Genomic DNA, 115,343 nt, shown 5'->3' with positions numbered 1-115,343 from the left:
GCGCATGATGGTGCGATGGACCATAAAGACTTTGTTGCGTATTCATTTAAATATAATAGTGTGATAACGCACTTTGGATTAGAAGAAGACCCACATGCGATTCGCATGTCGAATAAAGCTTTGTATATGTTGTATTTATTAGATGAAGTGCCGCTTGAAAAGGTGAGTGGGATGAAGATCAGTGTAGCGTTAGTGTCGGAAATGGAAAGTTTAGTTTTTAAAATGTATGATGAGTTTATCGGGGTTTATTTGAAATCTCGTAAGATTATTGAACAACTGAATAATATGAATTCACAATAAAAAGAGGCAAGAACAAAGTGTGACACACTTGTCCTTGCCTCTTTTAAACGGTATTTTCAATGCAGATCCTCGTCAAATTTCACCAATCCCTTCGAAATTAAAGAGCGATCTCGAAGGGATTGCTTCTAATTATTTCGGACCTAAGCGTAATGAAAACAGACTCTCCTTAGAACTTAATCTTTTCCTCTAAGAAACCTTTAACTTCACTAATTGGCATACGCACTTGTTCCATCGTGTCACGGTCACGTACTGTTACCTGGTTGTCTTCTAATGAATCGAAGTCAAATGTAATACAGAATGGTGTACCGATTTCGTCTTGGCGACGGTAACGTTTACCGATAGATTGGCTTTCATCAAAATCAATTGCAAAGTATGCGCTTAACTCTTCGTATACTTTCATCGCATCAGCTGATAATTTCTTGCTTAATGGTAAGATGGCCGCTTTGTATGGTGCTAAAGCAGGGTGGAAACGTAATACTGTACGTTTATCATCGCCTTCTAATGCTTCTTCGTCATACGCATCGCATAAGAATGCTAATGTTACACGGTCCGCGCCTAATGAAGGTTCAATAACATAAGGAACATACTTTTCACCAGTTTCCTGATCATGATATTTGAAATCATCACCAGAGGCGTTCATATGTGCATTTAAGTCGAAATCTGTACGGCTTGCAATACCCCATAGTTCACCCCAGCCAAACGGGAATTTATATTCAATGTCAGTCGTTGCATTAGAATAATGCGATAATTCATCTTCATCATGGTCGCGTAATTTCATGTTCTCAGGTTTAACACCTAAGTCTTTTAACCATTTTTCAGCAAACTCTTTCCAATATGTTTGCCATTCCATTTCTGTCCCTGGTTTACAGAAGAATTCTAATTCCATTTGTTCAAATTCACGCGTACGGAAGATGAAGTTACCTGGCGTAATTTCATTACGGAATGATTTACCTACTTGAGCGATACCAAACGGTAATTTTTTGCGCATAGAACGTTGTACATTTTTATAGTTAACGAAAATACCTTGTGCTGTTTCAGGGCGTAAGAAGATTTCATTTGTTGATGATTCTGTAACACCTTGGAATGTTTTAAACATTAAGTTGAACTGACGAATATCTGTCCAGTTTGCAGTCCCTGATTCAGGACATACGATACCTTTTTCGTCGATAAATTGTTTCATTTCTTCAAAACTCATGCCATCAGCGATAAAGTGTTCATCCCCTTGGGCATGCATATAATCTTCGATTAATTTATCCGCACGGTAACGGATTTTAGAGTCTTTGTTATCTATCATAGGGTCATTAAAGTTTGATAAATGTCCACTTGCATCCCATGTTTTAGGGTTCATTAAGATCGCTGCATCTAATCCAACGTTATAAGGTGATTGTTGCACAAATTTTTGCCACCAAGCACGTTTTACGTTGTTTTTTAATTCAACACCTAGCGGGCCGTAATCCCAAGTGTTGGCAAGGCCTCCGTAAATTTCACTACCAGGGAATACAAATCCACGGTGTTTTGCAAGGTTAACGATTGTTTCCATTTTGTTTTCTGTCATAATGATGTCCTCCATTTATTATTGAGTAAACATAAAAATTGGTATATAAAAAGCCCCAAGGCAATATTTTGCCTTGGGACGAGTATATATACCCGCGGTTCCACCCAAATTAGTGTTTACTCGCTCTAATTTATTCATTTGATAATACATTCGCCAAATAATCATTCTTGTTAAGCTTACACCATCCTTAACTCGCTTATATAAAATATAACATGGAATCTCATAAAGCTCAATTGTAAAGCGATACATTTGTAAAAATAACATGATATCGTTATAATAAAATTAATAAACTATGTCTACTAATGGGGTGATTGTCATAGAATTAAATAAACGACAAGAGAAGATTTTACAAATTGTAAAAAATAATGGCCCCATCACAGGTGAAAAAATTGCTGAGAAACTAAGCTTAACACGTGCAACGTTAAGACCTGATCTTGCAATTCTTACGATGGCAGGATATTTAGATGCGAGACCACGTGTTGGTTATTTTTATACGGGTAAATCAAGTACACAACTATTATCAGAATCAATTAAGAAATTTCGAGTAAAAGATTTTCAATCGGTCCCTATTGTAATACATGAAGATTCAAGCACTTATGAAGCAATATGTGCCATGTTTTTAGATGATGTGGGTACATTATTTGTTACAAATAAAGATAATCATCTTGTTGGTGTATGTTCAAGGAAAGATTTATTACGCGCATCTATGGGAGGACAGGAAATTCATACGACACCAATCCATGTTTACATGACCCGTGTCCCGAATGTTTCTGTATGTTATAAAGATGATTTATTATTTTATGCTGCGAAACAAATTATCGATAAACAAATTGATTCTATTCCTGTCGTTATTGAAAAGGATGGACATTACGAAGTAACAGGGCGAATCAGCAAAACAACAATAACGAGAGCATTTGTTTCTCTAATCGAAGACGAATAAGGAGCATTGATTTATGAATGAAATTAGATTAATTATCGCATCAGATTCAGTAGGAGAAACGGCTGAACTCGTTACGAAAGCATGTATCTCACAATTTAATATGTTAAATAATGTTGTTGATACGATTCGTTTACCTTATATCGAAACGGAAGAGAATATCAATGAAGTGATTAGTTTAGCATCCGAGCAAACGTCAATTGTTGTATATACACTGGTCAAACCGAAAGTGCGTGAATATATGCAGGCACAACTAACGCAACATAATATTAAAAGTGTAGATTTAATGGGTCCGTTAATGCAATTACTTGAAGCATCTTTAGAAGAAAAGCCTTTAAATGAACCGGGTATGGTACATAAATTAGATGAAGATTATTTCAAGAAGATTGAGGCAATTGAATTTGCAGTGAAATATGACGACGGCCGTGACCCACGCGGATTAACGAAAGCGGATATCGTATTAATTGGTGTATCACGAACATCTAAAACACCGTTGAGTCAATATCTTGCACATAAACGTTTCAAAGTTATGAATGTCCCGCTAGTGCCTGAAGTTGATCCACCAGATCAACTGTTTGAAATTGATCCTAAGAAATGTATCGCACTAAAAATTGATCCTGAAAAATTAAATAAAATCCGCATCGAGCGTTTAGCGCAACTTGGGTTAAAAAACGATGCAAATTATGCGAAGGATCAACGTATATTAGAAGAATTGAAATATTTTGAAGAAATCGTTGCACGCATCAATTGTGAAGTCATCGACGTATCGAATAAAGCAATTGAAGAAACAGCGAATGAAATCATTAAGTTGATTACAAAAAATTAATGTGGGTATGATGAGGTGAAAGTTTGCAAATCGATCCAAAAATTATCAATGAAATAAGAGAAAAAAACGACATATTAGATGTTGTGAGTCAATATGTTAAATTAGAGAAAAGGGGACGTAACTATATTGGTTTATGTCCCTTTCATGATGAAAAAACACCTTCGTTCTCAGTATCTGTAGATAAACAAATTTGTCATTGTTTTGGATGCAAAAAAGGTGGCAATGTGTTTCAATTTATTGAGCAAATAGAAAATGTTTCATTTATTGAAGCTGTAAAAATACTTGGTGAAAATGTAGATATAAAAATAGATACACCAGAAGATGCACCTGTTGTGGACAATGATCAAACGAAGATGATTGACATGCATAATTTATTGCAGGAATATTATCATTACGTGTTAAAAGCGATTGAGGAAGCAGAACCTGCGCTTCATTACTTACATCAACGTGGGATTACTGATGAAATGATTGCACAGGAGAAAATTGGATTCAGTCCAAATGTCAGTCATTTTGCGCTGGATTTTTTAAAGAAACGTGGTTACGATGAAGCGTTAGCGTATGAAGCGGGTTTACTGAGTCGTAATGAAGATAATTTCAGTTATTTCGACCGTTTTAGAAATCGTATCATGTTTCCGATTCACAATGCACGTGGCGATACGGTTGGATTTTCAGCAAGAAGTTATGATGGTAGTGAACCGAAGTATTTAAATAGTCCGGAAACACCAGTATTCCAAAAGCGTAATATACTATACCATCTGGATGTTGCGCGTAAGCCGATACGTGAAGCAGATGAAGTAATATTGTTAGAAGGTTTTATGGATGTATTAAAGCTTGGTGAAGTGGGTATTCATAACGCGATTGCAACGATGGGGACTGCTTTAAGTAGAGAGCATATCCTTACGCTGAAGAAACTCGCACAAAACATTACGCTAATGTATGACGGAGATCGTGCGGGGATTGAAGCCACTTTAAAAGTTGGAAAGTCATTACTAACAGAAGGATTAAACGTTTTTGTCGTGCCGATTCATAAAGGAAAAGATCCGGATGAAATGATTCGCGATATCGGTGCAACACAATTTTTAGAATATTTTCAAACAAATAAAATCAATTATTTAAGTTTTTACATGCAACATTATGTATCTGAGATTAAAAATAATGATTTAGCATATGAAAAACATTTGAATAATGTCATTCAAGATGCTAAACTTATGAATTCCGATGTTTTACAGAAAAAAGTATTGCATGAAGCAAGTGATTTGTTTAAAGTAGATTTTGACAGTCTAAAATATCAAGTACAAAAAAATCAAAAGCAGCGACCGATCAATCAAGCGAATGTAGGGATAAAACAAGAGACATTTAATAAAATTGAGACGGCTGAACGTGTTGTGCTGAAACATTTTATGACAGATAAATATTTATTTGATCAATTTCAAGCAATCATTCCTGCGAAACATTTCTCCAATGCATATCATCGTGTGATTTATGAAGCTTTAAAAGGGTATTACTTGAATGAAGAACAATTTAATCTCAGCCAGTTTATAGCGCAGATACCGCATGAAATACATGAAGTATGCATGTCTATAGATAGCTTACTTGTAAATTCTGAACCAACGACAGATGAAATAAATGATTATGTGTATGTGTTCAATGAGGAACAATACCAGCTCACGCATCTTAATCAGTTGAAACAACATTTAAAAGAAGCTATTGCTACAGGAGATATCGAACGAAGAGACAAAATTGCAAGAGAAATTATTCAGTATCAACGCTCAAAAAGGCACTAGACATTCTGGGAGGTTTAATAATGGCCACAAATAATAAAAAAGCAGCAAAATTAACAGAATTACTTACGTTAGATCAAGTGAAAGCACAGCTTATTGAAACAGGTAAAAAGAATGGTCACTTAAGTCATGAAGAAATAGCTGATAAATTACAAAATTTCGAAATGGATTCAGACCATATGGATGAATTCTTTGAAGCAATTGCTGAAAATGATATTACATTAATTAATGAAAAAGATGCAAACGATACAGATGATAAAATTAATTTAAATGACTTATCGGCGCCTCCAGGTGTAAAGATTAACGACCCAGTCCGTATGTATTTAAAAGAAATTGGACGTGTTAATTTATTAAGTGCTGAGGAAGAAATCGAACTCGCAAAACGTATTGAACAAGGGGATCAGGAAGCGAAAGCGCGACTTGCTGAGGCAAATTTACGTCTTGTTGTAAGTATTGCGAAACGTTATGTTGGCCGTGGTATGCTATTTCTTGATTTAATTCAGGAAGGTAATATGGGGCTTATTAAAGCAGTAGAGAAGTTTGACTTTACGAAAGGGTTTAAGTTTTCTACGTATGCGACATGGTGGATTAGACAAGCAATCACGCGTGCGATTGCTGACCAGGCAAGAACGATTCGTATTCCTGTGCATATGGTTGAAACAATTAATAAATTAATTCGTGTACAACGTCAATTATTACAAGATTTAGGACGTGATCCATCTCCAGAAGAGATTGGTGAGGAAATGGATTTACCACCTGAAAAAGTACGTGAAATTTTAAAAATTGCACAAGAACCTGTGTCATTAGAAACACCAATAGGTGAAGAAGATGATAGTCATTTAGGTGACTTTATCGAAGATCAGGATGCTCAAAGTCCGGCAGATCATGCGGCATATGAATTATTAAAAGAACAGCTTGAAGATGTATTAGACACTTTAACGGATAGAGAAGAGAACGTATTAAGACTCCGTTTTGGATTAGATGATGGCCGCACACGTACGCTTGAAGAAGTAGGTAAAGTCTTTGGTGTAACACGAGAGCGTATTCGTCAAATTGAAGCGAAAGCATTACGAAAATTACGTCATCCTTCAAGAAGCAAACGTTTAAAAGATTTCATGGATTAAAATATCAATTTAAATTGTGAAAAGTCTTTGACAATCACTATTTTTAATATAAAATAGATATGTATATGGTGAAATTAAAGGGAGGTAAATTGAATGAATCGTAATCCAGTAATTCCGTTTTTACTTATTATGCTTATGGGCGTAGGCTTAATCTTCTTCATGGCATCACATGGTGCTAATAAAGGAGACGAAAAAGGTGAAGGCGGAGCTAAGACTGAACAAAAGTTTGATGCTAAAACTTTTGCTAAAGATAACTGTACATCATGTCACGGTCAAAATTTAGAAGGTGCTATGGGACCTAAATTAGCTGGGAACTCTAAGCCAGCTGATGCTTTAAAGAAAACAATCCGTGAAGGTAAAGGCGCAATGCCTGCTCATGATGCTTCAAAAATCTCTGATAAAGACTTAGATACGTTAGTTAAGTATTTAAAAGATGGAGCAAAATAAATAACAATTAAAATCTTTTGCCATGTGCAAAAGATTTTTTTTTGAAAGGATAAAAGATGATACCATTAAATCAAAGATTGAAGACTGTAGCACAATATATTCAACACACAAGTTTAGCCGATATAGGCTCTGATCATGCTTATTTACCTTTATATGCACTCGAAAAAGGACTTATACAACGTGCGATTGCTGGGGAAGTAGTGAAAGGCCCATTTGACGCAGCTGTTCAAAATGTTGCAAAATACAATGCACAGCATGCGATTGACGTCAGACTTGGAAATGGGCTGGAAGTAATAGATCGTGGAGAAGTTGATGTTATTACGATTTGTGGCATGGGAGGCCCGTTAATCGCTGAAATTATTACCTCTGGAAAAGATAAACTACAAAATTATCCAAGACTGATATTGCAAAGTAATATTCATAGCGAAGCTGTTCGAAGCGCTTTAGTTACGTTAGGTTATGAAATTATTGCTGAAGAAATTCTGAAAGAAAAGAAGCACACGTATGAAATTATTGTAGCAGAAAAAGCGAATGTACCATTGCAGTATGATGATAAAGCATTAAAATTTGGTCCGTTATTAATACAAGAGAAAAATGATGTGTTTAAAGAAAAGTGGACAAGAGAATATAGACATTTATTAAACGTGCAAAATGCGATTGAACATGAAGCACAGCATGCCTCAAAATATGAACAAATCTCAAAAGAAATTACAATCTTAAAAGAGGTGTTGTATGATGAAGATTAATACGTTAATGTCTATCATTAATAATGAAATACCTATGCATACAGCGGAATCATGGGATAATGTTGGATTACTAATTGGTGATACAGAAAGAGAAGTGACGGGTATATTAACGGCGCTTGATTGTACGATGGCAGTTGTAACTGAAGCAATAGAACAAAATGTTAATACGATCATTTGCCATCATCCGCTTATCTTTAGTGGAATCAAGGCAATTCAAAATCATGGTTATGGCGAAATCATTCATGCCTTAATAAAAAATGAAATAAATTTAATTGCGCTACATACGAATCTGGATGCACATCCAAAAGGTGTGAGTGCAATGATAGCCAATCAACTTGAACTAAACAATATTGAAATATTATTGCCTGACCAAACAGAGTTGTGTAAGCTACAAATTTATGTACCGAATCATCATGCACAAGGTTTAAAAGAAAAATTAGCAGCAGCAGGTGCAGGAAAGATAGGGGATTATGACCATTGTTTCTATTCGTCAAAAGGTCATGGAGAGTTTCGTCCTCTTGAAAATGCACAACCTTTTGTAGGAAATATCAACGAAGTACATGTTGAAGAAGAATTGAAAGTTGAATGTGTGTTTGAACCTCGTTTAAAGCAACAGATAATTGAAGTTATTCATCAATATCATCCTTACGAAACACCTGCATATGAAATATTGACGTTTACTTTACCAGCGCAATATGGTACAGGAGTTAAAGCGCATCTCCCACAACCAATGATGCTTAGCGAATTGGCGCAATTAGCCAAAGCAAAGTTATCACTTGATGTTGTAAAATGGATAGGCGAAGATCAGCGTATTTCAACAGTCGGTATCATCGGAGGAGCAGGTGTCAGTTATATGAAAGACGTTCAAAATAAAGTTGATGTCTTATTAACAGGTGATATTAAATATCATGAAGCGCATGATTTAATGATGATGCAACTTCCGGCAATTGACATTACACACTATAGTGAATGTGTAATGAAAGAAGGACTTAAACGCTTACTCGATGCTTTAATAGACGTACCTGTTATCGCATCGTCAGTGAATACAAATCCATTTAATGTATATTAAAATAAAACCCGAATGAATTTTTAAAGGAAAATTCGTTCGGGTTTTTATTGTATATTATTTTTAATATTTTATGCCTTTTATGTGTAATAAAAGGATAAGGTTTAATATGCTCTGCTAAATCCTTGAACGGCAAAGAAATAAGTGTATCGCCCTAATTCAATTTCGTTAAAATGATTAGCTTTAATTGAAACAGCCATATATTTATAATCTGGACGCATCATATTTTTATAGTGACCGGGTGAAGCTTTCCATTGATTTAAAAATTTTTCAGCCATATATTTCTCAGAAACGAGTTCATAAGGGTTGCCGCGATAAAAGTTCATCGCTGTGTTTTCGCCAACTTTGTATATTGAATTAGGAATTCTTTCAAATGCGGTATTAAAACGTTCGAAATTTGGTCGTACATGAGATTTGCCATTTATATTAATGTGTCCGTATGCTGCAAGTTCGTTTGAACGTAATAATGCACCTTCATACACACGTGCGTCATATTTTAAAGGTTTAAGCCTTTTTGTTTTACGTTCTTTGTTGACGAGGTTAATCATTTCTTTGTTTAACTTTTTAATATCAATAAGTATGCCGATATTGAATTCTGTTTGCGCTTCATAGTTTAGTTTCATTGGATAAACCATCGGTCGCATACCCGATCTTCTTAGAACAACTTGATTTCTTAAACCCGGATTTAATGCATTTCGATAAGCAACAGTATCACTTGCTTTCGCAGCATTTTCAAATGATACATTAGTTCTAATAATAACACGATCAACGATGTCATTTGTCCAAAGCTTAATATTACGTTTATAAGATAAAGAAGCATCTAATGTGTCTGTATTAAATCTTCCATCTGCATATTTATAATAGCTCGTTGGTAACTTAGTTACTGTTTTGGCAAATACAACATTCTTCTGTGGCAATTCGAGATTCATCGGTGTGATAGACGTTATCGCTATAATATTAGGTGAAGACGCTAACAATAAACCGATACTTGAAACGATTAATTTTTTGACTATTCTCATTTTTATCATCCCTTTTGCATAATAATACACCCTTTTTACAATTCTATTATAAAAGGAGACATTATTAAAAGTAATGTCTCCTTTTATGCTTTTTAATTTATAGGATGAAATTTTGTGCAAAAAAATTCAAGACAAAAGCATTTCGTTTTGTCTTGAATTCAATGATTAAAGAATAGTCACAGGTGTTGCATTTTTAATTTTAGGTAATATTTTTTCAGTTGGTACTCCAGATTTTTCAGGTATTGGCTGAATGTTTAACGGGTCAAATGCTTTAATGTAATCAATGACTTCTTTAACAATTGGTGTTGGTGTTGATGCACCGGCAGTAACAGCTACAGTTGATTTCCCTTGAATCCATTCAAGCTTTAATTCGCTAATATCTGATATACGATAGGCTTCCGTATGTGCAATTTCTTTAGAAACTTGTGCTAACCGATTAGAGTTATTACTTTTTGGGTCACCTACAACAATCAATACATCAGCTTGACTAGCTTGTTCTGCGACTGCTTCTTGTCTCACCTGGGTTGCTAAACAAATTTCTTTATGCACTTCAATATGAGGATACTTTTTCTCAAGCTCATCCATTAAATGCTTAACATCCCACTGGCTCATCGTCGTTTGATTCGTAACAATTAATTTATTATCTTTTAACGCTGGATCTAAATTTTCAACGTCCTGCATATTTTCAACTAAATGGACGATATCGGGCGCAACACCAACAGCACCTTCTGGTTCGGGATGTCCTTTTTTACCGATATAAATCACATGATAGCCTTCCGCTTTTTTTGTGCGAATAAGCGCATGGGTATTTTCAACATCGGGACATGTAGCATCGATACATACTAGTCCTTTTTCCTTTGCACGGCGTTTCACTTCAGGGCTTACACCATGCGCTGTGAAGATGACAGTACCATGATCAATTTTTTCTAAAATTTCCAATCGGTTCGGACCATCTAATGTGATAATGCCATCACTTTCAAAGGCATCCGTCACATGTTTATTGTGTACTATCATGCCTAATATATATATTGGACGTGGTAATGTTTTATCTAAAGAAGCGTTGCGTGCAATGACCATTGCATCTACAACACCATAACAATAACCACGCGGTGTAATTTTTATGATTTCCATGGAACTTCCTCCTAGCTTTATACTTCATACATAGTATAACAAACTTTAATGCGTCTTAAGAATAATTTAATTTATGAATTGTTTGCTTTCTTTTTCGTAATCTTTCCTATATAATACATTAGATGAACATAAAAGGAGGATTATGATGGACAAACACCCATTTGAGTTATTTGAACTTGCACCATATTTAGTAGAAGCGGTGGAAGATTTAAATTTCAACCAGCCCACAGAAATCCAAAGAAGAGTAATTCCAAAATTAAAAAAAGAAACACACTTAATTGGACAATCACAAACAGGTACAGGAAAATCACATGCATTTTTACTACCATTAATTAATAAAATCGATGTTGACGTACAGCATCCACAAATTATTATTTTAGCACCTACACGTGAACTAGCGAAGCAATTATATGATGCTGCTGAACACTTAATTTCGGTTACTGAAGGAATTAAAGCAGGGCTTTATATTGGTGGAACAGACAAGAATAAAGATATTCAAAAATCAAAAGTTCAGCCTCAAATTGTAATAGGTACACCGAATCGTATTAAAGATTTAGCTGAAGAAAACGTATTGCATATCCATTTAGCGAGAGCTGTTGTTATTGATGAAGCGGATTTAATGATTGACTTAGGATTCTTACCTACTGTTGATAAGATTGCAGCAAACGTATCTCGTGAAGCACAAATAGCAGTTTTCTCTGCAACGATACCGAAAGCCTTACATCCGTTTTTAAACAAATATTTATCTAAACCAGAGTTCATTGAAATTGAACCTGATGCAAAGACAAATAAGAATATTACTTTTTATTTAGTACCGACAAAAAGTAATGACCGTAAAGAACAATTAACAAAGATTATGTCTACGATTAATCCGTATTTAGCGATTATTTTTGCTAATAGTCGTGAACGTGCTGACGAAGTTGCTGAATATTTACAAGATCAAGGGTTAAAAGTCGGTGTTATTCATGGTGGACTTGCACCACGTGAGCGTACGCAGCAAATGAAACGTGTTAAAAATCTGGAATTCCAGTATGTTGTAGCAAGTGATCTTGCGAGTCGCGGGATTGATATCGATGGTGTAAGTCACGTGATTAACTACGATATCCCACGTGACATTGCCTTCTTTACACATCGTGTTGGTCGTACAGGACGCGGAAACTATACAGGAGTTGCGATTACAATTTATACGCCTGATGAAGAAGATTTAATTAACCAAATTGAGAAACGTGGTTTTAGCTTTATCCATAGTGATGTGAAAAATGGTGAATTAGTTGAAATCAAGGATAGAACTCAACGCCAGTCAAGAACGAAAAAAGAAGATAATATCGAGCAAAACTTAAAACATAAACTAAAAGGCAAGAAAAAAGTAAAACCAGGCTATAAAAAGAAATTCCGTTATGAATTAGATAAGTTAAAACGTAACGAGAAGAAAGCCCATTCAAAACGTACAAATAGAGAAAATAAAAAAAGGTAGGTTACATTATGTTAATAGGTTCACACGTATCTATGAGCGGTAAGAAAATGCTATTAGCAGCTGCAGAAGAAGCGGCAAGCTATCAAGCTTCAACTTTTATGATTTATACAGGTGCACCACAAAATACGCGCCGTAAACCTATTGAAGATTTAAATATTGAAGCGGGACTTGCTTTTATGAAGGACAACAATTTGTCGAACATCGTTGTTCACGCACCTTATATTATTAATATTGCCAACACTGTCAAACCTGAAGTTTTTGAACTCGGTGTGGAGTTTCTGCAAAAAGAAATTGAACGTACAGAAGCGATTGGTGCACAAGATATCGTATTACATCCAGGTGCGCATGTCGGTGCTGGAGAAGAAGCGGGTATTCAAAAGATAATTGAAGGTTTAAATGAAGTATTAACCAATGATAATAATGTGCGTATTGCGCTTGAAACAATGACAGGAAAAGGTTCTGAGTGTGGGAAATCATTCGAAGAACTAGCTGAAATTATTTCTGGTGTTACAAACAATGAACGTTTATCTGTTTGTTTCGATACTTGTCACGTCCATGATGCAGGGTATGATATTGTTAACAACTTAGATGGTGTATTAGAAGAATTCGATAAGATAGTAGGTCTGGATCGAATTAAAGTAGTACACGTTAATGATTCTAAAAATGTATTAGGTGCACGTAAAGACCGTCATGAAAACTTTGGATTCGGTAATATCGGATTTGATGCATTATCAAAAGTTGTGTATCACGATGTGTTTAAAGCAGTACCGAAAATATTAGAAACACCATATGTTCAAGTCGGTGATGATAAGAAAAATAAAAAACCGCCTTATAAATTTGAAATTGAAATGATTAAAAATAATCAATTTGATGCTGATCTTTTAAATAAGATTATTAATCAATAAAAATTTGAAAAACAGGGATTAATCATAGATTAATGCTTGTTTTTTATCTAAAAAGGAATGAAGCGCTATGGATCCTATATTTGAAATAAGACATGTATCCCACCGTTATCCTGATAAAGTAGCCTTGACTGACATTAATATTAGTATTTATCCTGGAGACTTTTTAGCAATTGTTGGTCCAAATGGTTCAGGTAAATCTACATTGCTGAAATTAATATTAGGTATATTAAAAGTTCAAACAGGTAGTATATTAATGAACGGAAAAGATATGAAGCAATATAAGAAATTAACGGGTATCGGGTACGTTTCACAAAAAGCGAACGCGAGTAGTGGTGGGTTTCCAGCAACAGTATTTGAAGTTGTCAGGAGTGGTTTAATTCAAGTGAAGCCGATATTCAAAAAGTTTAATAAACATGATAATGAAAAAGTTGAAGCGATGTTAAACCGATTAAATATTGCCCATCTAAAGGATAAAAACATTGCGCAGTTATCAGGTGGACAACAACAGCGCGTGTTCATCGCACGTGCTCTAATTTCGAATCCATCAGTACTCGTTTTAGATGAACCGACAGTTGGTATTGATGCGAAGCATGTCGCACAATTTTATGAATTATTAACTCAGTTAAAAGCTGAAGGGATTACGATTTTACTCGTAACACATGATATTGGTGTCGTTGTAGATACTGCAACTCAAGTTGCCTGTTTGAATCAACATTTGCATTTCCATGGCACTTCACACCAATTCAAGTCATTAGATGAAGTTGAAATTTCGAAGATTTACGGACATCCTGTCCAGTTTATTGACCATAATCATAATCGCGGGTGTTGTGTATGAGTTTAATAGATGCATTATTACAGTTTGATTTTATTCGTTATTCATTTATTAGTGGGATGTTAATTGGAATACTTGCCCCATTAATAGGAACTTTTATTGTCGTACGCAGATTATCTTTAATAGCTGATGCATTAAGTCATGTCACTTTAGGTGGTATCGCATTTGGTATGTTACTGACAAAAGTACTCGCGTTTGCGATCAATCCGATATGGACGGGGATATTATTCTCAGTTGTCGGTTCTTTATTAATAGAGAAATTACGTTCACTTTATAAACATTATCAGGAATTAGCGATTCCGATTATTATGAGTTTCGGAATCGGTTTAAGTGTAATTTTTATATCGTTTGCTGATGGTTTTAATCAAGATTTATTTGGTTATTTATTTGGAAGTATCAGTGCTGTAACATTAAATGATGTATTTATCGTTTTAGCGATATTTTTATTAGTCATCATTTTTATTTTCGTATTATATAAAGAGTTATTTATATTGTCATTCGATGAAGAATATGCTGCAATTATTGGTGTTCCACGCTACGTTCATATTTTATTTATGTTAATGGTAGCATTAGTCATATCAGCTTCAATGCGTGTTGTCGGGATTCTCCTTGTGAGTAGTTTGATTACATTACCTGTTGCAAGCAGTATGCGATTTGCAAAAGGTTATAAACAATTAATGTACTGGAGTGTCATAATCGGTGAATTGTCAGTGATTATTGGTTTAATTACTGCTTTCTATTTAGACATTTCTCCGGGGGGTGTCATCGTCATGTTGCTCGTCTTAATATTATTAGGGGCACTTATGATGAGTAATATAAAAGAAAAAGGGGGAGTGACAGATGAATATTGATGAAGCGATTAAAGTATTAAAAGATAATGGACATAAATATACAGATAAACGTCGTGACATGATCAAAATGTTACATGATTCGAAAAAGTATTTAAACGCAAAACAAATGCAAGAACAATTAAATGATCAATATCCTGGTATTTCATTTGATACGATTTACCGTAATTTAAATTTATTTAACGCACTTGATATTATAGAAGTAACAGAACTGGACGGGGAAAAGAAATTTCGATTGTCATGCAGTACGCATCACCATCATCATTTTATTTGCGAAAGCTGTGGGGAAACTCGTGTCGTAGAATTTTGCCCGATTGATACATTTAAGCAGGAATTAAATGATGTAGAAATTCATAGTCATAAAATAGAACTCTATGGATTATGTGAAACATGCAAAAAGGACTGAGACAGTGTTTGTCTCAGTCCTTTTTGTGTGGGAATTGCTGTTTTACTAGTCGATCGACTTCTTCCCAGCTATACACACGTGTAACACCTTTTGGTAATACACATTGATTGTACGGTGTATCAAAAAGATAAACAGGGATTTGTAATGCCTCATGAATTTCGATTGCATTGTCTAATTTATCTTCAAAAAACGCATCGACTTTAAGTCGTTTTGCTGTTTCAATCTTATCATGTGAACCGGTTAGTTCAATTTGGTGATAAGGGACTTGATGCGTTTTAAACCACTCAATTGTTAAATCATTTAAATAGGTATGTCTCGCGCTAATAAAGATCAATTGATAATGCTTTGCCCATTGATTGAGCACATGATCTGCGCCTTGATGTACCGGTGAAAATTTGTACATATCGTGTTCATGTGTTTTAAACCATTGATAAATTTCAGCTTCGGGTATATTTAAAACATTTGATAAATCATATTCAGTTATATCTTCGTATTTAAAGTTTTTATTAAACGATTTTTGTAAATAGGGTACTAATGCTGTCGGACATGTGACGGTACCATCAATATCAATACCCATTCTAAATTTATTAGTCATTGATTGTCTGCGCATTCGCTGATTTTTCTGCTGCTTGCTTTCTGAAATATTCTTCGGCTAATTTATCAATTTCAATTTTCAATTCTTCAACCATTGTTGCTTCAGGTACTTTTCTAACTGTTTTACCTTTCATAAATAATAATCCTTCACCTCGCGCGCCAGCAATACCAATATCAGCTTCACGCGCTTCTCCCGGACCATTTACTGCGCAACCAAGTACTGCAACTTTTAATGGTGCTTTAATTGTAGAAATATACTCTTCAACTTCGTTCGCAATTGAAATGAGATCAATTTCTATACGGCCACATGTCGGACATGAAATCAACGTTGCAGCATTACTTGCTAATCCAAATGATTTTAATAGTTCACGTGCAACTTTCACTTCTTCGACAGGATCGGCTGATAAAGAAATACGTAATGTATTACCAATACCTAAACTCATAATTGCACCAAGACCTGCCGCAGATTTAACTGTTCCAGCAAATAATGTGCCACTTTCTGTAATCCCTAAATGTAATGGATAATCAAATGCTTGTGCAGCTTTTGTGTAAGCTTCAATTGCAAGTGATACATCGCTTGCTTTCATAGAGACGATGATATCATGGAAATCTAATTCCTCTAATATTTTAATATGATGTAAAGCACTCTCTACCATACCATCTGCAGTAGGGTAGCCATATTTTTTAATAATATGTTTTTCTAATGAGCCGGCATTCACACCGATACGAATTGGAATGCCTTTTGCTTTACATGCTTTAACGACTTCTTCAACTTTTTCGCGTCGTCCAATGTTACCAGGGTTGATACGAATTTTGTCTGCGCCACCTTCAATGGCAAGTAAAGCTAATTTATAATCAAAATGAATATCTACAACTAATGGAATATTAATTTGTTTTTTTATTTCTGCAATTGCAAGTGCATCTTCTTCTTTTGGACAAGCCACACGCACGATTTGACAACCTGCTTCTTCTAAACGCTTAATTTCAGCAACTGTTGCTTCAACATCATGTGTTTTTGTCGTTGTCATACTTTGTATAATTAGTTCATCACTACCGCCAATTGTTAAATCTCCAACTTTTACAGGGCGGGTATTTCTTCTATGCGTAATTTCAGGCATTGATAAAACTCCTTTAAATTTTAAATGTGATAAATATTATAACATATTTATTATATAGAAATATGGGATCAAATTGTATTGTTTTGTTTGAAGATTTCATTTTTATATTGCACTGGTAAATAGCGTATTGTGAATACGACTAATATTGTAAGCGACAACCACGACATAAGTATAGCCATTGAGCTCACATACTGTACAAACAAGCCTACAATTAAAAAAATCGAAGGTATCGTTAATAAAAAGGTAATGATTTTTAACCAATTCATAAAGCGTGATTTCTTTTTCATAACACGCGACATGATATGTGCAACACAACTCACAAGTATAATCTTAATCGTTGTTGCGACAAACTGAATACTTATTAATATGCTTATGATTAAAGATAAATAGAAGTAACTTGATGTTGTGTACGTTTTTAAAAAATTGATTAATGATACCTTATCATGAAATACTGGTAAATTTGCATAGGGTAGAAACGTTGCAGTATCAACTTGTATTCCATCTTTTTGAAATGTCATAATATGATTTTGCGGCTTTTGTTGGTGATTTGTAAATATAATCGTATACGGCGGTATCGTAATCTTTTTTTCTTCTTCAAGTAATAATTGATTATTTTGGATTGTGAAATCAGGAATTTCGTGTTGCTTCGTTTCAATGAGCTGCTTTCCAACTTGAATGGCTTGATAATATTGGATACTTGGTGATAGTGCAAATAATGTCGATATTAATAATATATGAAGAAAAATATATCTTAATTTTACAATTCGAAATAAAGGATATTGTTTAGGTGTGAAAATACGCTTTAAATGTTTAATATACAATGATGATCCTCCTTAGTGAGATATTCATTTTTATATCTTGTTTTGGCAATATTAAATTATAAATTATTTTAACAAAAAAAAGTGAAATGATATATAAGCAAAGTAGTTGTTAACGCTTTAATACTTTTGCTATGATATTGTTGTACTTAAATTTAGGAGGATGATTGATTATGGCATTTGAATTACCACAATTACCATATGCATATGATGCATTAGAACCACACATTGATAAAGAAACGATGGAAATCCATCATACGAAACACCATAACACATATGTTACAAATTTAAACGCTGCAGTTGAAGGCACTGAATTTGCTGAGCTTTCAATTGAAGATTTAATGAAAAAAATCAATGAAGTTCCTGCTGATAAGAAAACAGCTGTTGTAAATAATGGTGGCGGTCATTACAACCATTCATTATTCTGGACATTATTAGCGCCAGGAAAAGAAGCAACAGGTGAAGTTGTTGACGCAATTAATGCTAAATTCGGTTCATTAGATGCGTTTAAAGAAGAATTCGCTAAAGCTGCAACGACACGTTTCGGTTCAGGCTGGGCTTGGTTAGTTGTTAACAATGGTGAATTAGAAGTTGTTTCAACACCAAATCAGGAGAACCCTTTAATGGAAGGTAAAACACCTATCCTTGGTTTAGATGTTTGGGAACATGCTTACTACTTAAATTACCAAAACAGACGCCCTGATTACATTTCTGCTTTCTGGAACGTAGTAAACTGGGAAAAAGTTAACGAATTATATTTAGCTGCAAAATAATATAATTGATATTGTGAGGCATTTCAGAGATGAAATGTCTCTTCTTTTTTTGTTTTTTATCAAATATATAGAAAACCAACGCTAATTCATATATTATTAAAAGATAAATGATAGTGATGGGGGATAACTTTTGAAACGTGTTAAACAAGAATCAAATGAATTAAAACAAAAAAGACAAACCAATCGCAGAATTGGCGTTATTTTTATGGCGATAGTTTCATTATTAATCATTCTCGTCTTAAGACTTGGATATTTACAAATAGTCAAAGGTGAGTCCTATAAAAAGGCAGTCGATAATAATGAGAATATAGAAGTCAATGAATCGGTACCTCGTGGTAGAATATATGATCGAAATGGTAAATTATTAGTTGATAACACATCTAAAAAAGCCATCACTTATACGCGTGACCGTATGACGAGTCGGAGTGAAATGTTAGCGACTGCTAAAAAATTGCATAAATTAATGTCTATGCCTACAGATGCACTTACATTAAGAGATAAGCAAGACTACTTCATTATGACGCATAAAGATGAAGTTGATAAATTAATGAAAAAAGAGTTGCAATTATTTGAAGCGGGAGAAATTTCACAGGATAAATACAATGAAGCAGTATATGACAAACTAACTGAGAAGAAGTTAGAAGAACTTTCAAAAGATGAATTAGAAATTGCTGCAATATTCAGGGAAATGAGTAGTGGTAGCCAATTAAGTCCGCAAATTATTCGAAATAAAGATGTGTCAGAAAAAGAATATGCTCTGGTCTCTCAAAATTTAAATGATTTACCAGGTGTTAATACAACGATGGACTGGGATAGAAAATATGTGTATGGCAAGACACTCCGTACAATGTTAGGGAATGTATCTTCAAAAGAAGAAGGACTGCCAAAAGAATTAGTGGACTATTACCTTGCTAAAGGTTATTCACGTAATGATCGTGTAGGTCAAAGTTACCTTGAATTTCAATATGAAAATGTATTACGTGGTAAAAAGAAAAAAATGCGTTATTTAACAGACAAATCAGGCAAAATTATAGATTCTGAAATGATATCAGAAGGGTCTCGTGGTAACGATTTAATCTTAACAATTGATATTGACCTTCAGCAAAAAGTGGAAAAGCTTGTTGATAAACATATTCAAATATTACGTTCAATGAATGCAAGAACAATGGATAAAGTACTTGTCGTTATACAAGATCCTCATAATGGTGATATTTTGGCACTTGCCGGACGACAAATTGATAGTAACGGGAAAATTTCAGATTATCATTATGGTACATTTACGTCACAATATGCTGTAGGTTCTTCTGTAAAAGGTGCGACGTTATTAACGGGATATAGTAATAATGCAATTAAAGTCGGTGAACATATGATTGACCAGCCATTAGTATTTAAAGGCGGCGTAGAGAAAAGATCATATTTCAACGCTTCAGGCAAAGTTGATATTGATGATAAAGAAGCATTAATGCATTCTTCTAACGTTTATATGTTTAAAACGGCTTTAAAAATGGCTGGGTTAAATTACACACCGAATATGGCATTACCTGCTGATATTACTGAACCTGGACTAAAACTACGTAAAGGTTTAAACCAGTTTGGCTTAGGGGTTAAGACAGGAATTGATCTTCCGAATGAAGTAACGGGTCAAACGGGTGTTCTAAAAAATAATCCAGGTAATTTTCTGGATTTAGCTATTGGTCAATATGATACGTATACTCCACTCCAATTATCCCAATATATTTCGACTATTGCGAACAATGGTTATCGTATTCAACCACATTTAGTGAAAGAAATTCGAGCAGCATCTAAAACGGATAAAATTGGGCCTGTTAAAGAAAGTATAAAAGGGAAAGTGCTAAACCGTATCAACAATTCGCAAGATGAAATTGATGAAGTCAAAAAAGGATTTGAAATGGCATTTAATAATGTACCTGGGACAGGTTATGAAAGCTTTAAAAACACAGTTGTGAAAAGTGCTGGTAAAACGGGTACAGCTGAAGTGTTCCAAGATGGTAAGCCGAGGGTAAACTCAACATACATCGGTTATGCACCAATTGACAATCCACAATTGAGCTTTGCCATTATTTATACGAATCAACCTGTACCACCACCGTGGTTACCAGGTGGAGATCTCGGAAGAGATATCATCAATGATTATTTTAGTAGTCAAACGGGTAAAGGAAATAGTAAGACGGATTTAAAAGCAAATGAAACAAATAAAACAAAAACAACAAATGCTGACCAAGTAGAATAAAATAGATTTCTTGAGTAAAAGACGATGTTTATAGGATATCGTCTTTTTTCTTTACACAAAATTTACAATACATTCATCTTAAATTAACAATAGTACACTATAGTAAGTAGTGTAATAACTAAATACAAATTATTCGTCTATTCAATTAGGAGGACTTTTACAATGAAAAAGTGGCAATTAGTAGGTTCAACAACTGTTTTAGGTACTGCATTACTTTTAGGAGCATGTGGTGGAGCAGCTGAAAAGAAAGATGACAACGCATCATCTGAAGATAAAGGCGCTAAAACAGAAACATCTGGTAAAAAAGTTTCAGGTAAAGTAAGTGGTGATGGTTCTACAACTGTAGCTCCTATCGTTGAAAAAATTAACGAACAATTTAACACTGAAAACCCAGATGTAACAGTTGCTATTGGTACATCAGGTACAGGTGGCGGATTCGAGAAATTCATCAAAGGTGAAACTGACTTCTCTAACGCTTCTCGTGAAATTAAAGATGAAGAAAAGAAAAAATTACAAGATGCTAAAATTGATTACACTGAATTCAAAATTGCAACTGACGGTTTAACTGTTGCAGTTAATAAAGATAATGATTTCGTTGATTACTTAACATTCGAAGAGTTAGCTAAAATCTACTCTGGTAAAGCGAAAACTTGGAAAGACGTTCGTGCTGACTTCCCAGCAGATGAAATCAAAGCTTTCTCTCCTGACCAATCTCACGGTACTTATGACTTCTTTAGTGAAGCAGTTTTAGACAAAGGTGAAATTAAAGCAGAGAAAAACGCTGACACTAACGTAATCGTTAAATCTGTTGAAGATAACAAAGCAGGTATCGGTTTCTTCGGTTATAACTTCTACCAAGAAAACAAAGATAAATTAAAAGCTGTTAAGATCCAAAAAGAAGGTAAAGGTGAAGGTGTAGAAGCAACTGAAGCTACAGTTAAAGATGGTTCTTACCCATTAAGTCGTCCTTTATTCATCTATGCTAAAAATGATTCATTAAAGAAAAATGAAGCGTTCAAAGCATTCATGAAATTTACTTTAGAAAAAGCAAAAGATGCTTCTAAAGAAGCTGGTTATGTACCATTAGAAGATAAATTATACGAAGAAGACTTAAAGAAATTAGAAGAAGTTAAATAATTATTAACTTAATAATTATACTTAAATATGAAATATTTCAAAAGGGACGAAATCTTTCGTCCCTTTTAAAATGAAGGAGTCTAAACTATGGAAAATAAACTTTCTGTACAAGATTTGATTGCTCAGAACAAGAGCAAAGGATCTTCAAAAAACATCATTGAAAAAATGATTCCAACGATTTTAGCTGTTATTGCTTCAATTTCTATTTTGACTACAATTGGTATATTGATTACGTTGTTAACAGAAACTATTACATTCTTTACGCGTATTCCTATTAGTGAGTTTATTATGGAAAAAGAATGGAATGCATATGGGCAAGACCCTAAATTTGGTATTATCGCTTTAATATTAGGAACATTAAAAGTTACAATTATTGCAACGATTTTTGCTGTACCTGTTGGACTTGGTGCTGCACTATATTTAAGTGAATATGCTAGTGATAGAGCACGAAGAATTATTAAACCAATTTTAGAAATATTAGCCGGTATTCCAACAATTGTTTATGGTTTCTTTGCATTAACGTTCGTTACACCGTTATTACGTTCATTCTGGACGGATTTAGGTAGCTTCAATGCCATTAGTCCAGGCTTAGTTATCGGAATTATGATTGTACCGATGATTGCATCACTATCTGAAGATGCGATGAGTGCTGTGCCTCAAGCCATTCGTGAAGGCGCTTTAGGATTAGGTTCAACAAAGCTAGAAACTGCAATAAAAGTAGTATTTCCTGCAGCGTTGTCTGGAATATTAGCTTCAATCGTATTAGCAGTATCTCGTGCGATCGGTGAAACGATGATCGTGTCACTTGCAGCAGGTAGTTCACCTGAATTCTCACTTGACTTTACGAATTCATTACAGACAATGACTGCATTTATCGTACAAGTTGCTACAGGTGATGCAACATTTGGATCAGATATTTATTATAGTATTTATGCAGTTGGATTTACGTTATTTGTGTTCACATTAATCATGAACTTCATTTCACAATGGATTACTAGAAAATTCAGAGAGGAGTATTAAGATGGAATTAATTAATCAGGAAACGGTTAAAAAGAATCTCTCTGGCAGACTTACTAAAAATAGCATCGTTAAATTTTTATTTTTCTTATGTACAATGATCGGATTGGTTGTACTTGCAATTCTTTTATTTGATATTATTCGTAAAGGTGCAGGGTATTTAACACCACAATTCTTTACTAATTTCTCTTCTACAACACCACAAAAAGCTGGTATTAAAGGTGCCTTAATCGGTACGTTATGGTTAATGATGACGATTGCACCGATTGCAGTAACATTAGGTGTTGCAACAGCAATTTATATGGAAGAATATGCGAAGGATAATATGTTTACGCGTTTTATTAAAGTAAACATTGCGAACTTAGCTTCAGTACCTTCAGTTGTTTTCGGTTTATTAGGATTAACATTATTCGTCCGTGGGGCGGGTATTGAATCACTTTCATTAGGGAAGTCTGTATTAGCAGCGGCATTAACAATGTCACTAATGATCTTACCGGTTATTATCGTATCAAGTCAGGAAGCGATTAGAGCGGTACCTGGTGCTATTCGTGAAGCATCATTAGGATTAGGGGGAACGAAATGGCAGACCATCACTAACGTCGTATTGCCAGCATCTATTCCAGGGATTTTAACAGGTACAATTTTAGCGTTATCTCGTGCGATTGGTGAAACGGCACCATTAGTTGTAATCGGTATTCCAACGATCTTCATGAAAACACCAGATAGTATTATGGATAGATTCCAGGCACTTCCGATGCAAATTTTTACTTGGGCAAAATTGCCAAAAGCAGAGTTCCAATTTGTATCTTCTGCAGCGATTATCGTGTTATTAATCATCTTAATTGCAATGAACTCAATTGCCATTTACATTCGAAATAAATATCAGAAAAAATTCTAGTCATAATTTGAGAGGGGTCTAACAATGAATAACAAAGTTAATGTGACAGATAATGTTACAAAAAATGAAAAAGTTATCGTAACTACTGCAACAGTGAATGAGCAGGATAAAAAAGAACGCAACATCGTTACGGGTGAAACGCCAAACCCAACAAATCGTAATATCGTTTATCAAACGAAGAATTTAGATTTATGGTACGGTGATCATCATGCATTACAAAATATCAATCTTGATATATTAGAAAATGAAGTTACAGCAATTATCGGGCCATCAGGCTGTGGTAAATCAACATACATTAAAACTTTAAACCGTATGATTGAATTAGTACCAAGCGTTAGAACTTCTGGTGAAATTCTTTACCGTGGAGAAAATATCTTTGATAAGAGTTATAAAGTAGAGCATTTAAGAACGCGTGTTGGTATGGTATTCCAAAAGCCAAATCCATTCCCAAAATCAATTTATGATAACATCACATATGGTCCACGTATTCACGGTATTACAGATAAAAAAATCTTAGATGAAATCGTAGAAAAATCATTACGTGGTGCTGCAATCTGGGATGAAACAAAAGATAGACTTGATAAAAATGCTTACGGATTATCAGGTGGACAACAACAACGTATTTGTATAGCGCGTTGTTTAGCGATTGAACCAGATGTTATCTTAATGGATGAGCCAACATCTGCATTAGACCCAATCTCAACGTTAAAAGTTGAAGAATTGGTACAAGAAATTAAAGATCAATATTCAATTATTATCGTAACACATAACATGCAACAAGCTGCTCGTATTTCTGATAAAACAGCGTTCTTCTTAAATGGATATGTTAATGAATACGATACGACAGATAAAATCTTCTCTAATCCAGCAGATGAACAAACAGAAAGATATATCTCAGGAAGGTTTGGTTGATATTATGCGCGAAATATACGAAGAAAGTTTAAATCATTTAACAGTATCAGTCCAAGAGCTAGCTCAGGAAGTTTATAAAGTCATTGAACGTAGCGTGAATGTACTAAGTGATAGTGAAGTGAATCATGCACGTGAAATTATAAAGCATGATGAAGTAATTAATGAAATGGAACACAATATCAATGAGCAAATTATCTCATTGATTACAAAACAACAACCGATCGCAACTGATTTAAGATTGATTTTGTCAAGTACAAAAATTGCTTCTGAATTAGAGCGAATCGGCGACAATGCTTCTAACATTGCAAAAATTCGTAAACGTGTCCAATTCGAAGATACGTATATATTAACGCGCTTAAAAACAATGGGTAAATTAAGCATGTTAATGTTGGCAGATTTAGAAGTAGCTTATCAAAACAAAGACGTTAATTTGGTTAAAGAGATTATTGAAAGAGATCAGGATATTGATGATTTATATAAAGAAATTATCAATACGACTTACTTAATTGATAATGATCCATATATTTCAGGTCAAGCGCACTTAGCAGGGCGTTACCTTGAAAGAATTGGTGATCACATCACGAATATCGCTGAAAGCCTTTATTTCACGATTACCGGTGAAAGATTTAACCAAATCACAAATTAATACTAGATAAATCATGCGACACATGTTATTATAGAAAAGTCGTATGGATATTTAGAAACGTGAGGAGGGAACAACTATGCGCGTTAATGTTACTTTAGCTTGTACTGAATGTGGAGAAAGAAACTACATTACTAAAAAAAATAAACGTAATAACCCAGAACGTATTGAAATGTCAAAATACTGTGCAAGAGACAATAAAAAGACTTTACACAGAGAAACTAAATAATTTTTGAGCAGACATGATTTTCATGTCTGTTTTTTATTGCGTTTATTTCTCTTTTGACTATTGTATAATGTATATATGAGGTGATGTTATGACTAGCGCTGATGAAAAGAAAAAACTAAGAAATGCAATGCTAAAGAAACTAAATCATCAAGAAGATAAATATCTTAAAGAAAATAAATTAATAAAACAATTGATTGTACATCCCAAATTTGAACAGGCCCAATCTATTGGAATAACATTAAGCATGGCACATGAGCTTGATACACGGTTTGTAATTCGTTATGCACAACTTATGGGTAAAGCAGTGTACGTACCTTTCTGTGACTATAAAGAAAAGCAAATGTACTTCGTACAATATACAGACCCTAATGATATAATACAAGATTCATTTGGCATTGATATTATGGCGCATACAAAGCGTAAAGGTGCACATCCTGACTTATTAATTGTACCTGGTGTCGTCTTTAATCAAGATGGCTATCGAATTGGATACGGTGGCGGTTATTACGATAAATTTTTAAGTCAATATGCGGGCAGTACAATCAGTTTAGTATTTGAAATACAAATGGATGACGTTATTATAGAACAACACGATATCCCGGTGGAAACAATCATAACAGAAAATAGAATCATTGAAGTAGAGGCGAAGCCATGATAGTAGAAAAAAGAGTATGGAAAATTATTTATGAATATATAAAGTACACAAGTTATAATTTTTTTACAATTTCAGAATCACGCGATGATATTTGGTTATATAGTCGTGAACAGCAAACATTAAAACGCATTATTTTAAGCAAGCAAACAGCCCAATCTACATTGTTTATGGTTCAAAAAATAATGGATCATCATGATGAAATTGAAACGACTTTAGGCAATCCAATAAATCATTATGAATTGATATTAATCGGTCAGGAAGTGCAATTGAACGAAATGCCGATGAATATTAAAATAACGTCATGTACAGATGCGAAAACTTTAAGTCAAGCGTTATATACGCCATTTAAAGCCATTACAAATAAAACAAAACCACAATCTATCGCATGGTATCAAAAGAGAATTATTAATCAAAATCAAATAGATACTGCTATGATAAAATTCGCACCGATTACATATATATTGATACTACTTAATATTATGAGTTTTATTTTTATGAGTGTATGGCAAATAACGCATAAAGTTGATACGATTGTGGAAAAAGGCGGCTTAACCCATTTTAATTTCGTACACGGTGATTATTACCGGTTAATCAGCTCGATTTTTATGCATTTTGATTTTCAGCATTTACTATTTAATATGATGTCATTGTTTATATTAGGCAAGCTTGTTGAATTTTTATTCTCAAAATGGCAATACGTATTGATATATATAGGTGGCGGTATTGTAGGCAACCTCGTGTCTTTGACTTTTGATACGCAATCTATCTCAGTAGGTGCGAGTGGAGCAATTTGTGCATTGTTAGGTGCGTTATTTGCATATTTAATGTTTAGTGGCAAATTTGAAAAGAAATTTATTTTGCAAGTCATTGTTTTCAGCATCATTTATCTGGCGATGAGTGCCTTGTTTGCAAATGTTAACAACTATGCCCATTTTGGTGGTTTATTTGGTGGGTTATGTATAGCGATATTAATGTATTTATTTCAACAGAAAAATCGTTTCGCGAAATGGTTGTTATGTGCATTTATTATTTTAAATGTGCTGTTATTATTTAATATATTTTCTGAAGAAGAGCATCATATTTATAATGAATATGCATTGAAAGCGATAGAAGATGGACGTGATCAATATGCTCAGGATATATTGAATGAAACAGTTAAAAAAGGTTATGAAAATGATGAAACATATGTCTATTTAGGTTTATTAAAATCAAAAGAAGAAAGTTTATCTAATGGTATCACTTTATGGAAAAAAGGATTAAAAGCTTTTCCTAACAGTGATAAATTAAATTATCAAATGGCATTAGCGATGCGAGCATTAGATGATTACGAATCAGCTGATAAATATTTAAAAAAAGCAATAGAGCATAATAAAAAGCAGGAATATGAGACATTACAAAAAGAAATAAAAGAATTCAGGTGATGATATGCAATCATTTTATGATGTGCAACAGTTATTAAAACAATATGGAATTATTATTTACTTCAAAGATGAGCACGATACGCTCGAGATGATGAATCAAGAACTTAAATCTTTACATGAAGCACATATCATTACAAACGAACAATTTATTCAGGCACGGTTGATATTAAACCAGAGAAAGATGGGGAAATTATGATCATTTTAGCAGCAGATATTGGTGGTACTACTTGTAAATTAGGTGTCATGAATACATCACTTGAAATATTGCATAAATGGGAAATCCCAACGAAGACCGACAATAATGGGGAAAGTATTTTAAAAAATGTTTATGATTCTTTCGTCATCAATGCAAAACATAAAAATTATAATATGAATGAGGCGGTCGGTGTCGGACTTGGCGTGCCCGGTCCTGTTGATTTTGAAACTGGTGTTGTGAATGGTGCAATAAATTTGAACTGGCACGGTAAAATAAATATTAAGGCCCAATTTGAACAAATGAGTGGTTTACCGGTATATGTAGATAACGATGCGAATGTTGCAACACTAGGTGAGAAATTTAAAGGTGCAGGTCAGAATGAACGTGATGTGATATGCGTAACGCTTGGCACCGGCGTCGGTGGCGGAATCATCAGTAATAATGAATTAGTCCATGGTCATAATGGATCAGGTGGTGAACTCGGTCACTTTAAAGTTGATTTTAAAGAGCGTTTCCAATGTAACTGTGGTAAAAAAGGATGCCTGGAAACGGTAGCGAGTGCCACTGGTGTAGTAAACTTAGCTTATCATTATTACGAGGAACTCCAGTTCCAAACGTCAATTGAAGCAGCGTTAAATAATAAAAGTTTACAGGCAAAAATGGTATTCGATGCAGCAAAAGCAGGAGATGAATTTGCGACGTATGTGATTAAAAAAGTCGCACGTAATTTAGCATATGCATTAAGCGTGTTCAGTGTCGTTACGAACCCGAAATATATTATCATAGGCGGGGGCGTTTCAAAAGCCGGTGACTTTCTTATTCGACATATTGAATCGTATTATCGCGATATTACATTTACGCCAGCCGCACAAGGCACAAATATCGTTACAGCAACATTAGGAAATGATGCAGGTATTATTGGAGCTGCAGGATTAATAAAACAATATGTATTAAAGGAGCAATCATAATGGCAATAATCGATGTCGTCGTCATCCCTTTAGATGGGCAATCTATTAGTGTGAGTAAATATATAGCAGAGATACAAATCATATTAGAAGCGTTGAAACAAGAAGGAAAAATTGATTATCAATTAACGCCTATGAGTACTTTAATAGAAGGTGATCTGCATGAATGTTTAATGGCTTTAGAAGCAATTCATGAATCGCCATTTAATCAAGGTGTTGAGCGAGTATGTACGAATATTAGAATTGATGATCGACGCGATAAACAGCGTAAAATGAAAGACAAAATTGATGCGGTTAACAAACATTTAAAATAAAAAACCAGGACTTGAAGTCCTGGTTTTTTAGTGGTGTAATATCGGATATCCGTAAGTAAAGATAGTAGCAAGTGAAAAGAAACCAAATGATAACGTTGCTAATAATCCGAAGATAATTCCTAATACATTTTTAGTTTTGAATGCATTCAGTAATGCTTTGATAGAAAGGAAAAATACTGCTAACATTAATAGTGCAAAGATATTGACACCAATATGAATTTTTATACCAAAAATTTCAAATAATTCGCCTGTGTTTATAAACGGCATAACATAACCCCCATGAAATTACTTTTATTATCATTAATATTGTATAATTAATAAATAACTTTGTCGAGTATATTTTAGGAGGAAATTAATGTGGAGAAAATTAAATTACCATTAGGACAAATTCAAACGAACTGTTATATTGTCCATAACGCTGAAGAAATATTAATCTTTGATCCCGGAGATGAACCCGAAAAGATTATCAATGCCATCTTACCATTAAATAAAAAAGTTGTTGCGGTTGTATTAACACATACCCATTTTGATCATATTGGAGCTGTTGATACAATATGTGCGCATTATAACGTGCCGGTTTTTGTATCTCAAGAAGAAAGATACTGGCTGACGGATACAATTAAAAATGGTTCTGAAAAATTTAAGCAATACGGATTGGAGCCGGTAATCGCCAAAACTTCACCAAAAGTAATTAATAAAGGAATACAAACAATCAGCTCATTTACATTTGATGTACGACATACGCCTGGACATTCACCGGGTAGTTTATCATTTATATTTGATGATTTTGCAATTGTAGGTGATACACTCTTCAAAGAAAGTATTGGGCGAACAGATTTGTATGAGGGGAATACACAGCAACTGTTAAATAGTATCGATCAGCAACTCATGGTACTTGATGCACAGTTTGTCATCTGTCCAGGGCACGGTCCGAATACTACAATTCAATTTGAAAGCGATCATAATCCATTTTTAAATGGTTATTAATATGTATCAATACGATATACGATTCATATATATAATAAAAAACCTTCCATAACGGAAGGTTTTATTCGTGTCCACCAAAACTTGGTTCTAATAAGAAAGTTGAATAGTATGTAAATCCAACGAAACATACAACTAAGTACGCAGCAAAAATATACATATACATTCTTTCAGATAATTTTAAGTAACCTAATAATACAAAAAATCCAGTTTGAGCAACGAAAATGAATGACATCATTGACATACCGCCAACATAGAACATCACTGCGAAAATCGCTGTCCAGAATCCTAAAGTTTTAAAAACTTTATCCATATGGTTATTCCCCCTATATTCAAACTCTTCATATCACTTATTATTATAAAGATAAGCAATTCATAAGTAAACCTCTAATTTCGTAAAAATTATTTTGTAAATGATTGGATAGTTTCGGATGATTTTTAAGTAAAAAAATTAATTGTTACAAAAAAATAAAAAATAAAATAGATTGATTAATTTTTCCGATATAGATATTGAGGAGGGATTTATGGAGAAAATATTATACACAATATTAGATGATGCAATTGAACGTAGCGCTTCAGATATTCACTTCATGCCAGGATCAGATCTTGTGATAATTAAAATGCGTATTTATGGGGAGATGCACCCATACGATACCATTGCCGTATCACAATTTGAAAAATTACTCTCTTATTTAAAGTTTGAAACGCACTTAGATGTATCAGAAAAAAACAAAGCACAAAGTGGCATGCTCAGTTATAAAAAAAATTCAGAAATATACAACGTGAGAGCCTCAACTTTACCACAATCTGTAGGTAATGAAGCCTGTGTACTGAGAATTATTCCTGCTATGTTCAATCAGACAGCGACAGTCGAACAAAGTTTATTGCAATTAATGCATAAAGGGAGTGGATTGATATTAATCAGTGGACCAACTGGCAGTGGGAAAAGTACTTTATTGTATCAATTGCTGCAATATGCTGTGTCAAAACTTAATAAACAAATCATTGCAATTGAAGATCCGGTAGAACAACAAATTGAGGGGATCGTACAAATCAATGTAAATGAGAAAGCGAATATAACATATCAAAATTCATTAAAAGCGATATTAAGATGTGATCCAGATATCATTATGATAGGTGAAATACGCGATGCGGAAACTGCAAAAAATGTAGTAAACGCAAGTTTAAGCGGACATTTAGTGTTATCTACGATACATGCCAATACATGTCTTGGTGCATTGCACAGATTATTAGAGATGGGTGTTACACAAGTTGAATTAGAACAATGTGCGGAAATCATAATAAATCAAAGATTAGTGAATACGAAACTTGAACGTAAGCGCGTATTTGAAACATTGACCAGAAAAGATGTCAGCCATTATTTAAATCAGCAGTCATTACAATTATATGAACCGATAACTTCACAACTTAGTACATTGAAAGCAGAAGGGCTAATTACACAAATGGAGTTTGAACGCTATGCTTTGGAATAGAAATTTATTAAAAGGCTATGCAGACGATTTTTTACTTAGATTAAGTGAAATGACTGACAATGGATTTACGCAGTATGAAGCCATAAAGTTTTTATTTTCTCAATATGATGAAGTGAAGGATAAAGTTAAGACTCAAATACTACACATGTTACAAAATGGGGCATCATTATCATCTTGCTTAAAGCAATTGCAATACAGTAATCATATTGTCATGCAGATTCATTTTAGTGAATCTTTCGGTAATATAAACGAAACGTTAAGGCATTGTTATGATTACAATATTTCTCAAAAAAAATTGAGACAACAATTTATTAAAACGATTCAATATCCATGTGTACTTATTATAATATTCATCGCATTAATCATAACGGTAAATCACACTGTATTGCCTCAGTTTAAAACGATGTATAGCACGATGGGGGTTGAATTAAGTAGGGAAATTGTCATACTTACATCGATATTATACGCTCTTCCCCAACTGATTATGTATTTAATAGTAATCACCGTCTGTATTATTTTATATTATCTCTTTGTATTTAAACGTACAAACATAAAAACGCAACTATCAGTAATAAAGAAAATCCCAATTTTAAACCAGCTACATCGTCTCTATATTACTTATAGATTGAGTTCGGATTTGTCATTTTTCTTAAGTAACGGTGTCATGATGAAAAATGTCATATTGATATTAGAGGAGCAAAATGATGATTTGACGTTAAACTATATTGCTAAGTCAATCAATAAAAGTTTAATGCAAGGTGAAGCTCTGCCGGATGCGGTTGCAAAAATGAATCTATTTGAGAAGTCTATGATACATTTCATGCAGCATGGAGAAAAGAATTCAAAGCTTGATCGTGAACTTGATTATTATAGTCAATATATATTCAAAAAGTTTGAAATGAAAATATTTAAACTCATTAAAAGTATACAACCCGTAATTTTTGTCATTTTAGGTTTGCTTATTGTCGCAATGTATTTAGTCATCATATTACCCATGCTTCAAATGATGGAAGGCATAAAATAAAGGAGGACTTGGAAATGTTACAAACAATTAAAGGCAAGTTGAGTAGCTGTAAAAATGTATTTGTTGAACAATTTAAGAAAAAGGACGGATTTACTTTAATAGAAATGTTACTCGTACTTTTAGTGATTTCAGTATTAATTATTGTCATTATCCCGAACATCGCTAAACAATCAGATAATGTTCAAAATACGGGCTGTACAGCACAAGTAAAGATGGTTCAAGGACAAATAGAAGCTTATAAATTACAGCATGGTAACACACCATCAAATATTGAGGCATTAGTTCCTGAATTTTTAAAAGAAAATCAGGTGAAATGTAAAAATGGAGACCCAATTCAAATTCAAAATGGTGAAGCAGTGGCACAAAAGGCTTAACGGATTTAGTTATTTAGAATCCTTGCTCGTTCTATTTATTGTCACAATTATTATGATGATTGTTCTGGTAACACAGATGGATAACGCGAAACTAACAGATGAAGAAATCAATGATGAACTCATGTCATTATTGAATTACTATCAAACAAAATCTTATGAAACAGGTGAAGTCATCGTTGTTACGTTTCCGCCAGGGAAAGATACAGTGTATATTCGATCAGAACCACTTGGGATTAAAGCACAATATATTATGAAGAACGGCAAAATCTATGAAGGCAATGGAATGTCCAATACGGATATTATCTTTAAAAGTAACGGTGTAAAATCAGGTGGTACGATAAAATATCAATTGAATAAAACGATGTATCAAATTATTGTACAAATTCATAGAGGAAGAATGCGTATTGAGAAAGTATAAAGGCTTTGTGTTAATTGATAGTTTATTATCATTTTCAGTTGTTATGATTATCACATTAATGTTATTACCGATATATTATAAAATGAACGACACATATGAAAAGAAAAAACAGTCTTTAGAAGCATATCGGCTCGCTTATGTTGAAATCGTCATCAACGAAAGAGGGGGTTATATTGAAGGGGATAAGATCTGTTACAAAAAAGATCAAATCTACTGTATTTCAGCAAAGTAATGGGTTTACTTTAATCGAAATGATGATCAATTTATCCATATTAGTGATGATTTTATCATTATTACCTCTGATTTATATCCACCTTTTTCAATTAAGTGGGAAAAGCGTTGACCATTTCGATGTTAATCATGCGATGTTTTTAAGAGACATATATGAGGAACTGGAACATGCGGATTATATTGAAATAAAACAACAACAGTTATGGATTTACAAAGGAAAAGATGTTATTCAATATTTATATCATAACAATAGAATTGTCCGTAAATTAAATGGAACAGGATATGTTATTATGCTGGAGGGAGTCAATTATGCAACATTTAGAGAAGAAAAGAGCAGTGTCTACCTCTCCATTGAACGATACAGGAAAAGACTTGTCACGTTCAAAATTATCTGATGGTTTTGTATTTCCAACCATGCTTTTGCTACTCCTTATTACAGCAATGTTTTTAAGTTACTACAGTACGCGATTCATGTTAAAATTAAATACATTAGAAAATCTTGAAAACTATTATGTTAAAGAGATGAAAGAAGCTATTTCTAATAAGAAATAGCTTCTTCTGTTAGGGGGATGCATATGGCAGTCGTATTAATTGGTTTTATGGGTGTAGGCAAGTCGACGATCGGCCAACAACTTGCGAAGGTTTACAATAAGCCTTTTGTAGATTTGGATAGTGCAATTGTGAAACATGTAGGACTAGCGATTCCAGATATTTTTAAGCAAAAAGGAGAATCATATTTTAGGGCGATAGAGAGCGAATTGCTTGTGAAATTTATTGATCAGGATATCGTGCTGGCAACAGGTGGAGGAATTGTTGAAAACCCGAACAATTTAGGAATAATAAAAAAAAATAAATTGAATATATGGGTAGATACGAACATTAACACAGTGTATAATAGAATTGTTGGTGATTCCAATCGACCGAATGCAAATCAAAAATCTTTAGATGAAATAAAAAAATTGTACAACAACAGAATTTCACGTTATAATGAAATCGCATACATCAAGGTCGGTAATGATTCTGACGTGGATTCTTGTGTGCAAAAAATTCACAATCAAATAATTGCGGATGATGAAAATTAGAGAGAATGAACAATCATCGCCGAAGGGGCAAGCTATATAAACTCTCAGGCAAAAGGATAATTTTCGGACGTAACCCTGAAGAAATCAACAGGATAGCATAAGCTATGCTGTTTTTTAAATTTATTACTAGGAGGATAATCATGACTGAATTAAAGAAAACACCATTGTATGACAAATATATTGAAGATGGTGCAAAAGTAATTGACTTTTCTGGTTGGGCATTACCTGTTCAATTTTCAAGCATTAAAGAAGAACATATTGCGGTGCGTGAGAACGTTGGGATGTTCGACGTAAGTCACATGGGTGAAATCATTGTTGAAGGTGAGAATGCAGTTGCATATCTTCAAAATGTATTAACAAATGATATTACGAAAACGACAGATAGAAAAGCTCAATATACAATGATTTGTAACGAAAATGGTGGCGTCATAGATGATTTAGTTGCATACAAACTTGATGAAAACAAATATTTATTAGTAGTCAATGCTGGAAACACTGACATTGATTTCGAATGGTTACAACAACATGTTACTGAAGGCGTAACAGTTACTAATGTATCTAGCTCATACGGACAAATTGCTGTGCAAGGTCCAAAAGCATTAGAAATATTAAAAGATCAAGTGAAAGAAGATATTGCATCATTAAAAATGTTTGAATTCATTCAAAACGTTGAAATCTTCGGTAAAAACGTTATCTTTAGTCAATCTGGTTATACAGGTGAGCATGGTTTTGAAATTTATTGTGCAGCAGAAGATACTGTTGCGATTTGGGAAGGTTTATTATCTTTAGGTATCGTTCCTTGTGGATTAGGTGCACGTGATACGTTACGTTTAGAAGCGGCATTACCATTACACGGGCAAGACTTATCGACTGACATTACGCCTTACGAAGCGAAAATGGGCTTCAGTGTGAAATTAGATAAAGGTGAATTTATCGGACGTTCTGTGTTAGCGAAACAAAAAGAAGAAGGATTAACACGTAAATCAACTGGTTTAGAAATGTTAGAGCGTGGTATTGCACGTACAGATTACGAAGTACAAGATAAAGATGGCAACAAGATTGGTTATGTAACAAGTGGAACACAATCGCCATCTACTGGTCGTTCAATCGCATTAGCGTTAATTGATATTAAAGAAACAGAATTAGATAATGAAGTGTTTGTACAAGTGCGTAAAAAATTAGTGCCTGCGAAAGTAGTAAAAACACCATTCCATAAAAACTAAGGAGTTGTAAACATGAGTCATCGTTATATTCCATTAACTGAAACTGACAAGAAAGAAATGATGGATACGATAGGTATCCAGTCAATCGACGAATTATTCCAGGACATTCCTGAAAGTGTGCGTTTTAAAGGTGATTTAAACATTAAACAACGTAAAGCTGAAACGCCATTATTAAAGGAATTATCTGCTTTAGCGAGCAAAAATATTACAAGTGATACACATGCATCATTTTTAGGTGCTGGTGTTTATGATCACTATATTCCAACTGTTGTAGACCACGTTATTTCACGTAGTGAATTTTACACGGCATACACACCATACCAACCAGAAATTTCTCAAGGTGAATTACAAGCAATTTTTGAATTCCAGACGATGATTGCTGAATTAACTGGTATGGATTGTGCCAACTCGTCAATGTATGATGGTGGTACTTCATTTGCTGAAGCGGCTATGTTGGCTTGTGGACATACGAAAAAGAAAAAAATTATCGTTTCTAAAGCGGTAAACGATCAATCTCGTGCAGTGTTACAAACATATGCGACTGGTCAACATTTAGAAGTTGTTGAAATTGACTTGAAAGATACTGTGACTGATTTAGATGCTTTAAAAGCGGCGATTGATGAAGATACAGCATGTGTAATGGTGCAATATCCTAACTTCTTCGGAAGCATTGAAGATTTAGAAACAATTAAATCATACACTGAAGGTACAAAAGCATTATTCGTAGTATCAAGTAACCCAATGAGCTTAGCTTTACTTACACCTCCAGGTGAATTTGGTGCAGACTTAGTTGTGGGTGACGCGCAAGTATTCGGTATCCCTGCACAATTAGGTGGACCACACTGTGGATATTTTGCAGCAACAAGTAAATTAATGCGTAAAATGCCAGGTCGTTTAGTCGGTCAAACACAAGACAGTGAAGGAAATCGCGGATTCGTATTAACGTTACAAGCCCGTGAACAACATATTCGTCGTGATAAAGCGACATCAAATATCTGTTCTAACCAAGCATTAAATGCATTAGCAGCATCTGTAGCAATGAGCGCTTTAGGTAAAAACGGTGCTTATGAAATGGCAAACCAAAACTTGCAAAAAGCAAACTATATGAAAGAGAAAATGATTGCTGAAGGTTTCACTGTATTAGCAGGAACAACCTTCAATGAATTTGTCGTTAAATTTAACGCACCTATCGCTGAAATCAATGAAAAATTATTAGAAGATGGCTTTATTGGTGGATATGATTTAGGTCAAGTAGATAGCAAATTTGAAAATCATATGTTAATTGCTGTGACTGAGTTACGTACGAAAGAGGAAATTGATACATTTATAGCGAAAGTAGGTGTGTTCAATGCTTAAAGGAAGCTCTCCATTAATTTTTGAACGTTCAAAAGAAAATCGATTCAGTTATTCATTACCTGAATTAGAAGTTGAAAACAAAAAAGTTGAAGATATTTTAGATAGTAAATTTATTCGTAAAGAACGCGCGATGTTACCAGAAGTTGCAGAATTAGACTTAATGCGTCACTACACAGAATTATCGAATAAAAACCATGGTGTTGATTCTGGGTTCTATCCACTTGGTTCTTGTACGATGAAATACAATCCAAAAATCAACGAAAAAGTAGCGCGCATGGCTGGATTTGCAGCAGCGCATCCTTTACAAGATGAAAAAACAATTCAAGGTTCATTAGAAGTAATTTATGATTTACAGGAACATTTAAAAGAAATTACAGGTATGGATGAAGTAACACTTCAACCAGCAGCAGGGGCTCACGGTGAGTGGACTGCATTAATGATGATTCGTGCTTTCCACGAAGCTAATGGTGATCACAACCGTACGAAAGTTATCGTACCGGACTCAGCGCATGGTACAAACCCGGCATCTGCTACAGTTGCAGGATTTGAAACTGTCACTGTAAAATCAAATGAATTTGGTTTAGTAGATATCGAAGACTTAAAACGTGTAGTAGGACCAGATACGGCTGCTATTATGTTAACAAACCCAAATACGTTAGGTTTATTCGAAGAAGATATTTTAGAAATCCGTGAAATCGTGCATGCAGCCGGCGGTAAATTATACTATGATGGTGCGAACTTAAACGCAATCATGAGTAAAGTACGCCCAGGAGACATGGGATTTGACGCTGTACACTTAAACTTACACAAAACATTCACTGGCCCACACGGTGGTGGTGGACCAGGTTCTGGCCCAGTAGGTGTGAAAGCTGATTTAGTACCATTCTTACCTAAACCACATATCATTAAAACAGAAGATGGCTTTAAGTTTGATTATGACCGTCCACAATCAATTGGACGTGTTAAACCATTCTACGGTAACTTCGGTATTTACTTACGTGCATATACGTATATCCGTACAATGGGGCCAGACGGCTTAAAAGAAGCGTCTGAAGTGGCAGTATTAAATGCGAACTACATGATGAGAAGATTACAAGACTATTTCGTATTACCTTACGATCGTCATTGTAAACATGAATTCGTAATCAGTGGTTCTAAACAGAAGAAATTAGGGGTTAGAACGTTAGATATGGCGAAACGTCTGTTAGATTTTAACTTCCATCCACCTACAATCTACTTCCCGTTAAACGTAGAGGAATGTATGATGATTGAACCAACTGAAACTGAATCAAAAGAAACGTTAGATGCATTCTGCGATACGATGATTCAAATTGCTAAAGAAGCTGAAGAGAATCCAGATATTGTGTTAGAAGCACCTCATGATACTGTTATTGGTCGTCTAGATGAAACAATGGCAGCGCGTAAACCTGTATTAAAATACTCAGGATCAATTGAAAAATAACACTATATTTTAAAATAAATTTAAGCAGGACATCAAAAATATGTCCTGCTTATTTTTGATGGTATATAATTAAAAAACTAGAAGTATAATGATTTTTATTTATTATTCAAATCGATATATTTATTATATTAAATATAGACAACTAAAAGGCATCGGATAAATTCATCCGATGCCTTTTGGTTGTCTTCATATCTTCTTATTTTTTCGTTTTTAAATCATATGTCCAGTCTTTATAACCGTTTTTTAACATGTACATATCAGAATAACCATGTTTCTTTAACATACGTGCTGCACGATAACTTGAGATGCCATTTGCATCAACAAAATAAATCGGTTGATCTTTACGTAGTCCTAACATTCTAGAACGAAATACGGTCATTGGAATATTTCTAGCTCCGTTGATATGTCCGTAATCATAATCTGCTTTCTCACGTAAATCAATTACTTGTGCTTTTCTTAAGCCACTTTTAAAGTCATCTTGACTTAATTCTGTAACAGCTTTACGATTGATAGAGAAATTGATGAAAATATAGACAATCAAGGCAAGTAATATAATGCCTAATATAATCCAGGTTGTCATTTTAGAGTCCTCCTTTTGTAATCATAGATTTATTATAGTAATAATATGTTATGATTTCAAAGTTAATTTTATTTTATTTTGAATTTATATTAATGGAGTGTTAAATATGGATAAAGTAAATCAAGAAGAATGGTTATTTATTAATACGAAACAAAATGACCCTTATTTTAATATGGCGATGGATGAAGCATTGCTGAATTTCGTTGCTGAAGGGCAGTTACCGCCTGTTATTCGATTTTATGGCTGGAACCCAGCGACGCTTTCTATTGGTTATTTCCAAAAGCTAAAGAAAGAAATTGATATCGAAAAAGTAAAGGCAGAAGGATATGGTTTAGTTCGACGTGCAACAGGTGGTCGAGGTGTATTACATGACAAAGAATTAACATATAGTGTCATTGTACCGGAATCACATCCAGCAATGCCGCAAACAGTTACTGAAGCTTACCGTGTCATTTCGGAAGGGTTGTTAGAAGGATTTAAAGCACTTGGATTTGATGCATATTTTGCAATTCCAAAAACAGAAGAACAACGTGCGAAACTAAAAGATCCTAGAAGTTCAGTTTGTTTCGATGCACCAAGCTGGTACGAACTAGTAGTAGAAGGACGTAAAATAGCCGGAAGTGCACAAACGAGACAAAAAGGCGTTATTTTACAACACGGCTCTATTTTACAGTCGATTGATGTCGATGCGCTCTTTGATTTATTTATTTATGGTAACCCACGTTTAAAAGAAAAAATGAAACAAGCTTTTTATTCAAAAGCTGTAAGTATTCAGGATTTAACTGATAAAGAAATAACGATTGAAATGATGGAAGCAGCTTTCTACAAAGGATTTGAAAAAGGATTAAATATAAAACTTATTCCATATGAAGTGAACAAAGCTTTAATAGAAGAGACAGAAAAGTTAATTGAGAAATATAAAAGTGATGACTGGACGTATCGTAAATAACGAATTAATTGCCCCTCTGTACATGTGCTATGTGCAGAGGGGCAATAATTTATTGATTTCTATCGTGTATTAGTTTATTGCGTATTTAAAGTTTTCAATTGATCGATGGCTTGCTGCATCGACGCTTGTCCTTCTTTAACGAGCTTTTCATCTTTTTTGTCATAGCCTGACTCAATCTTTTCTATTGCATCCTGACTCATTTTATTAGCGGATTCAATTTGCTTGTGAATCGGTTCAAATGCAATAGGTGGACTAGCTTTCTTAAAATGCGCATCATACGTGTGTACAGCATCTTTAATGCGTTGTTTAACATCACTTAATTTGCTGCCGACTTCTTGATTATTAAAATCTACTAATTTATTTTCAATGTCAGCATAACTTTGAAATGCAATACCAATATCGCTCACATAACTTTTAAAGTGCTGTGTATATTCATCACTCGTAATCATTTTATCACCAGTTGTATGTTTTAGATCGCCTTCGAGGCTCGTTAAAGTATTATTTTTTGAAACATTTTTTGTTTTTTCATTATCTAATTGATTTGATAAGTTTTTTATTTCCTTTTTTAAATCACTTTTTTCTTGTGTTAATTGTTCAGTTTCTGATGGACCACATGCAGTTAATAAGATCCCAGTCGATAAAAGTAAAATTAATTTTTTCATTATAGCACGCCTCAATTCAAATATTTTCTACAACTATGGTAACATATAATTATTAGCTTAAAAATGATAAAAGAGAGAGAGTTGAATGAATTATGAAATTTGAGAAAGTGAATCAATTATTATTTGATAAAGGGTTAGATGCGATTATCATTTTATCTCCGTACAATCGACGTTATTTATCGGGATTTACTGGAACGAGTGGCGCATTGATGATTGCGAAAAATCAAAAGGTGTTATTAACCGACTTTAGATATATTGAACAGGCGACAAAACAAGCTTCTGATTTCAACATAGTGAAGCAACAACATTCGTTACTGCTTGATATGAAACAGTTACTTGAATCATCTGGTTTCAAAACAGTAGGTTTCGAAGGCGATTTAATTACATATCAGGATCATCAAGTTTTATCAAGCGAGCAGTATGAATTAGTGAACATCGCAGGTGAGATTGAACGTATTCGTATGATAAAAGAACCGCATGAATTAGAGATTATTCAGAAAGCAGCAGATATTGCTGATGCAACGTTTGATTATATTTTAGAAATAACTAAACCAGGAATGACTGAAATGCAACTCAATCATATGATGGAGATGAAAATGCGTGAATTAGGTGCAACAGGATCATCATTTGATACGATTGTTGCAAGTGGTGTACGTGGCGCATTGCCGCATGGCGTTGCAAGTGATAAAGTTATCCAGTCCGGTGAAATGATTACCTTTGATTACGGAGCAATTTACAATGGATACATTTCAGATATTACACGTACAATTGCTGTCGGTGAACCGAGCGAAGAAATGGTGAAAATATATAACATCGTGCTTGAAGCGCAAATGAAAGCACTCAATGAAGTGAAAATGGGCATGACAGGCGTTGAAGCAGATAAAATTGCGCGTGACGTAATTGCATCATATGGCTACGGTGAACAGTTTGGCCATTCACTGGGGCATGGTATTGGAATGGAAGTGCATGAAGGACCAATGCTTTCGATGAAATCGCCGCATACGTTAGAAGAAAATATGTGTGTCACTTTAGAACCGGGCATATATGTTGAAGGTTTAGGCGGCGTACGTATTGAAGATGATGTATTAGTTACGAAAAATGGTCTAAAGCGCTTTACACATTCAACAAAAGACCTTATTATTTTATAAGAGAGCTAATTAGGAGGAAATTTAATGATTTCAGTAAATGATTTTAAGACAGGATTAACAATTGAAGTAGATAACGGTATTTGGAGAGTTATTGAATTCCAACACGTGAAACCAGGTAAAGGTGCTGCATTCGTACGTTCTAAATTACGTAATTTACGTACAGGTGCGATTCAAGAGAAAACTTTCCGTGCAGGCGAAAAAGTAGGGAAAGCACAAATCGATAACAAACGTATGCAATATTTATATGCTTCAGGTGATCAACACGTATTCATGGATAATGAGACTTATGAACAATTAGAATTACCAGAAAGCACAATTGAATACGAATTAAAATTCTTAAAAGAAAACATGGAAGTTCACATTCAAATGTATGAAGGTGAAACGTTAGGTGTTGAATTACCAAACACTGTTACATTAGAAGTGACTGAAACTGAACCAGGTATTAAAGGGGATACTGCACAAGGTGCAACGAAACAAGCAACGGTTGAAACAGGTTACACTTTAAACGTGCCTTTATTCGTTAACCAAGGTGACTTATTGATTATTAATACAACAGACGGATCTTACGTTTCACGCGGATAATAAGTATGAGGCATGCACATTTTGCATGTCTTTTATTTTTTACTTGAATTGGTCTGACCACTAAGATAAAATAAATTAGTAACTAGTCTTAAAATCATGTATAAAAAGGGGTTTATTATGAAATTTGAAGATATAAAAAAACTCGTTGATTTAATCGACGCATCGCATACATTAACGGAATTAAATTTAGAACAAGAAGATTATAAAATTGTCATAAAAAAAGAAAAAGAAATTGTGCATGCACCGATGCAGGCAGTGTACGAAGTTCCTGCAGCGCCTCAGCAAGTAGCTCAACCCGTTCAACTACAGCAACAATCAGCTGCTGAAACAGTAAATGAAACAAGTAAGACAATCAATGCACCAATGGTGGGTACATTTTATAAATCTCCATCACCTGAAAGTGCACCTTATGTGGTCGTTGGTGATCAAGTTACGCCGGACAGCACGGTATGTATATTAGAAGCGATGAAACTATTTAATGAAATTCAAGCTGAAATTTCCGGTGAAATTATTGAAATTCTCGTTGAAGATGGACAAATGGTTGAATACGGACAGCCTTTATTTAAGGTGAAATAACATGAAGAAAGTTTTAGTTGCCAATCGTGGCGAAATAGCAGTGCGTATAATACGTGCATTAAAAGAACTGAACATTCAATCTGTCGCAATTTATTCGGAGGCAGACCGTGATGCCTTACATACACAAATTGCGGATGAGGCGTATTGTATAGGCCCTAAACAATCTAAAGATTCTTATTTAAATATACCGAACATCTTAATGATAGCCAGTTCAACAGGTTGTGATGGCATTCATCCTGGTTATGGCTTTCTAGCGGAAAATGCAAACTTTGCTGAGATGTGTGAAGCGTGTCAAATTAAATTTATCGGGCCGAGTCATTACTCAATTGCTAAAATGGGCATTAAAGATGTTGCAAAACAAGTCATGATAGACGCGCAAGTCCCGGTTGTTCCAGGTAGTAACGGTTTATTAGAGAATGTTGAACATGCATTACTACTGGCAAATCAGATGGGATATCCAGTCATTATTAAAGCGACGGCTGGAGGCGGTGGAAAAGGGATTCGCGTTGCACGTAACGACGAGGAACTGCGCAAAGGTTATTTAATGACAGAACAAGAAGCGGCAACAGCTTTTGGTAATCCCGGCTTATATTTAGAAAAATTTATTGAAGAATTTCGTCATGTCGAAATTCAAGTGCTTGCAGATCAATATGGTAAAGTGATTCATCTTGGTGAACGTGATTGTACAATTCAACGTCGTATGCAGAAATTAGTAGAAGAGTCACCTTCACCTGTACTTGATGAAGCGACACGTCAATCGATGGGACAAGCAGCAGTTCGTGCTGCAGAAGCGGTGCAATATGAAGGAGCCGGGACCGTGGAGTTTATTTATGATTTATCAACCAATGATTATTACTTTATGGAGATGAATACACGCATTCAAGTTGAGCATCCTGTCACTGAAATGGTAACAGGTATCGATTTAGTGAAATGGCAAATTAAGATTGCTTCCGGTGAACCTTTAACGTTGAGTCAGGAAGACATTACATTAACAGGGCATGCGATTGAACTACGTATTAATGCAGAAAACCCTTATAAGAACTTTATGCCATCACCAGGATTAATCACGCAATATGTAGTGCCAGGTGGATATGGCGTTCGTATTGATTCCGCATGTTATACAAATTATAAAATTCCGCCATTTTATGATTCAATGGTTGCGAAACTGATTGTCCATCAGCCGACACGTGAAGAAGCAATCGAATGTGCCAAACGTGCATTAGATGAATTTGTAGTGAGTGGTGTAGATACGACTATTCCTTTTCATATTGCACTGATGGAGCATCCGGTATTTAAATCTAATGATTACAGTACGAAATTTTTAGAACAAAATGAAATACTTTCATAAAAAAACGCTTATGCGTTTTTTTATTTTGCATTTAATATTATACTTAAAACATGTTATAGTATTAATATGAGATGGGAGGCATATATCAATGATTGAAACAAATAAAAAAGGTAATTTAGGTACAGTTGAAATAGCACCGAGCGTAATAGAGGTGATTGCTTCAATTGCTGTATCTGAAGTCAAAGGTGTATCACTTGTTCAAAAGAACAAATCTCTCGATAAACTAGGCGTTAAAAACCAAAAAGGTGTCAATGTAGATGTGAAAGAAGATGAAATCATCATTGATGCTTATTGCGCTTTCGATTACGGTACAAAGATTGCAAAAACAGCAACACAAGTGCAACAGTCAATAAAAAATGCATTAGGTAATATGACAGCATTAAGCCCGAAACAAATTAATATTCATATTGTAAATGTAAAATTTAAAGAAAATTAATTAGAGGATGCTTGCATCCTCTAAATTTTTGAAGGAGAACGTTATGTCAAGAACAGAGTCAAGACAACATGCAGTACAAATTTTATTTCAGCTCGAAACGAAAGAACACGATATTACGATTGAGGAGGCAACTTCATTTATTGTTGAACCTCCACTAAAAGATGACTTCTGTGCTTCAATCGTACAAGGCGTGAAAACAAATGAAACGGACATCGATGAAAAAATTAAACCGCATTTAAAACAATGGACGTTAGATCGTATTAACAAAATTGATCGTATTATATTAAGAATCAGTACATATGAATTGTTGTATACAGATGCACCTGAAAAAGTCATCGTGAATGAAGCGGTTAATTTAGCTAAAACGTATAGCGATGATGAAAGTTATAAATTTATAAATGGTATATTAAGTGAAATTATAAAAAATAAAGCGTAGTGATACTATGGAAAAATATTTATCGGTAAGTGCGTTAAGTAAATATATTAAAGTGAAGTTTGACCGCGATCCGTATTTACAGGAAGTATTCATTAAAGGTGAGTTATCGAATTACAAACGTCATTCAAGTGGTCATCATTACTTTGCATTAAAAGATAATGGCGCAGTTATTCAGGCCATGATGTTTAATAGAGATGCTGCAAAACTCAACTTTACACCTAAAGAAGGTGATAGCGTACTTGTGACAGGTCGTATCTCTACGTACGAAGCACGAGGTAACTATCAACTTTATGTTAATACGATGTCGCTGGATGGTATCGGCCAGTTATATGAGAAGTTTGAACAACTGAAAAAAGCATTTCAGGATAAAGGGTATTTTAATGCAGAACATAAAAAGCCGTTGCCGAAATATCCGAAACACATCGCAGTCCTCACTGCAAGTACTGGTGCAGCGATACAAGATATCAGAACGACATTAAACAACCGTTATCCGTTAGCAAAAGTGACTTATATATCCACTTTAGTGCAAGGTGCTGGTGCAAAAGAAGATATCATAAAAAATATTCAATATGCCGATTCTATCAATGCAGATGTGATGATTGTTGGCCGTGGTGGAGGATCAATAGAAGATTTATGGGCATTTAATGAGTCAGTCGTCGTAGAAGCGATTTACAACGCAAATACACCGATCATTTCAGCAGTCGGACATGAAACTGATACGACATTAGCGGATTTTGTCGCAGATTTTAGAGCACCTACACCGACTGGTGCTGCAGTGATTGTTACACCGGACATGAAATCATTATTTGAACAAATTACGAAAGCACGTGCATTTATGGATCATAAAATAAATACGATTTATCGTAGTAAAACACAACAGCTTACACAACTTGAGCACTATTATTTATTTAAAAATCCATATATGCTCATTGAACAAAAAGTGCAACGTATTGATGAATTACAGCAACAAATGAAATATAAAGTGAATGCTGTAATGCAAAGTCATCAACATAATGTGCAATCGATTGAACAGAAATTATCACCAAAAGTGCTACGAGATCTTGTACATCAACAGCAACGTCATGTACAACATCAACAAGAACAATTGAATCGATCAATAAAATATTTGATGTCAATGAAACAGTCATCTTTTCAATCGCGTCTTGCTTTACTCAGTAGTTTAAGTCCAACGGAAACGTTGTTAAGAGGATATAGTATTACTCGTCATAACGATTCGATTATCCATTCAATCGATCAGGTTGATATTGGTGATGAAGTTGAAATTGAATTAAAAGATGGCACATTAGCAACGCAAGTGATGCATAAGAAATAAATAGGAGTGGAGTTCATGGCTAAAGACTTTGAAGCAATGATGACGGAATTAGAACACATTGTGAAACAATTAGATAACGAGAATGTTTCTTTAGAGCAATCTATTCAATTATATGAAACGGGCGTTAAATTATCTAAAGCCTGTCAAGATAAACTCAAGGAAGCAGAGCAAAAAATTGCTAAACTTCAAGAGGCAGATAAAGATGAATAATGTTTATTTAGACCGTATCAATAATAATATCAATGCATTATATCAGGACGAAGCAGTTTCACCGCATTTAGCAGAATCAATTCGCTATTCTCTTCAAGCGGGAGGGAAACGTATTCGACCATTATTATTAATGACAACAATTGAAAGTCTGGGTGGAAATCCTGAACTTGGTATGCCTTTTGGATTGGCATTGGAAATGATTCATACGTATTCATTAATTCATGATGATTTACCAGCAATGGATAATGACGATTACCGACGCGGTAAATTAACGAATCATAAAGTGTTTGGTGAAGCGACGGCCATCCTCGCAGGAGATGCGTTATTAACAGATAGCTTTCAACTCATATTAAACAGTGACTATACAGATGTTATAAAAATAAAATTAATGTCACTTTTAACGAAAGCGGCAGGATCTCATGGTATGGTTGCCGGTCAAATGCTGGATATGGCAAGTGAAAATAAGCAAATTACACTTGAACAGCTGGAAACAATTCATCATCATAAAACGGGAGATTTAATTCATGCTGCGATTTATGCAGCAGGAATTATTGTATCCGTTGAAGAGAACACTTTAACTTTACTTGATAATATCGGTCGTAATATTGGACTTATGTTTCAAATTAAAGATGATATATTAGATGTTGAAGGTGAGTTTGAAAAGATTGGTAAAGCAGTAGGTAGTGATATTCAAAATGATAAAAGTACATATGTATCATTACTTGGTTTAGAAGCTTCCAAACAAAAACTTGAAACAATTTATAATGACACGATAGAACTTATAGAACGTGTAGCAATAAACAAAGCACCATTTAATGAACTATTACAATTTATCGTTCATCGAGACAAATAAAGCCTGTTGAAGGCTTTTTTTATTTTTCATGCATTCATAAACAATGATATAATAGAAAACATATTAAGTATAAGAGATGTAGGTGGGGAATTCATGGATGTATCGAAAATTAAAGATCCATCGTTTATAAAAGATTTAACGACTGATGAATTAATCGCATTAAGTCGTGATATCCGTCAGTTTTTAATAGAAAAATGTGCAGTTACAGGTGGGCATATCGGGGCAAATTTAGGTGTTGTAGAGCTTACAATTGCACTTCATAGAAGTTTTAATAGTCCGAAAGATAAAATTATATTTGATGTTGGACATCAGGCATATATTCATAAAATATTAACAGGTCGTGGGGATAAGTTTGATACGTTACGACAATATAAAGGTTTAAGTGGATTTCCAAAGTTAAATGAAAGTCCGCATGACGTATGGGAAGCAGGCCATTCATCGACGTCGCTATCAGCAGCGATGGGAATGGCAAAAGCACGAGATATTATGGGTGAAGATTATGATATCGTACCGATTATTGGAGACGGAGCGTTAACTGGTGGTATGGCACTTGAGGCGTTAAATCATATCGGTCATGATAAAACGAATATGACGATTATATTAAACGATAATGAAATGAGTATTGCGCCGAACGTTGGTGCGATGCATAATATGTTTGGACGTTTGCGCACAAATCAGAATTATAATCGCGCCAAAGTTGATATTGACGGCTTCTTGAGTAAATTACCTGGCGGACACAAATTACGTGACTCTGCTGATCGCATAAAGGATAGTTTGAAATACTTAGTGGTAACGGGTGTTTTCTTTGAAGAATTAGGGATTAAATATGTTGGACCAGTAGATGGTCATAATTACAATGACTTGAAAGAAGCGTTTGAAACATCTAAACGTATTAATGGACCTGTAATTGTTCATGTTATTACAAAAAAAGGAAAAGGCTATCACCCAGCAGAAAATGATAAAATAGGGACTTGGCATGGATTAGGACCGTATAAACTAGAGACGGGTGAACAAGTGAAAGGCAGTTCAAAAGCACCTGCCTGGAGCCAAATCTTTAGTGATACCGTTCAACAGTTCGCTGAAAAGGATAAACGCGTAGTAGCAATTACGCCGGCAATGCCCGTAGGTAGTAAATTGACCAAATTTCAAGTTGAATTACCTGAACAATTTTTTGATGTAGGTATTGCTGAGCAACACGCAGTCACAATGGCTGCTGGACTTGCTGCCAATGGAATGACACCTTATGTCGCAATTTACTCGACTTTTTTACAACGTGCGTATGATCAAATGTTACATGATGTTGATCGTCAAAATTTACATGTTGTATTTGGTATTGACCGATCAGGACTGGTTGGTGCTGATGGTGAAACGCATCAAGGCGTATTTGATATTCCATTCTTAAGTCATATGCCGAATATTACAATTATGATGCCAAAAGATGAAGACGAGGCCCGACATATGTTATATAGTGCGTTTTATGACTATAAAGGTCCAATCGCAATTCGTTATCCACGTGGTAATGGTATCGGTGTCGAAATGACATCAATGCAATCGTTACCTTATGGACAATGGGAGACATTACATGAAGGTGATGACATTGCTGTATTAAGTTTCGGTCCAACATTACAATTAATTGAAGAAGTGCGTGATGCGTTACTCAAAGAAGGTATTTCGATTGAAGTTGTAAATGCAAGATTTATTAAACCGCTTGATACAAACTACCTTGATAGATTAGCAATGCAGAATAAATCTATCATTACAGTTGAAGAATCGATGTTAAGTGGCGGTTTCGGTGCATTAGTCGTGAATTATTATAATCAGAAGCACCACTGTATGGATGTAAAGCGCATTGGAATCGATGATGAATATATTGAGCACGGGGATGTCGAATTATTACTAAATGACATTGGGATATCGAAAGCAAATATTATAAATGAAATTAAGCAAGCACTACAAAGACGACATGAAAAAAATTAGAATTGATGAATGGTTAGTAGCGCATGATTATTATGAGACGAAAGATGCAGCGATGAGAGCCGTGATGGCTGGCCTCATATTCAATGATAATATTCGCATCGATACAGCCGGTGAAAAGATTGACCCTGAAACTGCAAAAATAAGAGTTAAAGATAAAAGGAAAAAATTTGTCAGCCGTGGTGGCTATAAACTTGAGAAAGCAATTGATTATTTTAATTTAAATTTGAATGACGTAGTTCATTTAGATATAGGTTCCTCAACGGGTGGATTTACGGATTGTGCATTACAAAACGGTGCACAACATGTTTATGCACTTGATGTCGGAACGAATCAACTCGATTATCGTTTACGTATTCATGACAAAGTTACAGTCATGGAACAAACGAACTTTAGATACGTTACGAAAGCGATGTTTCAACCACTGCCGAATTTCATTTCGATTGATGTGAGTTTCATCTCATTATCCGTCATTCTTAATAAGCTTGTAGAAATCATTGAATCAGGGACGACTATCATTGCTTTAATTAAACCACAGTTTGAAGCGCGTTATGAATATGTAGATAAAGGCATTGTTCATGATAAACAAGAACATATTGAAGTCATTCAACACATGATTTCGCTATGTACCCGCTTAAATATTGCTGTTTGTGGTATTACATTTTCACCAATCACAGGGCAAAAAGGAAATATTGAATATTTATTACATGGTGTGTACATGCCACAATCAATAAGTGATATTAATATCCACTCACAAACATGGGATCTTGATAGCATTCAATCTGTCGTTGATCAAGCATTTAGCACATTAAATCATTAATCCACTGATAGATTATCAGTGGATTTTTTAATATACATAAAAAAATATGTGTGCTAAAATTATTTGTATAATTATACAGGTTGAGGGGGATGTCGTATGGCAAATAAAACGATAAGACAAATTAAGATTAGAGAAATTATTTCTAATCAACAAATAGAAACACAGGAAGATTTAGTAGAAAAACTAAATGAATATAATTTAAATGTTACACAGGCTACAATCTCTCGTGACATTAAAGAATTACAATTAATAAAAGTGCCAACGCCAAGTGGACAATATATTTATTCATTACCAAGAGATCGAAAATATCATCCGCTTGATAAATTAGGACGATATTTAATGGATTCATTTGTGAAACTCGATAGTGCCGAAAATTTATTAGTATTAAAGACGTTACCCGGTAATGCACAGTCTATCGGTGCAATTCTGGATCAATTAGAATGGGAAGAAGTTGTAGGTACAATTTGTGGAGATGATACATGTTTATTAATATGTAAAGATAAAAAAGCAGGAGAAGTAATTACTGAACGCATCTTTAACATGCTTTAATTGGAGGATATAATATGCTTTTGTCGTTATCGATAAAACAATTTGCAATCATTGAGTCATTAGAAATCGAATTAAAAGATGGATTGACGGTGTTAAGTGGCGAAACAGGTGCCGGAAAATCGATTATTATAGAAGCGATAGGTCAACTTATTGGTATGCGTGCCAGCCAGAATTTAGTGAGGCATGGTGAAAATAAAGCAACGGTGGAAGGAATTTTTGATATCGATCATAATCCACGTGTGAAACAATTATTAGTAGAACGTGATATTCCACTGGATGATTTCATGTTAGTGAAACGCGAAATTTTTAAGACGGGTAAAAGTATATGTAAAGTCAACAATCAGACCATTACATTAACTGAATTAAAGATTATTATGCAGGAACTATTAGATATTCATGGTCAGCATGAAACACAAGTGTTGCTTAAACCGAAATATCATTTAACTTTATTAGATGATTATGCTAAAGGACAGTATGATGAAGTACTTGAGCGTTATAAAGCAACTTATCAACAGTTTGTATTAAAGACAGCTGAGTTGAATAATTTACAACAGAAAGATGAGGAGTTACTACAACGTCTCGATTTAATAAAATATCAACATAAAGAATTAAGCGAGAAAAAGTTAATCGCTACTGAAAAAGAGACACTTTCAGAAGAAATCAATCGATTACAAAATTATGAAAAATTAAATGATGCATTAACGAAGGCCGTTAATTTATTGAGTGATGACAATCAGCTATTAGATTTATTATTTGAATTTAATGCGTCACTTAAAGATATTGATGAGATTATTCCAAATAAATTTAACAAGACGCTCGAAGATTCAGAAGGATTATATTATATATTAGATGATGCAAAACATGCGTTGCATGATGCTATGACGCAAAATGAATACGATGAAAATGAACTCAACCAGTTAGAAACACGAATGAATGAAATTCAGTTTCTGGAACGTAAATATGGTAAACCATTACCAGATTTAATACCGTTTATCGATGAATTAGAAAAAGAGATTAATGTGATTGAAAATATTGAAGAGTCAACTTCTCAATTGACACAGGAAATTGAAAGGATTCAATTAAAATTAAATCAACTTGGCACAACATTAAGTAAAGCAAGACGTCAAGTGGCTCAAAAATTACGCAATGAAATATTGGATGAAATTCATAATCTTGAGATGAAAAGTGCAAACTTTGAGATGGCATTTACTAAAACAGAGCCGACAGCTACAGGTATCGAATCATTAGAATTTATGATAAGCCCGAATAAAGGTGAACCGTTAAAGCCACTTGAAAAAATTGCATCGGGTGGTGAGTTAAGTCGTATGATGCTTGCACTCAAAAGTATCTTTGCTGAAACGAAAGGTAAAACTGCGATATTATTTGATGAAGTAGATACGGGTGTATCAGGAAAAGTAGCACAAAAAATGGCAGAAAAAATGTATGATATATCTACCCATATCCAGGTCATCTGTATTTCGCACTTACCGCAAGTTGCTGCGATAAGTGATCATCATTTATATATTGAAAAAATAGAGCAAGACGATCGAACGACGACACGGGTGACAGAACTGGACGGTGAATCACGCGTGAGAGAAGTAGCACGTATGATATCTGGGGTAGAAGTGACGCCACTTACATTAGAACATGCTGCAGAACTCATTAATCAAAACAAGAAATAAATATAAAGGGATGAAGATTCATGGTACTAAAAGTTGCAATCGTAGAAGATTCAAGAGAACTTGCGGTAACAATAAAAGCACATCTTGAAAAACATAATATACAAGTTGTTGCAATGAGTCATAATGGCAAAGACGCGTTGAATATGATTCAAACCTATGAGTTTGACTTATTGTTACTTGATTTAATTTTACCGCATATAGATGGTATCACTTTATTAAAAGATTTCATCCCAAATAATCATCAGTACAAAATTATTTGCCTGAGTGCCTTTGGCAAAGATTCAGTGTTGTCAGAAGCACTTGATTCCGGAGCGGATTACTTTATTTTAAAACCAATCAATTTTGATAATTTTGTCAGTCGGATTTATCAAATATGTAACATCGATGAACATGCAATGACGCAAAACAAATTAGAACAACTTGGGTTTAATATGAAGCATAAAGGCACACGCTATATATTAGATGCTTTAGAAATTCTTTCGATTAGATCGGAACAAACCCGACAAATGAAAGTGCAGTTGACGATAGATTTATATCCAAAAATAGCAGAAAAAAATAATGTTAAAAATGCGAATGTTGAACGCTCAATAAGACACGCGATTGAAAAGGCATGGGAAAGTAAATTGCAACAAATAATGCAAAAGCGTGGTATTGTTAATAGACCGACGAGTGGTGAATTATTAGATTTTCTCATGGAGGATTATCATGACTAAAATTATTGGGCATAGAGGATATGCAGGGCTATATCCAGAGAATACGATGTTGAGCTTTATTAAAGCATATGAGTATGGAGCTGATGGTATTGAGTTGGATATTCATTTAACTGCTGATCAAGAAATTGTAGTAATTCATGATCCGACTTTAAATCGAACGACAAATCAAAAGCGTAAAGTCAATGATTTAACGCTGTATGACATTAAAAGTGCGCGCATTAAACATGGTTTATTTAACGTGACTGATGAACAAGTACCTACATTAAAAGAAGTAATGGATTGGATTGTAACAACTCCGTTACTATTAAATATTGAAATAAAAGGCGAAACTGAAGGCGCGTTGGAGCATGCACTCGTAGATTTATTACAACAGTATAATATGAAAGAACGTATTATCATATCAAGTTTTAATTTAGAAAGTTTATTAAGAATGGAACAATTGGATCCAACTTATCATACAGCGTTATTAACAGATAAAGCTTTAGGTGAGCCTTGGATGTATATGGAATCTCATGGAATAAATTCAGTACATCCATATGGGAAGACGTATAAAAACGAAACAGAACGTCATCAAGTTGTAGCATATAATTTACCAGCGCGCGTGTATACGGTAAATAAAGAGAAGGATATCGTATTCTGGTTAGAAGAGCAACTGGATGCGATTATTACGGATGAAGTAGAACGCGCGGTTAAACTTAAACAAGCGTATATCAATCGTGAATCACGTAAAGTCGAGAAAAAGAATGAATAGATTTAAATAAAGACGAGTGTCAATCAATTTTATGATTGACGCTCGTCTTTTTTATAGAACTTATTTTGAGCACGTTTATTTTTCTTCTCAATGTGAAGGATATATCCTCCAACAAAGCTTACACCGAAACACATTAATATAAAACCAATGAGAAATTGTAACCAAATAAAATGAAGTTCAGGAACTAATAGACCGAATACAGCATCCCGCATCCATTTGATGCCTAAACCTGCAAAGTATATTGGAATGACTAGCACCATGAGTGCAATTATTTTTTTCATTAATATCACCTACCTATTGCATTATACCAAAAAAAGTGTGAAATATTAATAATATCTTTTTATTATTTTGATATAATAAATGCAAAAATATGATATAAGAAGTATTAATTTCAAAGGTATAAAATCAGTAAAATGTAAGCGCTTTAGCGATTTAAAGTCATAATAAAATAGTGATTATCGATAATAAAAAGACGGAATCCGAAATATATCTTTCTTGAGAATACATTTGTATAAAAATATTTGTTTTATAAACATAATATTTAAGGTAAAATAGAAGATGTTAAACCTATAATTATTTTATGAAAAGGGGAAATAAAATGATTTTTGAAACATTAGAGCAATATGATTACGAGCAGGTCGTATTCTGCCAGGATAAAACAAGTGGATTAAAAGCGATTATCGCGATTCATGATTCAACACTAGGACCAGCATTAGGGGGCTGTAGAATGTGGCCATATGAATCAGAAGAAGCTGCAATAGAAGATGCATTAAGATTAGCGCGCGGGATGACGTATAAGAATGCAGCAGCAGGATTAAACTTAGGTGGCGCGAAGACAGTAGTTATCGGTGATCCGAAGAAAGATAAATCTGAAGCATTATTTAGAGCATTAGGCAGATATATTCAAAGTTTAAATGGACGTTATATTACAGCAGAAGACGTTGGAACGACTGTTACAGATATGGATACGATTCATGAAGAAACGGACTTTGTTGTCGGATTATCAGAAAGTTACGGCTCAAGTGGGAATCCAAGTCCGATGACAGCATTAGGTGTATACCGTGCGATGAAACGTACAGCGAAAGAAGCATTTGGAGATGATAGTTTAGCAGGTAAGACGGTTTCAGTTCAAGGGGTAGGGAATGTGTCTTATACATTATGTAAGTATTTACATGAAGAAGGTGCGAAGTTAATTGTAACGGATATTTTCCAGGAATCAATTGATAGAGCTGTCAATGACTTTGGTGCAACAGCAGTGAAGCCGGATGAAATATATTCAGTTGAAGCGGATATCTTTGCACCATGTGCATTAGGAGCGATTCTTAATGATGAAACAATTCCACAATTGAAGGTGAAAGCAGTATGTGGATCATCGAATAACCAGTTGAAAGACATGGAAAGACACGCAGCAATGCTTAAAGAAAGAAATATTATCTATGCACCTGACTTTGTTGTAAACTCTGGTGGAGTTATAAATGTAGCTGATGAATTAAATGGCTATAACCAAGACCGTGCGACGAAGAAAGTTAATGAAATTTACGATCAAATGGATAAAGTGTTTGAAATTGCGAAACGTGATAATATTACGACTGCACTTGCAGCAGAGCGTTTAGCTGAAGAAAGAATTGATCAGATGATGCGTGTGAGAAGCACGTTTAGTATGAATGAACATTCTTTAATTTCAAGAAGAAATGGATAGTGATGTGAGGTACACCTGAGACGGGTGTACCTTTTTTGTGTGGCAGTAAGGTGGTTGGGGTGAGTGAAATTGGTGAAACACCAATTTCGGAAGTGTTTGGGATTAGTAAAATTGGGGGATCACCAATTTCGGTAGTGGATGGTGTGAGTGAAATTGGGGAAACACCAATTTCGATAGTGGATGGGGTGAACGAAATTGGAGTATCACCAATTTCGAATACAAATGCCTACTCGAATTTAGTGATAACACTATAAAATTCATTAATATTACCATCCACAATAAATTGTGCTATACTCATATCACTAAAGTGAGGTAGAGATAAGATGATAAAAGCATATGAATTTGCGCAAGTCATGAACAAAGTTAACCAACTACTAAAGATTTACAAGACAAACGATCCCACAACAAATAAAGCGCAAAAGGATATAATTTTAGATGAAATACGTGCAATTTTTATCGTGAATGATATCGATGCGAGCGAATATGTCGCTAAACTTGATGATATTAGACTTTCTAAAACTAGAGCGTCAATGATTATTTCTGAAATGAAACAATTTGTTGAACCGTTTGAAATGCCATCTGCTAAACAAATTGAGAAGTTATTTAAGAAAGTAAAGAAATTAAAGACGCCAAGTAGTGATCAGTATGATCTTAAGATGATGTCCTATTTAGGATGGAACGATAGTGCTGCGAATCGAAAATATATTGTCTATAAAGATATAGATGGTTCTTTTAATAGCATGTATGGGGAACTTGCTCCAACAAAAGTAAAAGGTTTTTGTTCTATTTGTCAGCATGAATCAGATGTATCGTTATTCCTGAATAAGACGAAAGCAAATAGCGATGGTACATACACGAAAAAAGGGGACTATATTTGCCACGATAGTAATGTGTGTAATCAACATTTAGACGATATTGAAAAATTATATCGTTTTGTTCATAAAATAAAGTAAGCGTCGCATTCGACACTTACTTTTTTTGATTTATATATTTTTTTCTTTTAATAATTAAATAAATCGTATAGCAATTTAATACTATGAAAGTAGCAAAAATGACTAACGAAAATGTACACGCTATTCTTGCCCATGTCTCATCTCTAGTTAACAATGTATGAATATTGACTATCACGAAACCGATAGAAATTAAAAGCGAAATGATTGGCGCTACTAAATTCATATTTTCCAAGTGCGGATTTTTGAAGGAAATATATTTCAAAATAAACACCATCCTTTATCATAATAATATCAATTAGAAGTTTGATGTGAGGTTATTACGATTTATATATTTTCTTTTAAGATAAATGTAAATATTAGTAAAGAAATGCCTTTGTGATATTTCTTTGTAAATATAAATAATATTTTTGTATAAGACGAAATAATACTGGGTAGATATCAATATATAAACTAAGGAGCGATTAGTTAATGAAAAATATAATGATTATCAATACCAATACAGACCACTATAAAGGGTTAGAAGAAAAGACTGGCCTATGGTTAAGCGAACTTGTGCATTTCTATGATTATTTTAAAGATAAGGATGTACAAATTGATTTATACAGTGTGCAAGGTGGAAAGGTACCGATTGATCCATTTAGTGTGAGTACGTTAATGCTGGATTACAATACGAAGAATTATATGGAAGATCCTGAGTTCATGAAGTTATTAGACAATACACTACCGATTCACAATGTTGATACTTCAAAATATGACGCAGTATACTTCACTGGTGGACACGGTACTGTCTTTGATTTCGTCGATAATGATGACATAAAGCGCATCTTGAATGAAATGGATAATGAAATGAAGATTATTGCTGCAGTATGTCATGGCGGTTCAGCATTGCTCAATCTAGATGTTGATCGACTTAAAGATTTAAGGGTCACAGGATTTTCAAATTTAGAAGAAAAAATTGTTAAAAAGACAAACAAAGTCCCGTTTCTATTAGAAGAGGAATTAAAGAAAAACGGAGCAGATTATAAAAAAGCATTAATACCTATGGCACCATATGTTGTACAAGATGGAAATATCATAACCGGACAAAATCCACAGTCACCTAAAGGTGTAGCGAAGAAAGTGTGGAATGCTATGCAATAGAATTGAAAACACCGTATAAACGTTCTACGTATGCGGTCAATCATTATACAGAAATTCCCACAGTAATTTGTGTGACTTTAAGAGAGGATCGCGTTGTCCTGCATTATGATTATTCATTTGATGATCTCGTAACTGGTATTGTAAAGCTGACACCGTACTATGATAAAGATAGTGATAAATATGAGATATATGTGGAACGTATTAGCGAGAAAAATTGGTTATCAAAATGGCCAAAACTAAAAATTGGGGAATAGTAATGAGTATTGTAATGTAATAGCTAATTTAACGAACAATCGAAGAAAAGAATTTTAAGATAATACGCTATCTATGAAGCAAACGAACAATTGATAATTTATAGTAAGTGATAATTCGCTTGATGATATCAAAACCTATATTCTTTCTACATCTTTTCACATTTTCACGAATTAATCACTAGATTTAAGCCTATTAATTCGTTATGATAGGTTTATCAATTTAGAAGAGGTGTTATATTAATGGATATGAATTTTAATATGTTTATGGAAGACTTCGTAAACAACGCACGTCAAGAAATCGAAACAGCGGGTTACAAACAGTTAACAACGCCGGAAGCGGTTAAAGAAACGTTTGATAAACCAGGAACAACGTTCGTTATGATTAACTCAGTATGTGGTTGTGCTGGTGGTATTGCTCGTCCTGCAGCAGCGCATGCGTTACATTACGATAAATTACCTGATCAATTAGTTACAGTATTTGCTGGTCAGGATAAAGAAGCAACAGAAACGGCTCGTGAATATTTCGAAGGTTATCCACCAAGTTCTCCATCATTTGCTTTACTGAAAGATGGTAAGATTGTAAAAATGATCGAAAGACATGAAATTGAAGGTCACGATCCAATGTGCGTTATTACAAATATTCAAGCATTATTTGAAGAGCATTGTGAGGAACGTTAATTAATACATGAAAATTAAACCTTATAAGATAGGCTTTCGCACAATTAAAACGGCATTTGGCATGGCACTTGGCGTCATTATTTGCAAGATGTTGAATTTAGATAATTTTTCTTCAGCTGCGATTTTAGTCGTCTTATGTGTCAAAAATACTAAAGTAAAATCATTAGAAGCGGCAAGTGCGCGCTTTTTCTCTTGCTTACTCGGTATATTATTTTCATATATATTCTTTATGCACCTAGGCTTTAATCCAATCATTTTAGGTGTCCTTGTATTACTATTTATTCCGGTCACAGTGATGTTTGGTATTGAAGAAGGTGTCGTTACGAGTATCGTCATCATTCTTCATTGTTATAATTCCGGTAATATCAACTGGCATGTCGCTGTTAATGAGTTCTTACTCTTATGTGTTGGTATGGTCATTGCATTGTTACTTAATTTATATATGCCAAATCATAATAAAGAGTTAAAGGCTTATAAACGCGTCATAGAAATGGAATTCCAGGTGATCGTAAGTCGATTGAGTGATGCTTTAAAACATCCTGAAATTGTACTCAATACGCACGATATCGATAAGCTGCACGACACAATTGAATGTGCAAAATCTGTAGCATACACTGAGGTTGAAAACCATTTTGCGCGAAATGATAATTCGTATTATCATTATTTCGATATGCGGGAATCACAATTGGAATTACTATCGCGCATGACACATTTAATCAATGAAATTAGCTGTAAAGATAAATTGCACATGAAATGTAGTGGCTTATTAGAAGATTTATCGAATAATATTACAAGTAATAACTTTACAGCGTTACGCTTACATGATTTATATGAAATTATGCTGGATTTAGACAGCTATCCATTGCCTGATACGCAGGAGCGACTTAAATCAAGATCAGCTGCCATTCAGCTGTTAAAAGAAATAGAAAGTTATTTAATGATTAAGCATAAATTTGGTTCATTAAAAATGTATTAAAAAACGTTGAGGGTATTTATCCTCAACGTTTTTTACATATTTAAGTATGGCAGTACGGCACTTAGTACTAATGCTGCAACAATTAAAACTAATAATATAATGATAAAGACTTTACGTGCTAATTTATTATTCATGAACTTCTCCCTTTCAGTGTGTTTAATCTATTATAACAAATTATTGAATTGACGTCTTATTCTTTATTGATGCCGTGTAGTTTGGTACGATAAGTTTATAATAATAAGAGGAGTGTTGGCAATGAATCAACAACGTTTGATTGATACATTTATTGAATTAGTAAAGATTGATAGTGAGTCGGGAAATGAGCGGGCAATTGCAGATCATTTAAAACAATTGTATGCCGAGCTTGGTTTTGAAGTTACAGAAGATGACACGCAGGCACAAACAGGTTTCGGTGCCGGCAATTTAATTATGAAATTGAATGGGAATACTGATCAGGATACAATTCTTTTATCTTGTCATATGGACACAGTGACACCTGGTAAAGGGATTCAACCAATCATTACGGATAATGTGATTCACACGGATGGTACTACAATATTAGGTGCTGATGATAAAGCGGGTATCGCTGCGATGATAGAAGCGATTCGAACAATTAATGAAGTTAATATGCCACATGGCGATATCGAAGTTGTAATATCTGTAGGTGAAGAATCTCATTTAATTGGTGCCAGTGTTTTAGATGGCACACAATTTAACGCGAAATACGGATATGCACTTGATGCGGGTAGTAAGGTTGGTACAATCGTAAATCAGGCACCAACCAATGCAACATTAAATATTAGAATAACTGGCGTTACTGCACATGCAGGTGTTGCACCGGAAAATGGCGTTAGTGCAATTAATATTGCTGCACGTGCAATTAATAATATGAAGCTTGGTAGAATTGATGATGAAACAACTGCCAATATCGGTACGATTGATGGTGGATCTCGTACAAACATCGTTGCTGAACAGTGTACAATTGTCGCTGAAGCGCGTAGTTTAGTAGATAGTAAAATGGAAGCACAAGTAGCGCATATGAAAGAAGCATGTTTAACAGCGGCAGCCGAACTTGGTGGAAAAGCAGAAGTTGAAATTAAAGTTAATTATCCAGCATTCCATGTTGAAAAGGATGCAAAAGCAATTGAAGTAGCAACGAAAGCTGCTGAAAATATTGGACGTAAAGTAGAAGTTGTATCCAATGGTGGAGGAAGTGACGTGAACTTTATTAATCAATTTGTGCCAACTGTCGTTCTGGCTGTTGGATATGAAGATATTCATACGGTCAATGAAAAAATGCCGATTGAAGAATTAAATAAATTAACGGAGCAAGTGATTGAAATCATTAAGCTTGCGTAGTATAAACAACGAAAACTTATGCTATAATAAGCATGAAAATTTATTTGAAAGAGGTATATTATGAGTAAACAACAAATTGGCGTTATCGGATTAGCAGTCATGGGTAAAAATTTAGCTTGGAATATTGAATCACGTGGAAATACGGTTTCAGTTTATAATCGCTCAAGAGAGAAAACAGATGAAATGGTAAAAGAATCAGTTGGTAAAAATATTTTCCCAACATATACATTACAAGAATTCGTTGATAGTTTAGAAAAACCTCGTAAAATCATGATGATGGTAAAAGCGGGCGAAGCTACAGATGCAACAATCGAAAGCTTAATTCCACTTTTAGATCAAGGTGATATTTTAATCGATGGTGGTAACACAAATTATAACGATACGATTCGTCGTAATGCTTATCTTTCAGAAAAAGGCTTTAATTTCATTGGAACTGGTGTTTCTGGTGGAGAAGAAGGTGCATTAAAAGGGCCTTCAATTATGCCAGGTGGACAAAAAGAGGCTTATGAATTAGTGAAGCCTATTTTAGAATCGATCGCAGCTAAAGCGGAAGATGGTAAACCATGTGTTGCTTACATCGGGCCCGATGGTGCAGGTCATTACGTGAAGATGGTGCATAACGGTATAGAGTATGCAGATATGCAATTAATTGCCGAAAGTTATGACTTGATGAAAAATGTATTAGGAATGTCTAATGACGAAATTGCTGATACGTTCAAATCATGGAATGAAGGCGAACTCGATAGCTACTTAATCGAGATAACTGCAGATATCTTCAAGAAGTTAGATGAAGATGGAAGCCCGTTAGTCGAAAAAGTAATGGATAAAGCAGGACAAAAAGGAACAGGTAAATGGACTTCAATTAACGCATTAGACTTAGGTCAACCGTTAACAATCATTACTGAAAGTGTATTTGCGCGTTTTATCTCTAGTCAAAAAAATGAAAGAATTAATGCGAGTGAAAATATTAATGTGAAAAAAGAGACGTTTGAAGGGGATAAAGCAGCATTTTTAGAAGCCATTCGTGAAGCATTATACATGAGTAAAATTTGCTGCTATGCACAAGGATTTGCGCAAATGAAATCAGCAAGTGAAGCTTATAACTGGAACTTACAATTAGGTGACTTAGCAATGATCTGGCGTGAAGGATGTATTATCCGTGCGCAATTTTTACAAAAAATTAAAGATGCATATGATAATAATGCTGAACTTCAAAACTTATTGCTTGATCCATACTTTAAAGACGTTGTTGAAAAATACCAAACGAGTTTACGTAAAGTAGCGGCAACTGCCATTACGACAGGTACGCCAGCACCAGGTTTTGCTGCAGCGATTAATTATTTTGATTCATATACTGCGAAAGATTTACCAGCGAATTTAATCCAGGCACAACGTGATTACTTTGGCGCGCACACATACGAGCGTAAAGATAAAGAAGGAATCTTCCATACTGATTGGAAATAGAGGCTATCGAACTTGCGTTTAGCCCTAAGCAAAATTAGAAAAACCCCTTGAAATCGCTTTTCAGATTTCAAGGGGTTTTTTGTTTTTGTCGAAAGGGCTGCAATTGAGATGCCGTTTAAGGCTATCGAACTTGCGTTTAGCCCTAAGCAAAAGAGGAGAGACAAATTGTCTCTCCTCTTTATTTTGTTACTGGCAACCATAATGCCACTTTATTAAAGCTATTATCAAAGTCTAAGTCTTCCGGGAATACATAAATATACTGACGATTGCGTTCGTAATGAATATTCAAATCGACTTGTCTTTCTACGGAACGCCATATTTCATTAAATGCATAATCTAATTTACCGCGGGATTGAAAGATTGCATAATCATTATTATCAATCTGCATTGTATCATAATCAAATGTACGTTCTGACTTTACGCCTGTAAAGATTTGAATATGATCATGTTGCGGTGTTACTACAACATAAATTTGTTTATCCGTACTGAAACTTAATAATGACTTAATTTCTTGTTTTTCCTGTAATTCGTACACGATATCCGGTATTAAGAAATGATTATTGAGTTCTTCAAACTGAACTTTTTCTTCAATACCCGTTAATTTTAAATTTTCAACCGATTTAATTTGATAATTCATTGGCGGTTGTGACGTTACAGCTAATTCAATATATAGACGTTCCACCATTTTTAATTGTTCAGGATTACTGCGCACTTGTATCGGTGAAATGTGATGATGAGCACTAAAAACGTCACTAAATTCATGGGCTGTTGTATATCCAAATTGATTCGCAATATCTACAAGTCGATAATTACCATTCATTAATTTCTTCGCCGCTTCAGTCATTTTTCGATGAGTCATATATTCTTCAATATTCATACCGGTAATCATCGTAAACGCCTGATTAATATGGAATGGATGCTCGTTTAAATAATCTCCCATGACTTGATAATTCAAAGGATCAAATAAATGGTCTTCAATATAAACGATTGTTTTCTGTATTAAATCAATATTATTCATGTTTCACTCTTTTCTAAGGTCAATCCTTGTGTATTTGTGTAAATGTATAGATATTAATTTTTTCTGATGGGTCATCTTTATAGTGAGTTAATGGTATTGTATATTTAAGTTTGAATTGGGGTAGATCACTTAAATACATTTCGTATTCCGGCTTGGCATAATAAAGTATGATATCACATTGCGTTACAGATGAATCAATTAAATGCGCCATCACTTTCTGGAAGATAAACACTGAGAAAGGATTAAAAAAGAATAGGTGTGTTTCAGCGCCTTTAAATTTATATTCTGTAGCATTCAGGTTGAATGATTGGATATTGGATTTGCCATTCAGTAATTCATATTGTTTCAAGTTATTTAATCCATGTAAATATGACTGTTTGTTGAGCTCAATGCCAATCGTATCGATGCCTAACATATTATGCATAAATATTGGAATACGCATTAAACCTGAACCGAAGTCAACGAGCAATGAATAATCATGATAGTCTTGCTGTGTAACCGATAATAATTGTAAGACGTCTTGATAGGGCGTAGGTTCATATCGATTGGAATGATGGTTCGTAAACGTTTCGATATAAGGAATCGTTTCTATATTAAGATATCGGTCAAAATCTAAATCGGTATAAGTTTCATATTGTTTATTATTTAATTTATTCATATCTCAAATATTAACACAATCACCGTACATTAAAAACCTTTGAATCATATCGATTCAAAGGTTCTTCAATTTGATGCATATATTATTTTTTATATTTTATCTTAACTGACGTATTGTTTATACGTCCCACCAATGGAAGTTATCACGGCTTAACAATAATTCGCTCTTAATTGGACCATTTGATCCTGATTGATAATTCGGGAACGGTGCAGGATGTGCATCCCAGTATTCAGCAACTGTATCAACATAGCTCCATGTTGCCTTTAATTCTTCCCAATGCGTGAAGTTCGTAGCATCACCTTTCAGGCAATCATAAATAAGGCCTTCATATGCATCAACTGTATTCATCTTATCTTGAGCAGACATTGCATATGATAATTTAACAGGTTCAGTATCGATGCCTTCGATATATTTACGCGCGTTTAAATGAAGTTCAATCCCTTCGTTAGGTTGAATATTAATCACGAGTAAATTTGAATCAAGTTCGTTGTCTTTTTGATAATATAAATTCATAGGCATTTCTTTAAATTCTACAACGACACGTATTGCCTTTTCTTTCATACGTTTTCCTGTGCGAATGTAAAATGGTACGCCGGCCCATCTAAAGTTATCCAACATTACTTTTGCCGCAACGAAAGTCGGTGTATTACTTTCAGGATTTACATTTTCCTCGTCACGGTAACGAATTACTTTCTCTCCATTAATTTCTCCAACGTCGTATTGACCACGTACAAAGTAACTTCTAACATGCTCAGGTTGAATTTTGCGGATAGAGCGGAGTGCTTTCACTTTTTCGTTACGAATATCCTCAGATGATAATGAAATAGGGGGCTCCATCGCTAATAGCGATACGATTTGTAACATATGGTTTTGTACCATATCTTTTAAGGCACCACTATTATCATAATATCCACCACGATCTTCTACGCCTAATATTTCAGACGACGTGATTTGAATATTTGAAATATATTTATTGTTCCAAAGTGGTTCGAACATCGCATTACTAAATCGAATGACTTCGATGTTTTGCACCATGTCTTTACCTAAATAATGATCAATACGGAATATTTCTTCTTCTTTAAAGGATTTACGTAATTGATTATTTAATTTTTCAGCTGATGCTAAATCTTTACCAAATGGTTTTTCAATGATCAGACGTTTAAATCCTTTTGTCTTTGTTAAACCACTTGATTTTAAGAAATCTGAAACGGTACCAAAGAATTCAGGTGCCATAGCTAAATAAAATAAACGATTACCATCTAATTCGAATTGCTGATCTAATGTTTCTGCTGTTTTAAGCAGTGCATCGTAACTTTCTTTATTGTTTACATCGTGCGATTGATAGAATACGTGTTCTAAAAATGCATCCAGTTTATGTGTATCTTTGACAAATTTTTCGATAGATGCTTTGATTTCTGTTCTGAATTTTTCGTTTGTCCAATCTCTACGACCAATACCGATGATGGCAACATGTTCATTTAAATTATCTTGTTGATATAAATGAAAAAGTGATGGGAATAATTTACGATGACTTAAGTCACCAGTTGCACCGAAAATTGTAATCAAACAGGGAATATTTTGCTTTTCAATATCCAAAATAAATACCTCGATTCTATTAAAGTCTATTTTATTTTTTCATACAATGCCTAAAAAAACAATTAAAACATGCTATAATGACGTGATGAAAAAAAAGGTGGATTGATCATGAATATAACATTTTTAGGTACTAGTGCAGGTTTACCCACAAAAGAACGAAATACACAAACTATCATTCTTTCTTTAGCACCAACCCAAAATAGTTTCTGGCTTTTTGATGCAGGAGAAGCGTGTCAGCATCAAATACTACATACTAATATTAAATTAGGAAAAATAGATCAAATATTTATCACACATTTACATGGCGATCATATATTTGGCCTTCCTGGATTGTTGACTTCTAGAAGTTTTCAAGGTGGAGAAGGTAAACCGTTAACTGTATATGGCCCAACTGGCATTAAAGCATATATTGAAACGACTTTATTAATTTCCGGTTCGCATTTAAATTATCCTTTAGAAATTATCGAGATTCATGACGGTGAGGAATTAATCATTGAACAAATTAAAGTTACGGTTCGTAAATTACATCATGGCATTGATTCATTTGGCTACCGTATTCAATTTCCAGATACGCAAGGCAATTTAATATCAGACAAACTTATCGCAGCAGGCATTATGCCAGGACCGATTTACCAGCAGTTTAAATTACAGGAGCATGTTGAAATTGATGGCGTGACTTACGAATCGAAAGACTATAGAATGCCGGATAAACCTGGGAAGGTTATTGCGATATTTGGAGACACGATGCCTTGTCCTTCTGAAGTTACTTTAGCTGAACAGGCAGATGTAATAGTACATGAAAGTACATATTTAGAGGGGGACCTTGATTTAAGTCATAAATATTATCACAGTCATATTGACGATGTGGCACAATTAGCAAACATTTGTGGCGTTAAGCGAGTGCTTATCAATCATGTGAGTAACAGATATGACTTGAATGATATTGCGCAACTAACGGAAGTAATTAAAGCGAAGTATCCTGAATTGAACTTTGTCATTGTAAATGACTTTGATAGCTTTGAAATATAAATGAAGAAAGCACTTAGAAAATGAAATGATTTTCTAAGTGCTTTTTATCTCAATGCTATTTTTATTTTCCTAGTTCTTTACTGCGATTCAGTGCTTCATTTAAGCAGTCAACAAATATTGCTTCTATCGGGTGTTTTGCTAAAGCATCCAAACCAGCTTTCGTTGTACCACCTTTAGATGTAATATTCTCTCGCAGTTGATCTAATGATAACTCGCTATTTTCTAACATTTTGGCAGTCCCGATAATTAAATTACGTACTGCAATATCAGTGTCCTCTCTTGATAAACCAAGTTGATTCGCTGCACTAATATATTGCTCGTACATATAATATAAGAATGCAGGACCGCTGCCGGTAATCGCAGTAACATCATGTAAAGAGTCTTCTTCAACTTCAATCGATGTACCGAACGCATCTAATAAATTAAATAAATATTTTTTATCTTGCGTTTCAAAATTATTAGAAAATGAAATGCCAGTCACAGATTGCTGAACTTGTGCATTTGTATTCGGCATAATTCGTGCAATTGGATTAGCGGTTTGTAATTTCGTTTTGATTTGATCAATTGGCACACCTGCCATCATCGACACAAATTTATTGTGCTGATTAAGATGTGGTTTAATGCGTATTACAACTGAATCGAAATCATGCGGTTTTACGGCTAAGAAAACAAAATCCGCATCTTTAAGTAACGCTTCATCGTCATAAGAATACTGTGTGTTGAGTTTCGCTTGTATACGCTTTAATTCTTCTTCATCACTTCTATTTGTTAAATGTATTTCTTCACCTTTAACAGTTTTACTTTCAATTAATCCATTAAATATCGCACTAGCCATATTGCCAGAACCGTAAAAAACAATCTTCATCCATTATGCCTCCTAGCATGTTCGTTTATATTATTATAAGATTGATAAGTATAAAATACAATTTTGACATAGTATGTCGAAACATAAAGAAATGTGGTGAAGCGCATGATCGGTAAAAAAATCTTAATAACTGGAGCAACAAGTGGATTAGGTTTAACGTTGACTAACATTTGTTTAGCCCGCGGTGCACATGTCACTGCGATAGGGCGCAATGTTGCACAACTCCAGCCGTTACAACAACTTTATCCTCAATTGAATGTTCGCAAAGTAGACTTTAATAATACTGATGATTTTAATCAAGTCATCACCTGGATTAATGAGCAAGTCCACTTTGATTATTTGTTGAATTGCACTGGATTTGCGGATTATAGTGCGCTGATCAATCAAAGTGATCAGCTTATTCATGATATGATTCATGTGAATTTAACACAAACAGTTATTTTGACGAAGCATGTCGTTCGAAACATGCATGAAGGGGGTATGGTCGTTACAATTGGCAGTCAATCAGCTTTTGTAACAACACCCTACGGCGCGATTTATTCAGCTTCAAAAGCTGGTTTAAATCAAGTGATGAATGCGTTACGAATGGAATCACGTCAAATTCATTTCCTGAATGTTAATACTGGACCCGTGAATACGCAATTTATTACAAAAGCAAATAAAGGAAAACCCGTTAACCATTTAGCTGAACACGTGCAACTGGATGTGAATGATTTAGGTGAGCGCATTATTGATGCGATGTTTAAGAAAAAAAAAGAATTGAACTTACCGCAATGGATGGATATCGGTTTAAGACTATATGGATTGGCACCAAGAACATTTGAAAAAGTATTTTATCGTTATTTTATGACAAAAAAATAAGAGTAACTGTGCAGACGTTGTCGTCTTAGACGTTACTCTATTTATTGTATTATTTTTTCTTTTTTGATTTTATTTTATCAATTGTCTCATCTTGCTGCGGTGGTAATAAATCATACGTTTTTAAGAAAGTTTCGACTTTATGTTTATACGTAATCGGATTAACATTATAGCTTGCGGCATGACCGCCATGCTCTGGATACCAGCGCATTTTAGGACCTCTCTTTTTGTTGTACAAGTCTACCGAGTGCGTATAGGGAATAAAGACATCTGGTTTAGAATGTATAAATAATATCGGCTGCTCGACATTATGAATAACATCAATTGGTGATATTTGTTTTAATGAAAAGTGCGTTCTTATTTTTAACATTTGATTTAAAGCAGATAAGACGAATCCGCTGCCGATTACTGATTTCTGCTCAATGATTTGTGTTAATAATTTAGCGAAATTTGAAAATGCACAATCTGATACATAAAATGCAGCTTCGTTTGCGAGTTCCCCTGCATATAACAGTGTCGTCGCGGCACCCATTGATTCACCGTGCACGCCGAATGTAATATCGTATCCATATTGTTCTTTCAAATAGGCGATAACAGATTCTAAATCTTTCTTTTCATAGTAGCCGTATGTACTATGACTACCTCCACTTTCACCGTGTCTACGATGATCAAATATAATCCCGTTAAATCCTAAATCTTTAAATAGGTTTAAATATTTGATACTCGTTATTTTGTTCTCTGTAACACCATGACAAAATATCATCCAATGCTGATGTTCATATGGTTTTACAACTGTTGCACTTAAATTGTAACCATTTCGAGACGGAATCGTTACGTCAATTGGATGCATCGCATTAAACGCATCAACATCTAACCGTTTCGCTTTAATTTCTCTGCGTCGAATGACTTCAACATCTCTTAATTTAAAGTTTAATACATAATTTGAAGCAACAAGTCCAACAACACTAGATGTAATTCCAGATGCAAGTGAAACACCAAGCAACGTTCTACTTAATAATTTATTGTTCATACTAAATGATCCTCGTATTGGATTGATTTGAAAGCATGTATCATTTGATTTAATGCATCTGTTTCGATTGGGTCGTCTTTCATCTGTTCATATGCTCTTACATTCGCTTTTAATTGTTCAACGGTAGAAGCTCCATTAACAATCGAGGCAACATCATATGATGATAAGTACTGATATACTGCCTGCTGAAGCGGCGCAATTTGTTGTGCAATTTGTACCCCTTCTTTTATTGTATCGTAAGTTAATCCTAACGTACCCTCTCTAAACTTCTTATTGAGCACTGCTTCGGACTGATCTGTTAGAAGACCTTTCATTAAAGGACCACGAGCCAAAATTTTTACATTTTCAGATTGAATTGCATCGATTAAATCTGTCGGACGGTTATCGATGAAGTTAAACTGCATCATTATTGTATCGATTTGACTATGCTTTAAATAATAATCAATTACATTGGGGCGGATTGAGCTAATACCGTAAGCTCGAATTAACCCTTCTTTTTTTAGGTTCTCGAAAGTTTCAATGGTCTCATCCATTTGATCTTCGATTGTACCGCCATGTAGCATATATAAATCTAAATAATCTGTTTCCAGTCGCTTTAAACTTTCGTGAATACTTTGTTTAATATGTGCCTTAGAAGGATCCCATTGCACATCATCGTTTACCATATTAAAGCGATTACCGACTTTGGATGCTAAAGTAATTTGATCGCGTTTTTTAGATTGTTTAATAAAATGTCCGATATTTTTTTCGTTTTGCCCTTTTTGATATAAATCTGCTGTATCAATATATGTAATACCTAAATCAACAGCCTGATCTAATATATACTGGCTATCTATAGCGTCATTAGGTAAATTCATCGCACCAAACCCGAGCTCTGAAAATTTTATGCCACTTTTCGTCGTATTAAATTTCATGTCCTGACCTCCATTGGTTATAATAAATATAGTTTATCACGTAAAAATAAAGGAGTGTATTAATATGGATTTAACAGAACGTACGATTCATAAAGAAGCGATTATGAATGGGAAAGTCATCACTGTTGAAAAACATCGCGTGGCATTACCGAATGGTAAAGAAAGTGTTCGCGAAGTTGTGCTACATCCTGGCGCTGTAGCCATCATTGCAATGAAAGATCATAAGCTACTGCTCGTTGAACAATTTAGAAAGGCAATGGAATCCAGTTTAATAGAATTGCCTGCCGGTAAAGTTGAACCAGGAGAACCACGATGTAATACAGCACTACGTGAATTAGAAGAGGAAACGGGTTATACATCAAACGCTATGGAGCTGGTAAGTGAATTTTATGTTTCTCCAGGCTTTTGTGATGAGTTTATTTCATTATATCAAGCGGGTGATTTAATTGAATCTAACACATTAGAAGCAGATGATGACGAATTCGTGATTAAACATTGGTTAACTTTAGAAGAGGCAAACGATTGGATTCGACAAGGAAAAATAAAAGATGCAAAAACGATCATAGCGATTCAATATTTAAGTTTATCAAAAGATTATTGTTAGATTATAATTATTCTAAAATAGCTATTATTTTTTCTTGCTTTAATAGTCAAATACTGATATTTTATATATATCAATCGTAACCTTTAGGAGTGTTAGTAATGCAAGAAAGAATAAATAGAATTAAAGAGCAGCTACATGATGCTTCTTACAAATTAACCCCTCAAAGGGAAGCGACAGTGACCGTATTATTAGAAAATGAAGCAGATCATTTAAGTGCTGAAGATGTATTCTTAAAAGTTAAAGAACGTGCACCAGAAATCGGTTTAGCAACGGTTTACCGTACTTTAGAATTATTAGCAGAACTTAAAATTGTAGATAAGATTAATTTCGGAGACGGTGTGGCGCGTTTTGACTTGAGAAAAGAAGGTGCGAAACACTTCCATCACCATCTTGTCTGTATGAGTTGTGGTGATGTCGATGAAATCGAAGAAGATTTACTCGATGAAGTTGAAAAGAAAGTTGAAGCGGATTATCACTTCTTAATAATGGATCATCGTTTGACTTTCCATGGCATTTGTAAAAAATGCATTGATAAAGGGGTAAAACCTGAAGATTTGAATAAAAAAATAACTGAATAATCACTTTTACTGTTAAGCAACTGAGACAATGATGTCTCAGTTTTATTTTTGCGTGAATATTTTAGTTGCTAATATAATTATTATGGTAAACTAGATAGCGAGGTGATGTTATGCAAATGATTATTGATGAATATCTTCATTTTATTATGATAGAAAAAGGTTTGAGCAAAAATACAATCGCTGCATATCGCCGCGACTTAAAACATTATCAAACATTTTTAGAACAAGAAAAGATAGGTAATATCGATAATATTGATCGGTTTACCATTACATTATTTTTAGGATATTTAAAAGATCAAGGGAAATCGGCAAAAACATTAGCCCGTATGTCAGCAACGATTCGTGGCTTTCATCAGTTTGCATTGCGTGAAAAATACGCTGCGAAAGACCCAACAGTCATATTAGAAGCACCGAAATACGAACGCAGTTTACCTGATATTTTGTCTATTGAAGAAGTTGATGCATTTTTATCAACACCGGATACATCAAAATTAACGGGTAAACGAGATCAGGCAATGCTTGAATTATTATATGCGACGGGTATGCGTGTTTCTGAGTTAATCAATTTGAACGTAGACGATGTGAATACTGTGATGGGATTTGTGCGTGTATTTGGGAAAGGTAATAAAGAACGCATTATCCCGATTGGTGACAATATGATTCAATTACTGGAATCATACATCAAGTCAACACGCTATAAAATGCTCAAAAAAGAAATGACGGATAGCTTGTTTTTAAATTTCCATGGCAAGCGATTGACACGCCAGGGCTTCTGGAAAATTATGCGCCAGATTAAAGTCGATGCTGGGATTAATAAAAAATTAACGCCACATACGCTACGTCATTCTTTTGCTACACACTTACTTGAAAATGGCGCAGATTTACGCGCTGTGCAGGAGATGTTAGGACATGCCGATATTTCAACAACACAATTATATACCCATATCAGTAAGAAACAAATTCGAGAGGTATATAAAAATACACATCCTAGAGCGTAAGGAGATATTATGAGTAAACAACGACAAATTCAAAAGAATAAAGAAAAACTAAATCAAAAGAGAAAGAGTCAATACAATGAAAAGGCCACTCAACAATTAAACACTGATGTTAATCAAAATAACGTTCAGAATCCCCAGACTGTAGATCATAAAACAAACAAAAACAACTGGATTTTATTTGGATTTATCGGCGCGTTATGTTTGATCTGGGGTATTTTGTACTGGATATTTATTGTTTAATGCCTGTTGTCTTAGTCGAATGACTTCTGAACGGTCACGTAATTGATGTTTATGAATAATTTCATCTGTGATGTCACTTTGAGCATATTGTATTAAGTGCTTATCGTGGACAGGTATTATTATTGATTCATAGTGTAAATCATGTTGTAATGTTTGAATTGTTTCAAGTAACAGATCAACGTTTAAATATTGATTTAGAAATGATCGATTCATAATAAATAAATGATAAGCTTTATGAAGCAATGTTAGTGCGCCTCGCAAATTATTGCGTCTAAGATGATAGAGAGCTGTTGCCAGCATAATAAGTGCCACTTCAGGGTCGCGTTTAGTGTATTTAAGTTTCGCTTTCCACGCGTCCTCCATTATTTCATGACATTCAAAGTAATCACGATGTGTATGAAAATGATAGATGTACGACTTGAATGCTTGATTAAAAGTTAATTGCATGAATAAATCACTCCAAAAGTTAGGTGAATATATGTACGAAGTAAAATTAGCGTCATTTGAAGGGCCATTAGATTTGTTACTTCATTTGATTCAAAAATATGAAATAGATATTTATGATATTTCTATGAAAATATTAACTGAACAATACATTAATTATATCAAAAATGTTGATGATTTAGATATTAATCAGCATGGTGAGTATCTTGTAATGGCAAGTGAGTTATTACGTATTAAAAGCAAGACATTGTTACCAGAAGCACCCATGAGTGAAGAAGATGTTATTGAAGACCCAAGAGAAGATTTAATGCGTCAATTACTGGAATACCAAAATTATCGATTATATGCTGATATATTAAAAACAAAAAAGGAACAACATGAAAAATATTTTATAAAGCGTAGCAATGACTTATCAGATTTTGAAAATGCAAAGCAAACCCCACTACATTTAGATTTATCTGAATTAATTGCAGCATATCAAAAAGCAAAACAAAGACGAAAAACGATAGCGAGCGAACAAGTTAGCGTCTCACGTGATACATATTCTATGGAAGATGCAATTTCGCACGTTACGACTGCATTAAAAGATAAAGTGACGATTACATTTGATGATTTCGTAACATTTTCTGAATCCAAAACACAAATCGTTACATTGTTTTTAGCAATATTAGAATTGATGAAAAACCATATTATTATCGTTCACCAGGCGAATGAATTTGGTGAAATTCAGATTGAAAGAGGAAGTCAATATGTCGAATGAAATTATTAATATTGTATTGGGTTTATTATATGCTGTTGGCGACGAAGGGGTAGAAATCGAACAGCTGGCAGAAATTGTTGAATGTACACCAATACAATTAATGGATGTGGTCAATGCATATCATCATGAAATCTTTGAAATTCAAAAGCTTGGTTCTAAATTATATTTAATGACGAATGAAATATTAAATCCTTATTTAGAAGCTTTAGTCACTGCGAGTTCAGAAAAAAAATTAACGCAAGCTTCTTTAGAAACATTAGCAATCATTGCGTATAATCAACCTGTAACACGTCATGATATAGAAGTGATGCGTGGCGTTAATAGTGATGGGCCGGTAAAGACATTAATTGAACGAGGACTTGTGCGCAGTAAAGAAATCAGTGGTGAGCGTGCGAAACAGCTGGAGACAACAGAATTCTTCTTAATGACATTCGGGCTGACATCTTTAGATGACTTACCACGTGATGAAATGATGACGACTGATGCCGATGAGATGGAATTATTCTTTAAAAATTTAAACGAAAAGGATGAATCAAATGAGTGAACAAAGTGAACAATTAGAAAGATTACAAAAAGTAATCGCAAAAAGTGGTATTACATCGAGACGTAAGGCAGAAGTGTTGATTGCAGAAGGCAAGGTAACAGTAAATGGTAAGACAGTTACAGAACTTGGAACGAAAGTAAGTCCGAAAGATACTGTTGAAGTGGAAGGTATTCCATTAGAAAATCCAGAAAAAATTTATATATTATTTCATAAACCAACAGGTGTTATTACAAGTGTATCAGATGATAAAGGCCGTACAGTTGTTACAGATTACTTCCCACAACTTGATTTAAGAATATTTCCTGTTGGACGTCTCGATTATGAAACAAGTGGATTATTATTATTAACGAACGATGGGGAGTTTGCGAATCAAATGACACATCCAAAATATAAAATGAAAAAGAAATACGTTGCTAAACTTAAAGGATTCTTATTACGTGAACAAGTGAAAGAACTCGAACGTGGCATTATGCTTGAAGATGGTAAAACAGCACCTGCGATTGTAAAAGTAAAGTCTCAGGATAAAATTAAAGATACGACACTTGTTGAAATTACTATTCATGAAGGGCGAAATCGTCAAGTCCGTCGCATGTTTGCACATTTCGGACATGAAGTAGTTAAATTATCTCGTATTGAATATGGGCCATTAACGTTAAAAGGTTTGAATGCTGGTGATGCAAGAGAACTGACACCACATGAAGTAAAAACATTAAGAAATATGAGCCTAAACAAATCATAAAATTCACATAGTTGCCACAGATTATCCACATGTAAATGATATAATGTAATGTGACATTTTGATAAGAGAAGGGGTTTAGTATGGCGAAACAACAAAAGAAATGGATACAGTATATTGTGACATTTCTCATATTATTAGCAATCGCATTTATCGTGTATGTTTCTATAAATAAAGATGGTAATAAGGTTGTGAAAGTTGGAGACAAGGCACCTGTATTTGAACTGAAAACGCTCGATGGAGGCAAAGTTAATCTTAAAGATTACCGTGGTAAAGGATTGATCTTAAATTTCTGGGGCACATGGTGTAAACCTTGCCTGGAAGAAATGCCGGATTTAAATAGAGCGCATAATTTATATAAAGATCAAAACGTGGAAGTTTTAACAATTCATGTTAAAAACAGTCCACAACAAATCAAACAATTCTTTAGTGCACTTGATGAAAAAGTCACATTGCCGGTTGGCTTAGATGATGGCGATGTATTGTCAGCATACAATGCAAACGATTTACCGAATACATTTGTCATTGATAAGAATGGAAAAATTGTAGCACATCATAAAGGACAAATGTCAAAAGAGGATATTCAGAAATATATGGAAATGGTGAAACCATAAAGGAGGTTTACTATGGATGAACAGATGATAAAGTGTCAATGTGGACACATTAACCCTCCTGGTACACAGTTATGTCAAAATTGTGGCCGCTTAATTAACGATGATTACGATAAGAAAAAGACGACTGATGTCATGCGTTATGACGGACAAGCCGTACGTAGTAAAACAAAAAACAGAACATTATTAGATAAAATATGGATATTTTTTAGCTCGGTAAAAACAGGTGTTACTTTACTCGTTCTAACAGTGATTGCTTCTGCATTAGGAACGATGTTTCCGCAAGAATATTTTATTCCGGTTGGACAGGATCCTGCGACGTTTTATCAAGAGAAGTATGGTACGTTAGGTTATTTATATCACCAGCTCGGTCTGGATAATTTATATACTTCTTGGTGGTATCTTATATTATTAGCACTAGTAGCATTCTCGATTATTGCTGCAAGTATCGATAGAGGAGTGCCATTACATAAGTCTTTGACGCGTCAAACGGTGAGAAAGCATCCGACATACTTTAAGCGTCAGCGTTTAACATTGGATGTTAACCATGAAGTTGATCAAGAAAAATTAATTCAGGATTTACAACGAAAGAAGTATAAAATAAAAACAGATGGTAGTGCGATCCTTGCGGAAAAAGGGCGCTTAAGTCGATATGGTCCTTATATTAATCATACTGGTCTGATCATCTTACTTGCTGGTGCAATGCTGCGCTTTATACCAGCATTATACGTTGATGAGTTTGTTGGTGTTGCTGAAGGTGAAACGAAAAGTATTCCAGGTACTGAACAAACGTATTACATTAAAAATAATAAATTTATATTTGAGCAGTATGACAAAGAATCTATTTCAAATGTCAATGGTAAAGCTGCTGATGCAAGTATGAATAAAATTGCAAAAAATTATGAGTCACAAGTCACGATTTATAAAAATACTTCAGACAAATCGGTTGTCGGTGCAGAGCCAACATTAAGCAAAGTAAAAGACGGCAGTGTTAAAGTGAATCACCCTGTTACATTTGATCAATTTGCGTTATATCAAAATAGTTTTGACCAGTCTCAACTTAAAACGATGATTTTCAAAGTTATCGATAAAAAGACGGGACAGTCAATCGGTAAAACATTTGAAGTGAAATTAGATAATCCGGATAAATCTTATCAAATTTCTCAGTCGATGACCGTTCATTTAAAAAACTATGCTCCTGATTTTAATGGTGTTGCAGAAAACGGTACATTGTTAACACAATCACCTGTCCCAAATAATCCAGCATTCGTATTTGGTGTTGAAAATAAGGGTAAGCAGGCTGAATATAGTTTATTAAAAATACGTTCGTCACAAGATATCACTAAAAATAATCAATATGCGATTAAATTTGTAAGTGCAACGAATAAAACGACGACATATTTAACGGTTAAAAAAGATTTAACATTGCCAGTGTTATTTGTTGGTTTTTCAATCTTCTTAATTGGGCTGGCAATTGGTTCATATATTAATCATCGAAGAATATGGATCGAAACACAAGATGGATTTAGACTCGCAGCACATACAAATAAAAACTATTTCGGATTAAAAAATGAAATCAATGATATATTAATGGCAAATCATCTGCCTAAAGTAAAAGATAAATATGCGGATACGGAGGAAGAAAATGAATAGTGAAGCTTTATTAAATATCAGTAGTACTTCATTGTATGCTGCATTTATTTTATATTTAATTGCGATTTTACCTTTTTCGGCAAGTATAAAAGCGAAATCGAAGAAAAGTGAAAAAATTGGTGTGACATTAACAATTATCGGTTTTATCATGCAAATTATTTACTTTATTACGCGCTGGATGGCAGCAGGACATGCACCAGTAAGTAATATGTATGAGTTTTTAACGATGTTTGGTATCATGATGGTCGGTGGTTTTCTTGTGTTATATTTCCTTTACAATACGCCGATCTTAGCATTATTTTCGTTACCCATTGCAATGCTCGTGATTGCATATGCAAGTATGTTTTCAAGAGATGTATCGCCTTTAATTCCAGCATTACAAAGTAACTGGTTAGCCATTCATGTTATTACAGTGACGATTAGTTATGGCATTCTATCAGTTAGTTCAGTGGCGGGATTAATTTATTTACTACGTTATGTAGACGCAAACGAGAAATCAAAAGATGCATTCTGGTTAGAAGTTGTAATGTACTTTATTACGTTAGTTATAGCGTTTATTATTACGACAATCATAATGAAAGGAATTGTACATTATCAGGAAGATTATTATTATATAGATAAGAATGGTAAAGAAACAATTGCAGAATATCATCTGCCTGGTTTAGTGACATTTGATGAAAGTAAAGCTGTTGTAAAAGTAAAAGGAACGAAACAAGATTATCAGGAAGTAAAACGATTCAGTACAGGTATTCAATTGCCACCTGTCATTAATGCACAAAAATTAAATACAGTATTATGGTCTATTATCATTGGTACTATTTTTTACGGTTTACTTCGACTCATATTAAGACGAACAATATTCTCTATTGTCAAACCGTTAACAAATAAAGTTTCATTACAACTGATGGATGAAATTTGTTATCGTTCAGTCATTATTGGATTCCCGTTATTTGCTTTAGGTGGGTTACTTTTCGCAAGTATTTGGGCGCAAATTGCCTGGAGTAGATTCTGGGGCTGGGATCCTAAAGAGGTATGGGCGTTAATTACTTTCTTATTCTATGCAATCTTCTTACATTTACGATTAGGTAGAGGCTGGGAAGGTAAGAAAAGTGCATGGCTGGCCGTTGTTGGTATGGCCATTATACTATTTAATGTTATAGCAGTTAATTTAATCATTGCAGGATTACATTCATACGCATAAAAGGAGCAGTTAATATGAAAAATACGATATTAATCGTTGATGATGAAGATAGAATTAGAAAACTTGCAAAGATGTATTTAGAACGTGAAGGTTTTGAAACGGTAGAAGCTAGTAATGGTGAAGCGGCATTAGAACTCGCACTTAACCAGAATTTTCAGTGTATATTATTAGATATAATGTTACCTGGAATGGATGGCATTGAAGTATGTAAAAAAATTCGAGAAGTTAAATCCACACCGATTATTATGCTGACTGCAAAAGGCGAAGAGCATAATCGAGTTGAAGGGTTTGAAATTGGCGCGGATGATTATATTGTTAAGCCATTTTCTCCACGTGAAGTTGTGTTACGTGTTAAAGCAATATTACGACGTGCGCAACCTACGATGTATTTAACGCAAGATGCGCATACGAAAGATTTGATTGTTTATGATACGTTAGTCATTGATAACGATGCCCATCGCGTGATGGCTGAGAATCAGGAAGTTAATTTAACACCGAAAGAATATGAATTACTATTATTTTTAGCGAAGAGTCCGGATAAAGTGTTCGACCGTGAACAATTATTAAAAGATGTGTGGCATTATGAGTTCTATGGGGATTTACGTACTGTAGATACGCATGTGAAACGTTTGCGTGAGAAACTCAATAAAGTATCACCAAAAGCTGCTGATATGATTCATACCGTATGGGGTGTGGGTTATAAGTTTGAGGTAAAAGAATAGTGCGTTATTTTAATAGCGTCGTGATTAAACTGTGGTTAACTATATTATTTATAGTAACTGCAGTTTTAATTATATTATCCGTCTCTTTAATGAGTTTCTTTAATTCTTATTTAAAAAGTGAGTCTGGACATGCTTTAAAGCAGCAAGCGGAAAAGGCTGAACTCGTATTGACAAGTCATCATGATAAAAATGATGCGATGACATATATTAAAGAATTAATTGAAAATCCGGCGGGTATTATTATCGTGCAGGATAAATCCGAATTGAATCAAACATTTGAGGATCCGTTGCAACAATTAATGGTGGATGAAATTAAGTCAAACAAAGCTTTTGATACCGTATTTAAAGACGATAAATATGTCTTAAAAGATATTAAAGTTTCGTATCAGGGTATGCAGCATGAATATGTATTAATCGGTTATCCATCCCAGGCATTTAATGAAAAGGATAGTGGTATATTTATTTATCAGGATACGAATTCAATGGATGAAGCACAAAATTATATTACGTTCATTGTATTTATTGTTGTAATGGTATTATTGTTACTTTCAACCGTATTTGCATTTTTCTTATCGAACAGAATTACGAAACCATTATTATTATTAAAAAGTGCGGCTTTTAAATTAGCGCGTGGTGAGAAAAATGACAAAATAGAAGTATATTCGAGAGATGAAATCGGAGAACTGGCATTAGCATTTAATAAGATGGAACAGGAAATTACAACGAATATCTCTAAAATTTCGCAGGAACGCAATTTACGCGATCGCTTAATCAACGCGATGGAAGATGGCGTGTTGAGCTTTAATATGGATTTAGAACAACAGTTACAAAATCCGATGGCAGAAAAATTTCTCGATGAAATAACGCAGGAAGATACAGATGTTTTAAGCCAATTAGTGAATAAAGTGATGGTACAGGATGAAACGATTTATCACGAAATCACAACGCACGATAAACATTATGTATTATTTATCTCACCGGTAAAGAATACTACAAAAGGTAAGAATAACGGTGCTGTAGCCATTATACGAGATATGAGTGAAGAGAAAAAAATCGATAATATGAAACAACAGTTTATTGCGAATGTATCACATGAATTACGTACACCTATTCAGATGTTACAAGGCTATACTGAAGCAATACTTGACGGTATAGTCGAAGAAAAAGCAGATGTAGATGAATTTTTAAATATTATTCTGGATGAATCGAAACGATTAAACAGACTCGTTAATGAATTAATTAACGTAGCGCGCATCGATGCAGGTGAAAATACTTTAAATAAAGAAGATATTGATATTACGACATTAATTGAAAAAAACGTCCAAAACTTTAAGCAAAGTGCGTTAGAGCATGAAACGTTATTAATCGTAAATACTGAACATACACGTACAGCATTAATAGATTATGATAAGATGTTCCAGGTATTAACGAATCTATTGGATAACGCGATGCGTTATACGAAAAAAGGTGACAAAATAACGATTCATACGTACAATGATACACAAAATTTATATATCGATGTAAGCGATACAGGCGTAGGGATAGCAAAAGAACATATCGAACATATATTTGATCGCTTTTATAAAGTGGATCAAGCGAGAACCCGCGGGAAACATGGTACAGGTTTAGGATTATTTATTGTAAAAGCAATTATCGAAAGTCACGGAGGTAAGATTACTGTAACAAGTAACCAAGGAGAAGGAACAACATTTAATATATGTATTCCACTAGTTGACATAAACAAATAGTTTGATAAAATGATGTATGGCTTATGCCAAATAAAAAATACAATTCATCTTCGGGGTCGGTGCAATTCCGAGCCGGCGGTAAAAGCCCGCGACCTGTGTCTCACAGCTGATCTGGTGTAATTCCAGAGCCGACAGTACAGTCTGGATGGGAGAAGATGGAGGCCAGAGTTTGTCAAGTTAATTTGACCTCCTGATTCAAAGATGAGGTTAGGAGCAAATATGTCACAAATGAATAAGACGAGAAGATTAATTCTCATCAGTTTATTAAGTGCAGTGGCTTTTATATTAATGTTTTTAAAAGTACCAGTGCCATTTTTACCACCGTATTTAACAATTGATTTTAGTGATTTACCAGCAATTATCGCACTCTTTACATTAGGCCCAGTGGGCGCAGTAGCTGTAGAGTGTATTAAAAATGTATTGAACTTTGCAACGAATATGACGGATCCGATAGGTCCGGTTGCAAATTTTCTGGCAGGTACATCATTTATACTTACTGTTTATATGATTACTAAAGGAAAATTTACAAAAGTAGCAATTGGTTTTATTATTGCTACAATTGTGATGACGGTAGTGATGAGCTTAATGAACTACTTTGTATTATTACCAATGTACGGTATGATTATGAATTTAAGTGATGTCGTTAAAAACGTTCAAATTATTGTCACAGCAGGTATTATTCCGTTCAATATTATAAAAGGTTTATTATTGATAGTATTGTGCTATGTGATTGTTAAACCACTCGTACGTGTATTGAATCAACAAATATTATCGAAATAAATAAACAATTCAACTTGACAATAAAAACGGCGTAGGGCTTCAAAGCCCTACGCCGTTTTTGTAATATATGAGATTATTCAAATTTAAGTGCATCGCCATCAAATGATTCATCAGCAACTTTGATAGAATCTGTTGGACAACCTTCAAACGCATCCATCATATCTTCTTCTAATTCTTCTGGTATTTCTTGTGTTCCTTTATTATCATCTAAAATAACATAAGCAATACCTTCATCATCATAATCATATATATCAGGTGCGGCTGCACCACAAGCACCACAAGCGATACATGTATCCATATCAACGATTGTATATTTACCAGCCAATTGTTTTCGCCTCCTCTAACTTTCATGCTACACTATAAATAACATACATAACTATTTTAGAGATAGTTTGACCGTTTTTCAACAAAAATATTTCAGGTGATCAATATGAAGACAATCAATCGCTATATTCAATCAAATTATTTACAAGATAAATCAGTTAAAAGTTTATGGAATTTGTTAAAAGGGGCAAGAACACAGCAAACATATTTTGATGCAGCGATGCAAAATATGTTACCTGTTTATGAATTATATCCAAAAGTATCGATTCAAGCTGTTGAAAAGTTAGTAAAACAAAAGAATGATGAGCAGTCACATTTGCACCTGTACCCTTATTTTTATTATGCAAGTGAAATTGGATTTTTAGGATTTGTACTTCTATTACAAACTATATCCGAATATTTACATCACTCAACAACTTATCTTCCGAGCACGAATCGCTTATTTATTCAACATCACGTTAAACAACTTTTCATACAAATTAAGACGCAGGATTTATTTATTGATGTGGCACAAGAAGTGGAGAGAATAACACAACGTGTTGAAAAGGAAACAGGGCACTGTATTTTTATTCATTTATTATATGGGCATGACATTGCGCCTTCAAGTACTGAACATATTGCGAAACAATATAACATGACAAAAGATGAAGTTGAGAGTCAGTTGTTTATAGAAAAAAATTTAATATTACACCTATTCAAATCAGAACAACTACCGATACTTCATCAGCTCTATGTTCGCGCACCGCTCCACTTAAATACGCAAGACACATATCAACGTATAATTCAAGGCAATACAGTTGAACAAATTACACAACAAAAAGGTGTTAGGATTCATACAGTGCAGGACCATATTATTGAAATGATAATTAAAGATTATCCGATAGATACATCGATATATTTATCAGATGTCGAATATGAAACAATGTTAAAGGTATTGCAACAACATCGATTTGGTAAACTAAAGGCGTATTATGAATTATCACCAATTAAAGATTACTTTAAATTAAAATTGGCAATTGTAAAATATCATTTGGAGTGTCGATAATGAATCAATTAGTAAATATATTGAATAATGTCTTTAAAATTGATGCTTTACGAGATAATCAGAAAGAAATCATTAATGCAGTAATGAATGGGGACGATGTATTAGTATTACTGCCAACTGGAGCAGGTAAATCGTTAACGTTTCAATTGCCAATTGTCACGATGGAAAAGAAAGCAATCGTTATTTCTCCACTCATTGCATTGATGGAAGATCAAGTCATACAGTTAAAAAGTAAAAAGATTAAAGCGTGTTGTATACATAGTTATTTAGAAACGGAAGATAGACAAATTATTTTAAGACAGTTAAATCAATATGATCTTATTTATTGTTCACCTGAATGGTTGTCAATCAATGGAATGGCATTATTAAAGCACTTTCCATGTGAAATCGTCGTTATTGACGAAGCGCATTGTATATCGGAATGGGGTTACGAATTTCGGCCTTCTTATCTGCAAGTCGATAAAATAATTAAAGTCTTTAATGCTCAAGTTATTGCATTGACAGCGACGGCTAATGAACGTGTTATTCATGATATTCAACAAGTCGTTAACAAACCATTGAAAGTAATGGATTTTTTAAGACAAAAAGAAAATCAATTTTTATCGGTGATTCATTGTGAGCATGATGCACATAAACTGGAAACAATACACGAAATTTTGAAAATGGCAGGTCCGACGATTATTTATTTTTCTTCAAAAAAACAAGTGGAGACTGTCTATCAATGGTTGCAGGAGCAAGGTTTTTTAGTGGAGCGTTATCATGCCGATATGCAGTATGAAGAAAGGATGTCTGTACAGCAACGGTTCATGCGAGATGAAATACAAGTGATTTGTGCGACCAATGCTTTTGGTATGGGTGTTAATAAATCAAATATTCGAACGGTTATACATTACCATATGCCGAAGTCGCTCTTTCAATTCATTCAGGAGATTGGAAGAGCAGGTCGTGATGGTCAACTGTCGCAAGCGATATTATTTTATTGTGCAAATGACGAAATGATTGCATATAGACTGAATGAAATGAATGAACTGGATTTGTCTGAAATTCAAATGTATTTTAATGGAGTCGAATTAGCAGAGGATAAACATAATTTAATGGATGTATTAAGTGAGAAATATGAACAGCAAACAATCATTGATAAAGTAAAACAACATCAATTATCGAAACGTCTGGCAATTCATCAAATGCTTGAATATATTAATGAACAATCATGTTATAACGCGAAATTAAATGCATTAAATATGATCAGTGAAACGACTTCAGAAATAGAATGTACTGAAAAGCAATTATGCAGTCACTGTAAAAAAACACCGTATCTTACTTTTGAGTCGTTATCGTATCAACACCATATTAAAGACGGAAAAACACTATTAAATCAACTGTTTAATGAATTATATGACTTTACTTAAGCAACATATTTTGTCTATAATGAAAATGTGTCGATAAAATAATGAATAAGTAGGTGGATATTGTGTCTAGAGATAATTTCAAAGATGAATTCGAAAAAAGTAAACAAAAAATTGAACGTGAGCATCATGAAGAAACAGTATCAAGTGATGAGAGTGCAACTGAAAGTAATGATACTGTAGAAGAAACAAAAACTACGCAAAATGAAACAAATGAAATATTTCCACCACGTGGGGTTTCTAGAAGAAATCGATCGATGGAACGCAAAAAACGTGAAAATAATCAACAGGAATCAACGGATGAAAAAGTAACAGAAAAAGTTCCAGTTGCGCCTGTAGTTAATAAAAATGAAGCTACAAAAGAAACAAAAAATGAAACAAAAAAAGAAACAAAACAACAAAAAGCTGATCATACTAAAGAAGCAACTTTAGTAGACCGAGATCAATATACTGGTGATACGAAACAAAATCATAAGAATAAGAAAAAAGCTGCAGCCGGTGCTGCCGGAGTGGCAGGTGCAGCAGCTGTAACTAAATCTTCAGCAAAGTCAACTGAACAAGTTACTACAGAAGCGACGAATGAAGAAAAAGGAAATAAAAGCGGTGGCATGAAAAAGTACTTACCAATTATCGCTGCTATTTTATTACTGATTCCAATTATTTTCTTATTAAGTAACTTTATTAACAATCAGGATAATAATAATGCAAAAGATGAAAAAGTAGTTGTGAATAGTGATAAATCAACCAATGATAAAAAGTCTGATGAAAAATCAAAAGACGATAAATCAACGGAAGAGAAATCAACAGCAGATAAAGCTAAAGTTGAAAAATCAAAAGACGATAATACTAAAGATAAATCAACAGCTTCTGATAAAGAAAAGTCAACGGAAGCAACAGATAAGGCTACAACTGAAGCGGATAATACAGCTGATCAGGCTACAGCGGATAATGCAGCAGCTAATAATCAGGCAAATGCAGCCAATAATGCAACAGCTACAAATAACGCAAACAACACAACAAATGCAGCAAGCAATGCGAATACGAATACAGCTAATAATGGTGGTACATCTCACGTTGTGGGAGCACAAGAGAACTTATACCGTATTGCGATAAGATACTATGGTGCTGGTACACCTGAAAACGTTGATAAGATTAGAAGAGCAAATGGTATTACAGGAAACAACTTATCTGCAGGTCAAACTTTAGTAATTCCTAAATAATTGATATAATCATATGATAAACAAAGGGGATAGATATATGTATTTAAAGACGATTATGATACCAAAAGAAAAGTGTTATGTAGCAAATCCTAATGATACTGTTAAAAGTGTTCTCGATAAATTAGAACATCATGGTATTGATGGGATGCCAGTTGTAGAAGAAGGTAAGTATTTAGGGACTGCGACGAAATATAGCATATTTAGACATTTCTTCTTTATGAAGACACCTAAATTACGCGATGAATTTATTGAACAAACAAAAATAAATGATATTTTAACGTTAGATGAATATAGTGTGAATGATGATACATTTTTTGAAGAATCATTTTTAACACTTCAAGATTTTCCAATTTTAAGCATCATTAACGAACGAAAAGAATTTTTAGGGGTCGTGACGCGATATGATGTAATGGAACAATTTAAATCAGCATTCGGTATGAGTAAACCAGGTGTACGTATTGCGATTACATCAATTGATGCTGAAGGTCGTATTAAGCGATTAGCATCTGCATTATCTAAATTTAAGTTAAATGCGATTTCATTTGTCACATTTGATGAAACTGATAAAATGCATCGTCGTATGATCGTAAAAGTAGAATCACATAAAAATATTAAAAAGTTTACGAAATACTTGAAACAAAATGGTTTCAAAGTACTTGATATACAAGAAGATAAATAATTAAAGGGGACTCTCAAAAGGAGTCTCTTTTTTTCGGAAGGTGAAATATATGGAAAAGATTGAAAGTATTATTATTGGTGCAGGACCATGTGGCTTATCTGCAAGTATTGAACAAAAGAAATTAGGTATAGAAAATATTATTATAGAAAAAGGAAATGTCGTTGAAGCGATTTATAACTATCCGACGCATCAGACATTCTTTTCAACAAGCGAGAAATTAGGGATTGGTGACGTACCATTTATTGTTGAAGAACATAAACCGAAACGCAATCAGGCTCTCGTTTATTATCGTGAAGTTGTAAAGCATCATGATCTTACCATTCATTCAAATGAAGAAGTCACGAAAGTGGAAAAAATAGATGGCGAATTTATCGTGCATACGACAAAACAAAATTATTTGTGTCAATATTTAACGGTAGCGACTGGATATTACGGGCAACCGAATGCATTAGAAGTGCCTGGGAGTGATTTGCCTAAAGTGCATCATTACTTTAAAGAAGCCCACCCTTACTTTGATCAAGATGTGTTAATTATCGGTGGTAAGAATTCAGCGATAGATGCAGCAATTGAACTTGAGAAAGCAGGTGCTCGTGTTACAGCGGTATATCGCGGTAGTACTTATTCGAAAAGTGTGAAACCATGGATATTACCGTTATATACATCATTAGTGAATCACGAAAAAATTAAATTGCACTTTGAAAGTGAAGTCATTCATATTGATGAAACAACCGTTACGATTAAAACGCCAAAAGGTGAAGAAACGATTCAAAATGATACTGTATTTGCGATGATTGGGTATCATCCGGACTATGCATTTTTAGAATCAATGGGAATTGAACTGGTGACGAATGAATATGGTACAGCGCCATTTTATCACCATGAAACGATGGAGACGAATGTTGATAACCTGTATATTGCAGGTGTAATAGCGGCAGGTAATGATGCGAATACGATATTTATTGAGAATGGTAAATTTCATGGTGGCATGATAGCTGAAGATATACGTCAAAAGCGTATGAATGAGAAGTAAAGATAATAAATACACCTCTCATTATAAACTTCAATGGACCTAGTTTAAAATTAAAAATTAAAGACCGACTATACATGTGATAACACATCGTATTGTCGGTCTTTTCTGTTCTTTTTAGTTATTTACTGAAATACGCATTGATGTCCTCAATCGATAAATTATTACTCAATGCGATGATGAGTTTAAGTCTTGCCTTCTGACCGTTTAATCCGTTAGAGAAGATGAGCCCCATTTCTTTAAGTTCATAGCCACCACCTTCATAATGATACGTATTGCTTGCAATCCCGTTAAAGCAACGAGAGACTAATACAACAGGTATTTTCGCATCGATGAGTTGTTGTATGCCGGGTAAGCTTGACGGCGGTAGATTACCTTGTCCAAGTGCTTCAATCACTAATCCATCATAGTTGTGATTGACAAAGAATGTAAGTAACGCTTCATCTAAATCACTATGCGCTTTTATTAAGCCAACTTTCTTTGATTCATCTACTTTAACTAATGGATGATTTAATATAGGTAAGTGATGAAAGTATACATTATTCTTAGTTACAATACCAAGAGGCCCGTAGTTCGGACTTTGGAAAGTGCTTGTATTGGATGTGTGTGTCTTTGTTACGTTTGTAGCACTATGAATTTCATCATTAAAGACGACAAGTACACCTTTATTTTGACTGGATTCGTGACAAGCTACTTTAATGGCTGAAATATAATTATATAGACCGTCAGAACCTATTTCATTTGAAGAGCGCATTGCGCCTGTTAATATTACTGGAATACTGACATTGAGTGTTAAATCTAGAAAGTATGCTGTTTCTTCTAGTGTATCTGTCCCGTGTGTAATGACAATACCGTCATAATTTTCATTATAAATTTCAGTTATGATTTGCTTGCGTAATTCATTCATATGGTGAATCGTAATGTGGGGTGAAGGCACTTGGAATGGATGAATCTCCGTAATATTAGCCAATGTATCCAGCTGGATATTTGATATTGGATTCACTTCATTTGTCGTGACATACCCTTCTGCATTTTCAGACATACTAATTGTTCCACCTGTGTGCATGACTAGAATGTTTTTCATCGTTAACCTCCAAATATACAACGTTTCATTACTATGATAAAATAATTAAGATTAAACGACAAGGTAGGTATTTCTATGAATAAAATAAACATCGCGATAGACGGCCCGGCCGCTGCCGGCAAGAGCACTATAGCAAAGCTAGTCGCAGCTGAATTACATATGGTATACGTGGACACAGGTGCCATGTATCGTGCCATTACATTAGCGCATTTAGAGCAACCTGATACGTCATTTGAAACACTTGTGAATGCAATTGATCTAAAAATCATAAATGATAATGGTCAGAAAATATTCTTAAATGGCGTCGATGTATCAGAACGCATTAGAGAAAACGACATTACATTAAATGTGAGCTATGTCGCGAGCCAGAAAGCAGTGCGTGAAAAATTAGTTGGGATTCAACAGGAAATGACTGCAGCAAAAGGTGTTGTCATGGATGGACGCGATATCGGAACACATGTTATTCCGGACGCTGAACTGAAGATTTATATGATTGCTTCAGTTACCGAACGTGCTGAAAGAAGATTGCTGGACAATCAACAACGTGGAATTGAAGCAAACTTTGACGATTTAGTTAAAGATATAGAACGACGAGACCACATCGATATGACGCGAGAAATTTCTCCGTTAATGAAAGCGCATGATGCAATCGAAATTGATACGACAGGCATGACCATTGAAGCTGTAAAAGATAAGATTATTCAACTGGCACGTAAAATTAATGTATAAATAAAGCGAATTTCTTGACTTTATAGTCATTTTATAAGAAGTTTATTATAAGCATTAAGATGTTAACTTTGAGGAGGAGTCCCTAATGACAGAAGAATTTAACGAAAACATGATTTTAGAAATTAATGAAGGTGATAAAGTAAAAGGCACTGTTCAATCAATTGAAGAGAAACATGTTGTATTACAATTAGATGGTGCTAAATATGATGGTATTATTCCAATCAGCCAGTTATCTAGTTTACGTGTTGAGAACGCGGAAGATGTAGTGAAAGTTGGCGATGAGATTGAAGCATACGTGACTAAGATTGAAGATAACGAAGAAAATGGTCACTATATATTATCTAAACGTAAATTAGATGAATCTGAGTCATTTGAATCTTTACAACAAAAATTTGAGAATGGTGAAACATTAGAGGCAGAAGTTAAAGAAGCAGTTAAAGGTGGATTAGTCGTAGATGTTGGTCTACGCGGCTTTATTCCAGCTTCACTAATTTCTACAAATTACATTGAAGATTTCTCTGGTTATGTTGGCAAAGTATTAACATTGAAGATTGAAGAGTTAGATCAAGAAAAAAATCGTGTGATTTTAAATCACAAAGTCATCGAAGCAGAAGAAAATAAAGTATTAAAAGCGCAACGATTAGCTTCATTAGAAGTTGGTGCGATCGTTGAAGGTGAAGTTTTAAGAATGACAAACTTCGGTGCTTTCGTTGATATCGGTGATGTTGATGGCTTAGTGCATATTTCTCAAATTACGCATGACCATATCGATAAAGTTGAAGATGCTTTATCAGTTGGTGATAAAGTGAAAGTTAAAATTTTAAGTGTTGATCCAGAAGCAGAACGCGTTTCATTATCAATTAAAGCCGCGCTTCCTGGTCCATTTGAAACGATTGATGAGAAATTTAAAGTTGGCGACATCGTTGAAGGTGAAGTTGTACGTCTAGCAAACTTCGGTGCGTTTGTTGAAATTGATAAAGGTTTACAAGGGTTAGTGCATATTTCTCAAATTAGCCATGACCACATTGGTAATCCAAGTGAAGTGCTTGAACCAGGCCAAAAAGTTAAAGTGAAAATTCTTGATATTAACAAAGATGAAAAACGTATTGGCTTATCAATTAAAGCAACTGAAGAGCAAACAGAGGATTTTGATACATCTTACTTAAGTCAACAATCAACAACAGATGAAGATGCTCCGACATTAGGTGATGTGTTCGGTGATAAATTCAAAGGTTTAAATTTATAATTTGTAAATGAAAAATGTCGGTATGTACACGTTGTGTGCTTATCGGCATTTTTTTAAAATTTGATTAAAGAACGTTATGTGTTAAAATAGAAAAGATATTATTTGAGAGGAAGAACAAAATTGACAAAACCAACAATAGCGATTGTAGGACGTGCCAACGTCGGCAAATCTACAATATTTAATAGAATTATCGGAGAACGTGTTTCAATCGTCGAAGATACTCCGGGCATTACGAGAGATAGAATTTATTCAAGCGGAGAATGGTTAACACATGAATTCAATATTATAGATACTGGTGGTATTGAGCTTGGTGATGAGCCATTTCAGGAACAAATTCGTGCACAGGCGGAGATTGCCATTGACGAAGCAGATGTAATCATTTTCATGGTGAATGGGCGAGATGGGATTACTATTGAGGATGAATTTGTTGCTAAATTATTATTTAAATCAAGTAAACCGGTCGTATTAGCAGTCAATAAAATTGATAATCCAGAAATGCGTTCTGACATTTATGAATTTTATTCATTAGGGTTTGGAGAACCATATCCTATTTCAGGTTCACACGGTTTAGGTATTGGGGATTTATTAGATGCAGCAAGTAAACATTTCCCAGAGCCACCTGAAGAAGAATATGATGATAATGTAATCAAGTTCTCTTTAATTGGCCGACCAAATGTAGGGAAATCAAGTTTAATCAATGCAATTTTAGGTGAAGAACGTGTAATCGTTTCGCCGATTGCAGGAACAACGCGTGATGCGATTGATACAGTTTATACGTTTGAAGATCAGGAATATGTCATGATTGATACTGCAGGTATGCGTAAAAAAGGTAAAGTGTATGAAACGACTGAACGTTATTCTGTATTGCGTGCGTTAAAAGCGATTGAACGATCAAATGTTGTATTAGTCGTATTAGATGCAGAAACAGGTATTATCGAGCAAGATAAGAAAATCGCTGGCTATGCGCATGAAGCAGGGAAAGCTGTTGTTATTGTCGTAAATAAATGGGATACCGTAGAAAAAGATTCTAAGACAATGAAAAAATTTGAAGATAAAGTCCGTGAAAACTTCCAGTTCTTAGACTACGCACGTATTGCTTTCGTTTCAGCACTTGAAGGTAAACGTTTAAAAACATTGTTCCCGTTCATTAATGAAGCGGGTGAAAATCATCGTAAACGTGTGCAAAGCAGTACTTTAAACGAAGTAATTACAGATGCAGTTGCAATGAATCCAACGCCAACTCATAATGGTAGCCGTTTAAATATATTTTATTCTACTCAAGTTGCAATCGAGCCACCAACGTTCGTTGTGTTTGTAAATGATGTAGAAATGATGCATTTCTCTTATAAACGTTTCTTAGAAAACAGAATAAGAGCAGCATTTGGCTTTGAAGGTACACCAGTGCACATCATTGCACGTAAAAGAAATTAAGAGGTGAAAGTAATGACGAATGTTTCAGTAATCGGTACTGGAAGTTGGGGTACCGCTTTAGCGAACGTACTGGCAGATAATGGACATGATTGTTTAATTTGGGGTAAAACGAAAGCAACAGTTGACGAAATATCGGAAATGAAAACGAACTCTAAATATTTACCGGACGTTCAACTCAATCAACATTTAATAGCAACACTAGATTTAAATGAAGCAGTCAATCATGCACAAATTCTCATTATTGCTGTGCCGACGAAAGCAATTCGCAGTGTCACGCAGCAAATTAATGCAGTTTGTTTGGAACCTAAAATGATGATTCATGTATCTAAAGGGATTGAACCGAAAACATTTAAACGCATTTCAGAAATGATTGAAGAAGAAATGGATACAGACAAATTATCTGGTGTAGGTGTATTAAGCGGACCGAGTCACGCAGAAGAAGTTGCCATCAAACAACCAACGACTGTTGCGGTTGCTTCTCATGATGCGAATGTTGCTCGTATGGCGCAAGATTTATTTATGAATGATTATTTTCGCGTGTATACCAATGATGATTTAATTGGCGTGGAAATTGGTGGAGCATTAAAAAATATTATCGCACTTGCAGCAGGTATCACGGATGGATTAGGTTATGGGGATAATGCGAAAGCCGCGTTAATGACGCGTGGATTAGCTGAAATTACACGCTTAGGCACTAAGATGGGTGCTGATCCAATGACATTTCTAGGACTAGCCGGTATCGGTGATTTAATTGTAACTTGTACTTCTGTGCATTCGAGAAACTGGAAATGTGGTAATATGCTTGGACAAGGTGCAACGCTAGATGAAGCGCTAGCAAAGATGGGGATGGTCGTTGAAGGTGTTCGAACGACTGAAGCAGCCTACGAAATGTCTAAAGCCTTTAATGTTGAAATGCCAATTACGACTGCATTATATCAATTGTTATTTGAAGATCTGGACGTAAAAACAGGCGTAATGGCATTAATGCGTCGTGAAAAAAAGAATGAATAGAGGGATGTTATGTTCAATATTTCAAAAATGGACTTAATGTGGGTGTCTTTTTATTCATTAGGCCTCATGTTATTAGCAATGATGTTAATTTATGTAGCGCGATTTAAAGTGAAAAATAAAATATTAAATATTATTGTTACGGGATTAGCATATATTGCATTAATATTAAGTGCACTATTAATGTTTGTCGTATTAGGTGGTTCTAGTCATGGATAAAAAAATTTATATTTTAATTGCACTGATTAGTATATTCTTATCAGGATGTATGTATCCAAAAGAAGAATTGGCGCAAAATCAAGTGGCGCCAGAAGATCAGTTAAAGATGGTACAAACGGCTGTAGATAGTTATCGAAAAGATAATGGTGGATTATTGCCTATTAAAGAACGTGATATGTCATACGATTTGTATGTCAAACATCCGATTGATTTCGAAAAGTTAAAACCAAAATATTTATCGCAGTTACCGGGCAGTTCATTTGAAATGGGTGGATATTATCAATACGTCTTAATGGATGTTGAGAAAAATCCGACTGTTAAATTAATTGATTTACGTACTTCTGAAGCGCTTAAAAATTTACGTATACGATTAGAAACAAAATCTGATACGTTAGCGCTAGGGAAAAAAGTGGGGCCCAATTTATACAAAATTGATTATAAACAATATGGATTAAAAGAATATCCAACTGTAAAAAGCCCATATAGTGATGAAAGTTTACCGATTTATATCAATGGTGGTAACGAATTTAAAATTGATTATACGTTAGACTTAGGTAAGGCGATTAGCGATAAAAAACTAAAACTTAAACAAGGTTCAGACATCCGTGAAATCCTCTACAAAGATTCACCAGTATTACCAGCATATTCTGTACCTTATACAATAAATGAGAAAAATGAGCCGGTTTTTAAAACTGTACAGCAATAATTAGAAAAAATTATTCAAAATTTTATGTTAATCGTTGCAGTGACAACGTTTATTATGTTAAAGTCAATTAAGAATGATACTTTAGTATCATTTACATAACCTATGGGAGGTGAATTGACATGAATAAAACAGACTTAATCAATGCGGTTTCAGAAAGTGCTAACTTAACTAAAAAAGAAGCAGGTTTAGCTGTTGATGCTGTTTTTGAATCAATTCAAAAATCATTATCAAAAGGTGAAAAAGTACAATTAATCGGTTTTGGTAACTTTGAAGTTCGTGAACGTGCAGCTCGTAAGGGGCGTAACCCACAAACTGGTAAAGAAATCGATATCCCAGCTAGCAAAGTTCCAGCATTCAAAGCTGGTAAAGCATTAAAAGACGCAGTTAAATAATTGTGTGCATAAAAAGCCCTTTATGGGCTTTTTATTTTTGCCTGAATAAAGTGAATCTTGTTTTATTTTTTGAATATTACGTTATAATAGTGAAAGAATAACGAATTGAGGTACGGGTCATGACGTTTTATGAACGATTTTTAAATGATATTAATAAATTACAGCGACGTTATCCTTATTTTGAAATGATTGAAGTGGATACATCAATATTACGACAAACGAATGCATTGCAAGTGGATGAACAAACGAAATGTGCGATTCTTGCCATTGACACAAGTATGCGAATGCAGGATATGGTTAACGATTCAAATAAAGATCGTCTTGTCCTTTCTACAGATTTACTCAGTGCATTATTTTACCGTTATTTAGCAACACCGTATCATGAACAACATTTTCAGTTGTTGACAGCGTGTGTAGCAGAGCAAAATGAATTAAAACAAGTTTATGCCGAAACAAAAGATCAACATTTATTAAATAAAATAAACAATATATTTGTTACGCCATTTCAAGCGTAATAATACATAGATGAAAGTGGTGCAGAAAAATGACTAAGCCAATGACAAGTGAAGAAAAAACTGAAATGGTACATAATGTGTTCCAGAATGTTTCAACTAAATATGATAAATTAAATGATATTATTAGTTTTAATCAGCATAAAGCATGGCGTAAATACACGATGAAACAAATGCAGGTAAAAATAGGTGCAAAAGCATTAGATGTGTGTTGTGGTACGGGAGACTGGACAATTCAAATGGCAGAAGCTGTTGGTAAGAATGGTCACGTGACAGGATTAGACTTCAGTGAAAATATGCTTGCAGTAGCAAAGACGAAAGTAAAAGGGTATGACAACATCAATTTGATTCATGGCAATGCGATGGACATGCCTTTTGATAATAATCAGTTCGATTATGTGACAATTGGATTCGGTCTACGTAATTTACCTGACTTTGAAAAAGGATTAGCTGAAATTTACCGTGTATTAAAACCAGGTGGTATGATTGTCGTATTAGAAACAAGTCATCCGACAATGCCTGTGTTCAAACAAGGATATACAGTTTATTTTAAATATATTATGCCGTTATTCGGTAAAGTGTTTGCAAAATCAATGAAAGAATATAGCTGGCTTCAGCAATCTGCATTTGATTTCCCTGATAAATACACTTTAGCGAAGTTAATGGCGGGTGTAGGATTTACGCATATTAAATTTAAAGGCTTTACAGGTGGCGTAAGTGCGATGCATAAAGCGATAAAGCCACTGAAATAATATAGAAATGGATGGTTGCAATGAATTATAAGTCATATTTAAAACCTCATATTACGCGTGTTGAACAACAATTGAATCAAGTGATTCAAAGTGATTCAAATATTATTCAACAAGCAAGTATGCATACATTGCAATCGGGAGGGAAACGTGTCCGTCCGATGTTTGTATTATTATCTGGCTTAATGGGTGATTCAACACATTACGAGTGCTTAATTAATACAGCAGTCAGCCTAGAATTAATACATATGGCAAGTCTTGTACATGACGATTATATTGACAATAGTGATAAACGACGTGGTGTCGAAAGTGTACATGCAGCTTTTGATAAAGCTATCGCGCTGAGGACAGGGCATTTCTTACTGGCAAAAGCATTATCAAATATTGGTATAATTGACAGTAGTAAGTTTCACCAAGTATTTAGCCAGACAATATTAGAAGTGTGTTACGGTGAATTTGATCAGATGGCGGATCGATTCCAATATCCAATTTCGTTTACGCAATATTTACGACGCATAAATCGTAAGACTGCGATATTGATTGAGGCAAGTTGTGTGTTAGGTGCATTAAGTACTGAAGTTGATGAGAAGACACTTTTTCATATTCGTAAATTCGGGCATTATATCGGCATGAGTTATCAAGTAATTGATGATATGCTGGATTATATAAGTGATGAACAAACACTTGGTAAACCGGTTGCCAGTGATATACGAAATGGCCACATAACGTATCCTTTAATGGCAGCTATTCATAATGACAACAATCCTGAAAGAAACGAGCTAGAAGCTATCATAAAGCATTTAAACAAGCGTCAAGACACAGCTAAATTTGATTTTATTATAGAAAATGTTCGTACATATGGCATAGCAGCAACGAAACATTTAAGTAAACAATATGCTGAAAAAGCAAAATACCATTTAAATCAATTACCTGATTGTGAGCAGAAATCTTATTTATTAGAAATACATGAAAAAATGCTATATCGTGTATATTAGGAATTGAAAGTAATCGCTTACAATGTTAAAATATTTTAGGCTACACAAAAAAACAAAGAGGTAGGGATAAACGATGGAAAAAACTTTTTTAATGATTAAACCTGATGGCGTTGGACGAGGACTGGTAGGAGAAATCGTAAAACGTATCGAAAATAAAGGGATTAAAATTGTTGGTGCTAAATTAATGACGGTTTCAGAAGATTTAGCGAAAACACATTACGGAGAACACAGTGAAAAACCATTCTTCGGAGAATTAGTTGACTTCATTACATCTGGTCCTGTATTTGCAATGGTATTAGAAGGGGAAAACGTTGTAGAAATCGGTAGAACATTAGTTGGTAAAACAAATCCGGCTGAAAGTGCACCTGGAACAATCCGTGGTGACTTCGGTATGACAGTTGGTAAAAATATTATTCACGGTTCTGATTCAGTTGCTTCTGCTGAAAAAGAAATCGCGTTATGGTTTAAAGAAGAAGAAATTATCGCTTATGATTTAGTAACATCAGCTTGGGTGTACTAATTAAATAACTTTTGGCAGCTACTCATTTTTTGTAGCTGTCTTTTTTATTGAATTCTATGCTTATTACAAATCATAAAATATTAAATTGGAGAAAATGGCTGACATTTGATAAGATTTAGTAATGATAAAGTTGAAGGAGCGATTGATTTGAGATTTTTAACAGCTGGGGAGTCACATGGACCAAAATTGACAGTAATTATTGAGGGCATGCCTTCTAATATGGAACTGACAAGTGACATGATTAATCAGGAACTATTTAAACGTCAAGGTGGCTATGGTCGTGGACGTCGTATGCAGATTGAAAAGGATACGGTTGAAATTACTTCAGGTGTTCGTCATGGTATTACACTCGGCTCTCCAATAACACTAGTGATTACAAATGATGATCACAAGCACTGGTTAAAGGTTATGGGTGTGGATCCAAAAGATGATACAGAACCTATAAAGCGTGTCATTACGAAACCACGTCCTGGGCATGCGGATCTTGTAGGCGGCATGAAATATCGACATCGTGATTTACGTAACGTACTGGAGCGTTCTAGTGCCCGTGAGACTGCGGCGCGTGTAGCTGTCGGTGCTGTATGCAAAGCATTACTGAATCAACTAGGTATAGAAATATTCTCACGTGTTGTCGAAATTGGTGGTGCAAGAGATCATCATGATTATGAAATAGAGGAGATTAAACAACATAACGATAACAATGACGTGCGTTGTATGGATGAAGCTGTTGCGCAGCAAATGAGAGATGTAATTGATAATGCAAAGTCAAAGGGTGATTCTATCGGTGGTGAAGTCCAGATCATCGTACAAAATGTACCAGCAGGGATAGGTAGTTATGTTCACTATGATCGTAAGTTAGATGGTAAAGTCGCACAATCTGTGATTAGCATCAATGCATTTAAGGCAGTGTCGTTTGGTGCAGGCAATGATATGAAACATTTACCAGGAAGTCTTGTTCAGGACCCAATCGCTTATAATGAAACAGGATACTATCGATTATCAAATCAACTTGGTGGATTTGAAGGGGGTATGACAAACGGTATGCCGATAATTGTCAATGCCGTTATGAAACCAATCCCTACATTATATAAGCCATTAGATTCAGTTGATATTAACACGAAAGAATCGTATAAAGCTTCTATAGAACGAAGTGATAGTTGTGCTGTGCCGGCAGCATCAATTGTCTGTGAGCATGTTGTCGCTTTTGAAATAGCGAAAGAAATATTAGATGAATTTCAATCAAATGATTTAATGCAATTGCAAGAGAACATTGAACGTCATAAAGCCTATATTAAGGAGTTCTAGATGAAACTCTTAACAAATTATCAACATACTCAACACAACACCAATTACGAGATTATCATAGCGGAAAACGCCTTATCATTTGACTATGATTTTGGCAAATATCATCGATGCATTGCATTAATCGATGAAAGCGTATATGACTTACATCAAATGAAAATTAATACATTTTTAAACCGTTATGCAATGGAAAAAATATTGCTTCCGTCTGGTGAAGCGGTTAAAACGATCGGGAACTTTGAAATAATCGTAGAGCAATTACTTGAACAAAATATAAAGAGAAATGATTGTTTATTGGCTATCGGTGGTGGAGCAACCGGAGACTTTACGGGGTATGTTGCTGCGAGTATATTACGTGGTATATCCTTTATTCAAGTGCCGACGACGATTCTTGCACATGATGCTGCGATTGGGGGCAAAACGGGAATAAACGCAAAACATGGTAAGAACTTAATCGGTGCATTTAAACGTCCCGATCTCGTTATATATGATCTTGATTTTCTTGATACACTCAGTCCAACTGAACAATTGAGTGGATTTGCAGAAATATTAAAGCACGTCATGTTGAACGGACAATATACTTTAAACAATTCAAACATTATCGACAATCTTGATATGAAAAAATTGATGCAGGACTTTAATTCTGTTATGGATTTTAAAGATAAAGCAAAACTAAAAAAATGGTTAACCTATGGCATTCAAACGAAATTGAATGTTGTTGAGCGTGATGAACTTGAAAGTGGTTTACGAAAGTTTTTAAATTTCGGACATACACTTGGTCATGCGTTAGAATTTACGCATAAATTACCACACGGTATTGCAGTAATGCATGGTATGATGTACGCACTCATATTAAGTGGCTATGAAGATGAACTGGTCATTTCATTTTATCATTGGCTGAAACAACTTGGTTATCCGAATATTAACGTTGTTGCGTATGATGAATACTATCAATTGCTTCGTAAAGATAAGAAAAATGAAAGTGAAGCGATTAAATTTGTTGTGATGCAGCAAAAAGTGGGCACTTTAGAAGATGTGTTTCATATGCAATCGTTTGATGATGCAACATTAGAACAAACATTCAACCGTTGGGTCAACATATTAAGGAGTTGTTATTATGAAAAGTAATGGATTAATCGGTGAAATCACTGTGCCGGGAGATAAGTCGATTACGCACCGTGCTATCATACTAGGGAGTCTATCAACAGGTAGTATGCGTATCATTGACCCGTTATTAGGTGAAGATTGCATGCGTACAATTAATATATTTCGAAAGCTTGGTGTTTCAATTCGCATTGATGATGCACGGCATTACATTACCATTGAGTCAAAAGGTTATCGTGAATTTACTGAGCCGACACAAGTACTCGATACAGGTAATTCTGGAACGACAACGCGATTACTTTCTGGTGTATTAGCAGGGTTGCCGTTTATGACAGTAATGAGTGGAGATGATTCCATTGCGAAGCGTCCGATGGATCGTGTGATTCAACCGTTACTAGCGATGGGGATAGATATTAAAGGAAGTCGAAATAATAGTCGAACACCTATTGTCATCAATAGTGGAAACAATCAAATTGAAATTCAAGGGATTAAATACGACATGCAGGTTAAAAGTGCACAAGTTAAATCTGCCATTTTATTTGCTGGGCTTTATGCACATAGTGACGTGCTTGTAAAAGAGCAGGTCACTTCTCGTAATCATACAGAATTAATGTTTAAGCAGTTTGGTATCAAGATTGATCAGCACGATGATTACATTTATTTACCGAAACGCTCAGTTGAAGATCTGCAAACAACTGATGTTCAAGTGCCAGGTGATATTTCATCTGCTGCATTTTTTATAGTAGCTGGGTTAATTGTTCCGAATAGTCATATAACCATTAAGAACGTCGGTACAAATGTTACACGTTCGGGTATTATCGAAGTTGTTAAAGCAATGGGCGGCAATATCAAGCTAACACCTGTGTCTAATAGTGCAGAACCGATATGTAACATAGAAGTAAAATACACACAAGCATTAAATGCTACAAATATTTCGGGGGAGTTGATTCCGACTTTAATCGATGAAATTCCTATTATCGCTTTACTGATGACACAAGCGAAGGGTAAAAGCGTCATCAGTGACGCTGAAGAATTAAAAGTAAAAGAAACAAATCGAATCGATAAGGTTGTTGAAAGTTTGAACCAACTCGGCTATCATTTAGAAGCTAGAACAGATGGTATGATTGTTTATGGACAGGAAAAGCAGGCGCCAATTAATTTACAATGTTCATCTTTTCATGATCATCGTATCGGTATGTTACTTGCTGTTGCAAATTTATTAGAAGAACAAGAGATTAATATTGAACATTTAGAATCAGTGAATGTTTCATACCCTTCATTTATGAAAGATTTAAGACAACTACAAGGAGGACACTAATGGATATTTATCAATTGATAGACCAGATCCATCTACAAAATTTAGAACATCTGGATGAATCGGTTGACAGTGCTTTGTTTACTGAAGACCACGATGCATTATTCCAGCTCGGAGATACATTATTACAATTTGGATTAAATCCTCAAGGGTTAAAAGTATTTACAAGACTCTTTGAATTATATCCGGATGAACCGGACGTCATGGCTTATTACATCGAATGTTTAATTGATGACAATCAACATGATAAAGCGATTGTAGTATTACATAAAACGCCTGTTTCCGTTGAGCGTTTAATGCTTGAAGCAGATATTTATCAGCAGCAAGATATGTTAGAGGTTGCAATTGAAAAAGTGAAACAAGCATATACATTATCTAGTGAAGATCCAATTATTAGTTTTGCACTTGCAGAATTATATTATTTTGATGGACAATATTTACCAGCAGCACGTAATTATGAATATTTAATCAATAATGGAATTGATCGTGTCAACAATGTTAATATACAATCCCGCATTGCTGATTGTGTATTGCAATCAGGAGATTATGAAGAAGCGGTTGAGCAATATGAAAAAATCGATGATAAAGATTTGCTGAGTGACGACTATTTCAAAATGGCCATCAGTTATCAAAAGGCGGACCGAATTGAGCGTAGTATTCAAACGTTACAAACGTTACTCGATAAAGATCCGGATTATATGCAGGCCTATTTATTGCTCGTGAACCTATTGGAAAGTGAACGCAAATATCATGATGCCATTCTTGTAGGTCAAAAAGGTTTAAGTTTAAATGAGTTTTATAAAGAGTTATTAGTGGATACTGGGCGTATCATGATTAAAATGCACAACGAAAAAGGTGTTGACTATTTAATTCAAGCTTTAACGATTGATCCGTCTTATGTTGAAGCAGGTCTATTACTAGCTGATTACTACAGAGAAGTAGAAGCATATGAAGAACTTGTTAAGTTATTTACATATATCGATGAAGAGGATTTAGATCCAACCGTCATGTGGCATTTAGCATATAGCTATCAGCAACTAGAGAAAGATAAAGAAGCAAAGCATTTCTATGCAGAAAGTTATAACGTGTTAAAAGATAATGTTGTATTCTTAACAGATTATTATCATTACGCACGAGAAATTGCAGATATTAAACTTGCCGAACAACTTTATACTTTAATACATCATCTTGATCCAAATGCAGATTTGGAGGCATAAATGCAAGTCGATTTAATTGAAGCACGCAGAGCATTTTTAAAGTATCTATTGCATTACTACGAAATACACGATAAAAATACTGTATGGTTGCTGAATCTTATGAAAGATAAAGATGAAATTCTTTATACATTACGATTTAAACAGTCAACTCAATTCAATAATCAATTGATACTCTTTAATAACTTTAAAGTCCATTTAATATTAAAGCATGGTATTTATACGGATAGTGATGTGATTTTTCATTATTTATTGAGTAACCGCGATGAATTAAATATAAAAATGATGTTTGAAGATGCAAGATTTAAATCTTTATGTCAACAAGAAATCATGCATTCTATAGACTTATTTACAATCGAAGCGCAATTTATTACACTTGATTACATTGCTTCAAAATTAGATTTATTTACATTGTTGCAAAACAAAAAACTATATGATTATTTAATGAATCAAATAAATATGGCGATTGAAAATACATTAATCTATAAGCAGGAAAAAAGATTCAATTTACTTACTCAATTAAAGAAAGATTTAGAGAGGGAGCGTAACAATGTTATTTAATCATCAAGATTTAAAGACACTACAAGATCAGCTGGAATATATCGACACTGTCATCATTCCAGTTGTACCTGTAGATTACTCGAAACACCTTATCGATATTGCAGATCATTATGAAATGATTCAATACGTTACAATGGGTGTTGAACAACAATTTAAAGGTCGCTTACTTGTGATTCCACCGATTCAAATATTTGAAGATCATCAAGTGTTAACACAAGCTGAAGCGCAACTTGTTTCATTTGGTTTTAAAAATTTAATTTTTGTAACACCACAAAAGTTTAATTTAGAAAAAGAAAATGTGCATAAAATAAATATTTTACCGCTCGAAAGTTTAGATAATGAGATGAAGCAGAGTTTCGTTCAGGATAATATAAAAGCATTGATGAAAGCGATAATACAAGTGTGGAATAAATAATGACAATTTTAGTACATAAATTGTGACATCTTATTGACCAAGCTGAGTTATTAAGCTAAAATTGATATGTCCTAGTATATTTTATATAAAAGAATCGCGTTAGAGGGGGGAAAATTAAATGAGCCAACGTGTCACAAGACGCCAATTTTTAAACTATTCCCTAATGGGAGTTGGATCATTTATGGCTGCTGGTATGGTTATGCCTTTAGGTCGCTTTGCGTTAGATCCTGTGTTTAAGTCTGGAGCAGCAGGGAACATGATAACAACAAGCGTAAAAGTTTCGGAGATTAAAGAAGAACCAACGAAAGTTGACTTCAAATTCGAACAAAAAGATGCATGGTATACGAGCGAAGTAACTGCATTTGCATGGGTTTATAAAGATGGAGGAAAGATTGTCGCATTATCTCCAGTGTGTAAGCATTTAGGTTGTACGGTTTCATGGAATGGTGATAAATCTAATCCGAATCAGTTCTATTGTCCATGTCATAATGGTCGTTACGAGAAAAATGGTAAGAATATTCCGGGTACACCACCACTTGGGCCTTTAGATCAGTATGAAACTGGCGAAAAAGGCGGAATGTTAACAATCGGTAAAAAACATCCAAATGAATTAGTGAAATAGGAGGGTAAAAAATGATCGATAAAATCTATGATTGGGTCGATGACAGACTTGATATAACACCAATCTGGCGCGATATCGCAGATCATGAGGTGCCTGAGCATGTTAACCCTGCTTATCACTTTTCTGCATTCGTATATTGTTTTGGTGGATTAACGTTTTTCATTACAGTAATTCAAGTATTATCAGGTATGTTCTTGACGATGTATTATGTACCAGATATCGTTAATGCCTGGAAATCAGTGTATTATTTACAACATGATGTTGCTGCGGGTGTCATTGTTCGTGGTATGCATCACTGGGGTGCAAGTTTAGTTGTTGTTATGATGTTTTTACATACGCTTCGTGTATTCTTTACGGGTAGTTACAAACAACCACGTGAGTTAAACTGGTTAGTCGGCGTATTAATTTTCTTTGTTATGTTAGGCTTATCTTTCACTGGCTATTTATTACCATGGGATATGAAAGCACTATTTGCAACAAAAGTAGGTTTACAAATTGCAGAATCTGTACCTTTCATTGGGCCTTGGGTTAAGACATTATTAGCAGGTGATCCACAAATTGTTGGTGCACAAACATTAACGCGATTCTTCGCTATTCATGTATTCTTCTTACCTGCATGTCTATTCGCGTTGTTAGCAGCTCACTTTATCATGATCAGAAAACAAGGTATTTCGGGGCCACTATAAACACGAATACACTATAAAAGGAGGTAATATAGATGCATCGCGGTAAAGGGATGAAATTTGTTGGTGACTCACGTATTAAATCATATGAGAAACCGAAATTAAATCGAGATTATTCAGAATTTCCAGGTAAAACAGAAAGTTTCTGGCCTGATTTCTTATTAAAAGAGTGGATGACAGGTGCTGTATTCTTAGTAGCATATTTATGTTTAACGGTTGCACATCCATCACCGTTAGAGCGTATTGCTGATCCGTCGGATACGGGTTACACACCATTACCAGACTGGTATTTCTTATTCTTATACCAAATCTTAAAGTACACTTATGCATCGGGTCCATTTAACACATTTGGTGCAATCGTAATGCCAGGTATTGCATTTGGTGCATTAATGTTAGCACCTTGGTTAGACAATGGTCCGGAAAGAAAGTGGACTAAACGTCCTTTAGCTTCTGGCTTTATGTTATTAGCTGTTGCTGTTATCTTCTACACAACTTGGGAATCTTCACATTATCATGATTGGAAGAAACAAGGGATGCAAGGTAAGATTGTATTTACAAACTTAGATAAGAAAAATCCAACGTATGAAAAAATCATCAAGTCAAACTGTACAAGTTGTCATGGTGGTGAATTAACAGGTGGTGCAGGTCCTAACTTAGTTAAGTTAAATTTACCTGCGGCTGGTGTAGAAGCTTTTGTTGAAAAAGGTTCTGGACCAATGCCTTCATTCAAAGATACGTTAACTAAAGAACAAATTAAAGAAGTTGGTAAATTTATCGAAGGTTTAGAAGAAACTGACGAAAATGGTAAACCACTTAAGAAATAATAACTTAAGAATCATCCTTGTGATGATTCTTTTTTTATGAGGTGATGGATGATGGATCAATACTACTATTGGATACAAAATAAAGCATTCTTGATTTTTATTATTTTGTGTAATTTATTAGGTACTATTTATGGTTACTATTGGTATATGGGGCAGTTGAAAGAAACGGAATGGTATTTTACCCCATTCGTTCCAGACAGTCCTACTGCGACGTTATTTTTAGTGATTGCACTTATCGCTATCGTATTAAATAAGCATTTTAAAATTGTTGAATGCTTAGCGTTTATTACATTAATTAAATATGGGGTCTGGGCAGTTGTAATGAACATCTTTACATTTCTTGAATTAGGTGAAATAACAGGCATAGGTGTGATGTTGTGCATTTCACATGCGATTATGGCAATTCAGGCATTATTATTTTTCCCATTGTTTAAAATTGAAATCAAGCACTTATTGATGACTGCTGTATGGGTATTCCATAATGATGTGATTGATTATGTTTATATGCAATATCCTGTATATAGTATGTTAAGTCAATATATACAACATATTGGTTATTTTTCATTTTGGCTCACAGTTTTTTGTTTTAGTTTGTTATATCTGCTAATCAAAAAGAACATAACATTTGATTAATTTTGACCATTTTTATAAAATAATATTAGTTAATCTGAAGGAGGAAATACATTTATGAGTTATATTTTGTATTTTATTATTATTATGTTAGTACCGATGTATTTTCAATATAAAGTGAAATCTACTTATAATAAGTATAGTCGTGTACGTTCAACGAGTGGCAAAACAGGTCAACAAGTTGCGGAGGAAATACTTGCAGCAAATGGTATTACGGATGTTCGTGTAATTGAAGGCGAAGGATTCTTATCAGATCATTATGATCCTTCAAAAAAAGTGGTCGTATTAAGTCCAACTAACTTTAGACAACCAAGTGTTGCAGGTACTGCGATAGCTGCCCATGAAGTAGGTCATGCGATTCAACATGCGACGGGTTATGGAATGTTGAAAGTGCGTAGTTCATTGGTTCCTTTAGCAAACTTAGGGACGACATTTAGTTACATGTTAATCATGATTGGTGCTGTGTTAACAGGTATAAGTCATCAAGGTGGCGGTATTGGCGCAATGGCTATTTGGGCAGGCGTTGTCCTTATGTCATTTGCTGTATTGTTCTCAATCGTCACGTTACCCGTGGAATTTGATGCAAGTAAACGTGCGATGCAACAAATTGAAGCACTTCATATTGTTAATGAAGAAGAGTATCGACATGCGAAAAGTGTATTATCAGCAGCAGCGATGACATATGTTGCAGCAACAGCAGTTGCCGTTGCAGAGTTTTTAAGATTCTTTATGATGGCAAGAAACGCAGACTAATTACGAAACTTGATATAATAAAAGGGCAATGACGAAGTGTCTTGCCCATTTTTTATTTTTTATCAATGTATATTGCATTATTAGTGTTCTAAAGGCTTTTTAAATTCATCTAATGTAAATCCTTCTCCTAGCACATCATGAACGTCTAATAATGAAACGAAAGCATGAGGGTCAATACTATGAATCACTTGTTTGAGTCGTGTCAGTTCATTTCTAGGGACGACACAATATACTATAGGGCGTTCTATTTTTGAATAGTGACCACTCGCTGAAATTAAGGTGACCCCGCGTTCTAGTACGTTACTGATTTCATCTGAAATTGCTTCATGATGGTCTGAGATAATCATTGCACCACGTGCAGAATAGCCGGAATCCTGTATCATATCAATTACACGTGCGCCGACAAATACACAGACTAACGTATACATCGTAATACGATAATCCCCGATTGTTAAATAAGTCGCCAATAATACACAACAATCGAAAGCAAACATCGTACGCCCCATCGGCACTTCAAAGAATTTCTTCATTAAGCGAGCTAGTATATCAACTCCACCCGTTGTACCACCAAATCTAAAAATAATACCAAGGCCAACACCGATAAATACACCACCAAATAAACTTGCAAGTAATAAGTCATCTTTTAAATTGATTTGTAAAGGATATTTTTCGCATATCCACAAAAATAAAGATACACTTAAAGTGCCGATTAATGTATAAATAAATGATAACCTTCCGAGTAGTTTATAACCGACAAAAAATAATGGTATATTAAAAACTAAATTCAATATTGCAGGGCTAAACTGAAATAAATGGTATAATATTAAAGCAATACCGGTAAAACCGCCTTCAGTTAAAGCGTTTGCCATATTAAAATTGACGATACCAAAACTAAATATAAATGAACCAATTAAAATCATCATGATGTTGATGGGCTTTACTTTAATGATTGATTGCATTGGCACTCCCCCTTTTACAAAATATTATACATAATTACGATATTGTTTTGGAGGTATTTATGAAAACTTTACAAGATATGCAACATGAAGTAGATGAATATATTCAACAGTTTAAACTAGGGTACTTTAGCCCGATGGAAAATATGGTGCGTTTAACAGAAGAAGTTGGAGAACTTTCTCGAGAAATTATGCATGTATACGGACCTAAACAAAAGAAATTATCAGAGAAAGAAAAAGATATCGGGATGGAACTGGCCGACAATTTATTTGTACTCATTTGTTTAGCGAACTCAATGGATATTGATTTGACAGCTAGTTTTAATCTAACGATGGATAAATTTAATCAGCGAGATAAAAACCGCTTTGAAAGGGTGGATGAAGCATGAGGTTTGCAATCATTGCACATGATCAGAAGAAAGATGCACTCGTGCAATTTATAGAGCATCATCTGGATGAATTTCGTAAACATGAACTATTTGCTACAGGTACGACAGGTTTACGCGTAATGGAAAGAACAGGATTAGAAGTTAAACGTTTTAAATCGGGTCCGCTTGGCGGTGACCAGGAAATCGGTGCTCTAGTGGCGAATAATTTAATTGATGCCATATTTTTCTTTAGAGATCCGTTAACAGCACAACCCCATGAACCTGATGTAAGTGCATTATTACGTCTATCTGATGTATATGATGTACCACTTGCAACAAATGAAGGTAGCGCACTTGCTATCATTACTTATTTTGAATCACTTTAGGAGGCAATTATGAAAATAGGAATAACATGTTATCCTACGATGGGCGGATCAGGAATTATCGCTACAGAACTTGGAATAAAGATGGCTGAAAGAGGGCATGAAGTGCATTTTATTACGTCAAATACGCCATTTAGAATTCAGTTTCAAATGCCCAATATTACAATACATCAAGTTGATGTCAATCAATACTCGGTATTTCAATACCCTCCGTATGATATTACATTAGCGACAAAAATAGCGGAGGTGATTAATGTTTATGATTTAGACGTTCTACATATGCATTATGCTGTACCGCATGCAATTTGTGGCATATTAGCACGTCAAATTGCGCGAAAAGATGTTGGTATTGTTACGACTTTGCATGGTACTGATATCACGGTATTAGGATATGACTCAACATTAAAAGATGCCATTAAATTCGGTATAGAAGAAAGCGATGTAGTAACAAGTGTTAGTAACGCATTGACACAAGAAACTTACGATATTATTGGACCGAATAAAGAAATTAGAACTGTATATAACTTTATTAATGAACGTGATTTTGAGCAAATTGATAATCAAGCACTCAGAGCGTGTTACGGTATTCCCGACGATTACAAAGTATTGATTCATGTTTCTAACTTTAGAAAAGTAAAGCGCATTCAAGATGTCATTAAAACGTTTAGCTTAGTAAGAAATAAATTAAAATCAAAATTGATATTACTCGGTGATGGTCCAGAACTAACGAAAATGCGAGCATATGCAAAAAAATTAGGTGTTTCTGATGATGTGATGTTTTTAGGGAAACAAGATCAAGTGGCAAGTTACTATCAAATGGCAGATTTATTTTTATTGATGAGTGAAAAAGAAAGTTTCGGACTTGTGTTACTAGAAGCGATGCATACTGGTGTCGTTTGTATTGGAACAACAGCTGGAGGGATACAGGAAGTTGTTAAACATAATGAAACTGGCTATATTGTTGACGTCGGTGATACGAAAGCTGCAAGTGAATATGCAATTGAATTACTTACAAATGAAACGCTTTATAAACAGTTTCAGACAGCAATGAAATCTGACATTAACGACAGATTCCATTCAGCCATAATTACAGACCAATATGAAGCAATATACCGTTCATTAGTAAAAAAATAATAAAATGAGTGGAGTTATTATGAAATTAGATATATCTCATTTAAATAAAGCGACACAATCATTGATTCATGCTGCAAACGAAGTAATCGGTGTATTAAATCAACATGGATATGAGGCATATATCGTCGGTGGCGCTGTGCGTAATATATTACTAGGGCAAGATATCAATGATATTGATATTACAACAAATTGTGTACCAGATCAGATGATTACGTTTTTTGATAGAACGGTACCTGTGGGTATTGAGCATGGCACGGTACTTGTTTTGTGGCATGATTATCAGTTTGAAGTCACAACATTTAGAATTGATGGTGAATATTCAGATCATCGGCGTCCTGAACAAGTACAATTCGTATCAGATTTGAAATCTGATTTAGAACGCCGTGATTTTACTATCAATGCATTAGCATTGACCGAATCATTGGAAGTGATTGATTATTTTGATGGGCAAAGTGATTTAGCGCTTCAACAAATCCGTGCAGTGGGTAATGCGCGAAGTCGATTTGAAGAAGATGCGTTACGTATGATGCGCGCAATACGATTCCAAAGTGTACTGGACTTTGATATTGAAGTGCAAACAATGGATGCGATTCATCAATTTGCGCATACCATTGAATTTGTTTCGATAGAACGAATTATTACAGAGATGAAGAAATTGGTATTAGGAAAAGGCATTCATTCTGCACTGCACATTTTTTATCAAAGTATGTTTGTACACGTACCATTTTTTAAGGCGATTAAAGCAAATACGGTACAATATCAATTACATCATCCTACTGATTTTAATACGTATGTGGCTTATATTATTTTTAATGAAGCACAAATTGGCACGGATTTATTATCTGAAATAACGCATTTAAAATTATCGAATCAAGAAAAGAAGCACATTAAAGATTGTATTGAAATACTTAAATACTTTCATAACCCAAAAATTTCATTACAGCGATTCGTCTATTCTTATGATGCGGATTTAATTCAAAATGTAATCAAATTAATTCAGGTGGAAGAATTGGATTTTATTGGTATTGTTGATTGTGAGGAAATTATGAATGTTGCACAACAATTACCAATTCAGTCAAGAGATGATTTACAAATTAATGGACACACTTTAATGATGTATTTAAATAAACAGCCAGGGCCATGGCTAAAGGCACTGATAAATACAATTGAAGTTGAAGTCATTGAAGGTCGATTATTAAATCAACAAGAAACAATACTGGAGTGGGCAAAACAACATGTCTAAATATAAACAAGAAATATTGTCCTATTTAATGGCACATCAAACCGAATATGTTTCAGGACAGACACTTGCGAATCATTTTAATATTTCTCGCACTGCTATCTGGAAAGCAATTGAAGCATTGAAAACACAAGGATTTACTTTTGAATCGATTAAAAATAAAGGGTATCGCATCACTGATTTACCCCACCAATGGGACAGAGACTTATTATCCTATGTTTTAAAGGATGCGATAATAGATCAATTATATGTTTACGAAGAAGTTACGTCTACACAAACGATTGCGCATGAATTATGTCTTACTCATGACGAGCCATTGCTAGTATTGAGTGAAATTCAAACGTCTGGAAGAGGACGTTATAAGCGTCCATGGTCATCTCAACAAAATACGGGATTATGGATGAGTCTCGTGCTACATCCGAATATTAGTTATCAACAAATTGCGACATTCAATTTATTTATTTCAATTGCAATTGCTGAAGCGATTAAAGCTATCACGCATTTAGAACCGAAAATAAAGTGGCCAAATGATATTTATATCAATAATAAAAAAGTATGTGGTTTTCTCACTGAAATTAATGGGGATTCAGATGGTGTTCATACAGTTATTTGTGGCATAGGTATTAATATTAACCATAACATTGACGATTTTGATGGTCGTTTACGCCAAACAGCGACAAGTTTAAAAATTGAATCAAAAGAAGAAATAGATCGTTATCAATTTATTAAAACATTGATGGATATGATTGCGCATTATTATGACATGTTCTTAACACAACCATTCTCTGAAATAAAATCGGTTTATAAAAGCTATTCAATGATTTGGGATAGAACATTAAGGTATACTGAAGGTAACAAACAAATTCACGGTAAAGCGGTTGATTTAAAGGATGATGGTGTACTCGTTGTATTAGATGACAATGGTGCGTTACATCAATTTATTAGTGCTGATATAGAAGTGTAGGTGTAAAGTATGGCATTAAAATATGCTATTGTAGATATTGAGACAACGGGGAATAATTTAGACGTTGATGAAATGATTCAAATCGGTGTTTGCATTATGCAGAATAATACAATCATCGATACATTTGACTCATTTGTACATACAGTGCAAACGATACCACCGTTTATTCAATCTTTAACGAAAATTAATAATCATATGATTGAGAATGCACCAACATTCCATGATTTTGCAGCGCGCCTTAACGATATGTTAGAAGGGTGTGTTTTTGTTGCGCATAATGTGGATTTTGATTTAAACTTTCTGAAAAAATATTTTAATGAATGTAATATTAATTATCAACCTAAATATATTATGGACACGGTCGATGTATTTAAAATTGTTTTTCCGGAAATGGAAAGATATCAACTGTCCTATTTATCGGAACAATTACATGTTGATTTAACGAATGCCCACCGTGCAATTGATGATGCAATTGCGACAGCTAATATATTAATGATCGCATTGGAGAAACTAAACAACTTGCCGATGAACACACTGAAATCACTGTATCAATTTGCAAAGTCAATGCGTTATCATTTTGATGAAGTATTATTTGACTTAATTCGTGAATATAAAGGTTGTGCTATGCCATTTGAAACGACTTTAGGTTTGAGTTATGTAAAAAAAATAAAGCACTCAGCGCCGTTACATATCGATGAAACATTTGAATCATTTTTTAAGCGAATCATCGCTTCGTTAGACTTTGTCTATCGCAAAGAACAATATGAATTATCATTTGAAATTTATTTAAGCTTAAAACATCAATCAGAGATAACAATTGAAGCGGAATTAGGGAGTGGCAAGACGTTAAGTTATTTACTTGCTGCAGCCTATTTTATATCAGAAACTAGACAGTCGGTTTTAATATCAACATCAACCATTGCATTACAAAATCAAATGATTGATTATGATATCGCATTGTTAAAACATTGTGGATTACCGTTACCATTTCAAATCATTAAAAGTAAAAGTCATTACTTAACGATAGAATTTGTTGATTACGTTTTAAAAGATCAAAAAAGTAATCATGACATTTTAATATTGAAGATGCAGTTACTCATCTTTTTAATGAGTGGTCAGGACGGAGATATAGAACGCTTGAATTTAAATGGTGGTCGTAAAATATATTTCGAATTAATGCGTAGTTTATATTTACCGAAACAACAGGAAACGTATTTATTCGATTTATTATCAGATGCAGCACATATCGGTATTACGAATCATGCACATTTATTGTCGAATCGGAAACAAAACGTTTTTGAGCAGTATCAACATTTAATAATCGATGAAGCGCATCAAATATTAAATTATGCGTTGAAATATACGACTTTAGCGATAAAGTATCAAGATTTGAAATATATAATTTCACAAACACTTCAGGAATTTGATACATCTGGTGTAAGTCAGAAGCAAAAACTAAGTGATTTGACATTCTTTCAATACGGGAGTATCAATAATGAATTGCATCAAATGAATGAAAAGTATGAACAACTCTTTGATTACTTATTACAGCATTATTATAGTGACCGTATTGTTAAAGCTGAGTTAACTGCCCAAGATGAAATTTCTTTGCTATTACATGAAATTAAACAAACGTTGGCTACCATTGCATTAGTCCCAAATATTACAAAAATGCAAAGAAAAATGATTGAAAATTTAATGCATACATTTGAACGATTTGTTCAAAATATTGATGCACAAGGTGCGTTATATTTATTATTTAACAATCATAATAAATCTGGCATTCAAATAATTTTAAAAGAAAATAAAATAAGAAGTGTGATTGAACAATATATTATCAATGCTTTTGATGCAAAAATCTTTATTTCAGGAACAATTAATTCAATTAATGAACATAACGTCTTATCTGATTTATTCATGGAAAGCAAAAAATACATTAAGTTTGAATCATCATTTGACAAGGTGAAAGCACCACTGTTTATTCCAAACGATATACCACAATTTAATTATCAGCACCAAGATGAATATATTGAGAAATGTTTAGAATATATTTTATTGTATTTAAATCGTTATGATGGTAAAGCATTAATTTTGCTCAATAGTTATCAACAAGTGGAGTTATTACGCGATTACTTATATGATACTGCACTCGATCAAGTGATTCTTACGCAAAATAGTGATGTGAATACAACAAAGCTCAATCAACAATTCAACCAGCTTGAAAAAGGTGTGTTACTTGCAACACAGACATTTTATGAAGGTATCGACTTTAAATATAGTGGTGTTAAATGTGTCATGATTGTATCTTTACCATTTATGCACCCAAAAGATATTAATATTGCATTAATGAAAGATGAAGTGGATGATGTCTTTCTAGATTATCAAGTGCCAGTAGCAGTGAATAAACTGCACCAGGCAACAGGCAGATTAATTCGCACTGAAAATGATAAAGGCTGGATGATATGTTTTGATCGTCGTATAGTTGATAGTCGATATGCGAATAAATTTAAGCATATTTTACGTAACTATGAATTATTTGAAGGAGCTATTGAAGATTTTGAATCTTTCCTAAGCCAGGTTTATAAAAGTTTTTCATAATAATATCGTAAATGACTTAATAATTACCTGATTTATTGGTAAACTGTTCTTATAATAAATGCTAGGAGGAATGAGGTATCGTGGAATTATCTCAACGTGTACAAAAATTAACACCTTCAACGACTTTAGCAATAACTGCGAAAGCGAATGAATTAAAAGCAAGTGGACAACCAGTGATTGGATTAGCTGCAGGTGAACCTGATTTTAATACACCTCAAAATATTATTTATAAAGCATTTGAAGCCGTTCAAAATGGCGCAACAAAATATACACCATCTGGTGGGCTAA

General features: G+C 34.3%; 133 protein-coding genes and 2 riboswitches (2 of these 135 cut by a window edge). Of the genes, 111 read left to right on the top strand and 22 right to left on the bottom strand.

What is annotated here, in order from left to right:
* Window positions 1-300, top strand: the final stretch of a protein-coding gene (recO, locus tag OCL94_RS03790) for a DNA repair protein RecO (protein WP_262994730.1). It extends 453 nt beyond the left edge of the window; the window shows 300 of its 753 coding nt (coding positions 454-753); the start codon falls outside the window, past its left edge; its stop codon occupies window positions 298-300.
* A 166-nt stretch (window positions 301-466) separates the two neighbouring features.
* Here the strand turns inward: recO and OCL94_RS03785 are convergent, their stop codons facing one another.
* A complete protein-coding gene (locus tag OCL94_RS03785) occupies window positions 467-1,855 on the bottom strand; it encodes a glycine--tRNA ligase (RefSeq protein WP_262994728.1) in 1,389 nt (462 codons plus the stop codon).
* A 307-nt stretch (window positions 1,856-2,162) separates the two neighbouring features.
* Here OCL94_RS03785 and OCL94_RS03780 point away from each other — a divergent pair, with 307 nt between their 5' ends.
* The 7 genes from OCL94_RS03780 to OCL94_RS03750 all read left to right on the top strand — a co-directional run bounded on the left by OCL94_RS03780 (window position 2,163) and on the right by OCL94_RS03750 (window position 8,785).
* Window positions 2,163-2,795 carry a helix-turn-helix transcriptional regulator gene (locus OCL94_RS03780; RefSeq protein ID WP_262994780.1) on the top strand — a complete coding sequence of 211 codons (633 nt, stop codon included), beginning with the start codon at window positions 2,163-2,165 and terminating at the stop codon, window positions 2,793-2,795.
* 13 nt (window positions 2,796-2,808) lie between these two features.
* On the top strand, window positions 2,809-3,618 hold the full coding sequence (locus OCL94_RS03775) for a pyruvate, water dikinase regulatory protein (RefSeq protein ID WP_262994726.1): 810 nt from the start codon (window positions 2,809-2,811) through the stop codon (window positions 3,616-3,618).
* A gap of 23 nt (window positions 3,619-3,641) precedes the next feature.
* The gene (dnaG, locus tag OCL94_RS03770; protein ID WP_262994723.1) at window positions 3,642-5,402 is read left to right on the top strand and encodes a DNA primase; all 1,761 of its coding nucleotides are present in this window, start codon (window positions 3,642-3,644) and stop codon (window positions 5,400-5,402) included.
* Window positions 5,403-5,422: 20 nt separating this feature from the next.
* The gene (rpoD, locus tag OCL94_RS03765; RefSeq protein ID WP_262994721.1) at window positions 5,423-6,523 is read left to right on the top strand and encodes an RNA polymerase sigma factor RpoD; all 1,101 of its coding nucleotides are present in this window, start codon (window positions 5,423-5,425) and stop codon (window positions 6,521-6,523) included.
* 93 nt (window positions 6,524-6,616) lie between these two features.
* Entirely contained in the window at window positions 6,617-6,970 is a 354-nt protein-coding gene (locus OCL94_RS03760; protein ID WP_262994719.1) for a c-type cytochrome, read from the top strand.
* Window positions 6,971-7,026: 56 nt separating this feature from the next.
* Window positions 7,027-7,716 (top strand): tRNA (adenine(22)-N(1))-methyltransferase, encoded by a 690-nt coding sequence (locus tag OCL94_RS03755; protein WP_262994717.1) that lies wholly within the window; start codon window positions 7,027-7,029, stop codon window positions 7,714-7,716.
* Complete coding sequence (locus OCL94_RS03750; protein WP_262994715.1) at window positions 7,703-8,785, top strand: Nif3-like dinuclear metal center hexameric protein; 1,083 nt, start codon at window positions 7,703-7,705, stop codon at window positions 8,783-8,785. Before OCL94_RS03755 ends, OCL94_RS03750 begins: the two co-directional genes overlap by 14 nt.
* A 101-nt stretch (window positions 8,786-8,886) precedes the next feature.
* On the opposite strand, the gene OCL94_RS03745 is transcribed toward OCL94_RS03750, so the two are convergent.
* Both OCL94_RS03745 and OCL94_RS03740 read right to left on the bottom strand, forming a co-directional pair.
* Window positions 8,887-9,801: a CAP domain-containing protein gene (locus tag OCL94_RS03745; RefSeq protein ID WP_262994713.1), complete on the bottom strand. Its 915-nt coding sequence runs from the start codon at window positions 9,799-9,801 to the stop codon at window positions 8,887-8,889.
* Window positions 9,802-9,966: 165 nt separating this feature from the next.
* Window positions 9,967-10,932 (bottom strand): 4-hydroxy-3-methylbut-2-enyl diphosphate reductase, encoded by a 966-nt coding sequence (locus OCL94_RS03740; protein WP_262994711.1) that lies wholly within the window; start codon window positions 10,930-10,932, stop codon window positions 9,967-9,969.
* A 145-nt stretch (window positions 10,933-11,077) separates the two neighbouring features.
* Between OCL94_RS03740 and OCL94_RS03735 the strand changes: the two genes are divergently transcribed.
* From OCL94_RS03735 to OCL94_RS03715, 5 genes are all read left to right on the top strand, one after another.
* Complete coding sequence (locus OCL94_RS03735; protein ID WP_262994708.1) at window positions 11,078-12,406, top strand: DEAD/DEAH box helicase; 1,329 nt, start codon at window positions 11,078-11,080, stop codon at window positions 12,404-12,406.
* A gap of 8 nt (window positions 12,407-12,414) precedes the next feature.
* Window positions 12,415-13,311, top strand: a complete 897-nt coding sequence (locus OCL94_RS03730; RefSeq protein WP_262994706.1) for a deoxyribonuclease IV — start codon at window positions 12,415-12,417, stop codon at window positions 13,309-13,311.
* Between the two features lie 67 nt (window positions 13,312-13,378).
* Window positions 13,379-14,146, top strand: coding sequence for a metal ABC transporter ATP-binding protein (locus OCL94_RS03725; RefSeq protein WP_262994703.1), 768 nt, complete (start codon window positions 13,379-13,381; stop codon window positions 14,144-14,146).
* On the top strand, window positions 14,143-14,994 hold the full coding sequence (locus tag OCL94_RS03720; protein WP_262994701.1) for a metal ABC transporter permease: 852 nt from the start codon (window positions 14,143-14,145) through the stop codon (window positions 14,992-14,994). The genes OCL94_RS03725 and OCL94_RS03720 overlap by 4 nt, the downstream gene beginning before the upstream one ends.
* Window positions 14,984-15,397 (top strand): Fur family transcriptional regulator, encoded by a 414-nt coding sequence (locus OCL94_RS03715; protein WP_262994699.1) that lies wholly within the window; start codon window positions 14,984-14,986, stop codon window positions 15,395-15,397. Before OCL94_RS03720 ends, OCL94_RS03715 begins: the two co-directional genes overlap by 11 nt.
* A gap of 13 nt (window positions 15,398-15,410) precedes the next feature.
* Here the strand turns inward: OCL94_RS03715 and OCL94_RS03710 are convergent, their stop codons facing one another.
* The 3 genes from OCL94_RS03710 to OCL94_RS03700 all read right to left on the bottom strand — a co-directional run bounded on the left by OCL94_RS03710 (window position 15,411) and on the right by OCL94_RS03700 (window position 17,930).
* Window positions 15,411-15,992 (bottom strand): 5' nucleotidase, NT5C type, encoded by a 582-nt coding sequence (locus tag OCL94_RS03710; protein ID WP_262994697.1) that lies wholly within the window; start codon window positions 15,990-15,992, stop codon window positions 15,411-15,413.
* Window positions 15,985-17,109, bottom strand: coding sequence for a flavodoxin-dependent (E)-4-hydroxy-3-methylbut-2-enyl-diphosphate synthase (ispG, locus tag OCL94_RS03705; protein WP_411268470.1), 1,125 nt, complete (start codon window positions 17,107-17,109; stop codon window positions 15,985-15,987). The genes OCL94_RS03710 and ispG overlap by 8 nt, the downstream gene beginning before the upstream one ends.
* A gap of 68 nt (window positions 17,110-17,177) precedes the next feature.
* The gene (locus OCL94_RS03700) at window positions 17,178-17,930 is read right to left on the bottom strand and encodes a DUF1189 domain-containing protein (RefSeq protein WP_262994695.1); all 753 of its coding nucleotides are present in this window, start codon (window positions 17,928-17,930) and stop codon (window positions 17,178-17,180) included.
* 170 nt (window positions 17,931-18,100) lie between these two features.
* On the opposite strand from OCL94_RS03700, the gene OCL94_RS03695 reads away from it, so the two are divergent.
* From OCL94_RS03695 to OCL94_RS03635, 13 genes are all read left to right on the top strand, one after another.
* Window positions 18,101-18,700, top strand: a complete 600-nt coding sequence (locus OCL94_RS03695; RefSeq protein ID WP_262994693.1) for a superoxide dismutase — start codon at window positions 18,101-18,103, stop codon at window positions 18,698-18,700.
* Window positions 18,701-18,830: 130 nt separating this feature from the next.
* The gene (locus OCL94_RS03690) at window positions 18,831-20,951 is read left to right on the top strand and encodes a peptidoglycan D,D-transpeptidase FtsI family protein (RefSeq protein WP_262994691.1); all 2,121 of its coding nucleotides are present in this window, start codon (window positions 18,831-18,833) and stop codon (window positions 20,949-20,951) included.
* 162 nt (window positions 20,952-21,113) lie between these two features.
* Window positions 21,114-22,088, top strand: coding sequence for a PstS family phosphate ABC transporter substrate-binding protein (locus tag OCL94_RS03685; RefSeq protein ID WP_262994689.1), 975 nt, complete (start codon window positions 21,114-21,116; stop codon window positions 22,086-22,088).
* Window positions 22,089-22,175: 87 nt separating this feature from the next.
* Complete coding sequence (gene pstC, locus OCL94_RS03680) at window positions 22,176-23,108, top strand: phosphate ABC transporter permease subunit PstC (protein ID WP_262994686.1); 933 nt, start codon at window positions 22,176-22,178, stop codon at window positions 23,106-23,108.
* 1 nt (window position 23,109) lies between these two features.
* Window positions 23,110-24,003, top strand: a complete 894-nt coding sequence (pstA, locus tag OCL94_RS03675) for a phosphate ABC transporter permease PstA (RefSeq protein ID WP_262994684.1) — start codon at window positions 23,110-23,112, stop codon at window positions 24,001-24,003.
* 24 nt (window positions 24,004-24,027) lie between these two features.
* Entirely contained in the window at window positions 24,028-24,915 is an 888-nt protein-coding gene (gene pstB, locus OCL94_RS03670) for a phosphate ABC transporter ATP-binding protein PstB (RefSeq protein WP_262994682.1), read from the top strand.
* Between the two features lie 4 nt (window positions 24,916-24,919).
* Complete coding sequence (phoU, locus tag OCL94_RS03665) at window positions 24,920-25,561, top strand: phosphate signaling complex protein PhoU (protein ID WP_262994680.1); 642 nt, start codon at window positions 24,920-24,922, stop codon at window positions 25,559-25,561.
* A gap of 76 nt (window positions 25,562-25,637) precedes the next feature.
* Window positions 25,638-25,787: a 50S ribosomal protein L33 gene (rpmG, locus tag OCL94_RS03660; RefSeq protein ID WP_096076353.1), complete on the top strand. Its 150-nt coding sequence runs from the start codon at window positions 25,638-25,640 to the stop codon at window positions 25,785-25,787.
* An 88-nt stretch (window positions 25,788-25,875) separates the two neighbouring features.
* Window positions 25,876-26,442 (top strand): 5-formyltetrahydrofolate cyclo-ligase, encoded by a 567-nt coding sequence (locus OCL94_RS03655; protein WP_262994678.1) that lies wholly within the window; start codon window positions 25,876-25,878, stop codon window positions 26,440-26,442.
* On the top strand, window positions 26,439-27,863 hold the full coding sequence (locus OCL94_RS03650; RefSeq protein WP_262994676.1) for a rhomboid family protein: 1,425 nt from the start codon (window positions 26,439-26,441) through the stop codon (window positions 27,861-27,863). The genes OCL94_RS03655 and OCL94_RS03650 overlap by 4 nt, the downstream gene beginning before the upstream one ends.
* A gap of 4 nt (window positions 27,864-27,867) precedes the next feature.
* A complete protein-coding gene (locus OCL94_RS03645) occupies window positions 27,868-28,059 on the top strand; it encodes a YqgQ family protein (protein WP_262994674.1) in 192 nt (63 codons plus the stop codon).
* Complete coding sequence (locus OCL94_RS03640) at window positions 28,056-29,027, top strand: ROK family glucokinase (RefSeq protein ID WP_262994672.1); 972 nt, start codon at window positions 28,056-28,058, stop codon at window positions 29,025-29,027. The genes OCL94_RS03645 and OCL94_RS03640 overlap by 4 nt, the downstream gene beginning before the upstream one ends.
* Window positions 29,027-29,338 carry an MTH1187 family thiamine-binding protein gene (locus OCL94_RS03635; RefSeq protein ID WP_262994670.1) on the top strand — a complete coding sequence of 104 codons (312 nt, stop codon included), beginning with the start codon at window positions 29,027-29,029 and terminating at the stop codon, window positions 29,336-29,338. The genes OCL94_RS03640 and OCL94_RS03635 overlap by 1 nt, the downstream gene beginning before the upstream one ends.
* 27 nt (window positions 29,339-29,365) lie before the next feature.
* On the opposite strand, the gene OCL94_RS03630 is transcribed toward OCL94_RS03635, so the two are convergent.
* Complete coding sequence (locus tag OCL94_RS03630) at window positions 29,366-29,605, bottom strand: DUF2759 domain-containing protein (protein ID WP_262994668.1); 240 nt, start codon at window positions 29,603-29,605, stop codon at window positions 29,366-29,368.
* Window positions 29,606-29,695: 90 nt separating this feature from the next.
* Between OCL94_RS03630 and OCL94_RS03625 the strand changes: the two genes are divergently transcribed.
* Entirely contained in the window at window positions 29,696-30,325 is a 630-nt protein-coding gene (locus OCL94_RS03625; protein ID WP_262994666.1) for an MBL fold metallo-hydrolase, read from the top strand.
* 61 nt (window positions 30,326-30,386) lie between these two features.
* On the opposite strand, the gene OCL94_RS03620 is transcribed toward OCL94_RS03625, so the two are convergent.
* Window positions 30,387-30,635 (bottom strand): DUF2626 domain-containing protein, encoded by a 249-nt coding sequence (locus OCL94_RS03620; RefSeq protein ID WP_262994664.1) that lies wholly within the window; start codon window positions 30,633-30,635, stop codon window positions 30,387-30,389.
* Between the two features lie 211 nt (window positions 30,636-30,846).
* Between OCL94_RS03620 and comGA the strand changes: the two genes are divergently transcribed.
* The 11 genes from comGA to gcvPB all read left to right on the top strand — a co-directional run bounded on the left by comGA (window position 30,847) and on the right by gcvPB (window position 38,985).
* The gene (gene comGA, locus OCL94_RS03615) at window positions 30,847-31,815 is read left to right on the top strand and encodes a competence type IV pilus ATPase ComGA (RefSeq protein ID WP_262994662.1); all 969 of its coding nucleotides are present in this window, start codon (window positions 30,847-30,849) and stop codon (window positions 31,813-31,815) included.
* A complete protein-coding gene (gene comGB, locus OCL94_RS03610) occupies window positions 31,802-32,839 on the top strand; it encodes a competence type IV pilus assembly protein ComGB (RefSeq protein WP_262994660.1) in 1,038 nt (345 codons plus the stop codon). Before comGA ends, comGB begins: the two co-directional genes overlap by 14 nt.
* A 14-nt stretch (window positions 32,840-32,853) precedes the next feature.
* Window positions 32,854-33,213: a competence type IV pilus major pilin ComGC gene (gene comGC, locus OCL94_RS03605; protein ID WP_411268469.1), complete on the top strand. Its 360-nt coding sequence runs from the start codon at window positions 32,854-32,856 to the stop codon at window positions 33,211-33,213.
* Window positions 33,161-33,631, top strand: coding sequence for a type II secretion system protein (locus tag OCL94_RS03600; RefSeq protein WP_262994658.1), 471 nt, complete (start codon window positions 33,161-33,163; stop codon window positions 33,629-33,631). Before comGC ends, OCL94_RS03600 begins: the two co-directional genes overlap by 53 nt.
* Window positions 33,618-33,863 carry a type II secretion system protein gene (locus OCL94_RS03595; RefSeq protein ID WP_262994656.1) on the top strand — a complete coding sequence of 82 codons (246 nt, stop codon included), beginning with the start codon at window positions 33,618-33,620 and terminating at the stop codon, window positions 33,861-33,863. Before OCL94_RS03600 ends, OCL94_RS03595 begins: the two co-directional genes overlap by 14 nt.
* On the top strand, window positions 33,769-34,257 hold the full coding sequence (gene comGF / locus OCL94_RS13270; RefSeq protein WP_411268468.1) for a competence type IV pilus minor pilin ComGF: 489 nt from the start codon (window positions 33,769-33,771) through the stop codon (window positions 34,255-34,257). The genes OCL94_RS03595 and comGF overlap by 95 nt, the downstream gene beginning before the upstream one ends.
* Window positions 34,172-34,414, top strand: coding sequence for a hypothetical protein (locus tag OCL94_RS03590; RefSeq protein WP_262994654.1), 243 nt, complete (start codon window positions 34,172-34,174; stop codon window positions 34,412-34,414). The genes comGF and OCL94_RS03590 overlap by 86 nt, the downstream gene beginning before the upstream one ends.
* A 23-nt stretch (window positions 34,415-34,437) precedes the next feature.
* The gene (locus tag OCL94_RS03585) at window positions 34,438-34,944 is read left to right on the top strand and encodes a shikimate kinase (RefSeq protein WP_262994652.1); all 507 of its coding nucleotides are present in this window, start codon (window positions 34,438-34,440) and stop codon (window positions 34,942-34,944) included.
* A riboswitch (glycine riboswitch) is annotated at window positions 34,931-35,014 on the top strand. (Overlaps the previous gene by 14 nt.)
* A 67-nt stretch (window positions 35,015-35,081) precedes the next feature.
* Complete coding sequence (gene gcvT / locus OCL94_RS03580; RefSeq protein WP_262994774.1) at window positions 35,082-36,167, top strand: glycine cleavage system aminomethyltransferase GcvT; 1,086 nt, start codon at window positions 35,082-35,084, stop codon at window positions 36,165-36,167.
* Between the two features lie 12 nt (window positions 36,168-36,179).
* Window positions 36,180-37,523 carry an aminomethyl-transferring glycine dehydrogenase subunit GcvPA gene (gene gcvPA / locus OCL94_RS03575; protein ID WP_262994650.1) on the top strand — a complete coding sequence of 448 codons (1,344 nt, stop codon included), beginning with the start codon at window positions 36,180-36,182 and terminating at the stop codon, window positions 37,521-37,523.
* On the top strand, window positions 37,516-38,985 hold the full coding sequence (gcvPB, locus tag OCL94_RS03570; protein ID WP_262994647.1) for an aminomethyl-transferring glycine dehydrogenase subunit GcvPB: 1,470 nt from the start codon (window positions 37,516-37,518) through the stop codon (window positions 38,983-38,985). Before gcvPA ends, gcvPB begins: the two co-directional genes overlap by 8 nt.
* A gap of 196 nt (window positions 38,986-39,181) precedes the next feature.
* Here the strand turns inward: gcvPB and OCL94_RS03565 are convergent, their stop codons facing one another.
* A complete protein-coding gene (locus OCL94_RS03565) occupies window positions 39,182-39,565 on the bottom strand; it encodes a rhodanese-like domain-containing protein (protein WP_262994645.1) in 384 nt (127 codons plus the stop codon).
* A gap of 106 nt (window positions 39,566-39,671) precedes the next feature.
* On the opposite strand from OCL94_RS03565, the gene OCL94_RS03560 reads away from it, so the two are divergent.
* On the top strand, window positions 39,672-40,514 hold the full coding sequence (locus OCL94_RS03560; RefSeq protein ID WP_262994643.1) for a lipoate--protein ligase family protein: 843 nt from the start codon (window positions 39,672-39,674) through the stop codon (window positions 40,512-40,514).
* Window positions 40,515-40,588: 74 nt separating this feature from the next.
* Here the strand turns inward: OCL94_RS03560 and OCL94_RS03555 are convergent, their stop codons facing one another.
* Window positions 40,589-41,176 (bottom strand): SadB/YajI family lipoprotein, encoded by a 588-nt coding sequence (locus OCL94_RS03555; protein WP_262994641.1) that lies wholly within the window; start codon window positions 41,174-41,176, stop codon window positions 40,589-40,591.
* A gap of 89 nt (window positions 41,177-41,265) precedes the next feature.
* Between OCL94_RS03555 and OCL94_RS03550 the strand changes: the two genes are divergently transcribed.
* From OCL94_RS03550 to OCL94_RS03480, 15 genes are all read left to right on the top strand, one after another.
* Window positions 41,266-42,324 (top strand): M24 family metallopeptidase, encoded by a 1,059-nt coding sequence (locus OCL94_RS03550; RefSeq protein WP_262994772.1) that lies wholly within the window; start codon window positions 41,266-41,268, stop codon window positions 42,322-42,324.
* A 24-nt stretch (window positions 42,325-42,348) separates the two neighbouring features.
* The gene (gene efp / locus OCL94_RS03545; RefSeq protein ID WP_233680328.1) at window positions 42,349-42,906 is read left to right on the top strand and encodes an elongation factor P; all 558 of its coding nucleotides are present in this window, start codon (window positions 42,349-42,351) and stop codon (window positions 42,904-42,906) included.
* A 117-nt stretch (window positions 42,907-43,023) separates the two neighbouring features.
* Window positions 43,024-43,482, top strand: coding sequence for an acetyl-CoA carboxylase biotin carboxyl carrier protein (gene accB, locus OCL94_RS03540; protein WP_262994636.1), 459 nt, complete (start codon window positions 43,024-43,026; stop codon window positions 43,480-43,482).
* Window position 43,483: 1 nt separating this feature from the next.
* The gene (gene accC / locus OCL94_RS03535; protein WP_262994634.1) at window positions 43,484-44,830 is read left to right on the top strand and encodes an acetyl-CoA carboxylase biotin carboxylase subunit; all 1,347 of its coding nucleotides are present in this window, start codon (window positions 43,484-43,486) and stop codon (window positions 44,828-44,830) included.
* A gap of 88 nt (window positions 44,831-44,918) precedes the next feature.
* Window positions 44,919-45,266: an Asp23/Gls24 family envelope stress response protein gene (locus OCL94_RS03530; protein ID WP_262994632.1), complete on the top strand. Its 348-nt coding sequence runs from the start codon at window positions 44,919-44,921 to the stop codon at window positions 45,264-45,266.
* 43 nt (window positions 45,267-45,309) lie between these two features.
* A complete protein-coding gene (nusB, locus tag OCL94_RS03525) occupies window positions 45,310-45,702 on the top strand; it encodes a transcription antitermination factor NusB (protein WP_262994630.1) in 393 nt (130 codons plus the stop codon).
* A 7-nt stretch (window positions 45,703-45,709) separates the two neighbouring features.
* Window positions 45,710-47,035, top strand: coding sequence for an exodeoxyribonuclease VII large subunit (xseA, locus tag OCL94_RS03520; RefSeq protein ID WP_262994629.1), 1,326 nt, complete (start codon window positions 45,710-45,712; stop codon window positions 47,033-47,035).
* A gap of 15 nt (window positions 47,036-47,050) precedes the next feature.
* Complete coding sequence (locus OCL94_RS03515) at window positions 47,051-47,245, top strand: exodeoxyribonuclease VII small subunit (protein WP_262994626.1); 195 nt, start codon at window positions 47,051-47,053, stop codon at window positions 47,243-47,245.
* Window positions 47,238-48,098, top strand: coding sequence for a polyprenyl synthetase family protein (locus tag OCL94_RS03510; RefSeq protein ID WP_262994624.1), 861 nt, complete (start codon window positions 47,238-47,240; stop codon window positions 48,096-48,098). The genes OCL94_RS03515 and OCL94_RS03510 overlap by 8 nt, the downstream gene beginning before the upstream one ends.
* Window positions 48,099-48,191: 93 nt before the next feature.
* Entirely contained in the window at window positions 48,192-50,075 is a 1,884-nt protein-coding gene (gene dxs / locus OCL94_RS03505; RefSeq protein WP_262994622.1) for a 1-deoxy-D-xylulose-5-phosphate synthase, read from the top strand.
* Window positions 50,062-50,892, top strand: coding sequence for a TlyA family RNA methyltransferase (locus tag OCL94_RS03500; protein ID WP_262994620.1), 831 nt, complete (start codon window positions 50,062-50,064; stop codon window positions 50,890-50,892). Before dxs ends, OCL94_RS03500 begins: the two co-directional genes overlap by 14 nt.
* Window positions 50,893-50,988: 96 nt before the next feature.
* Entirely contained in the window at window positions 50,989-51,441 is a 453-nt protein-coding gene (gene ahrC / locus OCL94_RS03495; RefSeq protein WP_262994618.1) for a transcriptional regulator AhrC/ArgR, read from the top strand.
* 14 nt (window positions 51,442-51,455) lie between these two features.
* Complete coding sequence (gene recN, locus OCL94_RS03490) at window positions 51,456-53,123, top strand: DNA repair protein RecN (RefSeq protein WP_262994616.1); 1,668 nt, start codon at window positions 51,456-51,458, stop codon at window positions 53,121-53,123.
* Window positions 53,124-53,143: 20 nt separating this feature from the next.
* The gene (locus tag OCL94_RS03485) at window positions 53,144-53,836 is read left to right on the top strand and encodes a response regulator (protein ID WP_262994614.1); all 693 of its coding nucleotides are present in this window, start codon (window positions 53,144-53,146) and stop codon (window positions 53,834-53,836) included.
* Complete coding sequence (locus OCL94_RS03480) at window positions 53,829-54,587, top strand: glycerophosphodiester phosphodiesterase family protein (protein WP_262994612.1); 759 nt, start codon at window positions 53,829-53,831, stop codon at window positions 54,585-54,587. Before OCL94_RS03485 ends, OCL94_RS03480 begins: the two co-directional genes overlap by 8 nt.
* A 29-nt stretch (window positions 54,588-54,616) precedes the next feature.
* Here the strand turns inward: OCL94_RS03480 and OCL94_RS03475 are convergent, their stop codons facing one another.
* On the bottom strand, window positions 54,617-54,868 hold the full coding sequence (locus OCL94_RS03475) for a DUF2627 domain-containing protein (protein WP_262994610.1): 252 nt from the start codon (window positions 54,866-54,868) through the stop codon (window positions 54,617-54,619).
* Window positions 54,869-55,185: 317 nt separating this feature from the next.
* Between OCL94_RS03475 and OCL94_RS03470 the strand changes: the two genes are divergently transcribed.
* The 7 genes from OCL94_RS03470 (at window position 55,186) to OCL94_RS03440 (ending at window position 60,287) form a co-directional block, all read left to right on the top strand.
* Window positions 55,186-56,286: a Glu/Leu/Phe/Val dehydrogenase dimerization domain-containing protein gene (locus OCL94_RS03470; RefSeq protein ID WP_262994608.1), complete on the top strand. Its 1,101-nt coding sequence runs from the start codon at window positions 55,186-55,188 to the stop codon at window positions 56,284-56,286.
* Between the two features lie 59 nt (window positions 56,287-56,345).
* Complete coding sequence (locus OCL94_RS03465) at window positions 56,346-56,540, top strand: hypothetical protein (protein WP_262994606.1); 195 nt, start codon at window positions 56,346-56,348, stop codon at window positions 56,538-56,540.
* Window positions 56,541-56,609: 69 nt separating this feature from the next.
* A complete protein-coding gene (locus OCL94_RS03460) occupies window positions 56,610-57,239 on the top strand; it encodes a FusB/FusC family EF-G-binding protein (protein WP_262994603.1) in 630 nt (209 codons plus the stop codon).
* Window positions 57,240-57,707: 468 nt separating this feature from the next.
* The gene (locus OCL94_RS03455; protein WP_262994601.1) at window positions 57,708-58,379 is read left to right on the top strand and encodes a type 1 glutamine amidotransferase domain-containing protein; all 672 of its coding nucleotides are present in this window, start codon (window positions 57,708-57,710) and stop codon (window positions 58,377-58,379) included.
* On the top strand, window positions 58,361-58,633 hold the full coding sequence (locus tag OCL94_RS03450) for a nucleotidyltransferase family protein (protein WP_262994599.1): 273 nt from the start codon (window positions 58,361-58,363) through the stop codon (window positions 58,631-58,633). Before OCL94_RS03455 ends, OCL94_RS03450 begins: the two co-directional genes overlap by 19 nt.
* Window positions 58,634-58,873: 240 nt before the next feature.
* Window positions 58,874-59,311 (top strand): BrxA/BrxB family bacilliredoxin, encoded by a 438-nt coding sequence (locus OCL94_RS03445; protein WP_262994597.1) that lies wholly within the window; start codon window positions 58,874-58,876, stop codon window positions 59,309-59,311.
* A gap of 7 nt (window positions 59,312-59,318) precedes the next feature.
* A complete protein-coding gene (locus tag OCL94_RS03440; protein WP_262994595.1) occupies window positions 59,319-60,287 on the top strand; it encodes an aromatic acid exporter family protein in 969 nt (322 codons plus the stop codon).
* Window positions 60,288-60,319: 32 nt separating this feature from the next.
* Here the strand turns inward: OCL94_RS03440 and OCL94_RS13340 are convergent, their stop codons facing one another.
* A complete protein-coding gene (locus OCL94_RS13340; protein ID WP_435908487.1) occupies window positions 60,320-60,421 on the bottom strand; it encodes a stressosome-associated protein Prli42 in 102 nt (33 codons plus the stop codon).
* A 121-nt stretch (window positions 60,422-60,542) separates the two neighbouring features.
* Between OCL94_RS13340 and OCL94_RS03435 the strand changes: the two genes are divergently transcribed.
* Both OCL94_RS03435 and gndA read left to right on the top strand, forming a co-directional pair.
* Window positions 60,543-61,646 carry a M20/M25/M40 family metallo-hydrolase gene (locus OCL94_RS03435; protein WP_262994593.1) on the top strand — a complete coding sequence of 368 codons (1,104 nt, stop codon included), beginning with the start codon at window positions 60,543-60,545 and terminating at the stop codon, window positions 61,644-61,646.
* Between the two features lie 60 nt (window positions 61,647-61,706).
* Window positions 61,707-63,110 (top strand): NADP-dependent phosphogluconate dehydrogenase, encoded by a 1,404-nt coding sequence (gene gndA, locus OCL94_RS03430; protein WP_262994591.1) that lies wholly within the window; start codon window positions 61,707-61,709, stop codon window positions 63,108-63,110.
* 178 nt (window positions 63,111-63,288) lie between these two features.
* Here the strand turns inward: gndA and OCL94_RS03425 are convergent, their stop codons facing one another.
* The 3 genes from OCL94_RS03425 to zwf all read right to left on the bottom strand — a co-directional run bounded on the left by OCL94_RS03425 (window position 63,289) and on the right by zwf (window position 66,382).
* A complete protein-coding gene (locus OCL94_RS03425) occupies window positions 63,289-64,128 on the bottom strand; it encodes an AraC family transcriptional regulator (RefSeq protein ID WP_262994589.1) in 840 nt (279 codons plus the stop codon).
* Between the two features lie 19 nt (window positions 64,129-64,147).
* Complete coding sequence (locus OCL94_RS03420; protein WP_262994587.1) at window positions 64,148-64,786, bottom strand: hypothetical protein; 639 nt, start codon at window positions 64,784-64,786, stop codon at window positions 64,148-64,150.
* A 117-nt stretch (window positions 64,787-64,903) separates the two neighbouring features.
* Complete coding sequence (zwf, locus tag OCL94_RS03415; protein WP_262994585.1) at window positions 64,904-66,382, bottom strand: glucose-6-phosphate dehydrogenase; 1,479 nt, start codon at window positions 66,380-66,382, stop codon at window positions 64,904-64,906.
* A gap of 108 nt (window positions 66,383-66,490) precedes the next feature.
* On the opposite strand from zwf, the gene rnz reads away from it, so the two are divergent.
* Window positions 66,491-67,411 carry a ribonuclease Z gene (gene rnz, locus OCL94_RS03410; RefSeq protein ID WP_262994583.1) on the top strand — a complete coding sequence of 307 codons (921 nt, stop codon included), beginning with the start codon at window positions 66,491-66,493 and terminating at the stop codon, window positions 67,409-67,411.
* A gap of 61 nt (window positions 67,412-67,472) precedes the next feature.
* On the opposite strand, the gene proC is transcribed toward rnz, so the two are convergent.
* On the bottom strand, window positions 67,473-68,276 hold the full coding sequence (gene proC / locus OCL94_RS03405) for a pyrroline-5-carboxylate reductase (RefSeq protein WP_262994581.1): 804 nt from the start codon (window positions 68,274-68,276) through the stop codon (window positions 67,473-67,475).
* Between the two features lie 105 nt (window positions 68,277-68,381).
* Here proC and OCL94_RS03400 point away from each other — a divergent pair, with 105 nt between their 5' ends.
* Window positions 68,382-69,137, top strand: coding sequence for an SDR family NAD(P)-dependent oxidoreductase (locus OCL94_RS03400; protein ID WP_262994579.1), 756 nt, complete (start codon window positions 68,382-68,384; stop codon window positions 69,135-69,137).
* Between the two features lie 49 nt (window positions 69,138-69,186).
* On the opposite strand, the gene OCL94_RS03395 is transcribed toward OCL94_RS03400, so the two are convergent.
* A complete protein-coding gene (locus OCL94_RS03395; protein ID WP_262994578.1) occupies window positions 69,187-70,164 on the bottom strand; it encodes an alpha/beta hydrolase in 978 nt (325 codons plus the stop codon).
* Window positions 70,161-71,078 carry an aldo/keto reductase gene (locus OCL94_RS03390; RefSeq protein WP_262994576.1) on the bottom strand — a complete coding sequence of 306 codons (918 nt, stop codon included), beginning with the start codon at window positions 71,076-71,078 and terminating at the stop codon, window positions 70,161-70,163. The genes OCL94_RS03395 and OCL94_RS03390 overlap by 4 nt, the downstream gene beginning before the upstream one ends.
* Before the next feature lie 64 nt (window positions 71,079-71,142).
* Between OCL94_RS03390 and OCL94_RS03385 the strand changes: the two genes are divergently transcribed.
* The 3 genes from OCL94_RS03385 (at window position 71,143) to xerD (ending at window position 73,258) form a co-directional block, all read left to right on the top strand.
* On the top strand, window positions 71,143-71,682 hold the full coding sequence (locus OCL94_RS03385; protein WP_262994574.1) for an NUDIX hydrolase: 540 nt from the start codon (window positions 71,143-71,145) through the stop codon (window positions 71,680-71,682).
* Window positions 71,683-71,780: 98 nt separating this feature from the next.
* Entirely contained in the window at window positions 71,781-72,260 is a 480-nt protein-coding gene (gene fur / locus OCL94_RS03380) for a ferric iron uptake transcriptional regulator (RefSeq protein ID WP_262994572.1), read from the top strand.
* Window positions 72,261-72,370: 110 nt separating this feature from the next.
* Window positions 72,371-73,258 carry a site-specific tyrosine recombinase XerD gene (gene xerD, locus OCL94_RS03375; RefSeq protein ID WP_262994570.1) on the top strand — a complete coding sequence of 296 codons (888 nt, stop codon included), beginning with the start codon at window positions 72,371-72,373 and terminating at the stop codon, window positions 73,256-73,258.
* 195 nt (window positions 73,259-73,453) lie between these two features.
* On the opposite strand, the gene OCL94_RS03370 is transcribed toward xerD, so the two are convergent.
* Entirely contained in the window at window positions 73,454-73,945 is a 492-nt protein-coding gene (locus tag OCL94_RS03370; protein WP_262994568.1) for a DUF309 domain-containing protein, read from the bottom strand.
* 31 nt (window positions 73,946-73,976) lie between these two features.
* Between OCL94_RS03370 and OCL94_RS03365 the strand changes: the two genes are divergently transcribed.
* The 9 genes from OCL94_RS03365 (at window position 73,977) to OCL94_RS03325 (ending at window position 82,697) form a co-directional block, all read left to right on the top strand.
* Window positions 73,977-74,702: a segregation and condensation protein A gene (locus OCL94_RS03365; RefSeq protein WP_262994770.1), complete on the top strand. Its 726-nt coding sequence runs from the start codon at window positions 73,977-73,979 to the stop codon at window positions 74,700-74,702.
* Window positions 74,692-75,246 carry an SMC-Scp complex subunit ScpB gene (gene scpB / locus OCL94_RS03360; RefSeq protein WP_262994566.1) on the top strand — a complete coding sequence of 185 codons (555 nt, stop codon included), beginning with the start codon at window positions 74,692-74,694 and terminating at the stop codon, window positions 75,244-75,246. Before OCL94_RS03365 ends, scpB begins: the two co-directional genes overlap by 11 nt.
* A complete protein-coding gene (locus tag OCL94_RS03355; protein WP_262994564.1) occupies window positions 75,239-75,985 on the top strand; it encodes a pseudouridine synthase in 747 nt (248 codons plus the stop codon). Before scpB ends, OCL94_RS03355 begins: the two co-directional genes overlap by 8 nt.
* Before the next feature lie 80 nt (window positions 75,986-76,065).
* The gene (gene resA / locus OCL94_RS03350; RefSeq protein WP_262994562.1) at window positions 76,066-76,596 is read left to right on the top strand and encodes a thiol-disulfide oxidoreductase ResA; all 531 of its coding nucleotides are present in this window, start codon (window positions 76,066-76,068) and stop codon (window positions 76,594-76,596) included.
* Between the two features lie 12 nt (window positions 76,597-76,608).
* A complete protein-coding gene (gene resB, locus OCL94_RS03345) occupies window positions 76,609-78,246 on the top strand; it encodes a cytochrome c biogenesis protein ResB (RefSeq protein WP_262994560.1) in 1,638 nt (545 codons plus the stop codon).
* Entirely contained in the window at window positions 78,239-79,447 is a 1,209-nt protein-coding gene (gene ccsB / locus OCL94_RS03340; protein ID WP_262994558.1) for a c-type cytochrome biogenesis protein CcsB, read from the top strand. The genes resB and ccsB overlap by 8 nt, the downstream gene beginning before the upstream one ends.
* A 14-nt stretch (window positions 79,448-79,461) precedes the next feature.
* Window positions 79,462-80,169, top strand: a complete 708-nt coding sequence (locus OCL94_RS03335) for a response regulator transcription factor (RefSeq protein ID WP_262994555.1) — start codon at window positions 79,462-79,464, stop codon at window positions 80,167-80,169.
* The gene (locus tag OCL94_RS03330) at window positions 80,169-81,917 is read left to right on the top strand and encodes an ATP-binding protein (RefSeq protein WP_262994553.1); all 1,749 of its coding nucleotides are present in this window, start codon (window positions 80,169-80,171) and stop codon (window positions 81,915-81,917) included. The genes OCL94_RS03335 and OCL94_RS03330 overlap by 1 nt, the downstream gene beginning before the upstream one ends.
* A gap of 42 nt (window positions 81,918-81,959) precedes the next feature.
* A riboswitch (FMN riboswitch) is annotated at window positions 81,960-82,078 on the top strand.
* Between the two features lie 67 nt (window positions 82,079-82,145).
* On the top strand, window positions 82,146-82,697 hold the full coding sequence (locus tag OCL94_RS03325; RefSeq protein WP_262994768.1) for an ECF transporter S component: 552 nt from the start codon (window positions 82,146-82,148) through the stop codon (window positions 82,695-82,697).
* 73 nt (window positions 82,698-82,770) lie between these two features.
* On the opposite strand, the gene OCL94_RS03320 is transcribed toward OCL94_RS03325, so the two are convergent.
* Window positions 82,771-82,995, bottom strand: a complete 225-nt coding sequence (locus OCL94_RS03320; RefSeq protein ID WP_262994766.1) for a ferredoxin — start codon at window positions 82,993-82,995, stop codon at window positions 82,771-82,773.
* Between the two features lie 132 nt (window positions 82,996-83,127).
* Here OCL94_RS03320 and OCL94_RS03315 point away from each other — a divergent pair, with 132 nt between their 5' ends.
* From OCL94_RS03315 to OCL94_RS03295, 5 genes are all read left to right on the top strand, one after another.
* Complete coding sequence (locus tag OCL94_RS03315) at window positions 83,128-84,066, top strand: helix-turn-helix domain-containing protein (protein WP_262994551.1); 939 nt, start codon at window positions 83,128-83,130, stop codon at window positions 84,064-84,066.
* The gene (locus OCL94_RS03310) at window positions 84,066-85,475 is read left to right on the top strand and encodes a RecQ family ATP-dependent DNA helicase (RefSeq protein WP_262994549.1); all 1,410 of its coding nucleotides are present in this window, start codon (window positions 84,066-84,068) and stop codon (window positions 85,473-85,475) included. The genes OCL94_RS03315 and OCL94_RS03310 overlap by 1 nt, the downstream gene beginning before the upstream one ends.
* Window positions 85,476-85,537: 62 nt before the next feature.
* Entirely contained in the window at window positions 85,538-86,692 is a 1,155-nt protein-coding gene (locus tag OCL94_RS03305; RefSeq protein WP_262994548.1) for a LysM peptidoglycan-binding domain-containing protein, read from the top strand.
* A gap of 37 nt (window positions 86,693-86,729) precedes the next feature.
* On the top strand, window positions 86,730-87,371 hold the full coding sequence (locus OCL94_RS03300) for a CBS domain-containing protein (protein WP_262994546.1): 642 nt from the start codon (window positions 86,730-86,732) through the stop codon (window positions 87,369-87,371).
* Window positions 87,372-87,420: 49 nt separating this feature from the next.
* Entirely contained in the window at window positions 87,421-88,401 is a 981-nt protein-coding gene (locus tag OCL94_RS03295) for a YpdA family putative bacillithiol disulfide reductase (protein WP_262994544.1), read from the top strand.
* A 118-nt stretch (window positions 88,402-88,519) separates the two neighbouring features.
* On the opposite strand, the gene OCL94_RS03290 is transcribed toward OCL94_RS03295, so the two are convergent.
* Entirely contained in the window at window positions 88,520-89,482 is a 963-nt protein-coding gene (locus OCL94_RS03290) for an asparaginase (RefSeq protein WP_262994542.1), read from the bottom strand.
* Window positions 89,483-89,557: 75 nt separating this feature from the next.
* Here OCL94_RS03290 and cmk point away from each other — a divergent pair, with 75 nt between their 5' ends.
* The 22 genes from cmk to OCL94_RS03180 all read left to right on the top strand — a co-directional run bounded on the left by cmk (window position 89,558) and on the right by OCL94_RS03180 (window position 107,412).
* Window positions 89,558-90,211 carry a (d)CMP kinase gene (cmk, locus tag OCL94_RS03285; RefSeq protein WP_262994540.1) on the top strand — a complete coding sequence of 218 codons (654 nt, stop codon included), beginning with the start codon at window positions 89,558-89,560 and terminating at the stop codon, window positions 90,209-90,211.
* An 85-nt stretch (window positions 90,212-90,296) separates the two neighbouring features.
* Window positions 90,297-91,457 carry a 30S ribosomal protein S1 gene (gene rpsA, locus OCL94_RS03280; RefSeq protein ID WP_262994538.1) on the top strand — a complete coding sequence of 387 codons (1,161 nt, stop codon included), beginning with the start codon at window positions 90,297-90,299 and terminating at the stop codon, window positions 91,455-91,457.
* Window positions 91,458-91,577: 120 nt separating this feature from the next.
* Window positions 91,578-92,888: a ribosome biogenesis GTPase Der gene (gene der / locus OCL94_RS03275; RefSeq protein ID WP_262994536.1), complete on the top strand. Its 1,311-nt coding sequence runs from the start codon at window positions 91,578-91,580 to the stop codon at window positions 92,886-92,888.
* A 12-nt stretch (window positions 92,889-92,900) separates the two neighbouring features.
* Window positions 92,901-93,899 (top strand): NAD(P)H-dependent glycerol-3-phosphate dehydrogenase, encoded by a 999-nt coding sequence (locus OCL94_RS03270; protein WP_262994534.1) that lies wholly within the window; start codon window positions 92,901-92,903, stop codon window positions 93,897-93,899.
* A 9-nt stretch (window positions 93,900-93,908) separates the two neighbouring features.
* Window positions 93,909-94,115: a DUF2768 domain-containing protein gene (locus OCL94_RS03265; protein ID WP_262994532.1), complete on the top strand. Its 207-nt coding sequence runs from the start codon at window positions 93,909-93,911 to the stop codon at window positions 94,113-94,115.
* Entirely contained in the window at window positions 94,108-94,821 is a 714-nt protein-coding gene (locus tag OCL94_RS03260) for a hypothetical protein (protein WP_262994530.1), read from the top strand. The genes OCL94_RS03265 and OCL94_RS03260 overlap by 8 nt, the downstream gene beginning before the upstream one ends.
* Before the next feature lie 119 nt (window positions 94,822-94,940).
* Window positions 94,941-95,213, top strand: a complete 273-nt coding sequence (locus OCL94_RS03255; protein ID WP_233681285.1) for an HU family DNA-binding protein — start codon at window positions 94,941-94,943, stop codon at window positions 95,211-95,213.
* Window positions 95,214-95,332: 119 nt separating this feature from the next.
* Entirely contained in the window at window positions 95,333-95,728 is a 396-nt protein-coding gene (locus tag OCL94_RS03250) for a hypothetical protein (protein ID WP_262994527.1), read from the top strand.
* A 41-nt stretch (window positions 95,729-95,769) separates the two neighbouring features.
* A complete protein-coding gene (locus OCL94_RS03245; RefSeq protein ID WP_262994764.1) occupies window positions 95,770-96,477 on the top strand; it encodes a demethylmenaquinone methyltransferase in 708 nt (235 codons plus the stop codon).
* Window positions 96,478-96,497: 20 nt separating this feature from the next.
* On the top strand, window positions 96,498-97,469 hold the full coding sequence (gene hexs-b, locus OCL94_RS03240) for a hexaprenyl-diphosphate synthase large subunit (RefSeq protein ID WP_262994525.1): 972 nt from the start codon (window positions 96,498-96,500) through the stop codon (window positions 97,467-97,469).
* 73 nt (window positions 97,470-97,542) lie between these two features.
* Entirely contained in the window at window positions 97,543-97,989 is a 447-nt protein-coding gene (gene ndk / locus OCL94_RS03235; protein WP_262994523.1) for a nucleoside-diphosphate kinase, read from the top strand.
* Window positions 97,990-98,136: 147 nt separating this feature from the next.
* Window positions 98,137-99,294: a chorismate synthase gene (gene aroC, locus OCL94_RS03230; RefSeq protein WP_262994521.1), complete on the top strand. Its 1,158-nt coding sequence runs from the start codon at window positions 98,137-98,139 to the stop codon at window positions 99,292-99,294.
* Window positions 99,295-100,419, top strand: a complete 1,125-nt coding sequence (locus tag OCL94_RS03225) for a 3-dehydroquinate synthase (protein WP_262994519.1) — start codon at window positions 99,295-99,297, stop codon at window positions 100,417-100,419. It begins immediately after the preceding gene.
* Window positions 100,409-101,713, top strand: a complete 1,305-nt coding sequence (gene aroA / locus OCL94_RS03220; protein WP_262994517.1) for a 3-phosphoshikimate 1-carboxyvinyltransferase — start codon at window positions 100,409-100,411, stop codon at window positions 101,711-101,713. Before OCL94_RS03225 ends, aroA begins: the two co-directional genes overlap by 11 nt.
* Complete coding sequence (locus OCL94_RS03215) at window positions 101,713-102,927, top strand: tetratricopeptide repeat protein (RefSeq protein ID WP_262994515.1); 1,215 nt, start codon at window positions 101,713-101,715, stop codon at window positions 102,925-102,927. The genes aroA and OCL94_RS03215 overlap by 1 nt, the downstream gene beginning before the upstream one ends.
* Window positions 102,928-103,485 (top strand): YpiB family protein, encoded by a 558-nt coding sequence (locus OCL94_RS03210; RefSeq protein ID WP_262994513.1) that lies wholly within the window; start codon window positions 102,928-102,930, stop codon window positions 103,483-103,485.
* On the top strand, window positions 103,475-103,900 hold the full coding sequence (locus tag OCL94_RS03205; RefSeq protein WP_262994511.1) for a YpiF family protein: 426 nt from the start codon (window positions 103,475-103,477) through the stop codon (window positions 103,898-103,900). The genes OCL94_RS03210 and OCL94_RS03205 overlap by 11 nt, the downstream gene beginning before the upstream one ends.
* Before the next feature lie 118 nt (window positions 103,901-104,018).
* A complete protein-coding gene (locus OCL94_RS03200; protein WP_262994509.1) occupies window positions 104,019-104,522 on the top strand; it encodes a QcrA and Rieske domain-containing protein in 504 nt (167 codons plus the stop codon).
* Between the two features lie 11 nt (window positions 104,523-104,533).
* Window positions 104,534-105,208 carry a menaquinol-cytochrome c reductase cytochrome b subunit gene (gene qcrB, locus OCL94_RS03195; protein WP_086042577.1) on the top strand — a complete coding sequence of 225 codons (675 nt, stop codon included), beginning with the start codon at window positions 104,534-104,536 and terminating at the stop codon, window positions 105,206-105,208.
* A 32-nt stretch (window positions 105,209-105,240) separates the two neighbouring features.
* Window positions 105,241-106,029 (top strand): menaquinol-cytochrome c reductase cytochrome b/c subunit, encoded by a 789-nt coding sequence (locus tag OCL94_RS03190; RefSeq protein WP_262994507.1) that lies wholly within the window; start codon window positions 105,241-105,243, stop codon window positions 106,027-106,029.
* 51 nt (window positions 106,030-106,080) lie between these two features.
* Complete coding sequence (locus tag OCL94_RS03185; RefSeq protein ID WP_262994762.1) at window positions 106,081-106,662, top strand: DUF1405 domain-containing protein; 582 nt, start codon at window positions 106,081-106,083, stop codon at window positions 106,660-106,662.
* A 54-nt stretch (window positions 106,663-106,716) separates the two neighbouring features.
* Window positions 106,717-107,412 carry a zinc metallopeptidase gene (locus OCL94_RS03180; RefSeq protein ID WP_262994505.1) on the top strand — a complete coding sequence of 232 codons (696 nt, stop codon included), beginning with the start codon at window positions 106,717-106,719 and terminating at the stop codon, window positions 107,410-107,412.
* A gap of 80 nt (window positions 107,413-107,492) precedes the next feature.
* Here OCL94_RS03180 and OCL94_RS03175 read toward each other — a convergent pair whose 3' ends face one another.
* Window positions 107,493-108,371, bottom strand: coding sequence for a YitT family protein (locus tag OCL94_RS03175; RefSeq protein WP_262994503.1), 879 nt, complete (start codon window positions 108,369-108,371; stop codon window positions 107,493-107,495).
* Between the two features lie 59 nt (window positions 108,372-108,430).
* Between OCL94_RS03175 and OCL94_RS03170 the strand changes: the two genes are divergently transcribed.
* The 7 genes from OCL94_RS03170 to OCL94_RS03140 all read left to right on the top strand — a co-directional run.
* Window positions 108,431-108,757, top strand: a complete 327-nt coding sequence (locus OCL94_RS03170; protein ID WP_262994501.1) for a nucleotide pyrophosphohydrolase — start codon at window positions 108,431-108,433, stop codon at window positions 108,755-108,757.
* The gene (mgsA, locus tag OCL94_RS03165) at window positions 108,754-109,122 is read left to right on the top strand and encodes a methylglyoxal synthase (protein WP_262994499.1); all 369 of its coding nucleotides are present in this window, start codon (window positions 108,754-108,756) and stop codon (window positions 109,120-109,122) included. Before OCL94_RS03170 ends, mgsA begins: the two co-directional genes overlap by 4 nt.
* Before the next feature lie 9 nt (window positions 109,123-109,131).
* Window positions 109,132-110,253: an N-acetyl-alpha-D-glucosaminyl L-malate synthase BshA gene (bshA, locus tag OCL94_RS03160; RefSeq protein WP_262994497.1), complete on the top strand. Its 1,122-nt coding sequence runs from the start codon at window positions 109,132-109,134 to the stop codon at window positions 110,251-110,253.
* A 19-nt stretch (window positions 110,254-110,272) separates the two neighbouring features.
* A complete protein-coding gene (locus OCL94_RS03155; RefSeq protein WP_262994495.1) occupies window positions 110,273-111,496 on the top strand; it encodes a CCA tRNA nucleotidyltransferase in 1,224 nt (407 codons plus the stop codon).
* Window positions 111,489-112,457, top strand: a complete 969-nt coding sequence (locus OCL94_RS03150) for a biotin--[acetyl-CoA-carboxylase] ligase (protein WP_262994493.1) — start codon at window positions 111,489-111,491, stop codon at window positions 112,455-112,457. Before OCL94_RS03155 ends, OCL94_RS03150 begins: the two co-directional genes overlap by 8 nt.
* A gap of 9 nt (window positions 112,458-112,466) precedes the next feature.
* Window positions 112,467-115,055: a helicase C-terminal domain-containing protein gene (locus OCL94_RS03145; RefSeq protein ID WP_262994491.1), complete on the top strand. Its 2,589-nt coding sequence runs from the start codon at window positions 112,467-112,469 to the stop codon at window positions 115,053-115,055.
* A gap of 80 nt (window positions 115,056-115,135) precedes the next feature.
* Window positions 115,136-115,343, top strand: the 5' end (the start) of a protein-coding gene (locus OCL94_RS03140; RefSeq protein WP_262994489.1) for a pyridoxal phosphate-dependent aminotransferase. The gene runs 977 nt beyond the window's last position; 208 of the gene's 1,185 nt are visible here — the first part of the coding sequence; its start codon is at window positions 115,136-115,138; its stop codon lies beyond the right edge, outside the window.

It is taken from the genome of Macrococcus capreoli (assembly GCF_025628935.1).
GTDB classification, from domain to species: Bacteria; Bacillota; Bacilli; order Staphylococcales; family Staphylococcaceae; genus Macrococcoides; species Macrococcoides capreoli.
This window is presented reverse-complemented; position numbering and strand designations above follow the sequence as displayed.

Coding starts and splice junctions, on each gene's coding strand:
- OCL94_RS03785 (WP_262994728.1), bottom strand. CDS start 1,855: ATGACAGAAAACAAAATGGAAACAATCGTTAACCTTGCAAAACACCGT.
- OCL94_RS03775 (WP_262994726.1), top strand. CDS start 2,809: ATGAATGAAATTAGATTAATTATCGCATCAGATTCAGTAGGAGAAACG.
- rpoD (WP_262994721.1), top strand. CDS start 5,423: ATGGCCACAAATAATAAAAAAGCAGCAAAATTAACAGAATTACTTACG.
- OCL94_RS03760 (WP_262994719.1), top strand. CDS start 6,617: ATGAATCGTAATCCAGTAATTCCGTTTTTACTTATTATGCTTATGGGC.
- OCL94_RS03755 (WP_262994717.1), top strand. CDS start 7,027: ATGATACCATTAAATCAAAGATTGAAGACTGTAGCACAATATATTCAA.
- OCL94_RS03750 (WP_262994715.1), top strand. CDS start 7,703: ATGATGAAGATTAATACGTTAATGTCTATCATTAATAATGAAATACCT.
- OCL94_RS03745 (WP_262994713.1), bottom strand. CDS start 9,801: ATGAGAATAGTCAAAAAATTAATCGTTTCAAGTATCGGTTTATTGTTA.
- OCL94_RS03740 (WP_262994711.1), bottom strand. CDS start 10,932: ATGGAAATCATAAAAATTACACCGCGTGGTTATTGTTATGGTGTTGTA.
- OCL94_RS03735 (WP_262994708.1), top strand. CDS start 11,078: ATGGACAAACACCCATTTGAGTTATTTGAACTTGCACCATATTTAGTA.
- OCL94_RS03730 (WP_262994706.1), top strand. CDS start 12,415: ATGTTAATAGGTTCACACGTATCTATGAGCGGTAAGAAAATGCTATTA.
- OCL94_RS03725 (WP_262994703.1), top strand. CDS start 13,379: ATGGATCCTATATTTGAAATAAGACATGTATCCCACCGTTATCCTGAT.
- OCL94_RS03720 (WP_262994701.1), top strand. CDS start 14,143: ATGAGTTTAATAGATGCATTATTACAGTTTGATTTTATTCGTTATTCA.
- OCL94_RS03715 (WP_262994699.1), top strand. CDS start 14,984: ATGAATATTGATGAAGCGATTAAAGTATTAAAAGATAATGGACATAAA.
- OCL94_RS03710 (WP_262994697.1), bottom strand. CDS start 15,992: ATGACTAATAAATTTAGAATGGGTATTGATATTGATGGTACCGTCACA.
- ispG (WP_411268470.1), bottom strand. CDS start 17,109: ATGCCTGAAATTACGCATAGAAGAAATACCCGCCCTGTAAAAGTTGGA.
- OCL94_RS03695 (WP_262994693.1), top strand. CDS start 18,101: ATGGCATTTGAATTACCACAATTACCATATGCATATGATGCATTAGAA.
- OCL94_RS03685 (WP_262994689.1), top strand. CDS start 21,114: ATGAAAAAGTGGCAATTAGTAGGTTCAACAACTGTTTTAGGTACTGCA.
- pstC (WP_262994686.1), top strand. CDS start 22,176: ATGGAAAATAAACTTTCTGTACAAGATTTGATTGCTCAGAACAAGAGC.
- pstA (WP_262994684.1), top strand. CDS start 23,110: ATGGAATTAATTAATCAGGAAACGGTTAAAAAGAATCTCTCTGGCAGA.
- pstB (WP_262994682.1), top strand. CDS start 24,028: ATGAATAACAAAGTTAATGTGACAGATAATGTTACAAAAAATGAAAAA.
- phoU (WP_262994680.1), top strand. CDS start 24,920: ATGCGCGAAATATACGAAGAAAGTTTAAATCATTTAACAGTATCAGTC.
- rpmG (WP_096076353.1), top strand. CDS start 25,638: ATGCGCGTTAATGTTACTTTAGCTTGTACTGAATGTGGAGAAAGAAAC.
- OCL94_RS03655 (WP_262994678.1), top strand. CDS start 25,876: ATGACTAGCGCTGATGAAAAGAAAAAACTAAGAAATGCAATGCTAAAG.
- OCL94_RS03650 (WP_262994676.1), top strand. CDS start 26,439: ATGATAGTAGAAAAAAGAGTATGGAAAATTATTTATGAATATATAAAG.
- OCL94_RS03645 (WP_262994674.1), top strand. CDS start 27,868: ATGCAATCATTTTATGATGTGCAACAGTTATTAAAACAATATGGAATT.
- OCL94_RS03640 (WP_262994672.1), top strand. CDS start 28,056: ATGATCATTTTAGCAGCAGATATTGGTGGTACTACTTGTAAATTAGGT.
- OCL94_RS03635 (WP_262994670.1), top strand. CDS start 29,027: ATGGCAATAATCGATGTCGTCGTCATCCCTTTAGATGGGCAATCTATT.
- OCL94_RS03630 (WP_262994668.1), bottom strand. CDS start 29,605: ATGCCGTTTATAAACACAGGCGAATTATTTGAAATTTTTGGTATAAAA.
- OCL94_RS03620 (WP_262994664.1), bottom strand. CDS start 30,635: ATGGATAAAGTTTTTAAAACTTTAGGATTCTGGACAGCGATTTTCGCA.
- comGA (WP_262994662.1), top strand. CDS start 30,847: ATGGAGAAAATATTATACACAATATTAGATGATGCAATTGAACGTAGC.
- comGB (WP_262994660.1), top strand. CDS start 31,802: ATGCTTTGGAATAGAAATTTATTAAAAGGCTATGCAGACGATTTTTTA.
- comGC (WP_411268469.1), top strand. CDS start 32,854: ATGTTACAAACAATTAAAGGCAAGTTGAGTAGCTGTAAAAATGTATTT.
- OCL94_RS03600 (WP_262994658.1), top strand. CDS start 33,161: ATGGAGACCCAATTCAAATTCAAAATGGTGAAGCAGTGGCACAAAAGG.
- comGF (WP_411268468.1), top strand. CDS start 33,769: ATGTTGAAATCGTCATCAACGAAAGAGGGGGTTATATTGAAGGGGATA.
- OCL94_RS03590 (WP_262994654.1), top strand. CDS start 34,172: ATGCAACATTTAGAGAAGAAAAGAGCAGTGTCTACCTCTCCATTGAAC.
- OCL94_RS03585 (WP_262994652.1), top strand. CDS start 34,438: ATGGCAGTCGTATTAATTGGTTTTATGGGTGTAGGCAAGTCGACGATC.
- gcvPA (WP_262994650.1), top strand. CDS start 36,180: ATGAGTCATCGTTATATTCCATTAACTGAAACTGACAAGAAAGAAATG.
- gcvPB (WP_262994647.1), top strand. CDS start 37,516: ATGCTTAAAGGAAGCTCTCCATTAATTTTTGAACGTTCAAAAGAAAAT.
- OCL94_RS03565 (WP_262994645.1), bottom strand. CDS start 39,565: ATGACAACCTGGATTATATTAGGCATTATATTACTTGCCTTGATTGTC.
- OCL94_RS03560 (WP_262994643.1), top strand. CDS start 39,672: ATGGATAAAGTAAATCAAGAAGAATGGTTATTTATTAATACGAAACAA.
- OCL94_RS03555 (WP_262994641.1), bottom strand. CDS start 41,176: ATGAAAAAATTAATTTTACTTTTATCGACTGGGATCTTATTAACTGCA.
- efp (WP_233680328.1), top strand. CDS start 42,349: ATGATTTCAGTAAATGATTTTAAGACAGGATTAACAATTGAAGTAGAT.
- accB (WP_262994636.1), top strand. CDS start 43,024: ATGAAATTTGAAGATATAAAAAAACTCGTTGATTTAATCGACGCATCG.
- accC (WP_262994634.1), top strand. CDS start 43,484: ATGAAGAAAGTTTTAGTTGCCAATCGTGGCGAAATAGCAGTGCGTATA.
- OCL94_RS03530 (WP_262994632.1), top strand. CDS start 44,919: ATGATTGAAACAAATAAAAAAGGTAATTTAGGTACAGTTGAAATAGCA.
- nusB (WP_262994630.1), top strand. CDS start 45,310: ATGTCAAGAACAGAGTCAAGACAACATGCAGTACAAATTTTATTTCAG.
- xseA (WP_262994629.1), top strand. CDS start 45,710: ATGGAAAAATATTTATCGGTAAGTGCGTTAAGTAAATATATTAAAGTG.
- OCL94_RS03515 (WP_262994626.1), top strand. CDS start 47,051: ATGGCTAAAGACTTTGAAGCAATGATGACGGAATTAGAACACATTGTG.
- OCL94_RS03510 (WP_262994624.1), top strand. CDS start 47,238: ATGAATAATGTTTATTTAGACCGTATCAATAATAATATCAATGCATTA.
- dxs (WP_262994622.1), top strand. CDS start 48,192: ATGGATGTATCGAAAATTAAAGATCCATCGTTTATAAAAGATTTAACG.
- OCL94_RS03500 (WP_262994620.1), top strand. CDS start 50,062: ATGAAAAAAATTAGAATTGATGAATGGTTAGTAGCGCATGATTATTAT.
- ahrC (WP_262994618.1), top strand. CDS start 50,989: ATGGCAAATAAAACGATAAGACAAATTAAGATTAGAGAAATTATTTCT.
- recN (WP_262994616.1), top strand. CDS start 51,456: ATGCTTTTGTCGTTATCGATAAAACAATTTGCAATCATTGAGTCATTA.
- OCL94_RS03485 (WP_262994614.1), top strand. CDS start 53,144: ATGGTACTAAAAGTTGCAATCGTAGAAGATTCAAGAGAACTTGCGGTA.
- OCL94_RS03480 (WP_262994612.1), top strand. CDS start 53,829: ATGACTAAAATTATTGGGCATAGAGGATATGCAGGGCTATATCCAGAG.
- OCL94_RS03475 (WP_262994610.1), bottom strand. CDS start 54,868: ATGAAAAAAATAATTGCACTCATGGTGCTAGTCATTCCAATATACTTT.
- OCL94_RS03470 (WP_262994608.1), top strand. CDS start 55,186: ATGATTTTTGAAACATTAGAGCAATATGATTACGAGCAGGTCGTATTC.
- OCL94_RS03460 (WP_262994603.1), top strand. CDS start 56,610: ATGATAAAAGCATATGAATTTGCGCAAGTCATGAACAAAGTTAACCAA.
- OCL94_RS03455 (WP_262994601.1), top strand. CDS start 57,708: ATGAAAAATATAATGATTATCAATACCAATACAGACCACTATAAAGGG.
- OCL94_RS03445 (WP_262994597.1), top strand. CDS start 58,874: ATGGATATGAATTTTAATATGTTTATGGAAGACTTCGTAAACAACGCA.
- OCL94_RS03440 (WP_262994595.1), top strand. CDS start 59,319: ATGAAAATTAAACCTTATAAGATAGGCTTTCGCACAATTAAAACGGCA.
- OCL94_RS13340 (WP_435908487.1), bottom strand. CDS start 60,421: ATGAATAATAAATTAGCACGTAAAGTCTTTATCATTATATTATTAGTT.
- OCL94_RS03435 (WP_262994593.1), top strand. CDS start 60,543: ATGAATCAACAACGTTTGATTGATACATTTATTGAATTAGTAAAGATT.
- gndA (WP_262994591.1), top strand. CDS start 61,707: ATGAGTAAACAACAAATTGGCGTTATCGGATTAGCAGTCATGGGTAAA.
- OCL94_RS03425 (WP_262994589.1), bottom strand. CDS start 64,128: ATGAATAATATTGATTTAATACAGAAAACAATCGTTTATATTGAAGAC.
- OCL94_RS03420 (WP_262994587.1), bottom strand. CDS start 64,786: ATGAATAAATTAAATAATAAACAATATGAAACTTATACCGATTTAGAT.
- rnz (WP_262994583.1), top strand. CDS start 66,491: ATGAATATAACATTTTTAGGTACTAGTGCAGGTTTACCCACAAAAGAA.
- proC (WP_262994581.1), bottom strand. CDS start 68,276: ATGAAGATTGTTTTTTACGGTTCTGGCAATATGGCTAGTGCGATATTT.
- OCL94_RS03400 (WP_262994579.1), top strand. CDS start 68,382: ATGATCGGTAAAAAAATCTTAATAACTGGAGCAACAAGTGGATTAGGT.
- OCL94_RS03395 (WP_262994578.1), bottom strand. CDS start 70,164: ATGAACAATAAATTATTAAGTAGAACGTTGCTTGGTGTTTCACTTGCA.
- OCL94_RS03390 (WP_262994576.1), bottom strand. CDS start 71,078: ATGAAATTTAATACGACGAAAAGTGGCATAAAATTTTCAGAGCTCGGG.
- OCL94_RS03385 (WP_262994574.1), top strand. CDS start 71,143: ATGGATTTAACAGAACGTACGATTCATAAAGAAGCGATTATGAATGGG.
- fur (WP_262994572.1), top strand. CDS start 71,781: ATGCAAGAAAGAATAAATAGAATTAAAGAGCAGCTACATGATGCTTCT.
- xerD (WP_262994570.1), top strand. CDS start 72,371: ATGCAAATGATTATTGATGAATATCTTCATTTTATTATGATAGAAAAA.
- OCL94_RS03370 (WP_262994568.1), bottom strand. CDS start 73,945: ATGCAATTAACTTTTAATCAAGCATTCAAGTCGTACATCTATCATTTT.
- OCL94_RS03365 (WP_262994770.1), top strand. CDS start 73,977: ATGTACGAAGTAAAATTAGCGTCATTTGAAGGGCCATTAGATTTGTTA.
- scpB (WP_262994566.1), top strand. CDS start 74,692: ATGTCGAATGAAATTATTAATATTGTATTGGGTTTATTATATGCTGTT.
- OCL94_RS03355 (WP_262994564.1), top strand. CDS start 75,239: ATGAGTGAACAAAGTGAACAATTAGAAAGATTACAAAAAGTAATCGCA.
- resA (WP_262994562.1), top strand. CDS start 76,066: ATGGCGAAACAACAAAAGAAATGGATACAGTATATTGTGACATTTCTC.
- resB (WP_262994560.1), top strand. CDS start 76,609: ATGGATGAACAGATGATAAAGTGTCAATGTGGACACATTAACCCTCCT.
- ccsB (WP_262994558.1), top strand. CDS start 78,239: ATGAATAGTGAAGCTTTATTAAATATCAGTAGTACTTCATTGTATGCT.
- OCL94_RS03335 (WP_262994555.1), top strand. CDS start 79,462: ATGAAAAATACGATATTAATCGTTGATGATGAAGATAGAATTAGAAAA.
- OCL94_RS03325 (WP_262994768.1), top strand. CDS start 82,146: ATGAATAAGACGAGAAGATTAATTCTCATCAGTTTATTAAGTGCAGTG.
- OCL94_RS03320 (WP_262994766.1), bottom strand. CDS start 82,995: ATGGATACATGTATCGCTTGTGGTGCTTGTGGTGCAGCCGCACCTGAT.
- OCL94_RS03315 (WP_262994551.1), top strand. CDS start 83,128: ATGAAGACAATCAATCGCTATATTCAATCAAATTATTTACAAGATAAA.
- OCL94_RS03310 (WP_262994549.1), top strand. CDS start 84,066: ATGAATCAATTAGTAAATATATTGAATAATGTCTTTAAAATTGATGCT.
- OCL94_RS03300 (WP_262994546.1), top strand. CDS start 86,730: ATGTATTTAAAGACGATTATGATACCAAAAGAAAAGTGTTATGTAGCA.
- OCL94_RS03295 (WP_262994544.1), top strand. CDS start 87,421: ATGGAAAAGATTGAAAGTATTATTATTGGTGCAGGACCATGTGGCTTA.
- OCL94_RS03290 (WP_262994542.1), bottom strand. CDS start 89,482: ATGAAAAACATTCTAGTCATGCACACAGGTGGAACAATTAGTATGTCT.
- cmk (WP_262994540.1), top strand. CDS start 89,558: ATGAATAAAATAAACATCGCGATAGACGGCCCGGCCGCTGCCGGCAAG.
- rpsA (WP_262994538.1), top strand. CDS start 90,297: ATGACAGAAGAATTTAACGAAAACATGATTTTAGAAATTAATGAAGGT.
- OCL94_RS03270 (WP_262994534.1), top strand. CDS start 92,901: ATGACGAATGTTTCAGTAATCGGTACTGGAAGTTGGGGTACCGCTTTA.
- OCL94_RS03265 (WP_262994532.1), top strand. CDS start 93,909: ATGTTCAATATTTCAAAAATGGACTTAATGTGGGTGTCTTTTTATTCA.
- OCL94_RS03260 (WP_262994530.1), top strand. CDS start 94,108: ATGGATAAAAAAATTTATATTTTAATTGCACTGATTAGTATATTCTTA.
- OCL94_RS03255 (WP_233681285.1), top strand. CDS start 94,941: ATGAATAAAACAGACTTAATCAATGCGGTTTCAGAAAGTGCTAACTTA.
- OCL94_RS03250 (WP_262994527.1), top strand. CDS start 95,333: ATGACGTTTTATGAACGATTTTTAAATGATATTAATAAATTACAGCGA.
- OCL94_RS03245 (WP_262994764.1), top strand. CDS start 95,770: ATGACAAGTGAAGAAAAAACTGAAATGGTACATAATGTGTTCCAGAAT.
- hexs-b (WP_262994525.1), top strand. CDS start 96,498: ATGAATTATAAGTCATATTTAAAACCTCATATTACGCGTGTTGAACAA.
- ndk (WP_262994523.1), top strand. CDS start 97,543: ATGGAAAAAACTTTTTTAATGATTAAACCTGATGGCGTTGGACGAGGA.
- OCL94_RS03225 (WP_262994519.1), top strand. CDS start 99,295: ATGAAACTCTTAACAAATTATCAACATACTCAACACAACACCAATTAC.
- aroA (WP_262994517.1), top strand. CDS start 100,409: ATGAAAAGTAATGGATTAATCGGTGAAATCACTGTGCCGGGAGATAAG.
- OCL94_RS03215 (WP_262994515.1), top strand. CDS start 101,713: ATGGATATTTATCAATTGATAGACCAGATCCATCTACAAAATTTAGAA.
- OCL94_RS03210 (WP_262994513.1), top strand. CDS start 102,928: ATGCAAGTCGATTTAATTGAAGCACGCAGAGCATTTTTAAAGTATCTA.
- OCL94_RS03205 (WP_262994511.1), top strand. CDS start 103,475: ATGTTATTTAATCATCAAGATTTAAAGACACTACAAGATCAGCTGGAA.
- OCL94_RS03200 (WP_262994509.1), top strand. CDS start 104,019: ATGAGCCAACGTGTCACAAGACGCCAATTTTTAAACTATTCCCTAATG.
- qcrB (WP_086042577.1), top strand. CDS start 104,534: ATGATCGATAAAATCTATGATTGGGTCGATGACAGACTTGATATAACA.
- OCL94_RS03190 (WP_262994507.1), top strand. CDS start 105,241: ATGCATCGCGGTAAAGGGATGAAATTTGTTGGTGACTCACGTATTAAA.
- OCL94_RS03185 (WP_262994762.1), top strand. CDS start 106,081: ATGGATCAATACTACTATTGGATACAAAATAAAGCATTCTTGATTTTT.
- OCL94_RS03180 (WP_262994505.1), top strand. CDS start 106,717: ATGAGTTATATTTTGTATTTTATTATTATTATGTTAGTACCGATGTAT.
- OCL94_RS03175 (WP_262994503.1), bottom strand. CDS start 108,371: ATGCAATCAATCATTAAAGTAAAGCCCATCAACATCATGATGATTTTA.
- OCL94_RS03170 (WP_262994501.1), top strand. CDS start 108,431: ATGAAAACTTTACAAGATATGCAACATGAAGTAGATGAATATATTCAA.
- mgsA (WP_262994499.1), top strand. CDS start 108,754: ATGAGGTTTGCAATCATTGCACATGATCAGAAGAAAGATGCACTCGTG.
- bshA (WP_262994497.1), top strand. CDS start 109,132: ATGAAAATAGGAATAACATGTTATCCTACGATGGGCGGATCAGGAATT.
- OCL94_RS03155 (WP_262994495.1), top strand. CDS start 110,273: ATGAAATTAGATATATCTCATTTAAATAAAGCGACACAATCATTGATT.
- OCL94_RS03150 (WP_262994493.1), top strand. CDS start 111,489: ATGTCTAAATATAAACAAGAAATATTGTCCTATTTAATGGCACATCAA.
- OCL94_RS03145 (WP_262994491.1), top strand. CDS start 112,467: ATGGCATTAAAATATGCTATTGTAGATATTGAGACAACGGGGAATAAT.